Here is a 115,343-nt window from a genome sequence, read left to right as displayed (position 1 = left end):
GGCATTACAAGTGATTATGAAAGAACACCCACTCCCTGTAATTATGCTATCAAGTACAACAAAAGAAGGAACCGAAAACACGCTTTTAGCTATGGATTACGGTGCCGTTGATTTTGTAGCGAAACCTTCTGGGACTATTTCACTGGACCTTCATAAAGTGAGAGATGAATTAGTTAGCAAAGTAACTTCCGCAGCCGGTGCGAAGGTTCAGGTATTAAGAAAGCCTGCGCCAGCAATTAAACAAGTACATCCACAAAAACGAACAACACAAGAACAGCTTGAACAACCAACAGCTCAACATCGATCAGTGACAAACTCTGTGTCATCTAGGCGTAAAGTGGTGTTAATCGGAGCATCAACCGGTGGACCTCGAGCATTGCAAGAAGTGATCCGTACGCTGCCAAAAACGATGGCTGCCCCAGTAGTGATCGTTCAACATATGCCAGCAGGTTTTACAAAATCACTTGCTAATCGACTTAATCGTCTTTCTGCAGTAACAGTAAAAGAAGCAGAACATGGAGACGCCTTACAAAACGGCAACGTTTACCTGGCACCTGGTGGATTTCACCTGACATTGACTCAACGAGAATCAACCATTTTTATCGAATTAAATGAAAATCCACCAAGAAATGGGCACCGTCCATCGGTGGATACGATGCTAGAATCTGTCACATCGATCGATTCGGTAGAGAAAATTGTTGTCATATTGACCGGAATGGGCGCGGATGGGTCTAAAGGTCTGGTACAATTAAGTTGTAAAGACCCAGTAATCACAATTGCCGAATCACAAGATACTTGTATTGTGAATGGCATGCCAAAAGCAGCAGTTGCAACAGGACTCGTTCAAGAAATTTTACCATTATCTATGATCTCTACAACCATAATGAAATATCTGCCTTAAGAAGGGTGATGCGGGATGGAAATGAATCAGTATTTAGAGGTATTTATTGAAGAAAGCAAGGATCATTTACAAAATTGTAATGCTCAATTGTTGGAGCTTGAGAATAATCCTCAAGATTTAAAAATCGTCAATGAGATCTTCCGTTCGGCTCATACCTTGAAGGGAATGTCAGCAACAATGGGTTATGAAGATCTTGCAAGCCTAACACACAACATGGAAAACGTGTTAGATGCGATTCGTAACGAAAAGCTAGCTGTTACAACGACGATTATGGATGTTGTATTTTCAGCGGTCGATGACTTAGAAGAAATGATCACTTCAATTGCTGGAGGTGGTGACGGTAAAAGAGATGTTTCGAACGTAGTGAAACAACTTGAACTGATTGAAAAAGGTGAACAACCAGTGGTAATAGACAAGCCGATCACTAGTGATCAATCATCTGTAATTCACTATGATGAGTTTGAGCGTACCATCTTACTTCAATCACTCGAACAGGAATACCTAGCATACGAATTATCTGTAAAGATTCGTGAGGGGTGCTTATTAAAAGCTGCACGTGTCTATATGGTGTTTGATTTGCTAGAAAAAATGGGTGAAGTGATAAAATCAACTCCACCCTCTGATCATCTCGAGGAAGAAAATTTTGATCAAGAGTTTTGTGTGACGCTCGTATCAAAAGAGTCAGCTGATCTCATAGAAAAAGCCGTTCTTACAGTATCAGAAATCGAGCAGGCTACTGTTCATACTATGACGATTGAATCCATTCAAAAGGGTCATATGGAAGTAGCAGCTACTTCACAAACGATTCATGAAAAGCCTACTGTTGATGAAGTCAAAAAAATGTCGGATGATAAGCAGAAGCCAGAAGAGCAATCCAAAGGTGCCATTATCAATAAGACAATTCGTGTGAATATTGATCGGCTTGATGTACTCATGAACTTATTTGAAGAACTCGTCATCGACCGAGGGCGATTAGAACAAATTTCGAAAGAATTAAATCATGGTGAATTGAATGAAACTGTTGAACGTATGAGTCGCATTTCAGGTGATCTACAATCAATTATTCTAAACATGCGCATGGTACCTGTTGAAACTGTTTTTAATCGCTTCCCTCGGATGGTTCGCCAACTTACGAGAGATTTAAATAAAAAAATTGCGCTCAATATCATCGGACAGGATACGGAACTTGATCGTACAGTCATTGATGAAATTGGTGATCCACTCGTTCACCTTTTGCGGAATGCAATGGACCATGGTGTAGAAACGCCAGAAGTGCGTGTGGCAAATGGGAAACCCGAAGAAGGTACGATCGTATTACGTGCCTACCATAGCGGTAACTATGTCTTTATAGAAATTGAAGATGACGGTGCAGGTATAAGTAAAGACCGTGTGCTACAAAAAGCTTTATCTAAAGGTATCGTCACAGATGAATTAATAAGAACAATGACGGATCAGCAAATTTTCGAACTAATCATGGCTTCTGGATTTTCAACTGCAGAGACGGTCTCAGATATTTCAGGCCGTGGTGTAGGCTTGGATGTAGTAAAGACCACCATTGAATCATTAGGTGGGTCAATTACGATCAACTCTACTGAGGGAAAGGGCTCTATTTTTTCGGTGCAGTTGCCACTGACGCTATCAATTATTTCAGTGATGCTCGTTGAAATGGAAAAAGAAAAATATGCAATTCCATTATCATCCATTATCGAAACAGCAGTCGTTAAAAATGAAGAGATTTTACATGCACACGATCAGCGTGTCATCGATTTTAGAGGTAAAGTAGTTCCCCTTGTATTTTTAAAAGAGGTATTTGACGTACTAACAGAGGATCATCTTGATGAAATACACTCGATTATAATCGTTCGTAAAGGTGATAAAATGGCAGGGCTTGTCGTTGACTCATTTATTGGTCAGCAAGAAGTCGTGTTAAAATCTCTTGGCAATTATATGGGGGATGTATTTGCGATTTCAGGTGCGACAATTCTTGGAGATGGTCAGGTTGCACTTATTGTAGATTGTAATTCTCTTATTCAATAAACGATCAATCTTTTTTCAGAAGGGAGTGTACCGGTTTTGACAGTTGAAGCAGTAGGAAGTGAAACAAAAGTTATTATTTTTCGATTAGTAAACAAAGAATACGCAGTTCCGGTTCAACACGTACAATCGATTGAAAAAGTTATGCCTGTTACACGCGTTCCTCGTGTTGCCTCTCACATAAAGGGAGTTGTGAATCTACGTGGAGTTGTAACGCCAATCGTTGACCTTCGCACACGTTTTTCTCTTGAAGAAGGTAAATACGATGAAGATACACGCATTATAATCGTGACTTATGAGAATAAAGAGGTTGGCTTGATCGTGGATTCGGCGAATGATGTGCTTGACCTACCTGAAGGATCCATTGGACCTCAACCGAATGTTGTAGGGAGCGTTGAAGCAGATTTTATTAGTGGGGTGGCAAAATTGGATAGAAGACTTCTAATTTTACTTCATTTAAATAAAGTGCTGGAGAATGTGTAATGAGCTTTGATCAGGAGATTACACTCTATCATCTTGATGTGTTAAAGGAAGTCGGTAATATTGGAGCAGGTCATGCAGCCACGGCCTTGTCGACACTATTGGGTAAAACGATTGATATGAAAGTACCACTTGTAAAAATCGTATCATTTGATGACATGATGGAGATGGCAGGTGGTTCTGAAAATATAGTCGTCAGTATATTTTTACGTATTGAAGGGGAAATATCCGGCAGTATGTTCTTTATTTTGCCATTGCCCCAGGCTGAATCATTTATTCGTACAATGACACAGGATGAGAGTTTTTCTTTTGATACCCCTCCTTATTCGGAGATTGGACTTTCAGCAATGCAAGAAATGGGAAATATTTTATCGGGCACTTATTTATCTTCCTTGTCTGATTTTACACAATTAAATTTGTACCCAACCGTGCCGGCGCTTTCTGTAGATATGGTTGGTGCCATTATTAGCTATGGATTGGTTGAGCTTTCTCAGGTCAGTGATCAGGCAATTGTGATTGATACAGCCCTATTTGGTGAAGGACATGAAGGTGAAGGAGTTACCGGGCAGTTCTTTTTGCTTCCCGATCCAGATTCGTTTCATGTGCTGTTTAAGTCCTTAGGAGTCGAGTGAACATGGGAGAAATTAAGCAACAGGTAATTAAAGTAGGAATTGCTGATCTCAAGGTGGTCAATGCTCCGGATACGATTCGTACTGCGGGACTTGGATCATGTGTTGGTTTAGTGTTATATGATCAAGTATCGAAACGAGCGGGCCTTCTACATATTATGTTACCGAATTCAATCCTTTCCCGATCCGATACCGTAAATGTAGCGAAATTTGCCGATACTGGAGTTAAAGCCCTAATTGAGCAAATGGGTGTATCGACCACACGTTTAAAAGCAAAAATGGCTGGCGGTGCTCAAATGTTCCAGTTTTCATCTCAAAAAGATATGATGCGTATTGGTCCTAGAAATGTAGGGGCGATTAAAGATCAGCTTAAACTGCACCGAATTCCTTTACTCGGGGAAGATGTAGGTGGAAATAGCGGGCGAACGATTGAATTTGATACCGCTACAAGCCTTCTTCACATTCGAACAGTAAATGCAGGCGAAACTATATTATGACTAATGAATATAAACCGTTTTGTAAGGAGGAGTTCCATGAGCCATTCAACTGTGACTCTCGAAAAACACTATTGGAAGTTATGGGCTACCTCTAGAGATCCTCATGCTGGAGATATGCTTGTACAGCGATATATGCCCCTCGTGCAATACCACATGCAACGAATTAGTGTAGGATTGCCTAAAAGTGTGTCAAGAGATGACATAAAAAGTCTAGGCTTGATGGGGTTGTTTGACGCTTTGCGAAAATTTGAACCAGATCGTGATTTGAAATTTGATACATATGCTTCTTTCCGTATCCGAGGTGCAATTATTGATGGTTTGCGAAAGGAAGATTGGCTACCACGATCTACAAGAGAAAAATCTAAAAAAGTTGAAGCAAAGATTGAAGAATTGGAACAAAAAAACCTTAGACACGTACAGCCAGAAGAAATTGCAGTAGCCCTAGGGATGGATATTGGAGAAGTGTATCAAATTACGCAAGAGCATTTACTGGCAAATGTGCTATCAATGGATGACCAATCATCTGACCAAGATGACCATGAAACGACTCGCTTTGTACTAAAAGACAACAAAACAATTTTGCCAGAAAAACATTTAGTGAAAAATGAACTGATCGATGATTTATCAGATGTAATTAGTGAGTTAAATAAAAAAGAGCAGCTTGTTTTAAGTTTGTTTTATAGTGAAGAGCTTACTTTAACCGAGATCGGTGAAGTGTTAAGTCTATCCACATCGAGAATTTCACAAATTCATTCTAAATGTTTGTTTAAGCTACGAAAATTACTTGTTTCAGAGTACAATCAGTCTTAATTCTCAGATCGAGAGGAGCGAATCTTATGAGTTTGAAGTTGGTTGAATTACAAGTGGCTCTACCAAGAACATTCGATGCTGGAAAGGTCGCCGATCAACAACAACAGCAAAGTGTCTTAACCCAAAGTCAATTAGCAGCGCTTGCTGAAAAAGAGTTAGTGAAAAAAAGAGCCTCTGTAAATGAGTTCGATGAAAGTGAGAAAACAAAACTTGGAGAACATTCGGCAGATGATGAGGGAGAGAGCTCCTCAGATCCTCCTAAATCGCAAATCACTCAATCTTCTCCACATCCATTTAAAGGGCATAGAGTTGATGTTACAGGATGAAAAGGAGAGCCTATGATCCATTTCTTACTCATATTATCCATTTTATTTAACTTTGTTGCATTTTTATCTATATATTTATTGTTTTTGCGACAAAATCGATTAATTCATAAAGAAGAGAAACAGCAGAAAGATTTGATTGAATTCGAAGAAACATTTACAAGTTACTTGCTTGAAATGAAAGAAGATAACGCTGTTTTTCTACAGCAATTTGAACAACTTCAAAATGAGCAACTACAAACGAAGCCAAAAGAGCGCGTCATTTCCGATGATAAGATAAATGGAAACAAAGAAATCCCGTCATCGATTATGAGAGCTTCAAGGTCGCTTGCAGCTAATCGCTATCATACTCCACAAATTCCAAAACGATCAAAGGAAACAGGAGTCTTACAAGGTATTAAGGAAGAAACAATTGAAGAAAAGGTTACAAGGCTTTGTCGAGAAGGAATGTCAATAGCTGATATTGCAAAGTCCTTGGGAAAGGGACAAACAGAAATAGAACTTATGTTAAAGTTTCACAAGAAGGAAGAATAATTTCTCTTGATGACACTAACTCAATATGCTATATTAGTTAACGGTGTTAATACACACGCTTCGTGATTTAGCGAATGGTGCTGTCGATAATCGATAGTTTTCGTACTAAAGAGGATTGAAGCGGAGGAAAACAAACCAAGGAGGAAACAACACTATGTCAGTAATTTCAATGAAACAATTGCTTGAAGCAGGTGTTCACTTCGGTCACCAGACTCGTCGTTGGAACCCAAAAATGAAGAAATACATTTTCACAGAGCGTAACGGAATCTACATCATTGACCTTCAAAAAACGGTTAAAAAAGTAGAAGAAGCTTACAAATTCGTTAAGGAAGTATCTGCTAACGGCGGAACTGTTCTTTTCGTAGGAACAAAAAAACAAGCACAGGAGTCTGTTCGTGATGAAGCAGGCCGCGCTGGTATGCACTACATCAACCAACGTTGGTTAGGTGGAACACTTACAAACTTCGGTACGATCCAACTTCGTATTAACCGTCTTAAGAAAATCGAAAAGATGGAAGAGGATGGAACGTTTGAAGTTCTTCCTAAAAAAGAAGTAGTACAACTTAAAAAAGAATATGATCGTCTAGTTAAGTTCCTAGGTGGAATCAGAGACATGCAAAAGCTTCCTGATGCATTGTTCATCATTGATCCTCGTAAAGAACGTATCGCAGTTGCAGAAGCACGTAAACTGAACATTCCAATCGTTGGAATTGTTGATACAAACTGTGATCCAGACGAAATCGATTATGTAATCCCAGCTAATGACGACGCAATCCGCGCTGTTAAGCTTCTAACTTCTAAAATGGCTGATGCGATTCTTGAATCAAAACAAGTTGAAGAAGAGGAAGAAGCAGTAGCTGCAGAGTAATGCATAAATGAAAAGGTGATAAGCGGATCTTCCCTTATCACCTTTTTTAAAGGGAATTATTTAATTTTAACTCACTTTAAGGAGGAAAAACCCACATGACAATTACAGCTAAAATGGTAAAAGAACTTCGTGAAAAAACAGGCGCAGGTATGATGGATTGTAAAAAAGCACTTCAAGAAACTAATGGAGATATGGACAAAGCAGTTGATTTCTTGCGTGAAAAAGGAATTGCGAAAGCAGCGAAAAAAGCTGACCGTATCGCTGCTGAAGGTTCTACATTCATCATGAGTGAAGGGAATACAGCGGTTATTCTTGAAGTAAACGCTGAAACAGATTTTGTTGCTAAAAACGAAGGATTCCAAGTACTTGTTAAAGAACTAGCATCCCATTTGTTAACGAACAAACCAGAAACACTTGAAGTAGCTCTTGAACAGAAAATGGACAATGGTGCTACAGTAAATGAACATATTACGACTGCGATGGGTAAAATTGGTGAAAAGCTAACACTTCGTCGTTTTGCTATTCACACAAAGGCTGACAATGCTGTATTTGGCGAATACCTACACATGGGTGGACGCATAGGCGTACTTGCAGTTGTTGAAGGTACAACCGATGCAGAAGATGCGAAAGGTGTTGCAATGCATGCCGCTGCATTAAATCCTAAATACATCTCACGTGACCAAGTTTCTAAAGAAGAAGCTGACAAAGAGCGTGAACTTCTTACAAAGCAAGCTCTTGAAGAAGGCAAACCTGAAAATATCGTTGCAAAAATGGTTGAAGGCCGCCTAAGCAAATACTTTGAAGAAATTTGTATTCTTGATCAGCCTTTTGTTAAAAATCCTGATCAAAAAGTCCGCCAGTTCCTTGAAACGAAAAACGCTACGCTGACAGACTTTGTTCGTTATGAAGTTGGAGAAGGTATCGAAAAACGTCAAGACAACTTTGCTGATGAAGTAATGAGCCAAATAAAAAAATAATAACAAGAAGCACCATTCATGGTGTTTTATGAATGGGGGACACTTTGTGTTCCCTCTTTTTGAAAAAAACGAACCATGCGGGAGGATTCTATGAGTAAAGCTAGATACAATCGAGTGGTATTAAAATTAAGTGGTGAAGCATTAGCTGGTGATGCTGGCTTTGGTATCCATCCACCAATTATTAAATCGGTAGCAGAGCAAGTTAAGGAGCTAGCAGATCTTGGTGTGGAAGTGGCCGTTGTAGTAGGCGGTGGTAACATATGGAGAGGGAAAATAGGCAGTGAGATGGGCATGGATCGTGCTTCTGCTGATTACATGGGAATGCTCGCGACTGTCATGAACTCATTAGCATTGCAAGATAGCTTAGAAAATGTAGGCATTCAAACACGTGTTCAGTCCTCTATTGAAATGCGTCAAGTAGCAGAACCGTATATTCGTAGAAAAGCCATTCGACATCTTGAAAAGAAACGCGTTGTTATTTTTGCAGCAGGTACAGGTAATCCGTATTTTTCAACGGATACAACTGCAGCATTGAGAGCAGCTGAAATTGAAGCAGAAGTTATTTTAATGGCAAAAAATAATGTAGATGGTGTTTACTCAGCGGATCCAAAGGTAGATGCATCAGCGGTGAAATACGATCAACTTTCATTCTTAGATGTCTTAAAAGATGGATTAGCTGTAATGGATTCAACAGCATCTTCTTTATGTATGGACAACGACATTCCACTTATCGTATTTTCTATTATGGAGAACGGTAATATTAAACGCGCTGCATTGGGAGAACCAATCGGTACAATTGTAAGGGGGAAAGACTAATGGCAAAACAAACTATTGCTCAAACAAAAGATAAGATGGAAAAAGCAGTTTCAGCGTATTCTCGTGAGCTATCATCCATTCGTGCTGGTCGCGCAAGTTCATCACTACTTGATAAAATCAACGTTGACTACTATGGTGCACCAACGCCTGTAAATCAACTTGCATCGATCACAGTTCCTGAAGCAAGACTTTTACAAATCACTCCTTATGACAAAACGTCACTAGGTGAAATTGAAAAAGCGATTCAAAAATCAGATCTTGGACTTAACCCTTCCAATGATGGATCATTGATTCGTATCATGATTCCAGCTCTAACAGAAGAGCGCCGTAAAGACTTAGCTAAACAAGTGAAAAGAGAAGCGGAAGACGCAAAAGTTGCGATCCGTAATGTTCGTCGTGATGCGAATGACGAACTTAAAAAGCTTGAAAAAGGTGGAGATATAACTGAAGATGATCTCCGTGGCTACAACGATGACGTACAAAAAATGACAGACGAGCACATCGTGAAAATCGATGAGCTTGCTAAAGGTAAAGAAAGAGAGATTATGGAAGTATAGAAGGAATATAGAAGCGGCTCGTTCAGCCGCTGAAGCTAGACACAAACGAAATGCAAAAGCGACTCTCAGCCCTGACAAGCATAAGACGCTTTCCTGAGGTCGAACTATACACCACCACGGAAGTGGCTTATGACTTGAGGGGCTTGTCGCGGAAGCTAGACACTAACTTTATAACTCTAGTGACAGCCCTCTACCAAGTAGGGGGTTTTCTGTATTTGTTAGGGCGTTGTGTAAAAATATCCATACAAATAATCATCTTTTTTCTTTAAGTAAGACTTACTTATGAAAATTTGGTATGATAGGGTAAGCATGAATTCATGTAATTACTGGGTGGAGGATGTAGTATGCTCGAAAAAATGAAATTATGGAAGTCCATGAAAGAGCCGGACACCCTTGATGATCGTATCTTAGAATGTATGAAATATAAAATCCCTAACCATGTTGCCATTATAATGGATGGTAATGGTCGGTGGGCTAGTAAACGCGCAATGCCTAGAATAGCCGGGCACCATGAAGGAATGAAAACCGTTCGTCCAACAACAAGACTTGCGAATCGTTTAGGGGTAAAAGTGTTAACACTTTATGCTTTTTCAACTGAAAATTGGATCAGACCAAAATTTGAAGTTGATTATTTAATGAAATTACCTGGAGAATTTTTAGACTCTTTTTTACCTGAATTAATAGAAGAAAATGTTCAAGTACAGATGATGGGAGATCCTTCACAAATCCCTTCGCATACCCTACGAGCGATTGAAAAAGCGATGAAAGAAACAGAAGATAATGATGGGTTAATTTTAAATTTCGCATTAAATTACGGAAGTCGCTCGGAGATACTATCTGCTGTGAAATCACTTGCCTTGGATGTGAAAAATGGTGTATTATCAGCTGATGATATTGACGAGACTATTTTTTCGTCTAATATGATGTCAGGTCACTTAAATGATCCAGATCTATTAATTCGTACAAGTGGAGAGATAAGGTTAAGCAATTTCATGCTTTGGCAACTAGCTTATGCTGAGTTTTGGTTTACAGATGTATTGTGGCCAGACTTTAGTGAACAACATTTTGTCGAAGCCATTGAAGACTATCAAAAGCGTTCCAGAAGATTTGGTGGAATACAAAGCGAGGAATCATAGATGAAGCAAAGATTGATCACAGGTATTATTGCAGCAGCACTTTTTCTTCCGGTCGTATGGATCGGAGGAATTCTCTTTATTTTTAGTACATATGTGATAGCCACAATAGCTCTTTATGAAGTGCTAAAGATGCGTTCAGTTAAAGTGCTATCTTTTCCAGGAGCAATTTCGATACTGACACTATGGATCTTTTTGCTACCAGATGAATATTATAAAATTTTAAATCAGCTTGATTATTCAAAAATTGAAACTGCACTGTTGTCAGTTCTTTTATTACTCGTTTATACAGTAACGAAGAAAAATCGCTTCACGTTTGATGACGCAGCATTTGCAGTGTTTGCCATGCTTTACGTAGGTATCGGTTTTTACTATTTTATCGAAACGAGGGATGCTGATATACTTTGGATCGCATATGCTCTTTTGATTATTTGGACAACAGATTCTGGTGCGTACTTTATTGGGAAAGCAATTGGGCGAAAAAAATTATGGCCAGATATTAGTCCAAATAAGACGGTTGAAGGATTCATTGGAGGAATTTGCTCCGCTCTTGTAGTCGTTGCGATATTTGTCTATTTTGTACCGCTTGAAACAAATTTGTGGTATTTGCTTTTTGCTACAGTCGTTTTATCAGCGTTTGGTCAAATTGGAGACTTGGTTGAATCTGCACTGAAAAGACATTATAAAGTGAAGGATTCAGGAACTATTTTACCGGGGCACGGGGGGCTGTTGGATCGTTTTGATAGTTTGTTGTTCGTCCTTCCGCTTATGCATATACTCCAATTAATCTAGTCGGGAGGTCTTTTGTTGAAGAAAATCAGTTTAATGGGAGCTTCAGGTTCCATCGGTATGCAAACAATGGATGTAATAAGGGAACACCGTGAACGCTTCCAATTGGTCGCGTTATCGGTTGGGGCAAACCTCGATGTAGCTAGGAAAGCTATAGCGGAGTTTCATCCTAGTATCGTATCTGTTCAGTTAAAAGAAGATGCCGATAAGCTTTCGTCTGAGATCGTAGGGAAAACAAAAATCGTTTATGGGATGGAAGGTCTGACGAAAGTTGCTATTTATGATGATGCGGAAATCGTTGTTAATGCAGTGCTTGGAAGTGTCGGGTTAGAACCAACGATGAAAGCGATTGAAGCTAAAAAAAATATTGCCATAGCAAACAAAGAAACACTCGTAACAGCTGGTCACTTAGTGATGGCTGCTGCAAAAAAGCATGGTGTGACGATGCTGCCAGTTGATAGTGAGCATTCCGCTATTTTTCAAGCACTACAAGGGGAGCAAGAAAAAAATATTGAACGCCTTGTCGTGACGGCTTCGGGTGGAAGTTTTCGTGATCAGACACGTGCACAATTACAAAATGTCACAGTTGAAGAAGCGCTAAATCACCCTAATTGGTCAATGGGGGCTAAAATAACGATTGATTCTGCTAGTATGATGAATAAAGGATTAGAAGTAATAGAAGCGCACTGGCTATTTGATTTATCGTATGATAAAATCGATGTCCTTTTACATCGTGAAAGCATCATTCATTCCATGGTTGAATTCCATGATAGCTCTGTGATGGCACAGCTTGGCACACCGGATATGCGTGTACCGATCCAATATGCTTTGACCTATCCAGATCGATTGCCACGTAAAGAAGCAGCGCGATTAAGATTAGAAGATATCGGTAAGCTTCATTTTGAAATGATGGACCTGGACCGCTTCCGTTGCCTAGCATTTGCATATGACGCAGGGCGTACAGGTGGAACGATGCCCACTGTGTTAAATGCAGCAAATGAAGCGGCTGTTGATTTATTTTTGAAAGGGACGATCGGTTTCTTAGAAATTGAAGATGTCATTGAGCGTGCAATGAATGAACATGAAAAATTAGACGATCCTGATTTGGAAACGATTCTTGCTGTCGATCAAGAGACACGAATGAGAATTTTTTCACGCTAATTTGTACCCTGCTTTTTTTAGAACGTGCTACAATAAATGAAGGATCGTAGAGTATAGGCGTATATAAATAATGAAAAGGTGGTTGCGACAATGGATACAGTCATCGCATTTATCGTCATTTTCGGTGCACTTGTTTTTTTCCATGAACTTGGTCATTTTATCTTTGCTAAACGTGCAGGGATTTTATGTCGTGAGTTTGCCATTGGAATGGGGCCAAAAATTCTGGCGTTTAAACGTAATGAGACTCAATATACAATTCGTTTGCTTCCAATCGGAGGATATGTTCGCATGGCTGGGGAAGACCCCGAGATGGTTGAACTAAAGCCTGGCTTTCGTGTAGGTCTTTTATTTAACGAAGATCAAACGATTCAAAAGATGGTCGTAAATAATAAAGACCGCTATCCAGATCTTCGAATTGTAGAGGTGGCTGAAGCGGATATTGAAAGAGAATTGTTTATAAAAGGATATGAAGAAGGCGAAGAAGAGCTTAAGACATATAAGATCGCAAAAGATGCCGTTTTCGTTGAAGATGGTGTGGAATCTCAAATTGCACCATGGGACAGACAATTTAATTCAAAAAAGCTAAGTCAACGTGCACTAGCAATTGTCGCAGGACCGATGATGAACTTCGTCTTAGCCTTTGTCATTTTTGCCTTGCTCGGTATGTTACAAGGTCTCTCATTGGATGAGCCTGAACTCGGTCAGTTGCTAGATGATGGTGCTGCAATGGAAGCAGGCTTAAGAGAAGGAGATCGAATTCAAGAAATTGACGGACAAACAATCGGGAAGTGGACAGACGCAACAACAATTATTCAACAACACCCGAATGAAGAAATTCAGATGACGATTGAACGTAACGGAGAGATTATGACGATTGCTGTTACGCCTCGATTACAAGAGGAAGAAGAAGGTATAAATAGAGGTGTGATTGGCGTATATGCTCCAGTTGAAAAACTGTCGCCACTTAAAGCAATTTCTTACGGAGCGGAACAAACATATTTGTGGATTAAAACCATTTTGGAACTTCTCGGACAACTTGTTACAGGTCAGTTCACTATTGATGCATTAGCTGGCCCAGTAGGCATTTATAAAACGACTGAGGTTGTAGCAGAGTCAGGAATTTATTATTTAATGCGTTGGGGTGCGCTTTTAAGCATTAACCTAGGAATTATGAATTTGCTTCCACTCCCAGCTCTAGATGGTGGCAGACTGTTATTCTTTGGTGTTGAAGCGTTACGCGGCAAACCATTAGATCGTCAGAAAGAAGGGATGGTCCACTTTGTTGGGTTCGCCTTGTTGATGTTGTTAATGATCGTAGTTACATGGAATGATATTCAACGATTTTTTTTACAGTAGATAATTGAAGTAGGGGTGCAAACAATGAAACAAAGTCAAACACTTATTCCGACATTGCGAGAAGTTCCTGCAGATGCCGAAGTGAAAAGTCATCAACTGCTTTTACGAGCAGGATTTATACGTCAAAATGCGAGCGGAATGTACTCATTTCTACCTTTAGGGAAAAAAATATTACAGAACATAGAATCCGTGGTTCGTGAAGAAATGGATGCTGCAGGTGCTGTTGAAATGTTAATGCCTGCACTTCAATCAGCTGAACTTTGGGAAGAATCAGGTCGTTGGGGGACGTACGGACCGGAACTAATGCGCATGAAGGATCGTCACAATCGTGAGTTTGCGCTCGGTGCAACACACGAGGAAATGGTTACAAGCCTCATTCGCGATGAGATAAAATCATACAAGCGTTTACCGCTGACGGTTTATCAAATTCAATCGAAATTTAGAGATGAAAAACGCCCACGCTTTGGTTTGTTGCGTGGACGTGAATTTTTGATGAAGGATGCATACTCTTTCCACAGTAATCAAGAAAGCTTGGATGCAATGTATGATCGACTATTCCAAGCGTACATTACCATTTTTAGACGGTGTGGCTTGAATTTTAGAGCTGTGCTTGCAGATTCAGGTGCAATGGGTGGAAAAGACAATCATGAGTTTATGGTTTTATCTGAGATTGGTGAAGATACGATCGCATACTCTGATTCATCCAATTATGCAGCCAATCTTGAAATGGCTGCAGTGGTAACAACCTATGATCAAAAAGAGCATAGTGGTCAGGAACTCACGCGTGTTGAGACGCCACATCAAAAAATAGATGTGAATCCTGAAGAAACACTGAAATCTATGTTATTTATGGCTGATGAACAACCTGTGTTAGTGCTTGTACGTGGAGATCATGAAGTGAATGATGTGAAAGTTAAGAATGCAGTGAGTGCACAAATCGCTGAACTTGCAACAGCAGAAGAAACGTCTAAGTGGCTGAATGTACAAGCAGACTCAATTGGACCGGTGAAGGTGTCGGATGAAGTGCGAGTTATTGCTGACCATGCTGTAAAAGCGATGGGGGACATCGTCTGTGGTGCAAATGAAGAAGGTGTACATTGGACAAATGCAAAATTAGATCGTGATTTCTCCGTCATGCAATTTGAGGACCTTCGTTTTATTCAAGAAGGAGATCTTTCTCCAGATGGTAAGGGTACGATTCTATTTGCTAAAGGAATTGAAGTTGGTCATGTTTTCAAACTTGGTACGCGTTATAGTGAAGCAATGAATTCGACTTTCCTTGATGAAAATGGACGTGCACAACCAATGATCATGGGAAGCTATGGTATTGGTGTATCGCGTACACTTGCAGCTATCGCAGAACAATATAACGATGACAATGGACTCGTGTGGCCAGTAAACCTTGCACCATATGACCTTCACGTTATTGCTGTTAATATGAAAGACGAAACGCAGTCACAAATAGCAGGAGAATTGTACAAACTGTTAACTGATTACCGTTACCAAATTTTGTTTGACGATCGCATGGAGCGTGCAGGTGTAAAATTTGCAGACTCCGACTTGATCGGTTTACCTGTTCGTATAACAGTAGGTAAAAAAGCGTCTGAAGGAATTGTAGAAGTGAAGATTCGTAAAACAGGCGAAACACATGATGTTCAAAAAGAGGAATTGACAGATAAATTACAGGATGTTTTCCGACAGCTGTCGAACGTATAAGTAAATAAGTTGACGTAGAGGCTGGCGCTAGGTTGTGCCGGCCTCTATTGTTGAGAAAGGAGGAAAACGTGACCCAGTCAACCGAACTATCAAAAAAAGAAAAGTTCCGCTTATTATTACAACAGCTTGAATTAACTGGCGACGTCTATGCGCGTTATTTTGAAGAGGCAGAAATTGATTGTTTGGTTGTTCATAAATCGACAAAATCATGGCATTTTCATTTTTTATTTAAAGAAGTCGTACCACACCAGGTGATGAAGGAATTTACAACCCGACTTTCTCAAGTGTTCAAGCATATAGCGACTGTGGATTATTCAGTTCAAACTATTTCCGGCGATTTCTCTGAGGGTCATGTGATGGATTATTGGCCATCGTGTTTAGAGGAGCTTCAAGGAATTGCTCCACCGCTATTGTCACTCCTAACAAAACAAAAACCGGTAGTAAATGGAAATCGCCTTGTTGTTCAGGTATCAAATGAAACAGAAGGCTTGCAAATTAAAAATAAATATGCAGAAACATTATGTCTCGCATTTACCAAATATGGCTTTCCTACTCTAACACTCCAAACGGAAGTTAGTGAGAATCAATCAACCGAGGAATACGATGCGTTTGTTGAGTCCAAGAAAAAGGAAGAAGAGGAATGGGCAAAGCAAGCGTTAGTGGATAAACAAAAAATGGAGGATGCCAAAGCGCAAGGTGAATCCCCAAGCGGACCCGTTTCCATTGGTTATTCAATCAAACCAGATGAGCCAGTTGAAATTCGTACAATTCATGATGAAGAGCGCAAAATTGCAATTCAAGGGTTAATCTTCGATGCAGAAGTAAGAGAACTAAGAAGTGGTCGTTCATTACTAACATTCAAGGTAACGGATTATACGGATTCGATTTTAGTTAAGATGTTCTCACGTGATAAAGAGGACGCAGCGATTATGAATAATGTAAAAAAAGGAATGTGGGTTCGAGCAAAAGGGTCCATTCAAAACGATACGTTTGTTCGAGACCTTGTCATGATTGCTCAAGACGTCATGGAAATCCAACCGACTTTGCGCCAGGATACGGCACAAGAGGGACAAAAGAGGGTTGAGCTCCACCTACATACGCCGATGAGCCAAATGGATGCAGTGTCATCTGTTTCTACTCTCGTTTCTCAAGCGAAAAAATGGGGGCATCAAGCGGTAGCAATCACAGATCATGCTGTCGCCCAATCATTCCCAGAAGCATATGCAGCTGGACAAAAAAACGGGATCAAAATTCTGTATGGGGTTGAAGCAAATCTGGTTGATGATGGTGTACCGATTGCCTACAACGATGCTGACCGTTCACTGGAAGAAGCAAATTATATCGTCTTTGACGTTGAAACGACAGGTCTGTCAGCTGTTTACGATAAAATCATCGAGCTTGCAGCAGTGAAAATTCATGGTGGCGAAGTCATAGATAAATTTGAGCGTTTTGCTAATCCACATCACCCATTGTCTGCAACAACGATTAATTTAACAGGGATTACAGATGACATGGTGCGTAATGCACCCGAAATTGAAGATGTATTAAAGGATTTTCATGAGTGGGCAAAAAATGATGTTTTAGTGGCCCACAATGCTTCATTTGATATGGGATTTTTAAACGTTGGATACAAAAGAATTGGGCTTGGAAAAGCAACGAATCCTGTAATTGACACACTCGAGTTTGCTCGTTTTTTACATCCTGAGATGAAAAATCACCGACTTAATACACTTGCAAAAAAATTCGAAGTTGAACTAACCCAGCATCACAGAGCAATCTATGATGCGGAGGCAACTGGATATATTTTAGTGAAAATGTTAAAAAAAGCACAGGAACGAGAGATTTATAATCATAATCAACTAAATGATTACATGGGTGTAGGAGAAGCATTTAAGCGGGCAAGACCGAACCATGTAACGTTGCTTGCGACAACACAGGCTGGATTAAAGAACTTGTTTAAGCTCGTGTCGATCTCTCATTTAGAATATTTTTTCCGTGTTCCTAGAATTCCAAGATCGCTCCTTCAAAAATACCGAGATGGCATTTTGATTGGATCGGGTTGTGACAAAGGGGAAGTATTCGAGGGTATGATGCAAAAATCGTCTGAGGAAGTAGAAGAAATTGCATCTTTCTATGATTATATTGAGCTTCATCCGAAAGCTGCCTATCAGCATTTAATCGAACTGGAACTTGTTCGAGACGAGAATAACCTTGAAGAAATCATGAAAAAAATTGTTGATTTAGCTGACAAACTTGACTTACCTGCTGTCGCAACGGGGAATGTTCATTACTTAGACGAAAATGATAAGCTGTACCGCAAAATCTTAATTTCATCTCAAGGTGGAGCGAACCCGCTGAATCGTCATGAACTACCTGATGTGCACTTTAGAACGACGAATGAAATGTTACATGAATTTGCCTTTTTAGGCGCAGACAAAGCACAAGAACTAGTTGTGACGAATTCCAACGCAATTGCTGATCGGATAGAAGACTTGAAGCCGATCAAAGATGATTTGTACACACCGAAAATTGAAGGTGCTGATGAAGAAATGCGTGACATGAGTTACACGATGGCACGTAGCATTTACGGGGAGGAGCTTCCTGAGATTGTTGAAGCACGTCTTGAAAAAGAGCTGAAAAGTATTATCGGGCATGGTTTTGCCGTTATTTACTTGATATCGCATAAGCTCGTGAAAAAATCATTAGACGATGGTTATCTTGTTGGTTCGCGTGGATCGGTTGGGTCTTCATTTGTTGCAACGATGACTGAGATCACTGAAGTAAATCCATTACCGCCTCATTATGTTTGTCCAGTATGTAAAAAATCGGAGTTTTTTGATGATGGATCAGTTGGTTCAGGGTTTGATTTAAAAGATAAAAATTGCCCGGACTGCGATATTCCTTACACAAAAGACGGGCAAGATATCCCATTTGAGACGTTCCTTGGTTTTAAAGGAGATAAAGTACCAGATATCGATTTGAATTTTAGTGGGGAGTATCAACCGGTTGCTCATAATTACACAAAAGTTCTTTTTGGAGAAGAAAATGTGTTTCGAGCAGGAACGATTGGCACAGTTGCCGATAAAACGGCCTTTGGCTACGTAAAAGGATATGCAGGAGATAGGGATTTACATTATCGTGGAGCTGAAGTGGAGCGACTTGCTCAAGGTTGTACTGGGGTAAAAAGAACAACGGGTCAGCACCCAGGCGGAATAATCGTCGTACCAGATTACATGGATATTTATGATTTCTCACCAATCCAATTTCCAGCAAATGATAAAGAATCTGAATGGAAAACAACACATTTTGATTTTCACTCGATTCACGATAATTTATTGAAGCTTGATATTCTCGGACACGATGATCCAACAGTGATACGTATGCTTCAAGATCTATCGGGAATTGATCCAAAAACCATTCCTACGGATGATCCAGAAGTGATGAAGATTTTTAGTGGGACTGAATCACTCGGCGTCACACAAGATCAGATTATGTGTAAAACGGGTACCCTTGGGATTCCGGAGTTTGGAACAAGGTTTGTTCGTCAAATGCTTGAAGATACAAAGCCGACAACTTTTTCTGAACTTGTTCAGATTTCAGGTCTGTCTCACGGGACGGACGTATGGCTTGGAAATGCGCAAGAGCTGATTCATAACGGTATTTGTGAGCTATCTGATGTGATCGGTTGTCGTGATGACATCATGGTATATTTGATTTATCAAGGACTTGAGCCTTCACTGGCGTTTAAGATTATGGAGTTTGTCCGAAAAGGAAAGGGTTTAACTCCAGAATGGGAAGAAGACATGAAAAACAATGATGTGCCTGATTGGTACATCGATTCATGTAAAAAAATCAAGTATATGTTCCCGAAAGCTCACGCTGCAGCTTATGTGTTGATGGCCGTCCGGATTGCGTATTTTAAAGTTCATCATCCGAAGCTTTATTACGCCGCTTATTTTACCGTTCGTGCAGAGGATTTTGATTTACAAGCAATGGCAGCTGGATCGCAAACGATAAAATCAAAAATCGAAGAGATCAATGCAAAAGGACTTGATGCTGCTCCAAAAGAAAAGAGTTTATTGACTGTGCTTGAGCTTTGTCTCGAAATGTGTGAACGAGGTTTTTCATTCAAGCAAGTGGATTTGTATAAATCTGATGCGCGAAACTTTATTATTGAAGGTGACTCTTTAATTCCGCCGTTCAATGCAATCCCTGGATTAGGTACAAATGCTGCGCTTAATATCGTTGGTTCAAGAGAAAATGGTGAATTCCTGTCGAAGGAAGACTTGCAGAAGCGAGGCAAGGTGTCAAAAACCATTATTGAGTATCTTGATTCGCAAGGATGCCTTGACGGAATGCCGGATCAGAACCAATTGTCACTGTTCTGATCCATTTGCATCAGTGAGTAATATATGGTATTATAGTGTTGGAAATACTATTGATAGCTCTGACGTTGAAAGAGTGGGTGCCGCCCGCTCTTTTGTGTTGTTTCAGACATTTTTCAAAGAATAATGGAGGAAACGGATGAGTAAAATTAATGAACTCGTAGAATCGTTAACAACACCTATTTTAGATGATATGAACCTTGAGCTTGTTGAAGTTGAATTCGTTAAAGAAGGTTCCAGCTGGTTTTTAAGAGTCTTTATTGACAAAGAATCAGGCGTGGATATTGAAGAGTGTGGACTAGTCAGCGAGCGACTTAGTGAAAAGCTTGATGAGCTTGATCCGATTCAGCAAAACTACTTTCTTGAAGTATCTTCACCAGGGGCTGAACGTCCATTAAAGAAGGAAAAGGACTTTCATAAAGCGATCGGTAAGCTAGTGTATGTAAAAACATACGAACCAATCGATGGTCTAAAAGAAATGGAAGGCGTACTTACGTCTTACGATGGCGAAACGCTAGTCCTCGCCATGAAGATTAAAACTAGAAAGAAAAACGTAACAATCCCAAAAGAGAAAGTGGCAAAAGCTCGACTTGCTGTTTCTTTTTCGTAAGAGAGTCAGACAAAGAGTGGATTGACTTTGGGGTTTGAAAGGGGATGACAAGGCTAATGAGTACAGAATTATTAGATGCTCTAGTATTTTTAGAGAAAGAGAAGGGCATTGATCGCGCTGTATTGATCGATGCCATTGAAGCAGCTCTAGTGTCTGCTTACAAGCGCAATTTTAATCAAGCGCAAAACGTTCGTGTGGATCTCAATTTGGACAATGGTTCCATGAGGGTATTTGCTAGAAAAGAAGTCGTGGATGAGGTATTTGATTCTCGACTTGAAATTTCCCTCGAGGATGCACATGAAATCGACCCTGCGTTTGAAATTGGGGACATTGTTGAGCTTGAGGTAACCCCACGTAACTTTGGAAGAATTGCTGCACAAACAGCAAAACAGGTTGTAACACAACGCGTGCGTGAAGCAGAGCGTGGGATCATTTACACAGAATTCGTTGATCGTGAAGACGACATCATGACAGGAATTGTTCAGCGTCAGGACCATCGCTTTATCTATGTCGCTTTAGGGAAAATTGAAGCATTGCTTCCACTCAATGAACAAATGCCAAATGAGTCGTACAAGCCTCATGACCGCATTAAAGTGTATATCACGAAAGTTGAGCGTACAACAAAAGGGCCTCAAATATTTGTGTCCCGCACACATCCAGGTCTTTTAAAGCGTTTATTCGAAATTGAAGTACCTGAGATCTTTGATGGAACAGTTGAAATAAAATCTGTTTCACGTGAAGCTGGGGATCGTTCGAAAATCTCTGTTCACTCGGATAATGATGAAGTAGATGCAGTTGGCGCGTGTGTCGGTTCAAAAGGTGCACGTGTTCAAGCGATCGTAAACGAGCTAAAGGGCGAAAAAATTGACATCGTGGAATGGTCTGAAAATCCGACCGTCTTTGTCGCTAACGCACTTAGTCCATCCAAGGTTGTTGATGTCCAAGTGAATGAAGAGGACAAAGCAACTACGGTTGTCGTTCCTGACTATCAGCTATCGTTGGCTATTGGTAAGCGAGGCCAAAACGCTCGTTTAGCAGCAAAGCTTACAGGATGGAAAATTGACATTAAAAGTGAAACAGATGCGCGTGAGTCAGGTATTTATCCTCGTGATGATCAACCTTTATTCACAGACGAAGAAATGGATCATTCCTTTAGCTATTCTGATGATGATAACATCGAATAAAGGGAGCGAACGTTCATGACTGGAAAAAGAAAAGCACCCTTACGAAAATGTATTGCGACGAATGAAATGAAAGAAAAAAAAGAGATGGTACGCGTTGTTCGCACAAAAGAAGGCGAAGTTTCCATTGATGTAACGGGTAAGAAATCAGGTCGTGGTGCCTATTTGTCAAAAAATAAGGACGCGATTTTAAAAGCACGCAAGAAAAATATTTTAGCAGGCCACCTACAAGCGAAAGTAGACGATGAAATTTACGACGAATTGCTTGCGCTGGTGGAAGCGAGCCAACCACAATGACACAAGTGAAATGGATGTCGTTACTTGGCCTTGCGACTCGAGCAGGAAAAGTGATTTCAGGAGAAGAATTGGTGGTGAAAGAAGTTCGGGCTAACAATGCAAAGCTCGTATTTCTTACAGACGATGCTTCAGTGAATACAAGCAAAAAAGTCTTGGATAAATGCCACCATTACGGAGTGCCCGTTCGCACGGTGCCGGACCGCTATACACTTGGTCATATGATTGGCAAAGATGCACGTGTCACAGTTGCTGTGATGGATGTAGGATTTGCTAAAAAGATGATCACACTGCTCGATGAATCTAAACGGGGGTGAACGAATGAGTAAATTACGTGTATATGAATACGCAAAAAAACAAAATGTCACCAGTAAAGAAGTGATCGATAAATTAAAAACAATGAATGTTGAAGTGAAAAATCATATGGCAACATTAGAAGGAGAGGCGATCTCAAAATTGGATGCTTCTTATAATAAAGGAAACACACCAGCAGCTAAGCAGAACTCAAAACCTGCTCCTGTAAAACAAGAGAACAAATCAACTAACAACCAACAAGGTCAAGGTGGTCAGCAAGGCAACCGTAGTGCTGGTCCAAAAGGCGGAGGGCAAGCTAACCGCGGAGGACAAGGGAACCGTGGTGGCAACCGTGGACGCAATACAAACCAACGTCCAAATCAGCAAGGTGGAAATCGTGGTGGGAAAAATCGCAACCAAAAATCAAAAACGCCTTACCAACCAATTCCAATGAAGCAAAAAGAGCTTCCAGAAAAAATTACGTTCGTTGAGTCGTTAACGGTTGCTGAACTTGCGAAAAAGCTGCACCGTGAGCCATCTGAGGTTGTGAAAAAGCTCTTTATGCTAGGTGTAATGGCCACAGTTAACCAAGAGCTTGATAAAGATGCAATTGAATTGATTTGTGCAGACTATGGTGTTGAAGTAGAAGAAGAGATTTTAATTGACTCAACCGACCTTGAAACATATTTCGAAGAAGAGCAAGACGCAACAGATTTAACTGAACGTCCATCTGTAGTAACAATCATGGGTCATGTTGACCACGGTAAAACAACACTTCTTGACTCCATTCGTCAAACAAAGGTAACAGAGGGTGAAGCTGGCGGGATTACGCAACATATCGGTGCGTACCAAGTCGCTGTTAATGATAAAAAAATTACATTCCTTGATACACCTGGTCACGCAGCATTTACAACAATGCGTGCACGTGGTGCGAAAGTGACTGATATTACAATTCTTGTTGTAGCTGCGGATGATGGCGTCATGCCACAAACGGTTGAAGCAATTAACCACGCAAAAGCAGCCGAAGTTCCAATTATTATTGCCGTAAACAAAATGGATAAGCCGTCAGCAAATCCAGACCGCGTAATGCAAGAGCTTACTGAACATGGGTTAGTTCCTGAGGCATGGGGTGGAGATACAATTTTTGTTCATGTTTCTGCATTAAATGGTGAGGGAATCGACAACCTATTAGAGATGGTTCTTCTTGTTGGGGAAGTGGAAGAATACAAAGCTAATGCAAAGCGTCGTGCACTAGGTACAGTAATTGAAGCTCAGCTGGATAAAGGCCGCGGTTCTGTTGCAACACTGCTTGTGCAAGATGGTACGCTTCGTGTTGGGGATCCAATCGTTGTTGGTGGTACGTTCGGTCGTGTTCGTGCGATGGTTAATGACTTAGGGCGTCGTGTCAAAGAAGCTGGTCCATCAACACCAGTTGAAATTACTGGCTTAAATGATGTCCCTCAAGCAGGCGATCGGTTCGTTGTATTTGAAGATGAGAAAACAGCTCGTTCAATCGGGGAAACTCGTGCACAACAGGCAATTCAAGCACAGCGTGGGGAAAAAACACGTGTTAGCTTAGACAATCTATTTGAGCAAATGAAACAAGGTGAAATGAAAGATCTTAACGTAATTGTTAAAGGTGATGTTCAAGGTTCTGTGGAAGCAGTTGCCGCATCTCTTCTGAAAATTACTGTTGAAGGTGTAAACATTAAAATCATTCACACAGCTGTTGGTGCAATTACCGAATCTGATATCACACTAGCTGCTGCATCAAATGCAATTGTCATTGGCTTTAACGTTCGCCCAGATACTAACGCAAAACGTGCAGCAGATACAGAACAAGTTGACGTTCGCTTACATCGTATTATTTATAAAGTAATCGAAGAAATTGAATCTGCAATGAAAGGTTTACTTGATCCTGAGTTTGAAGAAAAAGTAATCGGTCAAGCGGAAGTTCGTCAAACATTCAAAGTATCAAAAGTAGGAACGATTGCAGGTAGCTATGTGATTGAAGGTAAAATCACGCGCGATAGCGGCATTCGTTTGCTCCGTGAAGGCGTCGTTGTATTTGAAGGAGAGCTTGATACGCTGAAGCGCTTCAAAGATGATGCGAAAGAAGTAGCAAAAGGGTATGAATGTGGTATTACAGTTAAAAACTACAATGACGTAAAAGAAGGCGATATTTTTGAAGCGTTTATTATGGAAGAGATTAAACGCTAATGATCGCCTATGCGGAATGTGAGTTTCAGCTTTCTCATTCCCACTCGTTGAAAGAAAAGCGGGCCGTATTGCAGCGCGTTCTTTCAAGGGTCAAAAGGCAATACAATGTGTCCATTGCAGAAGTCGATCATCAAGATACATGGCAGCGAACAGCGATCGAACTAGTTGCTGTTGCATCCTCACAACATATAGCAGAGCGAGAATTACATCGTGCGCTTAAGTTAATGGGTTCATTTCCAGAGTGGGAACAGTTAAACGTCACAATCGACTTTTTGTAAAATGGGTGCGGATCATGTAAAGAGGTGAAGTCAATATGTCAGTTCGCTCAAATCGTGTCGGGGAACAAATGAAAAAAGAACTCGGCGATATCATCGGACGGAAAATAAAAGATCCACGTATCGGTTTTGTAACGGTTACAGATGTGGAAGTAACAGGTGACCTTCAACAAGCAACGGTATACATTACTGTTCTTGGAGACAAAGAGCAGCGTGAAAATACGCTTCGTGGTCTTGCAAAAGCGAAAGGCTTTATCCGTACTGAAATCGGACAACGTATTCGCCTGCGTAAAACACCTGAGCTTATATTTGAATTTGATCAGTCAATCGATACAGGGAATCGCATTGAAACATTAATACGTGACCTGAAAGAGCGAGAGTAATAATAGATGGGCAGCAGGCTATCCAGGTATTCCTGGTATATGAGCAGTTAATTTTGCTTATTGGTCTGCTGTCTTTTTTTGTAAAAGGAAGGAGTTGTTTAAACGATGGATGGAATTTTACCCTTATGGAAAGAACCTGGCATGACGTCTCATGACTGTGTATTTAAAGTGAGAAAAATTCTCCGCATGAAAAAGGTTGGACATACCGGTACACTAGATCCAGATGTTGATGGTGTGTTACCGATTTGCTTGGGGCGTGCAACAAAAATCGCGGAATATATAACTGATGCTGGGAAATCGTATCGTGCTGAAGTGACGATCGGTTTTTCAACGACGACTGAGGATGCAAGTGGAGATATTGTTGAACAAAAATCTGTTAGAAGAAAGTGGACAGCAATCCAACTTGAATCCATTTTAGATTCGTTTATTGGATCTATTGAGCAAACTCCTCCAATGTACTCTGCCGTTAAAGTAAATGGCAAGCGACTATATGAATATGCAAGGCAAGGAATCCATGTTGAACGACCAACTAGAATGATAACGATTCATCACATAAAACTAGATGAGGGCTCTATTGTTACAAACAGTGATGTTTTGAAATTTTCAATCGATGTGGCGTGTGGCAAAGGGACATACATTCGTACCCTTGCAGTCATGATAGGAGAAGCAATGGGTTACCCTGCACATATGTCAAAGCTAACTCGTACGGAATCAGCCTCAATGACAAAAAAAGATTGCTTAACCTTAACCGAGCTAGCTGAGCTTGCAGAAAATTCTAATGCCGTTTTAAGCCCATTGATACCCCTTGAAAGAGGGATTTCTCAATTGAAGAAACTACGTATAAGTGGTACAGTAGCAATGAAAGTTATGAATGGCGCCGTGTTGCCTATCCCTAGTGACTGGCCTGCAATCTCGGATGAGCCAGTGGCTCTTTATGAAGAAGAACGAGCGCTTGCTATTTATCACGTACATCCAACCAAAGAAGGTCTGATCAAACCAGTAAAAGTTCTTTGGATTGAGTGAGAAAGGAATCTTCGATGCAGGTAATTACATTACATCATCCACATACATATCAAGAGGAAGATTTCCCGAAATTATCTATTGCGCTCGGTTTTTTTGATGGCGTACATTTAGGGCATCAACGCGTGATACAGACTGCGATTGATTATGCTCAAACCCACGAGCTTAAGAGCGCTGTGATGACATTTAACCCTCATCCATCTGTTGTACTTAGTTCAAAAAAAAAGGAAATCGATTACTTAACCTCACTTGAGCGTAAACTTGATTTATTTGAAAAGTTAGGTCTTGATTATGTATTTGTTGTACGGTTTACATCTAGTTTTGCAAGTCTTGAACCACAGCAATTTGTGGATAACTATTTATTACCTCTACATGTCGCTCATGTTACAGCTGGATTTGATTATTCATATGGCAAATTAGGACGAGGTACCATGGAAACGTTGCCTTTCCATTCACGACAACGTTTTACGCATACCATCGTCAACAAGCTTGAAGATGATAAAGAAAAAATTAGCTCTACACGCATTCGTCAAACGTTAAAAGAAGGTAAAGTAGATGAGGCAAGGGGGCTACTTGGCTATTCTTATCAGCTTGAGGGAACTGTTGTTCATGGAGATAAAAGAGGGCGCAAAATCGGTTTTCCAACGGCAAATGTTCAATGTGTTCAAGATGGATTGATCCCAGCTACTGGTGTTTATGCTGTTCGACTAAATGTCATTGGTAATTGGTATGATGGCGTCTGTAACATTGGATTTAAACCGACATTTACATCACCAGACGTTAAAAAGCTTACGGTCGAAGTTCATTTATTTGATTTTGATCATAGTATCTATGGTGAACAAGTAGTGATAGAATGGCACAAACGAATCAGAAGCGAACAGCGATTTAACGGTATTGACGAACTTGTCGCACAAATAGACAAAGATAAAATGATTGCACTCGACTATTTTGATCGATAATAGCGTACAGTTGCAGGAAATGTTACACTATGGTATGCTAAATAAGCATGAACATGAACCGTTGCTTGGCAATTCGAATACTCCAACGATTGCTCGGTAATTGGCGAATAAAAACTATTTTACAGGAGGTTTTACAAATGGCTATTACTCAAGAACGCAAGAACGAACTAATTCAAGAATACCGTACACACGAAGGGGACACTGGTTCTGCTGATGTACAAATTGCTATCCTTACTGAAGAGATCAACAACCTAAACGAACACCTACGCACTCACAAGAAAGATCACCACTCACGTCGTGGACTTCTTAAAATGGTAGGTCGTCGTCGTAACTTGTTGACTTATTTACGTACTAATGAGGTTGCTCGTTACCGTGAACTAATCAACAAACTTGGCTTGCGCCGTTAATAATGACTGTCGAAAAGCGGGACTTGTCCCGCTTTTTTATTAGCAAAAAAATGCTGCGAGTTGGGTTTGACATCCCTTTTGTGCGGCAAGCAGCCTGTATTTTTGTATACATTACATAGTTGTTAAGCACACTACGTGCATTAGTATAAAAAGAGTTTGAGTAGGAACGAATGCTCAGGTATCTTCAATGTGAAAAGAAGAAAGGGGTTTTATTATGGATCAAGAAAAACAGATATTCTCCATGGATTGGGCTGGCCATACATTAACGGTAGAAGTTGGTCAATTAGCTAAACAAGCAAGTGGAGCTGCACTTATTCGCTATGGCGATACAGTTGTCTTAAGCACAGCAGTAGGATCAAAAGAACCAAAACCGCTTGATTTCTTTCCTTTAACGGTAAATTACGAAGAGCGCATGTACTCAGTGGGGAAAATCCCTGGAGGGTTTATTAAGCGTGAAGGTCGTCCAAGTGAACGTGCTGTTTTAACAAGCCGTCTAATTGACCGTCCTATCCGTCCTCTTTTCCCAGATGGCTTCCGTAATGATGTTCAAATCATGAGCATGGTCATGAGTGTAGAACAAAACTGTTCATCTGAAATGGCTGCAATGTTGGGCTCTTCTCTTGCTTTATCTGTATCAGATATTCCATTCGGTGGTCCGATTGCAGGTGTAATGGTAGGTCTTGTTGATGATAAATTTATTATTAACCCTACGATTGAACAACAAAACAACAGTCAAATGGAGCTAATCGTAGCTGGGACAAAAGACGGAATCAACATGGTAGAAGCGGGTGCTTTTGAAGTGCCGGAAGAAACGATGTTAGAAGCGATTATGTTTGGTCATGAAGAAATTAAACGATTGATCCAGTTCCAAGAAGAAATTGTGGCTGCAACCGGTAAAGAAAAGCGAGATATTAAGTTAAGTGAACTAGATAAAGATGTTGCATCTCGAGTGTCTGATCTTTCAGGAGATAAGCTAAATTCAGCTGTTCAAACACAAGAAAAGCATGCGCGTGAAGAAGCGATTTCTACTGTGAAACAAGATGTGTTAGCTGTTTATGAAGAAGAAGCGGATGACGCAACGATCAAAGAAGTTAAAAAAGCGCTTGATAAAATGGTGAAAGAAGAAGTTCGCCGTCAAATTACGCAAGATAAAATTCGCCCGGATGGACGTAAGCCAGATGAAATCCGTCCATTATCTTCTGAAGTAGGAATGTTACCAAGAACGCACGGATCTGGTTTATTTACACGTGGACAAACTCAAGCCTTAAGTATTGCAACGCTTGGTGCTCTTGGTGACGTGCAAATTATTGATGGACTTGGTGTGGAAGAATCAAAGCGATTCATGCACCACTACAACTTTCCATTGTTTAGTGTTGGAGAAACCGGCCCAATTCGTGGACCAGGTCGCCGTGAGATTGGTCATGGTGCGCTAGGTGAACGGGCACTTGAAAAAGTATTACCTGATGAACAAGACTTCCCGTATACGATCCGCCTTGTATCTGAAGTGCTAGAATCAAATGGTTCTACCTCTCAAGCAAGTATTTGTGCGAGTACACTTGCGATGATGGATGCGGGCGTTCCATTGAAAGCGCCAGTTGCTGGTATTGCGATGGGTCTTGTTAAATCGGGTGAAGATTACACAATTTTAACTGACATTCAAGGAATGGAAGATCACCTTGGAGACATGGACTTTAAAGTTGCGGGTACGGCTAAAGGAGTAACTGCTCTTCAAATGGATATTAAAATCGATGGCTTAACGCACAAGATTTTAGAAGAAGCACTTCTCCAAGCAAAAGCGGGAAGACTGCATATTTTAGAATCGATGATTGCCACAATCAAAGAGCCTCGTACGGAGCTTTCTGATTATGCACCGAAGATCATCCAACTGAAAATCAATCCAGATAAAATTCGTGACGTTATTGGACCAAGCGGTAAGCATATTAACAAAATCATTGAAGAAACAGGTGTTAAAATTGACATCGAGCAAGACGGTACAGTATTCATTGCTTCAACTGATTCTAAAATGAATGCAAAAGCAAAAGAAATTATTGAAAGCATGGTGCGTGAAGCCGTTGTTGGACAAGTTTATCTTGGAAAAGTAAAACGCATTGAAAAATTCGGCGCGTTTGTTGAAATTTTCAGCGGAAAAGATGGTCTTGTACACATTTCTGAGCTTCAAGAAGAGCGCACAAACAAGGTTGAAGATATCCTGAAACTTGGCGATGAAATTGAAGTGAAAGTGACTGAAATTGATAACCAAGGCCGTGTGAACCTATCACGTAAAGCGGTTATTCGTGAAAAACGTGAAAAAGAAGAACAATCTAAGTAAGTAATAGAAAACCGACTAAAAAAATTCTTTAGTCGGTATTTTTTGTGGTATTAAAACGGTTGATATTCAGACAGTGATAGTATGAAATAAACCAAAATACATGAAATATATGGACAAAAGTAGTAAAATGAAAGGTAGTTTGTTGTTGTAGGGGGATTAGTATACCTACGCTTAATTTTTAAGGAGATGTTTTAATGATTAATCGTCATACTTGCCAAAATGGATTACGTATTGTGTTAGAACCAATTCCTACTGTTCGTTCTGTCGCGATTGGAGTTTGGATTGGAGCAGGTTCTCGTTATGAGAAAAAAGAGAACAATGGGATTTCGCATTTCTTAGAACATATGCTTTTTAAAGGAACAAAAGATAGATCAGCACGTGAGATCGCGGAAGCATTTGATAGCATAGGCGGCCAAGTAAATGCTTTTACATCAAAAGAATACACGTGTTACTACGCAAAAGTTATGGATAACCACGCCTTACATGCATTAAATGTACTAGGAGACATGTTTTTTAACTCAACATTTGACCCAACAGAACTTGAAAAAGAAAAGAATGTTGTGTTAGAAGAAATTAAAATGTACGAGGATACGCCAGATGACATCGTTCACGATCTTTTAGGTGAAGCTGTGTATGGCTCCCATGCATTAGGTTATCCGATTATTGGAACAGAAGAAACCATTCGTTCATTTGACCAAGATGCGTTAAAAAACTATGTGTACGAGATGTATTCGCCAGATCAAATTGTTGTATCGATAGCGGGAAATGTGGATGAGTCGTTTATCAAAGAAGTGGAAGCGCTTTTCGGAAGCTATACCAGCAGCGAAGCGAAAGAGTATTCTATTGAACCACCTATGTTCCACAATCGTCAGAAGATGAAGAAAAAAGAAACAGAACAGGCTCATCTATGTATCGGCTTTGATGGTTTACCTATCGGTCATGAAGATAGTTATAGCTTAATTGTCATGAACAATGTCCTTGGTGGGAGTATGTCATCAAGGTTATTCCAAGAAGTGCGTGAAGAACGAGGACTTGCGTATTCAGTATTCTCGTATCATTCTGCGCATCGTGATAGCGGAATGTTGACTGTATACGCGGGAACGGGTGCGGAACAACTAGATTCTTTATATGAAACAATTCAAGCGACCCTTTCTACATTTAAACAAGAGGGGATGTCTACTAAAGAATTACTTTTTGCTAAAGAGCAGCTCAAAGGAAACTTAATGCTCGGCTTAGAAAGTACCAATGCACGCATGAGCCGCAACGGGAAAAATGAACTCATGCTAAAGAGCCATCGTACAATGGATGAAGTGATTGATCGAATTGACTCAGTTACCCAAAAATCGGTTAAAGCCGTAGCGGAACGAGTGTTAACGGATGATTTCGCTGTATCACTTATTTCCCCGAATGAAATGAAGCCTAAATCATTTGCATAACTGCTTATGAAGTATCCAGAAAAGCCTTAAGCCCGCACTCATTATGCGGGCTTTTTTTCATATAATGAACAAAGGAGAGTGAAGTGAAATGAAACTAAGTGAATTGAGTGGAAAAGAAATTATTCACATTCAGCGTGCGGAAAGAATGGGAGTTTTAGGGGAGACGGATGTTGAGTTTAATCCTGAAACAGGAGCAGTTGAAGCGGTTCTTGTGCCTCTTGGTCGATGGCCATCATTTCAAAAAAATCAAAAAGAACTTGCGATTCCATGGCGGTCAATTCGTACGATTGGTGACGAAATGATTTTAATTGATCAGGACGATGACCAACCGTCGTCACAGAAGGAGCCGATCCTACATACAATAGGACAGAACGAAGACCAGTGAAATGAGTGAGCTTAGATGAGAGAAACGTCAAGCTTAAATGGCTACGACATAGCCATTGTTGGAGGAGATGCAAGGCAGAAAGAAATCGCTCATCACTGCCAGCTGTGTGGAGCGAATGTTTATTTAGTTGGCTTTGATCAGTTAGCAATGACAGAGCCAGGGTTTACGAAACTAGACTGTGATGAAGTACCGTATGAAGAGCTGGATGCCATTGTTTTCCCCGTAAGTGGAGTAGGGGAAGAAGGTGCTGTCCGCTCTTCGTTTTCAAGTAAATCTGTGACGCTCAATCGAGATCGTTTGATCGAGCTTCCTGAATCATGTTTGTTATTTTCAGGTATTAAAACAACTTGGCTGGAAAGTTTGCAGAGAAAAGTTATTTATTTATTGGATAAAGATGAGATTGCGATTCAGAATTCAATCCCGACAGCTGAAGGTGTGCTATGGCTACTTTTGCAACATACCGATCATACAATTCATGGAGCTACTATGCTTGTCACAGGTTTTGGTCGGGTGGGAATGACGGTTGCACGAACCTTAAAAGCACTTGGAGCGAATGTTATTTGTGGAACGGCAAGCAGTAGTGAAAAGGCACGCATAGTAGAGATGGGTATGAAACCACTTGATTTGCGAAATCTGGGTGATCGTCTTCCTCATTGTGATGCGTGGATTAACACGATTCCCTCAGAGAAAGTTTTCCCACAGGACGTCATAAACAGCATGTCGCGCAACTGTTTAATAATTGAACTGGCTTCTGGACCAAAAGCGATTGATCAACAAAAGGCGGATTTACTTGGTTTCCGCTATATCGACGCACCAAGCTTACCAGGATTAATTGCACCAAAAACAGCAGGTCTAATTTTAGCATCTAGTATTATAAAGCGCATGAACGACCGCGAAAAAAACGGACATCAGGAGGACGATCATGACCTTTAAAGGAAAACGCATAGGTTTTGGCTTAACTGGATCACACTGTACGTATCATGAAGTTTTTCCCGAAATTGAAAAGCTTGTGGAGCTTGGAGCAGATGTTCAACCTGTTGTAAGCTTCACAATGCAACAAACGAACACGCGATTTGGCGAGGGTGAAGAATGGATTCAGCGAATTGAAGAGGTCACAAAAAATAAAAGTATCCGAACAATCGTGGATGCGGAGCCACTTGGACCGAAAATTCCGCTTGACTGTATGGTCATCGCTCCTTTAACAGGAAATTCATTAAGTAAACTTGCTAATGCGCTAACCGATTCGCCTGTTTTGATGGCAGCAAAAGCGACGCTACGAAATAGCAAACCCGTTGTCATCGCTATTTCAACGAACGATGGTCTTGGATTAAACGGAGTAAATGTGATGTGTCTTATGGCCACTAAAAACATTTACTTTGTACCATATGGCCAGGACGACCCGATCTATAAACCAAACTCGCTTGTCGCACATATGGAGCATATACCTGAAACGATTCTAGCTGCATTGCAAGGTCGACAGGTTCAACCAGTGTTAAAAGAAAAAATACAAAGTAAAAGAGATTGAGATATCAAGAAGAAAGATGATACAATGTGACGTATAAAAAAACACACACTAGTGCTTTATCTGTGTAATACGTCAATGGATAGAAGCGGGAAGGGGACTTATCTTGAAAAAGTATCATGTAGCAATTGTAGGAGCAACTGGAGCAGTCGGCACACAAATGTTGTCGATTTTGGAGCAACGTCAATTTCCTATTGAAAAACTAACGCTCTTATCCTCTGCACGTTCAGCAGGACAATCACTTCGCTATAACGGTCAATCGGTGACGATTCAAGAAGCGACACCAGATAAATTTAAAGGGGTAGATATTGCCTTATTCTCAGCAGGGGGAAGTGTATCGAAAGAATTGGCGCCTGCTGCTGTAGAGCATGGAGCTATCGTGATTGATAATACAAGTGCGTTTCGTATGGATCCAAATGTCCCTCTTGTCGTACCTGAAGTAAATGAGCTAGATCTTCAAGACCACAAAGGCATTATCGCCAATCCAAACTGTTCGACGATCCAAATGGTGGTTGCGCTTGAACCGATTCGTCAAGCAATGGGACTGAAGAAAGTGGTTGTCTCGACTTACCAAGCTGTTTCTGGAGCGGGAGTTCATGCAATTGATGAAATGAAAAATCAATCACAATCAATCTTAAATGGTGAAAAACCTGAAGCGAAAATTCTTCCAGTAAAGGGTGCAGATCATCATTTTCCAATCGCATTCAACGTTGTTCCTCAAATCGATGTATTTGATTCAAACGGATATACGTTTGAAGAAATGAAAATGATCAATGAAACAAAGAAAATCATGCATATGCCTTCTTTGAAAGTGTCGGCAACATGTGTGCGCTTACCAGTGGAAACGGGACATTCAGAGTCTGTTTATATTGAAGTGGATGAAGAAGGAAAGAACGTGGCTGATATGCACCAGCTATTAGAATCAGCTTCAGGTGTTGTTTTACAAGATTCTCCTCATGAGCAAATTTACCCAATGCCAAGTACGTCAGCTGGTGAGCTAGAAGTTTTTGTTGGTCGTGTACGCCAAGATTTAGATGAGCCAAATGGGTTTCATTTATGGATCGTATCAGATAATTTATTAAAAGGTGCTGCATGGAATTCTGTACAAATTGCAGAAAGTTTACTTAAGCTGAAACTCGTCTAGTCTTCTCACTCTGAATGAAAGAGAGGAGTGCTGTAATGAGCATCGTTGTTCAAAAGTTTGGTGGAAGCTCTCTTACAACGAATGATTTAAGACAGAAAGCAGTGACACGGGTAAAAGATGCAGTCAATGATGGTCGTAAATCAATTGTCGTTGTGTCAGCGCAAGGGCGTTTTGGCGACCCTTATGCGACGGATACACTGCTTTCATTGATTGATCCAAATCAACAAATGCTTATTTCAGATGAGCAACAATCGTTATTGCTGTCTTGTGGTGAAGTTATTTCAGCTGTTGTGTTTTCGCACGAGTTAGCTAGTCAAGGGGTTCCATGCCAAGTGATGACAGCACGCGAAGCGCAAATTTTAACGGATGATGAATTTCGTCAAGCATCAATTAAAAAGGTGAGTGCACAGCCAATTATAGACGCGTTTAAAGAAGTTGATGTTGTCGTAGTTACAGGCTTTCAGGGGATAAGGCAAGATGGTAAATTAACTACGCTTGGTCGTGGTGGAAGTGACACCACGGCATCTGCTTTAGCTTGTGGCGTTGGAGCAGACTCTATTTACATTTATACGGATGTAGATGGGGTCATGAGTGGTGATCCTACCGTAGTGGATGCTCCAACTACCCTCCATTCTATTTCCTACGATGAAGCGTGCCATATAGCATACCAAGGAGCAAAAGTCATTCATCCAAATGCAGTTGAATGGGCAAAACGCTATCGCATTCCACTGTGGATTGGGCCGTTAGCTGGAAACATTGGGACGTGGGTTGGACAACAGAAAGAATATAATGCTAAACGTGCAATTCAATCGATTTCTGCAATTAAGGACCTTGCTCAAGTTCGCGTATCAGCTCATGATTACGATCGTATTTTTCAAATTGTAGCTGAGCAAGGAATCAGTATTGATCTTATTTCCATCCATCCTAATGAAGTGAGGTTCACGATTGAAGGTTATGCCGTAAAATTCGTGAAATCAATTTTAGAGAAAAAAGGTTTTAAGCCGGAAATCATTGACCATGTTGCAAAAATTGCATTGATCGGAGAAGGGATGAAAGGAAAGCCTGGAATTACTTCGACAATTGTGACAACGTTAACTCGCCATAATATTCAGATTTTACAAACGGCAGATAGCCATATGACGTTTTGGGTCCTTGTGGATGAACAACATGCAGATGCAGCACAAAAACGCTTACATGAACAATTTATTTTGACACCATCATTAACTTTGAGCAAACAGGAGTGAACAACATGGATTTTGGACTTGTTTCAACCGCGATGGTTACCCCATTTACAGACCAAGGGACGATCGATTTTGAGTTAACAACAAATTTAGTGAATTATCTTTTAGAAAATGGCACAGACTCTCTTGTCGTTGGAGGTACAACTGGTGAGTCACCAACCCTTTCAATCGATGAGAAAACTGCGCTATTCAAGCACGTGGTGGACGTGGTAAATGGCCGTGTTCCTGTGATAGCAGGAACAGGTAGCAACAATACACAAGGCTCGATTGACTTGTCACAAAAAGCAGCAACAGCAGGTGTAGATGCGTTAATGCTCGTTGCGCCTTACTATAACAAACCAAATCAAGAAGGCTTGTATCAGCATTTTGCAGCGATTGCAAAGGCTGTCGACTTGCCGATAATGATCTACAACATTCCTGGGCGATCAGCAGTTAATATTATGCCAGCAACAATCAAACGTTTGGCACAAATCGATAATATCGTTGCAGTTAAAGAAGCAAGTGGTAATTTGGATCAAATGACAGATATTTTATCGAATACTGGTGACGATTTCCTCGTTTATAGTGGTGATGACGGGCTGACTTTGCCGTTACTTGCTATTGGTGGTCATGGTATAGTTTCTGTAACTTCTCACATTGCAGGAAACGAGATGCAACAGATGATCGCTGCATTTAAAGAAGGTCGTTTTAAAGAAGCAGCATTATTGCATCAGCAGCTATTACCTTTAACAAGAGCTCTTTTTGCTCAGCCAAACCCAGCACCAGTAAAGGTTGCGTTGGCTGATAAAGGCGTTTCATGTGGCGGATTACGATTACCACTCGTGCCTTTACTTAAAGAAGAAATAACCTCTCTCCGCAAGATTGTAGAACGATTTAATCAACAAGTAAACCATTAAAGATATACGAAATCATCTAAGCTGTGCCTAGCTTGGATGATTTTCATTTGTACATACAAAAGTGAAAGAGGCTCGCAAAGCCTAGGAAAGCAAGTCAATTTGTATGGCTGTGTTTTATTAACGTGTACAGTTTGACTGCGATCAAGTATAATGAACACAACTGTTGAAAGAATGGGTAATAAGATTTATAGGAGGAAACGGGATTGGCTAAAGTAATAAATGAAAAAATAAAAATCATCCCACTCGGTGGAGTAGGCGAAATTGGTAAAAATATGTACGTCATTGAAGTAGACGAAGATTTATTTGTGATTGATTCTGGATTGATGTTTCCAGAAGAAGAAATGTACGGAATCGATATCGTCATTCCTGACTTCAACTATCTTGAAACGAATAATGACCGAGTGAAAGCGATCTTTTTAACACATGGGCATGACGATGCGATCGGCTCACTTCCATATTTGCTTGAAAAAGTGAAAGCGCCTGTGTATGGCTCTAAGCTGACGATTGCTTTAGCAAAAGCTGGATTGAAGGAATATGGCTTTAAAGAACGAGTTAAGTTCTTTGTTGTACACGAAAAAAGTAACATGAAGTTTGATACCGTGAACGTAACGTTTTTTGCAACAACGCATAGCATACCAGATTCACTTGGTATCGCTATTCATACATCTGAAGGTGCAATCGTACATACAGGTGAGTTTAAATTTGATCAATCTGCTAAAGGTGCCTACGCTTCTAATATCGGTAAAATGGCCAAGCTAGGTGAAAAAGGTGTATTTGCTTTGCTTTCAGATAGTACAGAAGCAGAACGTCCTGGTCATGCAACTTCTGAGTCAGTTGTCTGTAACCATGTAGCTTCAAGCTTTAATAAAGCAAAGGGACGTATCATTGTTACATGCTATGCGTCAAACTTGATTCGTATTCAGCAAGTATTTGACGTTGCTAGTAAAACAGGACGTAAAGTTGCAGTGATTGGTGAAGCAGTTGAAAAAGTCGTTAACGTGGCATCTCGATTAGAGTATCTGACATATGACGAAGAAACACGCATTGAACTTGCTGACATTGATCAATACCAAGATGATGAAATCGTTATTATCTTATCCGGAACACACGATGAGCCGTTTAAAGTAATGGAAAACATGGCGAATCAAACGCATGAAGCAATCAACATCCAAGAAGGCGACACGGTTTTAATTACATTCACTCCTTCACCAGGAATGGAAGTTTATTTGTATCGCTCGATAAATGAATTATCACGAGCGGGTGCAAACGTACTAACAGCAAGAAAAAATGTTCATGTTTCAGGGCACGGTAGCCAAGAAGATTTGAAAATGATGATTAACTTAATGAAACCAAAGTACTTTATCCCCATTCAAGGAGAGTATCGTCATTTAATAACCCATGCGCGTATTGCGGAAGAGACAAGCGTCCCTCGTTCAAATATTTTCATTGCGGATAAGGGAGACATTGTTGAATATCAAGGCGGAAAAATGAAAATGAGCGGTCGTGTTCAAACGGGCAATGTACTGATTGATGGAAAAGGTGTTGGCGATGTTGGAAATATCGTCCTTCGTGACCGTCGATTACTATCTCAAGACGGCGTATTGCTTGTTGTTGTCACGTTGAACCGAAGAACAAAATCGATCGCAGCAGGTCCAGAAGTGATTTCTCGTGGTTTTGTTTATGTGCGTGAATCAGAAAAACTAATGGAAGAATCTACAACACTTGTACGCAACATTGTTGAGAAGAATGTGGAAAACCGCACGTTTGACTGGTCAAGCATCAAACAAGAAATTCGTGATTCATTGAATCATCTTCTGTACACAAAAACAAAAAGAAGACCAATGATTTTGCCGATTATAATGGAAGTCTAAAACGAAGGTAAAAGAGGCCGTATAAGGTGACAAGACACGGCGAGCTCTGCCCTGACGCTATGGCAGTGATTGACTTGTGATCTCGAGCGGCTAGCATCTCGAAGCAGGATGCAATGATAAGTTATGTGAAAAAAGGAAAAGCAGGCAGCCTCGTTGTCTGCTTTCTTTTTTCAATTTCGTTAATGGAGTAGGTGATCTTGTGGCAAAAAAATCAAAATCGTCCGCTAAACAAAAGAGGACCCCAGCAAAAAAAAGGAGTTCAAAGAAGAAAACAGCCCCACTTACATATGAATTACTTGGAATCGGTCTCATTGCGCTTGCGCTTATTGCCCTTTTTCAACTTGGACCAGTCGGTAGAGGTTTAATGAATGTTGCAACATACATCTTCGGCAATTTTAAATTACTGTTGCCGATTACTGTCATCGTGATATCTTTTTATCTTGTGATCTATCGTGCCATTCCTAATTTCAAACACAGGATTGCTGTCGGACTTTACTTTGTGATGAGCAGTGTCTTTCTTTTTTCCCATGTTCTGCTGTTTGATCAACTTTTAGATACAGCAAGTTTGCAATCATCTAGTGCATTTCGTCAAACGCATGAAGAGTTGATGAAAAGTGGTACAACGAATGTGGGAGCAGGGATGACAGGTGCGCTTCTTTATGCTACTTTTTACTTTTTATTTGCTTCAACAGGAGCAAAGATTGCCAGTATTACCATTTTCATTGCTGGGATTATCATGATGTCTGGAAGATCGCTTGGTTCGGTTGTGCGATCTGCTCTATCAACAATCGTACAGTGGGTAAGAGATTCGTGGGTATCACTTATGGAAGAAAGACGTGAGAAGGCTGAACAAAAGAAAGAGAAGAAAAAAGCTGATCAAATTGCAAGACGTTCAGGGAAGGCAGTAAAAGTTGAACAAAAGAATGACAACGGAGATTTGGACGATGAAGTCATTTATCCACGTGAGGAAGATTCTTTCGAGCCACTAATTTCAAGTTTTGCTGAGAAAGTGACGATCCCGCCTCAAATACCAAATTCTACTGAGGAGAAAAAAACAACACCCACTGAAGAAAAGGTAGAAGTTGAGGAAATTGTTGATTCAACAATTGGAGTTGCAGTAGTGGAAAACAAAGATTACAAGCTTCCTACGATCGATCTATTGTCGATGCCTCCTCATGCTGATCAAAGTAATGAATATAAAGCTATTCAGCGTAATGCTTCTAAGCTTGAAAAAACATTTCAAAGTTTTGGTGTACGTGCAAAAGTGACGCAGGTGCATTTAGGTCCTGCTGTTACAAAGTATGAAGTTCACCCTGATGTTGGTGTGAAAGTAAGTAAAATAGTTAGTCTAAATGATGACCTTGCGCTTGCGTTAGCTGCAAAAGATATTCGAATTGAGGCGCCGATTCCAGGAAAGTCAGCTATCGGCATCGAAGTACCAAACTCAGAAGTAGCAATGGTTTCTTTACGTGAGGTACTCGAGGCACAAGGGAAGGAACGTGATTCATCTAAACTGTTGATTGGACTTGGCCGAGATATTACCGGAGAAGCACTTGTTGCAGAGTTAAATAAGATGCCTCACCTACTCGTTGCTGGCGCGACAGGAAGCGGGAAAAGTGTTTGTATCAACGGGATTATTATTTCAATTTTAATGCGAACAAAACCACATGAAGTGAAGCTAATGATGATTGATCCAAAAATGGTTGAGCTCAATGTGTATAATGGTGTGCCTCATTTATTGGCGCCCGTTGTAACAGATCCAAAAAAAGCTTCACAAGCGCTTAAAAAAGTGGTGAGTGAAATGGAACGTCGTTATGACCTTTTTTCACATTCGGGAACGAGAAATATTGAAGGCTACAATGAACACATTCGACGTCATAATGATAAAAATGCAGAAAAGCAGCCACAATTACCTTACATTGTTGTGATCGTAGACGAGTTAGCCGATCTAATGATGGTTGCGTCCAATGAAGTAGAAGATGCTATTACAAGACTTGCTCAAATGGCACGTGCGGCGGGGATTCATTTAATCATTGCAACACAAAGACCTTCTGTAGATGTGATTACGGGCGTCATTAAGGCGAATATCCCTTCTCGAATTGCGTTTGCAGTATCATCACAAATTGATTCTCGTACCATTTTAGATTCGGGTGGAGCAGAAAAGTTGTTAGGAAGAGGCGACATGCTCTTTATGCCGATCGGTGCGAATAAACCCGTACGTGTCCAAGGTGCGTTTTTAAGTGATCAAGAAGTAGAAGACGTCGTTAATTTTGTCATTGAGCAGCAAAAAGCACAATATCAAGAGGAAATGATTCCAGACGATATTCCAGAAGCATCAATGGAACAAGTAGATGATGAGTTGTACGATGAAGCTGTCGCACTCATCGTCGATATGCAAACGGCATCGGTTTCAATGTTACAGCGTAGGTTCCGAGTAGGCTACACACGAGCAGCGCGACTCATAGATGCAATGGAGCAGCGTGGTGTTGTTGGTCCATATGAAGGAAGTAAGCCTAGAACCGTGCTTGTGTCAAAACAAGCCGAAGACCTGAATCAATAATTAATAAAAAGAACAGCAGAGACCAGTCCCTTGCTGTTCTTTTTTCTTTACTCCACACAAATAGTCCCCCAATCCAATAAGTACTTTCCTAAAATTACACTTACCAACAAATGAGTTATACTATTGATATCGCTTTCATTATTTTAGTGATCAAGAGAAAAAATAGAATAAGTTATATTATTTTACAAATATACCATTAAAAGATATTATATTTAGTAAATATTGTTATTTTTGTTATACTTTCAACATCATTGCACCGAATTATAAAAATATTTTGATTAAAATCTATGAATCTATTCCTTTTCATTTTATAAAGTGTTATAGTATTTTCGATTAGTAGGGATGATATACATCAGATGTCTGATGTCTCAAAAAAATTGGTGGTGGTTCCGGTCATGACAATCAAAACAGATAATAGACACCTTTATCTCCAAGTGATTGATCGTCTTAAAAAAGACATCGATAGGGGTATCTATAAAGAAAAAGAACGTCTCCCTTCTGAATTTGATCTTTCTCGTAAGCTTGGTATAAGCCGTGCAACATTGCGAGAAGCACTTAGAATACTAGAAGAAGAGAATCGGATCGTTCGACGCCATGGAGTGGGTACGTTTGTCTGTGCAAAGCCGCTTTTCACATCTGGAATTGAGCAATTATACAGTGTGACAGATATGATTAAGCAAGCTGGCATGGAACCAGGTACAGTTTTATTAAGCTCAACCAGTCAAGGCCCTACAGATGAAGATCTGACCCGTTTTGATTGTACACCAGAAGACGAATTAACTGTCATCGAGCGTGTTAGAACAGCGGGTGGAGATCCAGTCGTGTATTGCGTAGACAAAATGCCAGCCTCGTTGTTGCCGACATCCTTTACCCATCAAGATGGGTCTATGTTCTCGTTTTTGAAAGAGAACGGGCGATTTTTAATCTCACATGCTGTAACACACATTGAGCCTGTTGGTTACCACGAAAAGGTGTCTCCTATATTAGGTTGTGAGCCAGAAACAGCACTTCTTGTCCTTAAGCAGCTTCATTTTGATGAAGAGGATCAGCCGATTTTGTACTCTGTGAATTATTTCAGGGCAGACAGCTTCAGTTTTCATGTCGTTCGCAAGCGTGTTTAATTCGTAATACCATTCCTACTAATACACGAAAATTATTTAGGAGGTAACTGAAAATGAAAAAACGTAAATTTGGTTTAGCACTATCAATGTTTTTAGCTGCAGGAACCATTCTTGGAGCATGTGGTACTGATGATGCGGATAAAGACGGTGGAGGAGACGATGCTTCTACTGGAGAAACGAGTGACTTCTCAGTTTCAATGGTAACAGATACTGGGGGCGTGGATGACAAATCATTCAACCAATCTGCATGGGAAGGTCTTGAGGCTTTGGGAGCTGATTATGACCTTGAAAAAGGTGTTGGCGGATACGACTATTTCCAATCAAACAACGAGGCTGACTATGTAACAAACCTTAAGACGGCAGCACGAAACAATTTCGACCTTGTTTTCGGAATTGGATACTTACTTGAAGAACCAATCAAGCAAGTTGCTGAACAAGAAGAAGATACAATGTTTGCGCTTGTTGACGCAGTTGCAGAACTTGATAATATCGCTTCCATCACATTCACAGATCACGAAGGTTCTTTCCTTGTAGGTGTTGCAGCAGGATTGCAAACGAAAACAAATAAAATTGGCTTTATAGGTGGTACTGATTCAGATTTAATTAACAAATTCGCAGCAGGCTTTAAAGCGGGTGTAGAAGCGGTTAATCCAGATGCTGAAATAGACATTAACCTTACTGGAGGTTTTAGTGACGCTGCACGTGGACAACAACTGGCAGCATCTATGTACGGTGGCGGAGCTGACATAATTTATCACGCAGCAGGTGAAACAGGTACTGGTGTATTCACTGAAGCTAAAAATCTTAAGCAACAAGAACCAGAACGTGAAATCTTCGTTATCGGAGTGGACCGTGACCAAGAAGAAGAGGGTGCACTTACAGTTGAGGGTGAAGATTACAACGTAACACTTACTTCAATGGTTAAACGCGTTGACGTTGCTGTACAAGATATTTCGAAACGTGCAATGGAAGGCGACTTCCCAGGTGGAGAAGTAATTGAGTACGGAATCGAAGAAGAAGGAATTTTAGTCGCTGAAACGAATCTTTCTCAAGAAATTCTTGATGAAGTAGAAAGCTACAAACAACAAATTGTTGATGGTGAAATTGACGTTCCATTAACAATGGAATAATACAAAAGCAAATGGGAATGGATGGCCGGTATCTTCCGGCCTGATGTTCTCTCTATTTCATTCTTAAAAAATGAAGAACGAAAAGCGGTTGTACTAGATGACATCTATTTTTATTTTATGTGAAGGCACTATGTGAATTTCAAAAAATGCTAACTGAAAAAGGGAAGCATACTTCTCGTTTTCATTTAGCATTTTTGATCAAATAAGTGAATGGTACTAATAAAAGAAGTCGGACATCAATCCACTGACTTCTTAATCATAGAAGGAGTGATACCGGATGGATTATGTTATCGAGATGCTGAACATCCGCAAAGAATTCCCTGGCATTGTAGCGAATGACAATATTACGCTACAACTTAAAAAGGGGGAAATTCATGCGCTGTTAGGAGAAAACGGCGCTGGTAAATCAACATTGATGAATGTCTTATTCGGTCTTTATCAGCCAGAACAAGGTGAAATTAAAGTGAAAGGTAAGAAGGTACATATCACCAACCCGAATGTGGCTAATGAACTTGGCATAGGGATGGTTCACCAACATTTCATGTTAGTTGAATCCTTTACTATAACTGAAAATATTGTCCTCGGTATTGAACCAAAAAAAGGACTTACGATTGATATGAAAAAAGCAGAAAAGGAAGTTCAAGCAATTTCTGATCGTTATGGATTACGTGTAGATGCTACCGCTAAAATTTCAGACATTTCAGTCGGTATGCAGCAACGAGTTGAGATTCTGAAAACACTGTACCGCGGAGCAGAAATGTTAATCTTTGACGAGCCAACAGCTGTATTAACACCTCAAGAAATAAATGAACTGACACAAATTTTCCGAACGCTTATTAAAGAAGGGAAATCGATCATTTTAATTACACACAAGCTAAAAGAAATAATAGAAGTATGTGATCGAGTGACAGTTATCCGTAAAGGTGTTGGAATTGATACAGTTGACGTTGAAGGTACAACACCTAACGAACTTGCTAGTTTAATGGTTGGTCGTGAAGTTCTTTTTAACACAAAAAAAACACCAGCACAACCGAAAGAAACAGTTCTAGACATCGCTAAATTGAATGTCAAAGATTCTCGTGGTGTGATGTCAGTAAAAGATCTGGACCTAACAGTACGTGCTGGAGAAATCGTTGGAATTGCTGGGGTAGATGGCAATGGACAATCTGAATTGATCGAAGCGATTACAGGCCTTAAAAAGTCAAGTTCAGGTTCAATCAAATTGAACGGCAAGGAACTCTCATCTTTAAAACCAAGAAAAATCACTGAATCTGGAGTAGGACATATTCCTCAAGATCGTCATAAACACGGCCTCGTGCTTGATTTTTCAATTGGGGACAACATGCTCCTCCAAACATACTATCAATCTCCTTATTCGAAGCGAAGTATGCTAAACAATCGAGAGATCAATAAGCAAGCGAAAAAACTAATTGCTGAATTTGATGTGAGAACACCTTCAGAATGGACGGAAGCACGGGCACTTTCGGGCGGTAACCAGCAAAAGGCAATTATAGGTCGGGAAGTTGACCGGAACCCAGACGTGTTGATTGCTGCACAACCAACACGCGGACTTGATGTGGGAGCTATTGAGTTTATCCATCAACGTTTAATTGACCAACGTGATAAAGGAAAAGCGGTACTCCTATTATCATTTGAATTGGATGAAATTATAAATGTTAGTGATCGCATCGCGGTTATTTATGAAGGAAGCATCGTAGCGATCGTGGATCCGAAAGAAACGACTGAGCAAGAGTTAGGTCTTCTTATGGCAGGATCGAAGAGAAAGGAAGCAGGTGAAGATACGCATGTCTAATCGTGTACTAACGATTCTAATTCCAATTATATCTGTCCTTTTAGGTCTAATTGTTGGTGCAATTGTCATGAGCGTCTCTGGCTTTAACCCAATTGAAGGTTATGGCGCACTCATTAAAGGTGCAGTGGGTGATAGCTTTTATCTAGGTGAGACGATAAGACAAATTACACCCTACATTTTTGCAGGACTTGCCGTTGCATTTGCTTTTCGTACAGGACTTTTTAATATTGGGGTTGAAGGTCAATTACTCGTTGGGTGGACTGCATCTGTGTGGGTGGGGTTAGCGTTTGATCTACCAAAAATTATTCACTTACCAATGGCGGTTTTAGCTGGTGCGCTAGCAGGAGCACTTTGGGCGTTTATTCCAGGTATATTAAAAGCCCGATTACGTGTTCACGAAGTAATTGTAACCATTATGATGAACTACATCGCTTTACATTTCGTTAATTACTTAATTCGATATGTTATTTCAGATGAACAAAATACAACGGAAAGAGTTCCAGAGTCTGCATCTTTAAAGTCTCCCTTATTAGAAACGTTAACAGATTATTCAACGCTGCATTATGGAATCTTTTTAGCACTCGCAGGAGCGATCGTTTTTTGGGTGATTTTAGAAAAAACAACAAGTGGTTTTGAATTACGTTCTGTCGGCTTGAATCAACATGCTTCGGAATATGCAGGTATGAACGTGAATCGTAACATTGTTCTTTCAATGGTCATTTCCGGTGCATTTGCAGGACTAGCTGGTGCGATGGAAGGACTTGGAACATTCGGCTATGGATTTATTCATGATTCGTTTTCCGGGGTTGGTTTTGACGGAATCGCGGTTGCCCTTCTTGGTGGAAATATAGCTATTGGAGTTGTGTTAGCTGCTGCACTATTCGGTATTTTAAAGCAAGGTGCATTGATTATGCCTTTAGAATCTGGTGTACCAACTGAATTAGTTGAAATCGTTATTGCGATTATTATATTCTTTGTGGCTTCAAGTTATATTATTGCGTACTTGTTAAGACGTTTCAAAAAGGGGGCGAATTAAATGGATATCGTGTCGGCATTCGAAATTTTGGTTAAATCCATGCTCTTCGCATCAGCCCCACTTATCTTAACTGCTCTTGGTGGCGTGTTCTCTGAACGTTCAGGTGTTGTAAATATTGGTCTTGAAGGCTTAATGGTTATTGGTGCTTTTGCTGCAGTCGTGTTTAACCTAACATTTGCCTCAACATTTGGAGCTGCAACTCCTTGGGTAGCTCTACTAGCGGCAATGGGAATTGGTGGATTGTTTTCCTTGATACACGCAGTTGCATCGATTACATTCCGCGCTAATCAGGTTGTTAGTGGTGTCGCAATCAACTTCTTAGCAGTTGGACTTGGTGTATTTTTAGTCAAAGCTTGGTATGGTGCTGGCCAAACGGCGAAAATTCCTGTACCGATGTATTATACCCAAATTCCTATTTTATCGGATATTCCGGTTATCGGGCCGATGTTCTTTAATAACTATTTAACATCGTACCTCGCGATTATTGTTGCGATTATTGCCTGGTTTGTACTGTTTAAAACACCTTTTGGGTTACGACTACGATCAGTTGGCGAGCACCCGCTTGCAGCTGATACGATGGGGATTAACGTGTTTAAAATGCGTTACATTGCGGTGTTTATTTCCGGAGTTCTTGGGGGACTCGGTGGTGGTGTTTATGCACAAACTATTTCACAAGATTTTAGTGGAGGTACAATCACTGGACAAGGATTTATCGCATTGGCTGCGGTGATCTTCGGCAAATGGCATCCACTAGGTGCGATGGGTGCTGCATTATTCTTTGGTTTAGCACAAAGTTTAGCAATTATAGGGGGAAGTTTCCCATTACTTTCTGACGTGCCGAACTGGGCTCTACTGTCAGCACCATATATCCTAACGATTCTTGCACTTGCAGGATTTATCGGACGAGCTGATGCGCCTAAAGCAATTGGCACGCCATATATAAAAGGTAAACGATAGTAAACGATCGACAAAAAAGCTGGCTAATGTTAGCCGGCTTTTTGTATATCTAAACTTGAGATTACAAGTACATAGAATGTATAGTGAACACATGGAATATAAATACTATGATGAGGTGGCGGTGAGTTCAGCTGCCAGAAGGAGCGAAGCGATGACGATTGAACCGAAAACGGTGAAACATCAAGGATTATCGATCCATACCATTCAAACAAAACAATTTAAAACGAATCTGATGGTTATTAAATTTCGAGCACCTTTACGAAAAGAAGACGTAACAGCAAGAGCTCTGTTACCGTATGTTCTTCAAAGTGGAACACAAAAATGGCCCACAACTGCAACATTTCGCACTCATCTTGATGATCTATATGGGATGAATGCAAGTGTAGATGTGAGTAAAAAAGGTGAATCACACATTTTGAGTTTTTCAGTGGATGTGGCAAATGAGCGTTATTTACAAGACAACACACCATTGACAAAAGAAGCGGTTGATGTGCTAGCGGAGATGTTATTTAACCCGCTTTTAGAAGGCGAAGGCTTTTCATCAAAAATTGTAGAACAAGAAAAACGCTCCTTAAAACAACGATTAGAAACAGCGCGCGATGATAAAATGCGCTATGCTTCACAACGTTTAATTGAAGAAATGTGTGAAGGTGAGCCATTCGCGCTTTATCCAAACGGCGAGATTGATGAAGTTGATTCGATTACACCGAAGCAATTATATGAAGTGTACAAACGCATGATGGCTGAAGATACAATTGATCTTTATATCGTCGGAGACATAGAAGAGAGCAATGTTGTGAAAGAATGCGAAATCAAACTATCATTTAGTGTTCGCGAACCTCTCCCAAGAGAAAAAGCAACGTATACTCAAAAGGAAGAACCAAAGAAAATTGTAGAAAAGCAATCAGTAAAACAAGGAAAGCTTAATATAGGTTATCGAACAGGTACTGTATATGGAGATGACGACTACATCCCACTTGTAATGATGAACGGCATTTTAGGTGGATTTCCTCACTCGAAACTATTTATTAATGTTCGCGAAAAAGAGAGCTTAGCGTATTATGCAGCGAGTCGAATTGAAAGCCATAAGGGCTTGATTCTAATCATGTCAGGTGTGGATCCTGGTAAAATAGATCGCGCACAGACGATTATTCAAGAACAGCTTACTGCGGTTCAACAAGGAGACATTTCTGACAAAGAAGTTTCTCAAACACGTGCGGTGATGAAAAATCAAATGCTTGAAACACTAGATGCGGCTAGAGGGATCGTGGAAGTTCTGTACCAAGGTGTAGTAGCAGGTACAAACTTGACGATTGATGAATGGTTTTCCAAAATTGATGAGACAACCAAGAAATCAATTGTGGATGTAGCACAAAAAGTTCAACTTGATACGACTTATGTGTTAACTGGGAAGGAGGAAGCCTAAGATGGAGAAAAAGAGATTTGATCAATTAAATGAAGAACTTTATTTTGAGAAAATGGATAATGGGCTTCTTGTTTATATTCTTCCAAAAACAGATTTTAGCAAAACATACGCAACGTTCACAACCAAATATGGTTCGATTGACGATCAATTTATTCCGTTTGGTGAAAAGGACTTTGTAAAAGTTCCAGACGGTATTGCTCACTTTTTAGAACATAAAATGTTTGAAAAAGAAGATGGAGATGTTTTTCAGCGCTTTAGTGAATACGGAGCTTCAGCAAATGCTTTTACATCTTTTACACGAACAGCATACTTATTTTCAAGTACATCACATGTAAAAGAAAACTTAACAACGCTGATTGATTTTGTTCAAGCGCCCTATTTTACAAAAGAAACGGTTGAAAAAGAAAAAGGGATTATTGGTCAAGAAATTACGATGTACGATGACAACGCGGATTGGCGTTTGTACTTTGGAACGATCCAAAATATGTACCACAATCATCCTGTTAAAGTGGACATTGCTGGCACAATAGAATCAATTACTGACATTACAAAAGATCACCTTTACCAGTGTTACAACACCTTTTATCACCCATCAAATATGTTGTTATTTGTAGTTGGTTCAGTGGATCCTGAAGAGATTATGAAGCAAGTGAGAGAAGATCAACAAGGAAAGAACTACGAAGCTCAAGCGCCAATTGAGCGGAAGTTTGAAGAGGAACCATCGCATGTGAAAAGAGAACATCACGAACTTAAGATGGATGTCCAAGTGCCCAAGTGTATGGTGGGATTAAAAGCAACAAATGTAGAGTTAACTGGTTTGGACTTGCTTCGTAGAGAGCTGGCAGTAAATACAGCACTTGATGTGTTGTTTGGTCGTACATCACCTCACTATACTCGTCTATATGATGAAGGATTAATTGACGATAGCTTTTCATTCGATTTTTCTCAAGAAAAAGGATACGGTTTTGCGCTTATTGGTGGAAACACAAGAGAACCAAAAAAATTAGCCAATACAATTCAAACCATATTGAGGGAAGAAGGAAACGCTTCATCCATTACAAATGAACAACTTGACTCTGTGAAAAAGAAAAATATTGGTGCTTTTTTACGTTCCTTAAATTCACCTGAATACATTGCTAATCAGTTTACGCGATATGCTTTTAACGAGATGGATTTATTTAACGCAGTTCCAACGCTTGAAACATTAACGATTGAAGACATTTCATCAGCTTTAGCTGATTTAGCACAACAAGATCATATGACTAGCTTCTTTATTTTGCCAAAGGATGAAGAGGCGATTGAGTAAAACCGTTCTTGTGCTTGGTGCAAGCGGGGGTATTGGTCGGGCTATTGTCAGAAAACTTGTTCGTGATGGATGGATTGTATACGCACATTTTCATCAAAATGAGCAGGCGATTTTGACGCTTATAAAAGAACTCGGGAAGCAAGAGGACATTTTCCCTATACAGGCTGATTTAACCACAAAGGAAAGTGTCGATCATCTCATCTCAGTAGTTGGAGCAGTGGACTCGATTATTCACGCAGGTGGCATGGCGTTTGAAGGATTACTAGAGGAGACGTCAGATGATGTAATGGAAAAGCTATGGAATGCTCATTTGTTCCAGCCGGCCCGTTTGATTCGCGCTCTCTTGCCGGATATGCGTCGAAGAGAAAAAAGTTCTATCGTGTTTCTTTCATCTATATGGGGTGAAACGGGTGCCTCGAATGAAGTAATGTACTCAGCTGTAAAGGGAGCGCAAATAGCATTTGTTAAAGCGCTTGGTAAGGAGCTTGCACCCTCTCGTATTCGAGTGAATGCAGTTGCCCCAGGAGCGGTTGATACATCGATGCTTGCCCGTTTTGATGATGTTGACCGTCAATGGATTGAAAATGACATCCCGTATGGTCGGATGGCAAACCCATCTGAAGTGGCAGGAGCCGTTGTGTATCTAGTGAGTGATGACGCCAGTTACGTCACGTCCCACGTGCTGTCAGTGAACGGTGGCTGGTACGCATAACTTACATGTCTGTTCTTGAAAACTGGTAGCATTGGAAATCGTTGATTGTGCGTGACAAAAAAAGGAGGGTCTAACCTCCTTTTTTTTGTTTGTTCTTGGGTTTCCCTTTTCTATTGTAGTAAAATGATTTATTATTAACGTTAGTAGATAAAAAAGAACGAGATTGTTTTTTATGGAAGGAGATGAACAAATGCATAGAATCGAGTGGTATTTGGAGTATGAAATTCAAAAAAACAGACCCGGATTGCTCGGGGACATCTCCTCTTTGCTAGGAATGCTTGAAATTAACATTGCCACAATTAACGGTGTGGATGAAGGTAGACGTGGTATGCTCCTTCTAGCACGTAACGATGAACAAATATCCAGACTTGAATCAATTATTAGCACGATGGACACGATACAGATGACAAAACTACGTCAACCAAAGCTACGTGACCGTCTAGCAGTTCGGCATGGACGCTATATTCAGCGGGATGCTGATGATAAAAAAACGTTTCGCTTTATTCGTGATGAGTTAGGGTTATTAGTTGATTTTATGGCTGAATTATATAAACAAGAAGGACACAAGTTAATTGGGATTAGGGGGATGCCACGAGTTGGGAAAACCGAGTCGATCGTTGCTGCGAGTGTCTGCGCAAATAAAAAGTGGCTATTCGTATCATCAACTTTATTAAAACAAACGATTCGGAATCAGCTAATTCAAGCTGAATACAATGAAAACAATTTGTATATTCTTGACGGGGTTGTCTCAACAAGAAGAGCAAGCGAAAAGCATTGGCAGCTTGTCCGTGAGATTATGCGTATGCCTGCTGTTAAAGTGATTGAACATCCAGATATTTTTGTGGAGAACTCGGAATATTCAATAGATGATTTTGATTACATTATTGAACTAAGACACAATCCAGATGAAGAAATTACATACGAAATGGCTCCCAAAAATAATATGTTTAATGGCTCGGAATTTAGTGGTTTTGATTTTTAATTATTGGTAGGTGAAAAAAGTTGACAGAACTAGGAAATCAATTAAAAGAAGCCCGTGAAGCAAAGGGCTATTCATTAGAAGATGTTCAAGCATTAACAAAAATACAAAAAAGATATTTACAAGGCATTGAAGAAGGAAACTACACAATGATGCCAGGTTCCTTTTATGTGCGAGCATTTATTAAGCAATACGCGGAAGCTGTTGACTTAAACCCAGAGGAATTGTTTGAAACGCACGCAGCGGATATTCCGTCAAATTATGAGGAACAAATTCCTTCGCATGTAACCCGCAAAAATACAAAAAAAAGCGGAACAGGTTCATCGAAAGTTTTCAATTTGCTGCCAACCATTATTGCAGTTGTGTTTGTTATAGGACTTCTTTTTTTAGCGTGGTCATGGGCTCAGGGCTCGTTTTCAGAAAATAATGATGATACTGAGCCGGTAGTTGGAGATAGAAGTGGTTCGGTTGGTCTTGATCAATCTGAAGTCAGTGACGTTGATAGTGAAGAAGACTCAGATTTAGACGCATCTTCAGATTCAGACTCAGATTCAGACGCATCTTCAGATTCAGACTCAGACTCAGATTCAGATTCAGACTCAGAAGATGCGTTAAATATAGTAAATGCTGAGGTTGATGGCAATACAACTACGTATGAAATCTCAAATGCTGATTCAATTGAAGTGAGTATTACTTCAGACAATACGTGGGTAGGTATTACAAATCAGGCTGATGAATATTTACATGACGAAACTATATCTGGCGGTAATATGGAATTTGACGCTAGTGATCTAGAATGGTTCCGTGTACGTATTGGTAGTACTGTTGGAACAGTAGTGAAGATTAATGGAGAAGAAGTTGAATTTGGCAGTTCATTGAATACTCAAAATATGGATTTTGAAGTGAAATAACACCTGCGAATAGATTATTCGCTCTAGCTAAACGAAGATCAATAGTCATCTTGCGAGATGACTATTTTTTTGCAAGCGACTGGATACAAGGAGGAAAAAACAAACGTGAATATACCGAATAAAATCACCATTTCAAGAATTTTCTTGATTCCACTTTTTATGATTTTCATGCTCGTTGATTTCGGTTGGGGTTCTCTTCAAATCCTCGGCACACATATCCCTGTAAATCATTTTGTAGGAGCACTCATCTTCATTTTTGCCGCATCAACTGACTGGGTTGATGGGTATTACGCTCGTAAATTTAATATGGTCACGAATTTAGGAAAGTTTTTAGACCCACTGGCAGATAAGCTTCTTGTTTCTGCCGCGCTCGTCATTTTAGTAGAGCTTCAGATTGCACCTTCTTGGCTCGTGATTATTATTATTAGTCGTGAATTTGCAATTACTGGATTACGTCTTGTTTTAGCAGGAAGCGGGGAAGTTCACGCTGCTGCTATGCTTGGGAAAATAAAAATGTGGATGCAAATCATTGCGATATCAGCTCTTCTTTTACACAATATTGGATTTGAAATGATCAATGTGCCGTTTGATATGATTGCACTTTATGTTGCTACTTTTTTTACTGTGTGGTCTGGATGGGATTACTTTGTGAAAAACTGGGGTGCATTCCGTCATTCAAAATAAGGGGGGTGTTCTTTTATGAATGCTGAAATTATTGCTGTTGGTTCTGAACTCTTACTGGGTCAAATTGCTAACACAAATGCGCAATTTTTATCTCAGCAGCTTGCTGAGATGGGGACGGATGTATATCGTCATCGCGTCGTAGGTGACAACGCTTCGCGACTTTTAGATGAAATAAAAGAAGCTGAAACACGTGCAGACCTTGTGATTTTAACAGGTGGATTAGGCCCGACAAAAGATGATCTAACAAAAGAAACGATCGCACAGCATCTTCAGCTAGAATTAGTGTCACATGGACCATCCCTTCAGGCAATCGAACAATTCTTTGTTAGTGCAAATCGTGTGATGACTGAGAATAATCGAAAACAAGCACTTGTTTTGAATGGCAGTGATGTATTTATCAACCATCACGGCATGGCACCTGGAATGCTTGTCACACATAACCAAACGGTGTTTGTGTTGTTGCCGGGACCTCCACGTGAAATGAAGCCGATGTTCCAAAACGATGTCGTGCCAAAGCTGTTAACAATATTTGGGGGCGGTAAGCCTGTTCGATCTCGTGTGTTGCGTTTTTTTGGCATTGGAGAAGCAGAGCTTGAGTCACGTATTGAAGAACTGATTGACGCGCAACATAACCCTACAATCGCTCCTTTGGCTTCAGATGGTGAAGTTATGTTGCGTCTTTCCGCAAAACACGAAAATAAAAAGGAAGCCATTTCAATGCTTGATCACACCGAACAGCTTATTAACGACGTTGTTGGTGAGTATGTGTATGGGAAAAATGATGAAACATTGCTTCTCAAAGCAGTTTCACTTTTAAAAGAACAACAAAAGACGATTGCGGTTGCGGAAAGCTTGACTGCAGGTTTATTCGCTTCTCAAATCGCTTCTGTCCCTGGTGCTGGTTCTACTTTACTCGGTGGCGTTGTGTGTTATACGAATAAAGTAAAACATCATCTTGTGGGTGTCCCACAAGACATCTTAGATACCCATGGTGCGGTAAGTGAAGCCTGTGCGATTGAGCTTGCTTCACGTATTCGAACGCGCCTTAAATCTGATATTGGCATTAGCTTTACAGGTGTCGCAGGACCAGAGCCGCTTGAGGGACAGCCACCTGGTACGGTTTGGATTGGCCTTTCTTTTAGCGATCGAGAGCCATTTGCTATTTCGCTTAAACTGACAGGAGAACGCAATTACAATCGTATTCGTACAGTTAAGCACGGATTTTTTCAGCTTATTCGATTATTAGAAAAAGAAACATCCTCTTCTTAAATGTGAAGAGGATGTTTCTTTTTAAAAAAGGTTCTGTTAAATAGCACTGTTTATATTTGAATAAAACGAACAGTTGTTCTATAATAAGGTAAAAGGACGAGAGTGAGTGGTATCGGGCGTTGAAGGAAATTATTTAAGAAATTGAAAAACTAAAGATGGGTAGACTTGCACTCACTTCCATTCGAATAATGTTGTTCGCTTTGGTAAGTATTCAGTCAAAGTTGGAATGAAAACAATAGAGCGTCACAAGGGGGTACATATGAATTGTAAAAGCGCATTACACCAAATTGAAGTAGCCGTAAAAACAGTTATTGAAATGATTGGCAAAATGAAGGAAGAAGATTTTAAAAAAACACCTACATCTAATAAACATTCTATCGGAGAGTTGTTAGAACATATTGCAGTGATTTGCGAAGCTGATTGGCGTATTTCAAAAGAAGCAACCCAAGAAGAAATGGAAGACTTTTATTCTGGAGTATCTTATAAAACCTTAGATTCGATAAAAGATGGTTTGCTTGTCAATTTTGAAGCACTTAAAAATAATTATATGAATTTATCTGAAGAAGAACTTCTTACAGAAACTAGTTCACATTGGGGTTTGACATACACAAGATATGAATGGTTGTTAGAAATCTTAGCACACGTTTATCATCACAGGGGACAATTACACGCTATGCTTGTTCACTGTGATGGAAAAGACCCTAAAATTTTAATGTTTGAATAAAAAAACGAGAAAAAGGACTTCCAACTGGGGTTCTTTGATTTTAAACGATTATCAACATTATTGTTTAACAGAGCCTAAAAAAATAAATAAAGTGAAAAGAACAAAATCGGTTCTGAAATCGAATTGAAAACCGAATGACTTCTTTAGAGAAAAGGTGAAAATGACTCTATTTTTGATCGGTAAAAAAACCGAATAAATGTTCGCTTTTTGCTTGTTAAATGATTTAAAAAAGAGTATAGTATAGTTAGGTTATGAGATACCTCTCAGATAAAGATTGGTACCTTAGATAAAAGGAGGAATTTTTGTGAGTGAACGTCAAGCAGCCCTCGATATGGCGCTAAAACAGATTGAAAAGCAATTTGGTAAAGGGTCTATTATGAAGTTGGGGGAAAAGACTGATAGAAATATTTCAACTGTATCCAGTGGATCTATCGCATTGGATGCAGCGCTTGGAATAGGCGGATATCCACGCGGTCGTGTGCTTGAAATATATGGACCAGAAAGTTCGGGTAAAACAACTGTCTCGCTTCACGCCATTGCAGAAGTTCAAGCAAATGGCGGTCAAGCAGCGTTTATCGATGCGGAGCACGCGCTCGATCCTGTGTACGCTAGCAAACTAGGAGTTAATATCGATGAGTTACTACTATCCCAACCAGATACAGGGGAGCAAGCACTTGAAATTGCTGAAGCGCTTGTTCGAAGCGGTGCAGTTGAAATTATTGTTGTCGATTCTGTTGCAGCGCTAGTTCCAAAAGCAGAAATTGAAGGAGAAATGGGAGATACTCACGTTGGTCTACAAGCTCGATTAATGTCTCAAGCACTTCGAAAACTATCAGGTGCGATTAGTAAATCGAACACCATCGCGATTTTCATCAACCAGATTCGTGAAAAAGTAGGTGTCATGTTCGGGAGCCCTGAAACGACACCAGGTGGACGTGCATTAAAGTTCTATTCGTCGATCCGTCTAGATGTGAGACGTGCAGAAACATTGAAGCAAGGAAATGAAATGGTCGGAAATAAAACGCGTATTAAAATCGTCAAAAATAAAGTTGCTCCACCTTTTCGTATTGCCGAAGTCGACATTATGTACGGAGAAGGCATTTCAAGAGAAGGAGAAATTATCGACTTAGGTGCTGATGTGGACATTATTCAAAAAAGTGGATCTTGGTATTCTTATAATGGCGACCGATTAGGACAAGGTCGTGAAAACTCGAAGCAATTTTTAAAAGAAAACCCTGAAACTCGTCAAGAAATCATGATGAAAATTCGTGAGTACCACGGTATGGACATTGATCATGATGCTCCAGAAGACGGTGCAGAATTAAAATTAAATGATCAGTAAAAATCTATTTTTATCACTATTAAATTGATAGAAAAAGCAAAGAGTCTAATTCCTCTTTGCTTTTTTGTATAAATCCAGTAAAATAAAGGTTGCTTCGAATATTCTGTAATACCCTTGACAAGAAAAATTCACAGACTTAAAATTAAAATTGTATATTTTACAATTTTATTCGTTTGACTAGTTAAATTGCCTGGCCTTGTATAGTACTTTTTTATACTAGCCGACAAAAGGCAGGATCTGAAACATTTGAATAGCAAGGGGAGGTGAATACGATGGGACTATTTGATATCATCTCCATTTTGCTTGGCATTATCGTCGGTGTGTTTGTTGGTTATTTGATTCATAAATTCATGATGGATGCGAAAATCGGTGGCGCGAAAGGCTCTGTAGAACAAATCATTACAAATGGTAAACGTGAGGCAGAAGCACTTAAGAAAGAAGCGCTACTAGAAGCTAAAGATGAGAATCATAAGCTTCGTTCAGAGATTGAAGCGGAAATTCGTGAGCGAAGAAACGAATTACAAAAGCAAGAAAATCGTTTAATGCAGCGAGAAGAAAACTTCGATCGCAAAGATGATTCGATGGAGAAACGCGAATCATTGCTTGAGCGCAAGGATCATTCCTTGCATGAACGACAACAACATATTGAAATGATGGAAAGCAAAGTGGACGAGATGGTTCGACAGCAAGACCTTGAACTTGAACGTATTTCCAGCTTGACCCGTGAAGAAGCGAAGAGCATTATCCTTGATCAGGTGGAAAAAGAACTTGCTCAAGATATAGCGATCATGGTGAAGGAACAGGAAAATCGTGCAAAAGAAGAATCCGAGAAGAAAGCACGTGAAGTACTTTCGCTTGCGATTCAACGATGTGCGGCTGATCACGTAGCGGAGACAACTGTTTCTGTCGTGAATTTGCCGAATGATGAGATGAAAGGTCGTATCATTGGTCGTGAAGGGCGTAACATCCGTACACTTGAAACGTTAACAGGAATTGATCTTATCATTGATGATACGCCAGAAGCTGTCATTCTTTCTGGATTCGATCCGATTCGACGTGAAACAGCACGTATCGCGCTTGAAAAACTCGTACAGGATGGTCGTATTCATCCGGCACGAATCGAGGAAATGGTGGACAAGGCACGACGAGAAGTGGATGAATATATCCGCGAAATCGGTGAACAAACTACGTTTGATGTGGGTGCTCACGGCTTGCATCCAGATTTAATCAAAATCTTGGGTCGACTTCGTTACCGTACAAGCTATGGTCAAAATGTTCTGAAGCACTCAACGGAAGTTGCGTATCTTTCAGGACTACTTGCAGCAGAGCTTGGCGAAGATGAAACACTCGCAAGACGTGCAGGATTGCTTCATGATATCGGAAAAGCGATTGACCATGAAGTAGAAGGTAGCCACGTTGAAATCGGCGTAGAGCTAGCGACTAAGTATAAAGAACACCCTGTTGTGATCAACAGTATTGCTTCTCACCACGGTGACCATGAAGCAACGTCCATTATTGCTGTGCTTGTTGCTGCTGCAGATGCATTATCTGCTGCACGCCCGGGTGCACGTAGTGAGACACTCGAAAATTATATTCGCCGTCTTGAGCGTTTAGAAGAAATTTCAGAATCATATGATGGCGTTGAAAAATCCTTTGCGATTCAAGCAGGACGTGAAATTCGAATTATGGTTCAACCAGAGCAAATCGATGACATGACAGCTCATCGACTAGCACGCGACATTCGTAAGCGTATCGAGGGAGAACTCGATTACCCGGGACACATTAAAGTTACCGTCATTCGCGAAACGAGAGCAGTTGAATACGCAAAATAATAGAAAGGCAATGTGGCAACATTCACATTGCCTTTCTCTTTTTGTATAGATGATATGGTAAACTGAAATATACTATGTAAGAGAAAGGAACTTTTATGAAACTTTTATTTATTGGCGATGTGGTCGGCTCAATGGGTCGAGAAATGGTCGAAGAATATGTGCCGCAGTTAAAAGAAAAATATCAACCTGACGTGACGATTATCAACGGAGAAAATGCTGCATCTGGACGGGGAATAACAGAAAAAATTTATCGTCAACTTGAAGCGGCAGGTGCAAATGTAATTACGATGGGAAATCATACGTGGGATAACCGTGAAATTTTTCAATTTATTGATCAAAAAACAAATATCGTGCGCCCTGCTAATTACCCTAAAGGAGCACCAGGCAAAGGTATTCAGATGATTCAAGCTGGGAGTGCGGAAATTGCAGTGATCAATGCGCTTGGGCGTACCTTTATGAATCCAGTAGATGATCCGTTTCCGGTTGTAAAAAAACTTGTGGATGAAGCAAAACGCCATACACCGTTTATTTTTGTTGATTTTCATGCAGAAGCTACAAGCGAAAAACAAGCAATGGGATGGTTTTTAGACGGTAAAGTATCAGCTGTTGTGGGTACTCATACACATGTTCAAACAGCGGACAATCGAATTTTACCCGATGGGACCGCGTATTTATCAGATGTTGGGATGACAGGTCCATATGATGCCGTTTTAGGAATGGAACGTGACGCTGTATTAAAACGTTTCGTGACAAGCTTACCTGTCCGTTTTGAAGTACCAAAATCAGGACGTGCGATTCTTAGTGGGTGCTTTATTGAACTTGATCGAAAAACGGGTAAAGCCACTCACATTGAACGCATTTTGATTAACGAAGATCGTCCGTTCGTGTCACAATAACAAAAAGTCCCCTCAAAAAGCATAGGAAGTCACTTCCACGAATATAGTGAATGGAAATCATCACATCCATGGTGTGGTAGTTGACGTTAATGAGGAGGTACATGATGGTGGACGTCCTGAAGGTATCATCACGATCAAATCCCAATTCAGTCGCCGGGGCATTAGCCGGTGTGTTACGTGAACAAGGGATGGTAGAAGTACAAGCGATTGGAGCTGGCGCACTAAATCAGGCAGTAAAAGCGGTTGCTATTGCCAGAGGGTTTGTTGCCCCCGGGGGCGTGGATTTAATTTGTATTCCTGCATTCACTGACATTAAAATTGATGGAGAAGATCGAACCGCCATGAAGCTCATAGTTGAACCGAGGTAGAACGCAGCAGTAAAAGGCAGGAGATGTGCGCACTCGTAGGTGCCTTGCACATTTGCTGCCTTCTTTTTATGGGGGAAAGAATGAGATCATTGTCCCTGAATAGATGTGTCTATTATCTTTATCAGGAAAAACCCAGCACATCAATATGAAAAAAGTCAATTTAACGACAAACAAGGCGTGCCTATTGTATAAGAAGTATCGACCCTTTATACTATAAGGGCGTGTGATTTTGAACTACATTCAAAACATATTTAGAAGAGATCTATGTAGTCATTGTATACAGAAACCGTATTTGGTTTGATTGATAGAAAGGGGATTTTTAGATGAATGAAGAGCAGCGTCTAGCGGGACAAGCCGCGTCAAAGACACCTGCCACAGGAGAGACGGTTAAAGACTATAGCCGATACTTCGAAACAGTCTATAGCCCACCTTCTTTAAAAGATGCGAAAAAACGTGGCAAAGAAGAAGTGAGCTATCATAAAGATTTTACGATCGATCCGGCATTTGAAGGCATGGGTAAAGGACGTAAATTCTACATCCGTACGTACGGTTGTCAAATGAATGAGCATGATACAGAAGTAATGGCAGGGATTTTCCTACAACTTGGCTATGAGCTAACAGATTCAACCGCAGATGCTGATGTGATTTTGCTTAACACATGTGCGATTCGTGAAAACGCAGAAAATAAAGTTTTTGGTGAGATTGGCCACTTGAAGCCACTAAAATTAGAACGTCCAGACTTGTTGATTGGCGTTTGTGGCTGTATGTCACAAGAAGAATCTGTTGTAAATAAGATTTTAAAAACCCATCAGCACATTGACATGATTTTTGGTACACATAACATCCACCGTTTGCCAAACATTTTAAACGAAGCGTACATGAGCAAAGAAATGGTCGTTGAAGTTTGGTCTAAAGAAGGCGACGTTATTGAAAATCTCCCAAAGGTACGTAAAGGTGCTATTAAAGGCTGGGTTAATATTATGTACGGGTGCGATAAGTTTTGTACCTACTGTATTGTTCCATACACGCGAGGCAAAGAGCGTAGTCGTCGTCCAGAAGATATTATTCAAGAAGTTCGTCATCTTGCGTCTCAAGGCTATCAGGAGATCACCCTGCTTGGTCAAAACGTAAACGCTTATGGAAAAGATTTTGATGACATGACATACGGTTTAGGTCAGTTGATGGACGAGCTACGTAAGATCGACATTCCGCGTATACGATTCACAACAAGCCACCCCCGCGATTTCGACGATTACTTAATCGAAGTACTGGCAAAAGGTGGAAATCTGGTTGAACACATTCATTTACCCGTTCAGCATGGCTCATCTAAAGTGTTAAAGATGATGGCTCGTAAATATACTCGAGAGCATTTTATCAATCTGGTTGGTAAAATTCGTGCAGCGATTCCAAATGCTGTTCTGACAACAGATATTATCGTTGGCTTCCCGAATGAGACAGAAGAACAGTTTGAAGAAACATTGAGCTTATACAAAGAAGTTGGTTTTGAGACGGCATTTACGTACATTTACTCTCCACGTGAGGGCACACCAGCCGCTAAAATGGAAGACAATGTACCAATGGAAGTTAAAAAAGAACGACTACAACGCTTAAACACACTTGTTAACGACCTGTCTAACGCTGCATTGAAAAAGCTAGAAGGCTCAGTCGTTGAAGTGCTTGTTGAAGGCGAAAGTCGAAAAAATCCTAATGTACTGTCAGGCTACACACGCACAAGTAAACTTGTAAATTTTGTTGCTCCAAAAAATGTAGTAGGAAAATTAGTTCGAGTAAAAATAACGGATGCCAAAACATGGAGCTTAAATGGTGAAATGATTGATGTTGTGCAACCGGTCGAGGTGAATGCGTAATGGAACAACGTTATACAAAAAAAGAAATTATTGCAAAAGCAAAAGATTTAGCGACAATGATTACAGAAACAGAAGAAGTTGATTTCTTTAAACGTGCTGAAGCACAAATTCAAGAAAATCAAAAAATCCGTGAGAAAATGGCAAGTCTAAGAAGCTTGCAAAAACAAGCAGTCAATTTTCAACACTATGGCAAGCATGAAGCGTTGAAAATGATTGAAGCAAAAATTGAAAAAGTGGAAGCTGAAATTAATGATATTCCAATTGTTCAAGAATTTAAGCAATCACAGGTTGAAGTAAACGAACTTCTTCAAATGGTGGCAAACACCGTATCAAACGCTGTAACGGATGAAATTATCCGTCAAACAGGCGGCGATATTTTAAAAGGTGAAACAGGTGCACAAGTCCGAAAAGGTGGAAGTCGTAGCTGTTCATAATATTAATCCTCTTTCTCCAGTTGGAGAGAGGGGATTTTTTAAAAAAATGGAGGACAATTCAGTTGATAGAAGATCCCTTAAGGGTAAAGAGGTAGAATTTTGTTCATCGACCGACAAAACGACAGAATCAGTATTTAAATAAAAAAATCAGAAAAATGACAACTTTTATATTATAATAAATATGGAATATGCATTAGGCGTTTTTAATCTAAGTAGAATAAGAGCGCAGCAATTACATCGAATGAGAGGTGACTGTAATAAGAAGAACAGAACATTCAACAAGAGAGACAAATGAGGGAACACATTCGAATAAACTGGGGGAATATAAATGCTAACCTATGCTAATCCAAATACTGAAGATTCCATTGTACACTTTAAAGAAAAATATGATAACTACATAGGTGGGGAATGGGTTGCTCCATCAAATGGAGAATATTTCGAAAACCTTTCACCTATTAATGGTAAGGAATTGTGCCAAGTCGCAAGATCAACAGAAGAAGATATTGAACTTGCTCTTGACGCTGCCCATAAAGCCAAAGATTCTTGGGGGAAAACATCAGTCACAGAACGATCGATTATTTTAAATAAGATTGCAGATCGCATGGAAGAGAACCTTGAAATGCTTGCTGTGGCAGAAACATGGGACAACGGGAAAGCGATCCGTGAAACATTAAATGCTGATATTCCTTTAGCAATTGACCACTTTCGTTATTTTGCAGGAGTGATTCGCGCTCAAGAAGGAACACTTGGAGAAATTGATAATGACACGGTAGCGTATCACTTCCATGAACCACTTGGTGTAGTCGGACAAATTATTCCTTGGAATTTTCCAATTTTAATGGCTGTTTGGAAACTTGCACCTGCACTGGCAGCAGGAAACTGTGTGGTGTTAAAGCCAGCTGAACAAACGCCTGCATCAGTCTTGTTCTTGACCGAGTTGATTGACGACTTATTGCCTCCTGGTGTACTAAATATTGTAAACGGTTTCGGTCTTGAAGCTGGTAAACCACTTGCATCAAGTGATCGCATCGCTAAAATCGCGTTTACAGGTGAAACCACTACCGGACGTATGATCATGCAATACGCTTCTCAAAACTTGATTCCAGTCACACTAGAGCTTGGTGGTAAATCACCAAATATCTTCTTTAAAGATATCATGGACGAAGATGATGACTTTGTGGATAAAGCGGTGGAAGGTCTAGTCATGTTCGCGTTAAATCAAGGAGAAGTATGTACATGTCCATCTCGAGCACTCGTACATGAAGATATTTTTGATCAGTTTATGGAACGAGTCGTTGAACGCGTAAAAGCGATCAACACAGGCAATCCACTTGATCCTAATACGATGATGGGTGCACAAGCATCGGCAGAACAAATGGAAAAAATCCAAGCCTACTTGCAAATTGGTAAAGATGAAGGTGCTGAAGTACTTGTCGGTGGAGAAATCAATAAACAAGATGGCGAAAATGCGGATGGCTATTACATCCAACCAACTATTTTTAAAGGTCATAACAAAATGAGAATCTTCCAAGAAGAAATCTTTGGTCCAGTTCTTTCTGTGACTACATTTAAAACGGATGAGGAAGCACTTGAAATTGCGAACGATACGCTTTACGGGCTAGGGGCAGGCGTTTGGACGCGTAATGTCAACACAGCGTATCGCTTCGGGCGAGGTATACAAGCGGGTCGTGTATGGACGAACTGTTACCATCAGTATCCTGCACACGCTGCGTTTGGTGGATACAAAATGTCAGGAATCGGTAGAGAAAATCACAAAATGATGCTTGAGCATTACCAACAAACAAAGAACATGCTTGTTAGTTATAGTCCGAAAAAATTAGGATTCTTTTAAGATCTATCAAAGGACTGGTGGAATAAATAGTGGAGCGTGATGGCAGCTCTTCAATGTGTGATCAAAGTATAAGATCTTATTGGCGATTCAGAATTGGAACATACCGAATCGCGTGTGTTTCCTACAGAACAAAGAAGTGACGATAGACTAACATTTTATAAAATAAAAGATGAGGACTGTACATTCCTTCTTACTGCACTGAACTTTTCAACTGGGGCCACTCCGAATATGAGGTGGTTGTTGGGTTTGCTTTTGCTGTGAGCAAAGGAGAAGACTATAGCAATAAACATGATTTATCTCTTGAATGTACAGTTCTCTAATATTTGAGGCAACAGAAGCAGTTCGATTACTTTATAATGACTGATGTTCATATTGATGAAGAATCATATCCATATAATGATCATGCGATTAAAACTTGAAGAAACACATTTCATTTTATTGAAATGTGTTTTTTTATTTTTTTTTCTTCTTACCACAACAACCACATCCCCCTTTTTTACTATTCTTTCGTTTTGGTGATGAATTAGCAACAGTAGAACTAGCATTTTTGGTGGATGTTTTTTTTCGATTTGTAGGACGCCTCATCAATGCTCACACCTCCTTGAAGTGAATAATTCATTATACTCATTTCGTTTGCTTATGATCGGGCGGTTTCATGTACATTCATTGCTCATAAACCGACACTGGATTATTCAATAGCTGTTGTTCGTCCATTCTTTCCTTTTCCTGCGTGGATCATATATCACTACAATGCGTATCTAATGGTGATGACGATTAAGCAGCAAGCATAAAGATTAAGAAAGAAACTTCTCCTCTCTTTCTGCTTTTTAAAGGAGTGATAACGGAGTGGACAAGTAAAATTCAGGAATGTACGTAGAACCAAGTTCGAGTCAATCTTCTCAATGATACAAATGATAAGTTCACCTACTTAAATTGGGCTTATCACTTTTCCTTGTTTAGCACATATAGACAGGTAAAACGTTTAGTTAGCGTCATGAGAAAATAAAAAACGGGAGGTAGATCGTATCATGCACGATAGAAGAGAGTTCACAAAAGATCCTATTCAACTGCAGCAAAAAGTGATTCATTTAAACTCAGAATTAATAAAATACAAGGCTAAAGTCAAGCAGTATCAGGAAAATTACCACTACTCCATGATTGATAGCTTACAAAATAAAAATAATGAATTATCGAAAGAGTTCGAGGAGGTATCTAAACGCTTCACGCAAACGAATGAACTGCTAAATAAGCGATCTCGTGACACAAAAAAACAAGTACAATTCCTCAAGGAGCAACTAGAAGAACTTAAAGAAGAAACATCTACGTATCAAAAAGAAAAAGAAGATCTTGTAAGTGAACAAACTAGCTATATAGCGAGGTTGGATGTTCAGAAAAATGAAATACGTGTACTGATGAATCGATTGAATCAGAAGCAACAAGAATGCGAGTCACAGCAAGCTGCCTATGATATGTTGGCAAAAGAATCAAACGAATATAAAAACGATATGGAACGAGTAGAAGTGGAATTAAAACATCAAATTGACTTTTCTGAAAAAGAAAAAGAGATCTTACAAGAGAAGCTTGAGACCACTATCCAGACATCCCATACGGAACAAGAGAATCAAAGAAGAAACCAAAAAGCGTTGCACGGACAAATAAATGAGTTAAAGTCAAACTTAGCACTTGCAGAAGAACAACAGAACATGAGTGAAGAAAAAAATAAACGTATACAAGCAGAGAATGAAAATTTGTTAAAAGAAAGAAGTACGTACCAAAAAGAAAAAGTGGATCTTGCTAATAAACAAACTAGCTATATAGAGAGGTTAGATGTTCAGAAAAGAGAAATACGAGTACTGATGAATCGCTTGAATCATAAGCAACAAGAATGCGAGTCACAGCAAGCTGCCTATGATATGTTGGAAAAGGAAACAAATGAACATAAAAATGATATGGAACGAGTACAAGTGGAATTAAAACGTCAAATTGCTTTTTCTGAAAAAGAAAAAGAGGTACTACAAAAGAAGCTTAAGTCCACTATTCAGACCTCTCATACGGAACAAGAGGGTCAGAGAAGAAATCAAAAAGTGTTGCAGGAACAAATAGATGAGTTAAAGTCAAGTTTAGCAATTGCAGAAGAACAACGAAGATTAAGTGAGGAAAAAAATAAACGTATACAAGTGGAGAATGAAACATTTTTACAAAAACTAGATGAATTAACAGAGAAAAATGATGTTCATCTAGAAAAAGAAAGGGGTCTCGAGCTTCAGCCTGATTCGCAAGAACCTTTAATCAAAATGGAAGAGGATGTTCAAAACGGTAATCATCTAGATTCTTTTGAACACCTAGAGCAACAGATGAAAGAATTGCTCACAGAATCTTTTACATGCGAAAAGCATCGGACACTTACACCGATCCAAAAAGTAGAAAAAAACATTAACGGGTGAAATGAATAAGGTGGAAGAGAGCATTTAGAACGAAAATCCAAGAAGAGGAAAATCTTCATTAATGGAACGTCAATACCCCCCCTCGAGAAATCGAGGTTCTTTTAATTACCAACAGTTAATGTAAAAAAGGAAATTGCATCATTTGTAAAACAACAAGTGCTGTATTCTCTTTATGTCTAGCAGATGCGTCCAAACAAATTAGAAAAATTCAAGTATAAGTTTCTCTAATGTGTTATTCGAATCCCCGAATTCATATTGAATTCTTCTTTAGTAGGATTCTTTTTTAGCAAGCAAACATGCTAAGTATGTCTTCTTGCGTGCGTTCAATGTGGAGTCGTTTTTTCAGTATCTGATATCTTGATTTATTTCCTTTTTATCATTCCTCATAAAATCAAACTCAATTGTTTTCATATCAATGCTTTTTTCCAATGCTCGTTGTCTAATATCTGAATACCTTCTGCGGTCTCGTTCACGCTCTACAACGTAGGTTTTAGATGGTACGATTGGCTACCACGTTGGAATCACACACAGAACAAACCAACACTGATTGAAAAATAGCATCATGGTTAGTACGTCGTTTTTTCGTTTTTGATGCATCAAATCAACATCTTCATTTACGACAGCAAGTTAATATCTCGTCTCTTCCTTTTTAAAATTTGCTAAATATGTGAATAATATGTTCAACATCTGTATTGGGTAGGAGAGAGTGATAAACATCTAGTTTCGGTGTTGATATCATCCCATGCGCTGAACAAGCAGTTAGGAACGGAATCTAAGGGAACAAAAAGCAAGAAGAATCTAACGAGAAAAACGGAGAGCTGACGCTAAAGCCAAGGTTCGGAGGATCTCTTTTTTTCTAAACGAGAAACAGATTATCAAACACGAGGGGGATTAGAGGGATTAAATCACTCCTTCTTACTGAAGAACATGGATCGCATGAACTAGCTTTTGAATGAGCGCTAGCGATCAAAAAAGGTGATCCGAATTGGATTGGCTACAGCAAGTTCAATAATGAACGCCACAAAACCTAGGAGGAAAATCAATGACTATTCTTTATAACGCCGTGAAGAGAGTACATGAGTCAATGGCAAAAAGATTTGTTCAAGATCTATTGGCATCTGGTATTACAGAAAATAATAAAGGCAAGTCGATCCACGATATGGACTATTACGAGTTACGTCGTTTGATAGACATTACTGTATTAATTAAGGAGTGATCCTTATGTGGCGCTATGTAGCTGAACATTGATAACAATGAGAGTGATTCACTCACTGTTATCACAATATGTAAAGAGGGGATGAACAAAGAAATGATTTCAAGATGGATCGTTAAAAGAAATGATAGATGGGAGGTGAAGGAGTGAAGGATAAAAAGAAGTATAGCGTTTTAGACATATCATGCGACATTTAGTTAGAGAGCAATAACAAAAGCATCTTAATTTATAGATGCTTAAATAATGAATTTTCCGTCATAATGCCGGGTATTATAGCAATGATGGTCCAGGGACTGGAAAGTGAAGATTTAATTACCTCTTTCTTTCTCGAGTAAAACGATGATTCTATCTAATTTATGTTTTAATTCTTCAATGTTTTTAGCGTGGTTATTTCTTTTAGCATGTGAATTAACTAATAGTCTTCGTATAAATAGGACGAATGATATTACTCCTATCGTGATCAGTGCAACAGCGATAAGAAAAAATATAAAAATAAACATGTTATCCATAACCATCCTCCAAAAAATTTTGGTTAATTATATCATATAAACTTCGACTTAATCTGCTTAAAGTGTTTATGGAGTTACTCTCCGAAACTATGCAGAAGCATAAAGTTGGTCACAGATGGTTCGTAACGAAACAGATAGAGAATTTAGAGAAACGTAGATTGGAACTGATGCATGAGGGATTAAGCAAGATGAAAGTGGTATTTGTAAAAGGGAAGGAAATAAAAAAATTCGTCCCAATGTCTTACTTTATCTCGGTGTAGAGTACCCTATATATAGACACTTCTGACTATAAATCAGACTTGCTTCTACAATCACATGACGTTGCTTGAAAAAAGCGAAAGAAGAGGTGAAAGAGTGGAAGAAGTAAAAATAAAAAACTAAGGCAGGCAATTAGCCTGCTTTTTGATTTGCGCTCGTAGCAAGTTTATCAAGGCTTTTGACTCTCGATTAAAGGAGGTGGTGGAGCAGGAACAGGAGCTTTTGAAGGGCTTTGCCATTTAGATGTTGAGGATAAGCTAAAACCTAAAAACAACGGTCAAGAGTGGGATGTGAAGAATGTTGAAAGATTCTCGTAAAAGTGTTTCAGGCACAATTCCACAAAAAGTGATCAATAAAGTTAGAAATGAAATCCGTTTAACTGCTCAAACAGTGAGACGGATTTTTTCTGCAACAAAAAGCAATAGGTAACCTATATTTACTGACATTACGAGGAGGACATTAACATGGAAAAAGAACAATACTTAGTACTACGTAACGAAATGATGAAAACAGCTGAAAAACTAATTGCTGAATCGAACTTTGAAGATTCAGATACAAAAATGCAGGAGATCAAAGATCTTTACGCAAAATGGGAGTCTACTAAATTAGCAAACGCTAACTTAAAAGCATTGAAAGACAACGATGAAGTAAACGCGAAAGATGGTTATGTTCAAGACCGTTTGGACTATGCAAGTGAAAAGAGTGATTACCCTATTAACGTTAAAGATTACGGGGCGGTAGGAGATGGTGTGACGGACGACACGGAAGCCATCCAAAGCGCGTTGGATCACATCCAATCTAACAGTGGAGGTACTTTATTTTTCCCTGATGGAGTCTATAAAGTTCACAACACACTTGAAGTATTCCAAGGCACTAAAATTCTCTTATCCCATAAGGCTGTGATCGAAAGAGGTTCCGCTTTTAGTCCTATGTTCTTAAATGGTAGACGAGACGATCAATATACTTTGTACAACGGTCAAGGGAATATCTTGATTGAAGGTGGAACGATTGACGGAGGGGGAAATATAAACTCGAGAGCTTCAGAGATTATGTTTGCTCATGCTCGTAACATTACAATAAAAGAGGTCAATTTTATCAACAATTACGACTCACATTCGATTGAGATCAATTCAATCTATGGTGCAAAGATCGTCAACTGTACCTTTAGTCAATATTCTGGAGAGAGACTTACAGAAGCGATTCAAATTGACTTGATGATTAGTTCAGACGCTTTCCCTCATATGGGTATTTACGATAATACACCTTGTCAAGATGTACTCGTTCAAGGTTGTTCTTTTTTAAGTACTTCACGTGGAGTTGGTACCCATTCAGCAGTAACGGGGTTTCCAGCAACCAATATAAGAATCATTGGGAATCACTTTGAAAACTTGGAAGCTCAAGCAGTTAGGGGATTTGACTGGAATGACGTTGTTGTTTCAGGAAATACGATGATTAATTGTGGTGAAGGAGTAGAAATTCGATCGACTCAACAGGACTCTTGCGGTTGGACGGTTGCTAACAATGTCATTAACGGGTCTCACAGGCTGGGTCATGCCATCTCTGTTACTGAGGATAATGGGTACTCAGCTCACAACGTTACGATTGTTGGTAACTCTTGTGATGGTAACAATGGTAATACATTCTACTTTAGGAACGCGACAAGAATGAATATCACAGGGAACACACTGTCAAATGGTAATGCCTCTTCGATGTGGTTTACTGGAAATATTAACAGAATAACTATAAATGGAAATACGATTGACAACACTAAATCAGCGAGAGGAATTAGCTTTGAGGGAGGCGCGATGTCTAGAGTATCAATTATTAATAACACGGTTGATACAACAGCCTCATTTGGAATTGCTCTCTATAAGGTTAATCATGGAATCATAGCCAATAACTATGTCAGGAATACTGGAAACTTTGGTATTTATTTAACTGATAATACAGATTATGTGAATGTGACTGGTAACAAGGTCTTTGGTTCTTCAGGGATCCACATTCGCTTATCCGCCGGAGCCAACAACAATCTTGTAAAAGGTAACCATATACACGGTGATCATAATGAAGCAGTTGGGATCACGAGTACATGTAATAATAATGCAGTAATTGGCAATATGGCGAGAGGTCGTACTATTTCTGGTGGTACGAACACATATTTTGCTGAAAATGTAAATTAAGACGGTTCGGCTAGTAAAGACCGTTGCCAATTTCATACAGCATTAAAAGAGGAATGGATGAGCAAGTTGCTAGACTTCATAAAACTAGCGGGAAACATGAGTGGTTTTAGGCACAATTCCACAAGAAGTGATCAATAATGTCAGAAATGAAATCCGTTTAACTGTTCAAATGAACAGTTAAACGGATTTTTTGCTGCAACAAAAAGAAAAAGAGAACCTACATTTATTGACATGATGAGGAGGATATTTACATGACAAAAGAACAATATTTAACATTACGTAACGAAATGATGGAAGTGGCTGAAAAGCTAATTGCTGAATCAAAATTGGGGGATTCAGATGAAAAAATGCAGGAGATCAAGGATCTTGACGAAAAATGGGAGTCTGCTAAATTAGCAAATGGTTATACTCAAGATTGTGAGAACTATTCAAGCCAAAAGGATGATTACGCTATCAACGTTAAAGATTACGGGGCGGTAGGAGATGGTGTGACGGACGACACGGAAGCCATCCAAAGCGCGTTGGATCACATCCAATCTAACAGTGGAGGTACTTTATTTTTCCCTGATGGAGTCTATAAAGTTCACAACACACTTGAAGTATTCCAAGGCACTAAAATTCTCTTATCCCATAAGGCTGTGATCGAAAGAGGTTCCGCTTTTAGTCCTATGTTCTTAAATGGTAGACGAGACGATCAATATACTTTGTACAACGGTCAAGGGAATATCTTGATTGAAGGTGGAACGATTGACGGAGGGGGAAATATAAACTCGAGAGCTTCAGAGATTATGTTTGCTCATGCTCGTAACATTACAATAAAAGAGGTCAATTTTATCAACAATTACGACTCACATTCGATTGAGATCAATTCAATCTATGGTGCAAAGATCGTCAACTGTACCTTTAGTCAATATTCTGGAGAGAGACTTACAGAAGCGATTCAAATTGACTTGATGATTAGTTCAGACGCTTTCCCTCATATGGGTATTTACGATAATACACCTTGTCAAGATGTACTCGTTCAAGGTTGTTCTTTTTTAAGTACTTCACGTGGAGTTGGTACCCATTCAGCAGTAACGGGGTTTCCAGCAACCAATATAAGAATCATTGGGAATCACTTTGAAAACTTGGAAGCTCAAGCAGTTAGGGGATTTGACTGGAATGACGTTGTTGTTTCAGGAAATACGATGATTAATTGTGGTGAAGGAGTAGAAATTCGATCGACTCAACAGGACTCTTGCGGTTGGACGGTTGCTAACAATGTCATTAACGGGTCTCACAGGCTGGGTCATGCCATCTCTGTTACTGAGGATAATGGGTACTCAGCTCACAACGTTACGATTGTTGGTAACTCTTGTGATGGTAACAATGGTAATACATTCTACTTTAGGAACGCGACAAGAATGAATATCACAGGGAACACACTGTCAAATGGTAATGCCTCTTCGATGTGGTTTACTGGAAATATTAACAGAATAACTATAAATGGAAATACGATTGACAACACTAAATCAGCGAGAGGAATTAGCTTTGAGGGAGGCGCGATGTCTAGAGTATCAATTATTAATAACACGGTTGATACAACAGCCTCATTTGGAATTGCTCTCTATAAGGTTAATCATGGAATCATAGCCAATAACTATGTCAGGAATACTGGAAACTTTGGTATTTATTTAACTGATAATACAGATTATGTGAATGTGACTGGTAACAAGGTCTTTGGTTCTTCAGGGATCCACATTCGCTTATCCGCCGGAGCCAACAACAATCTTGTAAGTGGTAACCATATACACGGTGAACATATTGAAGCAGTGGGCCTTACGAGTACATGTAATAATAATGCAGTAATTGGAAATATGGCGAGAGGTCGTACTATTTCTGGTGGTACGAACACATATTTTGCTATAAATCTAAGTGAAAATGACAATGAGCAAGAATTCCAACTTCCACTTGTTGACACCTATACAATATTTGATAGGTACGGTCCAAGACCGCCTCTTGATTTCCATCATGGAATTGACTTAGCTAGAAACGGTGATGGAATAAAGGTTTTATCGGCTGCATCGGGTACAGTAAGCCAATCATATAATTCTAGTTCATATGGTCAAGTAGTAATGATTCAGCATGAAATTGATGGTCAAGTATGGGAAACCGTATATGCTCATATGAGAGATGGTTCAAGAACCGTAAATGCTGGTGATAAAGTGTCCCAGGGTCAATTATTAGGAAACATGGGGAACACTGGTTATTCTTTCGGACAGCACTTACACTTTGAGCTACACAAAGGGACTTGGAATGGTAATAAATCAAACTCTGTAAATCCAGAGCACTATATCGACTTTTAATTAGTTTATTGAATCACTTGTGTAGTATCGCAAATTGTATCTTAGAAAGATTTTACGAGAAACTTCTTTTAAAAATAAACTAGCTCCTTTACTGAACAGTAGAGGGGCTATTTATATTTCCTCTAAAAAGGAGGTTGTCATTTACTACGTGATGAAGATGACTCTAAAACGTCGAAGATGCTTCCAGAACACGTGATGGTGATTAAAGAACAAGCGGATGATTATTTATTAAATCGATAGGCCAATTGTAGACGAACAGGTGATTTAACAAATCGAAATTAGGATAAGAGAAGCGATAGAGAGGGGTATATTAGTGGGAAACGAAATTATAAATCCATTGGATTTCGGAGCTTTTGGAGATGGACAAACAGATGACACAAAGGCATTTGAAGAGATTGAAAATAAAGTGCAAAGTACAATAGTTAACTTACTAGGTAAAGAGTTTGTAGTAACAAAGGAGTTCTCTAGGAACCTTTATTTTAATGGGATTTTTAAAATAAATGGGAAAGTTAAAGATGCTACTCATGCTCTAATTCTCTCTGGGAACACGAATGTATTTGGAGGTAAAGAAGCGGGTCTTGCGAATGAATTTTATCCAGATGATGGTGCTCGATCTGGTGGGTATAGAAATGTTGGAATTGGTGAATCAGCTTTAGAAAAAAATACTAGAGGCTGGCGTAATGTAGCTACAGGTCATGCAGCACTTAAAAATAACGAAGAAGGCTATAATAATGTTGCCCTTGGAGATGCAGCCTTAGAATTTAATGTAGGGGAAGTAGAGGCGAATCCGACTGCTTCAGACGCAGGGAGTAGAAACACAGCAGTTGGGGCGTATTCATTAAGATACAATAAAAAAGGGACTGGGAATACGGCAGTAGGAAGAAATTCTGCTCATGCCAATGAATCGGGAAATTATAATACAGCAGTAGGTACAAATGCTTACTCTGGTTCTGTTCAACAAGGCGGACAACAAGATAGGAAACAAGCGAGCCATAATACCGCAATAGGATACAATGCCGCATTTAATACAAATGCAGATAGTAATACAGCTATGGGTTCTGCAGCGCTATATAATAACGTCGACGGTGTGTTTAATGTAGCCTTAGGCCCCAACGCTAGTTATACTTCGAAGGTAAATAACCGTATTGTTTCAGTGGGATCATCTACATTAAGAGCGCTAACAGGTGAAGGGAATCATGACAATGTTGCAGTTGGAACGGAAGCTTTATGTTTTCTAGAAAACGGACATTCTAATACAGCCTTAGGAGATAAAGCGCTGGCCTTCAACGTTTCTGGTAATGAGCTCATGTCTGTATCACACTCAATTGGTATTGGTAAGCAATCTAGAGCTTCTGGGAATAATCAATTGCAATTAGGAACTAGTGGAATTACTACGTATGCTTATGGTTCCGTACAAAATCGCTCCGATGAACGAGATAAGGATGAGATTAGAGATACACAACTGGGGTTAGAATTTATTAATCAATTAAGACCGCGTGATTTTAAATGGAATTATCGTGAGAATTACACAGGAGAATCTGAGGATAAGGTAGAATTAGGTGCTAAAAAAGGAAAGAGGTTTCATCACGGTCTTATTGCCCAAGAGGTTAAAGAAGTTATGGAAAATATCGGAGTAGATTTTGGAGGGTATCAAGATCATAAGATAAACGGGGGAGACGATGTATTATCATTAGGATATACTGAGTTGATTGCGCCGTTAATAAAAGCCGTACAAGAATTGAGTGAAGAGGTAGAAAGCCTTAAGAAAGATAAAAAAGCACTAGAGAAAGGAATGAATTAAAAGAGTAATGAGGACCGATCTAGCTAGATCGCTCTCTTTTGTATAATTTGAGTTTAATAGAAGGAGGATTAGTATTTTAGGCTTGACGCTTTAATTATCATAGTGAGGCTCTCATTTCATTTATACCTTGAACATATAAAAGAGGGTCCTCTTTTTAATAAAGTCTTAAATGTTTTGAATAGAGAGAATGGGCATGTTCTAAGGGGGGAAGTGGGATGACAACGAGGGTGATCAATTGGACATGTGGAAAGATGTAGTAAACAAAAGTCTTGATGGCCACGATATTGAAAGCCTAAAAGAGGACATCAAAGAAATTAAAGATGACACCAAATGGACGCGAGCGCAATTACTACCTCCTTTATCGTTGTTCTAATTGGTGGAGCAATGGCGATTTTTTATTCAGCATTACAATTAAGTTAAAGTAGATTTTACATTGAATTAATTGGAAAGTACGTCTACATAGCTACCCATTCTGGATGGCTCTTTTTACGTTGATCGGATTTTTGATGGGGCAGTTTGGACTGTGAAGCGCAGGCGATTATGAGTCGCTTGTTGATTTATTTTTGACACTTTTAATAAGCGTTGGTATTATCGCTGATCCAACAACAGCAAGGGTCAATGACTCGAAATAAGCGCTTGAATATAACAAGCCAAGAAAGGACGTTGAATGAGCTCTATCATTGATCTTCTGTATATGGAACCTGATTTATTTACAGCCCCGAAAAAAACACCCCTATATGGTCACTGAAAAGAAATCCGCTTCTAAATGTTCTCCAGTACTTTAGTGATGGTAGCTTGATCAGTAATTTCTATAGAGGAAGTTTTATAATGTATTTGATTTTACGTCATAATTAGGCATGTTTTAATGAATGCTGGAAACAAATCTAAACGTCTTTGATCAGCGAAATAGTCGGTGATCGAATTAAAGAGCTCGTAAATTTCATCAATCAGTTAATTTGTAGGTTGGGGAACAAGTGTCTGTGTCAACTGAACTAGTACGAGTGTATACAAGTTTTTTTCACAGTCCCAGCTTCTTTGTTCATGCTATCCCGTATATTTCTAAATCACGTTTCAATTGTAATGAAAAAAGTGATGTGATTGAATTCATTAACAATTTTATAGGTTTTCGCACATCTTTTGGACATCCTGCATAGGATAAAAGGAAAATGAAAGGAGGCCGCATGAATGTCGGAGTACAGAGAAATTATTACTAAGTCCGTCGTGGCCAAGGGCCGAAAATTTACACAATCAAATCATAGTATTCTCCCGCCGCATCGACCAACGAGTATTTTAGGGTGTTGGATCATCAACCATAAATATGATGCGAAAAAATCAGGAAAAAAGGTAGAGGTTGATGGTTCGTTTGATGTCAATGTTTGGTATTCTCATCATGATAATTCAAAAACATCTGTCGTCATTGAAAATATCACGTACAAAGATATCATTAAGCTAAAATATCGCGATGCAGATTATTATGATGACAATGAAATTATCGCGCGTGTCTTGCAACAACCGAACTGTCTTGAAGCCTCCATCTCAGAGAACGGAAATAAAGTCGTTGCTCAAGTTGAGCGGGAAATGTTGGTAGAGTGTATAGGCGAAACAAAAATGGTTGTCATTTACCATCGTGATGAGTCCGAAGAAGACTGGGATGATGGAATTGATGACGATGAAATTGATGACATCAATACCGACTTCTTAGATTTAAAAGATGAGTCCGAAAAAGACTAAACTGGGCAGAACGTTGCCTAGTTTTTTTTTGTTAAAATTGAAAAAAGTTTAGACTCTACTTTTGTGTTTTGTGCACTAAGCAAAGTGGAAGGGGAGGTGGTTTGTTTTACGTTAGATTAAACTGAATGTTTTTTATAACGAGCATGATCTTCATTTTTGTATTTTTCTTTCCAAAAGTGTTTTGTTTTTGCGTCCATATGTGACGAAGGTCCTGGGCATTCTCAGGATTTTTTATCATTTGATGTTTGAGTTTTCGGCATCCGAACGGTTTTTTTGTTTCTTATAATTGGAATTACCTTGTCATTCATCTCATCTTGTTTTTGCTGATAAAATCTTCGCTTTTCTAGTTTTAGGATGGTTGACTTGCATGAGAATATAGTGCATTTTATGCTATACTAGGAACATGAATGATGGTTATAGATCGGAGAGGTTTCTAGTTTATGAAGACATACACACCCATGATACAGCAATATTTAAAAGTCAAGGCGGAGGTTCCAGATGCCTTTTTATTTTTTCGTTTAGGCGATTTTTATGAAATGTTTTTTGATGATGCGCTTAATGCCTCGCGTGAACTTGAAATCACTCTTACCGCTCGTGACGGTGGAGTAGAAGAAAAAATTCCAATGTGTGGAGTGCCTCATCATGCAGCAGCTGGTTATATTGAGCAACTCATTGATAAAGGTTTCAAGGTAGCGATTTGTGAACAAACTGAAGATCCAAAGCAGGCAAAAGGTGTTGTTAAACGTGAAATTGTTCAAATGATCACACCTGGAACGGTGATGGATTCGAGAAGTTTAGAAGAAAAAGAGAATCATTACTTGGCATCTGTCACGGGATTTGATGATGATACTTATTGCGTTGCACATCTGGACTTATCCACTGGAGAGTCAAAGGTTGCCATGATCGCAACACGTGAAGAAGCGATTCATGAAGTGGTGATGCTTCAAGCACGTGAAGTCGTACTGGCGAGTGATGTAGCCCCTGCTGTTGAAAAAATGCTTCGTGAGCGAGGAATTCACTCCATTTCAATGATGGATGACTGTCATGTGATTGATTCATTTGCTCATTTAGTGATGGAGTTAAAGCAGACGAAACTACAAACAACGATGGCACGATTACTTCATTATGCTCATAAGACACAAAAAAGGTCATTAGATCATTTGCAAAAAACAACGTCTTATCATGTGGACTCGTTTTTACGCATGGATCCAAACTCAAAACGCAATCTTGAATTGACTGAGACCATACGCGGCAATGGCAAAAAAGGGTCACTCGTCTGGTTGCTTGATGAAACGATGACGGCGATGGGAGCACGGTTGATGCGTCGTTGGATTGATCGCCCCCTTATTGATCGTGAGCAAATCGAAGGAAGGCTGACACTTGTAGAGGTGTTCATGGATCGTTATTTTGAACGTCAAACCTTACGCGAAGGCCTTAAAGGCGTTTATGATTTAGAACGTTTAGCTGGTCGGGTGGCATTTGGAAACGTGAATGCAAGAGATCTTGTTCAATTGAAAAAATCATTGCAGCAAATTCCGCTGATTCAACAAACCTTGAGCGAAATGGAAGCGTCTGAGATGGTCACTGAGGCATCTAAACTAGATCCTTGTGAAGATATTGCAGATTTACTGGAAGCAGCGATTATCGAGCAACCGCCACTTGCGATTAAAGAAGGCAATTTTATAAAAGATCGTTTCAATGAAGAGTTGGACCAATACCGAGATGCTAGTAGGAACGGGAAATCGTGGATCGCTGAACTCGAGCAAAAAGAACGAGAAAAAACAGGAATTCGCTCGCTGAAAATCGGATACAATCGTGTGTTTGGGTATTATATTGAAGTGACAAAAGCTAATTTGCATGTTCTTGCTGAAGGGACATATGAGCGAAGACAGACTCTCACGAATGCAGAACGCTTTATTACACCCGAATTAAAAGAAAAAGAGACGCTTATTTTACAAGCAGATGAAAGGTCAACGGAGCTTGAATATGAGTTGTTTCAAATATTAAGAGAAACAGTTAAAAAAGAAATTCCGCGACTACAAAAGCTCGCTCATGAAATAAGCAAACTAGACGTGTTGCAATGCTTTGCGACAGTGAGCGAAAACCGCCACTATGTGAAGCCTACATTTAATGAAGAGCGCTTTGTTAATATTAAAGATGGGCGTCACCCAGTCGTTGAAAAAGTGATGGATGCGCAAGAATATGTTCCTAATGATTGTCATATGGACAACGATTGTGAAATGCTGTTAATCACTGGACCAAACATGTCAGGTAAAAGTACTTACATGCGTCAAGTCGCTTTGACTTCAGTCTTAGCGCAAATCGGATGTTTTGTCCCCGCAGCAAAAGCAAGTTTGCCAATTTTTGATCGTATTTTTACCCGAATTGGAGCTGCAGATGATCTTGTATCAGGACAAAGTACGTTCATGGTGGAGATGCTAGAGGCACAACATGCTTTAGCCCATGCTACACAAAACAGCTTAGTGTTATTTGATGAAATTGGCCGAGGAACATCAACATACGATGGCATGGCACTCGCACAAGCAATTATTGAACATGTGCATGATCGAATTGGAGCGAAGACACTTTTTTCAACGCACTATCATGAGCTCGTTGGGTTGTCAGATGAACTAGCAAAACTTGTGAATGTACATGTTTCTGCCGTTGAACAAAATGGACACGTCGTCTTTTTGCATAAAATTAAAGAAGGTCCAGCAGATAAAAGCTACGGAATCCATGTGGCCAAGCTTGCTGATTTACCTACAAGCTTGATCGATCGTGCAAACGAGCTGTTGATTGGATTTGAATCAGGGAACAAGAAGGTTGAATCAGAAGTAAAAGAACCAGTAGATACACTTGGTCAACTTTCACTATTTGGAGAGTCGACTCCTAAAAAATCAAAGAAACCAGATCGCATGAAACGTGAGATGGTGGCATTAAACGTTTTAGAATTAACACCGTTGGAAGCGATGAACGAACTTTATCGTCTTCAAAAATTAGCACAAACTTTAACAGAATCGAAATAAATTCTGTGAGCGAGGTGAAATATCATGGGGAAGATTCGTCAGCTAGGTGCATCTTTAGCAAATAAAATTGCAGCGGGTGAAGTAGTCGAAAGACCAGCATCGGTTGTAAAAGAGCTTGTTGAAAACGCAGTAGATGCCGCAGCGACAGTCATTGAAATCGAACTTGAAGAAGCGGGTCTAACAAGCATTCGTATTCGTGATAACGGCAATGGGATTGAAGAAGAAGATGTCATGCTCGCCTTTTCACGTCATGCAACGAGTAAGATTGAAAATGAACATGATCTTTTTCGAATACGTACACTTGGCTTTCGTGGGGAAGCACTACCAAGTATAGCGTCTGTATCAAAAGTGGAGTTAACAACTAGTACTGGTGATGCCGGTACATATTTATATCTGAATGGTGGGGACGTAGTCAAGCAAGAACCAGCTGCTGCACGAAAAGGCACAGATATAAAAATTTCTGATCTTTTCTTTAATACGCCGGCTCGCTTAAAATATATGAAAACAATCAATACTGAGCTTGGAAATGTAACGGACATTGTCAATCGTCTCGCACTATCTCATCCAGAAATTTCGTTTCGTTTAAAGCATAACGGAAAAATGTTGTTACAGACAAACGGCAAAGGTGACGCGCGACAAGTGCTTGCATCCATTTATGGTATGTCGATTACGAAAAAAATGTTGCCATTTAAGAAAAGTTCACTTGATTTTGAAGTAGAAGGCTATGCGGCGCTACCAGAAGTGACACGAGCATCACGAAACTATGTGTCAATTTTAATGAACGGACGGTTCATACGTAATTATGCAATTACACGTGCCATTCAAGCTGGTTATCACACCTTGTTGCCAATTGGTCGTTATCCAATCATCCTTGTTTCGATAACAATGGATCCGATATTAGTGGATGTGAATGTTCACCCGTCTAAGCAAGAGGTCCGTTTTAGTAAAGAACAAGAATTAACGAGTCTTATTACAGAAGCGTTAAAAGAACTTTTTAAACAACAAGTCTTGATTCCTAGTGGTGAAGTAGCAAAGGCAAAGTCGAAAACGATTGTCACGCCTTCTGAACAAACGGAGCTGTCGTTTGATGATAACTCGTATAGTGAGAGAAATCGCTTTGTTCAGAAACCACAGTTGTCTGATGAACAAATGAGATCACTATATGATCCGCCGAGCGAGGCGCGTGAACCTCTTCCTGAATGGAAGCAAACGGTGAAAAACGATGATGTGCTTTCGATTGAAACGGAACAATCAAGAGACAAACTAGTTAACCATAATAATATTATGAATGATGAAGTTGTGAAGGGTGACTTAACTGAAAGCGTTGGATCGAATGAATCCTCACGAGTCCCGATGATGTATGCAATCGGGCAAATGCACGGCACCTATATTATCGCTCAAAATGAAAAAGGCATGTTTATTATTGATCAACATGCTGCACAGGAACGAATTAAGTATGAATTTTTCCGTGACAAAGTTGGGCAAGTGGAGTCCGAGCTACAAGAGTTGCTTGTCCCGTTAACGTTGAATTTTTCTACAGACGAGTTTATTAGAATTCAAGAACATCAAGATGCGTTAGAAGAGGTTGGAGTGTTTTTAGAAGAATTTGGTCCAGGTGGTTTTATTGTTCGTGCCCATCCGACCTGGTTTCCAAAAGGGGAAGAACAAGGCGTCATTGAAGAGATGATTAAACAGGTTGTGCAAATGAAAAAAGTAAATGTGGCTAAATTACGTGAAGAAGCGGCCATTTTAATGAGCTGTAAAAGGTCAATCAAAGCAAATCATTACCTGCGACAACAAGATATGCAACAACTGTTAGACGAACTTCGAACGACAGATGATCCGTTTACATGTCCACACGGTAGACCAATTATTGTACATTATTCGACGTATGAAATGGAGAAGATGTTTAAGCGAGTAATGTAGAGGGGTTTGGGTGGTTGTATTGTTGATTTGCCCCACTTTTTAATTGCTCAAATACGACTCTAATTTCTAAACTCCTTCTTCCTCGTGCTTTTGTGTGATATGTAGATACACATTGGCCGTCATGTCGATGGTCGTATGCCTATTTACTGACTTGATATCCACACCACTTTCTAGCAGCATCAGCGTGGGTATGACGAAGCCCATGAGGAGGGGGGCGTAACTAAACGTCAGCTCCCCTGTCAAGTAAACAGTAATTTTTAAAAAAAGTAAGTAGCCTGAGTTCTAGATTCATAGGGACTCAGGTTATTTTTGTCGTGTTTTTTATGTTGGGATTGGACTATAAAACGCTTTGTTGTTGAATTTAATATACTTTGAATAACAGACGAGTATATACACTGTGCAAATGGCTTTTTGTACGATAAGAGTGAATACTTTTTTATAAATTTCATATGATGGTAGTAGTTATCAATAGAATCTAACCTAATCTATATAAGGGTGTTATCAATTATTTATTAAGTATTATTTACTCTTGTGTAAAGGAATGATTTGTGTTGATTGAAAAAAATAGAATCCTAAATGAGATTCAACAACGAGTGAATAATATAAAAAAAAAACAATTTGTTAATGGTGCCTGGTATTTATGCTGTGACCCTGGAGTATTGGTTGATTCATTTTCAATAATGACGCTAAGGGCAGTAGAACATTACGATGAGAAATTTATACATGATATAGCGGAATATATATATACTCAACAAGATGATAATGGTGCTTGGAAGCTTTATGAGGATGAGTATCCAGGAAATTTAACCACGACAGCCTCCGCATACAATGCACTACTTCTTTCAGGGTATTTCAAAAAAACTGACTCAAATATGAAAAAAGCCGAAAAACAAATCATATCAATGGGCGGCCTAAATAATGTCCATTTTTTAGCAAAAGCTATGTTTTCGGCAAATGGTCAGTATCGGTGGTCATTACCGGTACCTATATATACTATTTTACTTCCACACCAGTTCCCTTTAAATTTTTTTGATTTAAGTTGTTACGCTAGAGTTCACTTTGCACCAATGATGATTATCGGGAATTTGAAATACCATAAAAAAATAGAATCTAAACCAGATTTATCTCACCTAATAATTAATAATAAAAGAAAAGTTCCTCTATTTAAACATTTACCGACTTACCTCCATCCTATAAGGAAGAGAGCCTTAAAAAAATTAGAAGAATTTATACTCGATAGACTAGAACCAGATGGTACTCTTTATAATTATTCCTCTGCAACTTTCTTTATGATTTATAGTTTATTAGCACGTGGTTATGATAAGTCTGATTCTATCATTTGTGATGCGATCTCGTCATTAAAAGCCACCTCCTGTCATTTAAATGGCCTTAATCATATACAAAATGCACCATCAACAATTTGGGATACGGCTTTACTTAGTTATAGTTTACAAGAAGCAGGTGTATCAAGTAGTGATCCTGTGATAAATAAATCAGTGAACTACTTGATTAACCATCAACAAACTCAAAAAAGTGACTGGGCTATTCATAATCCAAATATAACTCCTGGAGGATGGGGGTTCTCAGAAGATAACACAAAAAATCCAGATATTGATGATACTACCGCAACACTGAGAGCAATATATCTAAAGTCAAAACTAAACTCAAAAATATATAATAGTTGGGAAAAAGGGTTAAATTGGGTATTGTCTATGCAAAATGACGATGGTGGCTGGCCTGCATTCGAGAAGAATGTTGATAACACTTTGATTGGCATGCTCCCAATACAGAATGTAAAAGAAGGTGCTTTGGATGCATCCACTGCTGATTTAACAGGAAGAACGCTAGAATTTTTAGGAAATTATGCAGGTTATACAAAAGGTGATCTGACTATTCAAAAAGCTATTCGGTGGTTAAAAAAACGGCAAGAAAAAGATGGCTCATGGTATGGGAGATGGGGAGTTTGTTACCTTTATGGGACATGGGCTGCAATTACAGGATTATGTGCAGTCGGTATTTCAATAGACGATTCGACTATTCAAAAGGCAAATAAGTGGTTGCTTACAATTCAAAAAAAAGATGGTGGATGGGGGGAGTCTTGTTCTTCTGATATTATTCGAAAATATGTTAGTCTCCCTTACAGTACTCCCACTCAGACCGCATGGGCTTTAGATAGTTTAATCGCCATTCACGATTCTCCAACAGATGAAATTAACAAAGGAATACAATTTTTAATGAACAACACAAAAAATATAAACTATCCAACAGGTGCCGGATTTCCAGACCTAACCTATTTTCATTACCATAGCTATAATGATATTTTCCCATTATTAACTTTAAGTCATTATTATAATAAATATGGTTCTGGTGCAAGAATCATTCTGCCAGAGACGATCCGCTCAGCCCGACCCTCAGTAATATCACCCTGAACAAACGGGACAAGGAACAAAAAAAATGAAATCGATTTTAAACAGGCTCAAACCTTAATCGATTTAAAAAAGATGATCGAAGATTATGTAAACAAATACAACAATCATCGTTACCAATGGACATTAAATAAGATGACTCCGGTACAGTACCGAATTCATCTCTTGAGTGCATAACGTAACGTGGTCTTTTTTAAACTGTCTTTTTTATAGGTTATAGTTCAACCAGGTGGCAGAGGGGTGGTTTTAAAATTAATTACAGATTTACATTTCCTTTTTTATCGGTGTGGTAGGTTGAACCGATAGAAAGGTTTTCCCTCCAATTGGAATCATCTATGTGATAGGTGCTTGATGGTTCCGTTTACATGCACACACGGTAGGCCCATTATCGTGTATTATACGACGTATGAATTGGAAAGGATGTTTAAGCGAGTAATGTAGAGGGGGTGGGTGGGTAAGAACGATTCTTGCCCACAATTTATTTAATTTCTCAAATACGAACAAAATTTGTAGGACACTTGATTTAGTAAGTGATTTGACTCCGTGAGAGCTTCTTGATCTGCTGATCGTTATTGTCTTTTCTCCCATGTTGATATCGCCCCAAGTCAACGCCAAGATTTCGCCTTTACGCATTCCAGTTCTAAGTAGTAGAGAGGCGATCAGTAGGAAGTGATCTACCTCCCTCAGCTTTTTGATTGTTAGTGTATTTTGGTATTTGTCTAAAAGAGAGGGGAATAGTGAAATAGTATAAATAATGTGATGATTTTTTCCAATCAGTTATGAATGAAGGCTTCACACCGCAGTCGTTCGCTGTTCATCAAACAACGGGAAAGAGATAAGAAAGAAAATGGCGGTGTAATACGTGAGCCGCTAAAGGAAGAATTGGATGAAGTAGCGTAATGAAACATCAGCTATCCTGCCTTTCGTGTAGTCCCCCTATCAAGTAGGCAGGAATTAAAAAGAAAAGTAAGTCGCCTGAGTTCTCTATTCATAAGAACTCAGGTTATTTTTGTCGCATTTTTCATGTTGGGTTGGAAACCGTGATTTTGACAAAGATAACTAAATCGTTAATGAAACTAGCTACTTTTTCATTCTGATGGCATAAGATAAGTGAAATAAAAAAGAAAAAATGAGGTGTTATGGTTGACAGTTTTTACAGTAAATCCTGGCGCGTCTATCCAAGACGCCATTAATGGTGCAGAAGCTTGTGACACGATTAGAATTGAAGCAGGAACGTTTGCAGGGTTTGTGGTGGCTAACACGGTGCAGGAGCCTGAACCTATTCCGCGTTTAAGAATTATAGGTGCTGGAATAGGAAAGACGATTATTGATGGGAAGGTAACACCTGTTACTACTAATGGAATTCTTATTCCTTCGGGGGCTGATCAAACGACCATTGAATGCCTCACGATACAGAATTTTAGTGATGGAGATGGCTTATTTATTAACTCTAATGCCAACATCATTCATCAAGTGGAGTCGAAAGATAATGGGGCTAATATAACAACCGGGGATGGTTTTGAAATTGATGGCGACCGCAATTTAGTGTTGAAGTGTGTCGGGAGTGACAATGAAGACGAGGGTTTTGAAATTAATGGTAACAACAACTATATCATCGCATGTAAGGCATTTGGAAACGACAACGAGGGTTTCGAAAGTGATGATGGAACCCATACGTTATATTTTAAATGCTTGGCAGAGGGTAATGGTAGCGAGGGGTTTGACATCGGAGGATTTGATTTACTTCTGTGTAATAAAGCAGTCGACAATGAAGAGGATGGTATTGGTCTTGACGGAGAAGGAGTACTCGTATTTGAAAATACCGTTTGTAAAAACGGGGGGATTGGTATCGAAGCAATTGCCGATAGCGTAATCTATGGAAATGGCATTTTTGGAAATAGTGATGCAGGGGTTGAATTAGATCCTGATGATAATGGAACCAATGTCGTCAATAACCATGTTATAAGAAATAAAACAGACGGGATTCGGTTAGAGTCAGATCCACCTACGAGGAGTTTATTCCCAAGGTTACGCAATAAGTTAAACCTTATCAATCGGGGAACTGGAGCTTCCAATAACCTTATCGACAACAACATCGTTAAAGAAAACGAGAGTGACGGCATCTTATTACAAGCCGACACAACTGGCAACTGCGTTCGCTCTAACTGTGCGTTTAATAATATTGGAAATGATATCCAAGCGAATGCGCCTGCTGATATGACCAATACCTTCGATGAAAATAAATGTGAGAACAGTGATCCAGATAATCTGTGCGAGGACTGTTACGAAGTTATGACAGTTATTACAGTGAAGGACGGCGAATCGATCCAAGAAGCCATAAACGGCGCTGAAGCTTGTGACACAATTAGGGTGGAAGCAGGGACGTTTGGGGGGGTTGTTGTGGCTGACCTGACGGATCCAATGAATCCTATAGCCATCCCTCGTTTAAGGATCATTGGTGCCGGGATAGGAAAGACGGTTATTGATGGGACGGTAACACCTTTTACTATTGATGGGATTTCTATTCCTTCGGAGTCTGATCAAACGACGATTGAATGCCTGACGGTACAGAATTTTAGTGAAGGGGATGGCTTATTGATTGAATCTAAAGCCAACATCATTCGTCACGTGGAATCTAAAGTTAATGGGGATGATGGTTTTGACATTAATGGCGAGCGCAATTTAGTGATTAAGTGTGTTGCGAGTGGTAATCAGGACCATGGGGTGGATGCTGATGGTGGCAATAACAACTATATCATCGCATGTCAGGCGATTGACAACGTAAACAATGGTTTTGAAAGTGACGGGGGAACCCATACGTTATATTTTAACTGCCTGGCTAAAGGCAATGAAGGCGAGGGCTTTGATACTGGAGACTTTGATGTACTTCTGTGTAATCAAGCCATTGAGAATGGGGCTGATGGTATGGATCTTGATGATGGAGATGGAGTATTCGTCTTTGATAACGTCTGTTGTGAAAATGGGGCAGAGGGCATCGATGTAAGGAGCGACGATATTGTTGTCTATGGGAATCACGTTTGCGGGAATGGTGGTGCAGGGATTGAAATAGACAGTAATGATAATAGGAATAACGTTGTCAGAAACTTTGTAAAGGGGAACAAAGAAGATGGGATTCAGTTAGAGTCAGATCCAGAAATTGAAATTGGTTCATCAAACAATCTTATCGACAACAATACCGTTAAAGAAAATGGTGAAGAAAACGATGGCACGGGTATCTTACTAACCAATTTTACACAAGGCAACTGCGTTCGCTCTAACTGTGCGTTTGATAACGTGGGCAATGATATCCAAGCGGATGGAGATGCTGCTGATAACAATACCTTCGATGAAAACAAATGTGGAAATAGTGATCCGGATGGTCTATGTGAGGATTGTTAAGAAAAATAAACGGTTTTTTAGATGAACGTGCGGAGTTTTTTCGAAAAATAAATAACGACGATTACAATACGAAAGTGTGCGGTATTACTATTGGCGGCGTGTTCGAGCGATGTTAAACTACTAAGATGAAAGATCGCGAAGCATTGTATGCGGTTTTTTGGATATGGCTCCGGAAGAAAGTCATCGACTCGAGCTCATTAAAGAAGTCCATAAACTGCGATTAAAAGACATCAATCTGCTAGATCTACTTATTAATAAAACGGTTATTTGTATGAAAAATGATTATATCAATGCAATGTGTGTCTCGGAAGGTTATATATTACCAAAAACTTATAAGTGAAAGGTATAGTTCGAATCACCTACCAATTATCCGTCCCCATGGTTTTATTGATTCAGAGTACTCATGCTGCAAGACACAAAAAAGTCCCTCAGCCACCTGGTGGAGAGCGTTCATCTTTGACGTTTTTTATTTCATTAGTCCGAGGAGATGACTTCACTGACGCACTACCCCTGTGCTCCTTTAGCATTGTGGGCAAGACGCTTACGGTGGTGTGAGAGGATGGGAGTTAATCACTCCTTCTTACTCCATTCTCAATCGGTGCATTGTAAGTTCAGAAATGTACATTTAATCTCTTACCAATAATATCTTTGGAAGAATAATTTCTTTATAAATTCATATAATGGCTTAGTTAACACCGGCAAGGCTACCAACAATAAACGTTCTTCTTAAAATTCGCGTGGGGGGATAATCATGTCAAACCAGGTTAAAAAAATAAATCTAGTGATCGGCTTATTTTTATTTATCGGTTCTCTTTCCATGAGCCTTTACTATATGAATTCTTTCAAAGTAAACTTTTTATCCTTCTTAATGCTTATAACCTCTATTATCTCTTTCTTGATGTTAATCGTTTTAGGTAGCGTGAAATTGTACCTTTTTAATTCACAACCAAACAAGGAACGTATATAAAAATCCAATGAATAAGTGTATAATTCTCTCAACAGATAAATGTTTTGTTTAACAGGAGGTGGTCACGCAGTGCCATTTGATGGACAGCAAATTTTACCTGCTATTCGATCCATGAAAGACTTTGATAAAATGCTAAACTATTCGTTCCGTTATGGCGTATTTCTTGATTTACATGTTGGAATGCTAAAAAGTGTTTTTGATTACGCCAGGTCTGAAGAAAAGGAAATGTTTATTCACATGGATTTAATACAGGGATTATCAAATGATGAACATGCGACTGAATATGTTTGCCAGTGGGTTAAACCATATGGAATCATTTCAACTAGAAGTAACGTAATAAAAAAAGCACGACAACTTAATGTACGAGCGATCCAGCGAACCTTTGTCATCGACTCGAACGCGTTAAAGCGGAGCGTCCAATTGATTCACAAAACAGATCCAGACTACATAGAGCTTTTACCAGGTGTTGTGCCAAAAGTGATTGAACGCATCCGTTTAGAAACTGGTAAGCCTATTATTGCGGGTGGGTTAATTGAAACACCACAAGAAGTAGTAGCTGCAATTGAAGCAGGTGCAAGTGCGATCACGACGTCTTCACTCTCACTATGGAACTATTTTTCTGCAAAAAAAGGAACATAGAATGATTGACAGCGTTTTCAAACTCTGATAAACTATCAATAAGTTAATATTCCGTGCAGAGAAAAAGAGACTCGCATATACTTTTACACCTGAATAAGGGTAAAGTCTGTGGGTCTCTTTTATTGTGTTGTATTGGAATATCAAACTGAATGGTACAAGGAGGTAACGTGGTTATGAGTAGTTTTTTAGCAGAAATTATCGGAACAGCTATTTTGATTATATTCGGAGCAGGTGTTTGCGCGAATGTGAACTTGAAAAAATCTTTTGCACTAAATGGTGGCTGGATTGTTATTTGTCTTGGTTGGGGTCTCGGTGTAGCGATGGCTGTATACGCGGTCGGTCAGTTTAGCGGAGCTCATTTAAATCCGGCAGTAACGTTTGGCTTAGCTTTTAATGGAGATTTTGCTTGGTCAGAAGTGCCGCTATATGTAACGGCTCAAATGATCGGCGCTATCATAGGTGCAATTATTATTTGGGTTCATTTTCTACCGCACTGGAAGGCAACAGAAGATCCAGCGACCAAACTAGGGGTGTTTTCTACTGGACCAGCAATCCCTCATTATTTCTCAAATGTATTAAGTGAAATGATCGGGACTTTCATTTTGGTCCTTGGGCTTTTATCGATTGGAGCTAATGAGTTCGCAGAAGGATTAAATCCATTTATCGTTGGGATGCTTATTGTTGCTATCGGACTTTCTTTAGGTGGAACGACAGGTTATGCAATTAACCCTGCTCGTGACCTTGGGCCAAGAATTGCCCATTTTCTATTACCGATCGCAGGAAAAGGAGACTCGAATTGGAGTTACGCTTGGGTTCCTGTGCTAGGTCCAATCCTAGGTGGTTCATTAGCAGGTGTATTTTATAAAGCTGTTTTCACCAATGATTACACGCCTTGGTTATGGATTGTTATAGGTGCTACGATCCTAAGTTTACTAGTTGTAAGGGGAATCGATAAAAGAGAATCACAAGCTCAAAAAAATGAGCAATTATCAGCTTGAGGGGGAATAAAACATGGAAACGTATATTTTATCATTGGATCAAGGAACAACGAGTTCAAGAGCGATCTTGTTCAACAAAAAAGGTGAAATCGTAAACGTTGCCCAAAAAGAATTCCAACAATTTTTTCCGAATCCAGGTTGGGTTGAGCATAATGCAAATGAGATTTGGGGGTCGATTTTAGCGGTTATTGCTTCTGTTTTATCTGAATCAGGAGTGAAACCAGACCAGATCGAAGGCATTGGTATCACAAATCAACGTGAGACTGCTGTTGTATGGGACAAAGAAACAGGTGTTCCGGTATACAATGCGATCGTGTGGCAATCTCGCCAAACTGCTGGCATTTGTGAAGAGTTAAAAGAACAAGGTCATAACGGTACATTTCGTGATAAAACGGGTCTCCTAATTGACGCATATTTCTCCGGTACTAAAGTGAAATGGATTCTCGATAACGTTGAGGGTGCAAGAGAAAAAGCAGACGAAGGAAAATTGCTTTTCGGAACCATTGATTCTTGGCTGATTTGGAAGCTTTCAGGAGGAGTGGCGCACGTCACAGATTACTCTAACGCGTCGCGAACACTCATGTATAACATATATGATTTAAAATGGGATGAGGAGCTTCTTGATATTTTAGGTGTACCAAAATCAATGTTGCCAGAAGTGAAACCATCATCAGAAGTATATGCGAAAACAGTAGCTTACCATTTCTTTGGACAGGAAATTCCAATCGCTGGTGCAGCGGGTGATCAGCAAGCAGCCTTATTTGGACAAGCATGTTATAAGCAGGGGATGGCAAAAAATACATACGGCACAGGATGCTTTATGTTGATGAATACGGGTGAAAAAGCAGTTACTTCAGATCATGGCTTGCTGACAACTCTTGCTTGGGGAATAGATGGCAAAGTGGAATATGCACTAGAGGGCAGTATCTTTGTTGCAGGAAGTGCGATTCAATGGTTGCGTGATGGACTGAGAATGCTTAAAGATGCAGCAGCAAGTGAAGACTATGCGAAGCGGGTTGACTCAACGGATGGGGTGTACGTTGTTCCAGCTTTTGTCGGTTTGGGTACACCATACTGGGATAGTGAAGTTCGAGGTTCAATTTTTGGATTAACAAGAGGAACGTCAAAAGAACATTTCATTCGTGCAACGCTTGAATCACTAGCATATCAAACAAAAGATGTTCTAGATGCAATGGAAAAAGATTCAGGCATAAAACTTAGCAAGCTCCGTGTAGATGGCGGTGCAGTGAAAAATGATTTTCTTATGCAGTTCCAAAGTGACCTGTTAGATGTGCCAGTAGAACGACCAGTCATCAATGAAACAACGGCTCTTGGTGCTGCTTATTTAGCCGGGCTGGCCGTAGGTTACTGGAAGAGTAAGGATGAGATCACTGACATGTGGGACGTGGAGAAAGACTTCGATCCTACAATGTCAGAAGAAAATCGTTCAGACCTCTATTCAGGCTGGCAAAAAGCCGTAACAGCAACTATGGCTTTTAAATAAATGACTCATATGTTATAATGTACCTAAGTTAATAAACGGGTAGAGACGAAGAGAGACTTGAATTCATTATGAAGCAAAAAATCATAATGTAATTCAGTCTCTCTTTTTTTACCTGTAAAAATATTCCATTTGGAAGATCTATAAGCATAACCAATATGCTAATTACGAGGGGGAACAGATAGATGAAAACACTTGCCAGTACGAATCGAGAAATTCAATTGAAGAGCATGAGCCAAAAAGAATATGACATTGTTGTCATTGGTGGAGGAATTACAGGAGCAGGAATTGCCCTTGATGCTGTTACAAGAGGGATGAAAGTTGCTGTTGTTGAAATGCAAGATTTTGCAGGTGGTACATCGAGCCGATCAACCAAACTTGTTCACGGTGGTCTGCGCTATTTAAAACAATTTGAAGTAAAAATGGTTGCCGAAGTTGGGAAAGAGCGTGAAATCGTATATGAAAATGGCCCTCATGTCACAACCCCAGAATGGATGCTGTTACCGATCCATAAAGGCGGAACGTTTGGTAAGTTTAGTACATCTGTTGGTTTACGCGTTTATGATTATTTAGCAGGTGTGAAAAGAAAAGAGCGACGCAAAATGCTTACTGTAGATGAAACGGTAGGTCGTGAGCCGTTAGTTAAAAAAGATGGACTACGTGGAGCGGGATACTATGTTGAATATCGTACAGATGATGCGCGTTTAACACTTGAAGTAATAAAAAAAGCGGTGGAACACGGTGCTGATGTCATCAATTATGTGAAAGCAGAACGCTTTACATATAATCAAAAAAAGATTTCTGGTATTGAAGTGGTTGACCAGATATCGGGTAAGCAGTTGACCATTTTAGGTAGAAAAGTTGTCAATGCAGCAGGTCCCTGGGTTGATGACGTACGAAATAAGGATTACACCAAAAATACAAAGCAATTGCGCTTAACAAAAGGGGTTCATTTAGTAGTAGACCAATCTGTTTTTCCGTTAAAGCAAGCCCTTTATTTTGATACACAGGATGGAAGAATGATGTTTGCAATCCCGCGTAATGGCAAAGCGTATGTGGGTACGACTGATACATTCTTTGATAAAAAACAAGATCTAGCGAACCCTAAGATGACGGTTGAAGATCGTGATTATATTTTAGAAGCGATTCATTATATGTTTCCAGATGTTCGCGTTTCTGTTGATGATGTTGAATCAAGTTGGGCTGGTGTTCGTCCTCTTATTTTTGAAGAAGGAAAAGACCCATCTGAGATATCTCGTAAAGATGAGATATGGGAACATGATAGTGGATTGATCACGATCGCTGGCGGTAAACTAACAGGCTACAGAAAAATGTCAGAGCATGTTGTTGATCTTGTGTCTAAGCGATTAAAGTCAGAAACTAAGCAGTCCTTTGGAAAGTGCATGACGATTGATCTGCCTATTTCAGGTGCTGATTTCGGTGGCTCACACCAGTTTGACGCTTTCGTTGAAAAAAAAGCTCTGGAGGCTACTCCATTCGGATTAACAGTCGAAGAAGGGCGTCACTTTGCTTCTTTTTATGGAACGAATGTAGATCACCTTTATAAATTTGCGCATGCTGCATTAGGAATGGATCTTGAAGGTTCCATGACACCGGCTGTTTATGCAGAAGTTGTGTATTCTGTACAAGATGAAATGGCGGTTAAACCAGTTGATTTCTTTATTCGACGTACGGGCAGTTTGCTTTTTGATATGAATTGGGTGCAACTTCACAAAGATTCGATTATGCGACTAATGAAAAATTTGTTAAAATGGGATGAAGAAACGTATCGAGCATATCAAGTGGAACTAGAACAAGAAATTCATGATGCAGCCATTCCATTTGATTGAACCGTATAATCTTAATTTTAGGAGGAATCTCTTATGGATCAATCGTTTTTCTGCGCATCGGATGGCATGGAGATTTATGTGCGAAAATGGTTTGCTAAGGATGGAAAAGCAAAGGGTGTTGTGCAGTTAAGTCATGGAATGGTTGAGCATATTGAACGCTATGAAGAATTTGCACAATTTTTAACTACAAAAGGCTTTCTCGTAGTTGGGCACGACCAAAGAGGTCATGGTCAGACGGCTTTGCGTAACGGGACACGAGGTTATTTGGGTGATGGGGATGGATTTCAGCGACTTGTTGATGATGTGAAAGAGATTAATGATTCGATCCATCGTGATTATTCCTTGCCCGTTTTTTTACTTGGTCACAGTATGGGGTCTTTTGTTGCTAGGCGATTTATTCAATTACATGACAACCAAATTGATGGTGTTATGTTATCTGGGACTGGGGGACCAAAAGGACTTTTAGGTGAAGTAGGAAAAATTGTTGCCAAAGGTGTTTCCATGTGGAACTCTCCTTTGGCACCCGGTTATTTATTAAGTAAATTGACGTTTGGTCCATTTAATAAGGGGTTTGCTCCGAGTAAGACTGATTTTGATTGGTTATGTAGAGATGAAAATGAAGTTGATTGCTATCTGCATGATCCTATGTGTGGATTTGCGTGTACAAATAAATTTTATGTAGATCTTTTCAATGGCATCTCCATTATACATAAAAAAAATGAGATAAAAAAAATGGATCCAACGTTACCGATTATGTTGTTGAGTGGTTCCGCGGACCCTGTTGGCACGGAAGGAAACGGTGTTTTTGCTGTTGCAAAGTTATATAAAAAAGCTGGAATGAAGGATGTCGAGGTTCACTTGTACGAAGATTGTCGTCATGAAATTTTGAAAGAAACGAATCGACAGGTTGTATTTAATGATATTTTAAGTAAGTTGAATGAATGGACTGAAGTGGGCGCAAAACGAGTTGGCACATAGTGCAGCTTTTCGAACCAGTTCATTCGTGTTATGCTCATACACATCCAAAATTGAAAGTTGTGAACGTAGATGCAAAAAAAACGAGTAATTGCGATCGTTGGCCCTACTGCTGTTGGGAAAACGGCGTTAAGTATAGCTGTAGCAAAAAGGCTGGGTGGAGAAATCATCAATGGTGATTCTATGCAAGTATACAGAAAGCTTAATATAGGCACGGCGAAAATCTCAAATAATGAAATGGATGGAGTGCCCCACCATTTGTTTGATATGAAAGATCCAGATGAATCTTTTTCAGTAGCAGAATTTCAGCAATTAGTTCGAGAGAAAATAGAAGAAATCACCCTACGTGGCCATTTGCCGATCCTTGTTGGCGGAACAGGGCTGTATGTTCAATCAGTCCTGTTTGATTATCAATTTTCAAGTGAAGGAAAAGATGAAAAAGTCCGAAAAGAACTCGAAGAAACAGCCGCATCTGGTGGAATAATGCCACTTTACGAAAGGCTCATGCGAATCGATGGAAAAGCAGCAAAGGCCATTCATCCGAATAATGAGCGAAGAGTGATTCGTGCACTTGAGGTGTATATCACAACAGGTAAAACATTGACTGAGTGGCAACAGGCACAGATAAGAGAGCCTTTGTTTAATCATCAAATCATTGGATTAACAATGGAACGCGATCTGCTTTATGAACGAATCAACTTACGAGTAGACTTAATGATGGAGCAAGGTTTACTTGATGAAGTTCGCGGTTTACATTCTTCTGGTTTACGAGATGTACAATCGATTCAAGCGATTGGATACAAAGAGCTTTATGATTATCTAGACGGTTTGGTCACGTTGGAACAAGCGGTTGAACAAATTAAACAAAACTCAAGAAGATATGCTAAACGTCAGATCACGTGGTTTCGAAATAAGATGGATATGAAATGGTTTGATTTATCTCATGACCGAATTGAAGTAAATGAGAAGATTTTGACTTTTTTAGCAGGAAATTAGCTTTAAGTGGAGAATACTAGCTACTAGAGACCGATTAAGGAGGCGTATAGATGAAACAAGCCATCAATATTCAGGATCAGATTTTGAATCAACTGCGTAAAGACGGTGTATTTGTAACGGTGTTTCTTTTAAATGGATTTCAAATCCGAGGCCAAGTAAAGGCATTTGATAACTTTACTGTATTGCTAGAATCAGAGGGGAAGCAGCAGTTAGTATATAAGCATGCGATCTCAACGTTTGTTCCTGCCAAAACAGTCAAGATCCAAACAGCTGACAGTGAGAAGTAACTATATAAAAAGTGTTCCCTCGGGAGCACTTTTTTCTTTGCTCTTTTTTGCGCATTCTTTACATATAGTGTAGGAGAGTGCGGCTAAACGAGTGGGGTGAATAGAATGACCCGCCAGATCAGTAGTGCGAAAAAGAATCAAATAAAACTTGTGATTCAGCCAGAAGCGGAGCGCATGACTGAGCGTGTGATTGAACCACCACTTCATCCAACATGGAGTAATATTGAGAGAGAATTTTCGCTGCTTGTTGGTTTAGAAGACGTAAAAGAAATGATTAAGCATATTGTTGCTTGGAGCATTATTAACCAAAAGCGGAGTGATATCGGATTGTCTGCAGATCATCATGCACTTCATATGCTTTTTCGCGGCAACCCAGGTACAGGAAAAACGACAGTTGCTCGTATCATGGCGAAGCAGCTTTGTGAATTGAATATTTTATCAAAAGGCCATTTAATTGAAGTAGAGCGAGCTGATTTAGTGGGAGAGTATATTGGTCATACGGCAAACAAAACGAGGGAGCTCATAAAAAAATCAATGGGAGGAATTTTATTTATTGATGAGGCCTATTCGCTTGCACGTGGTGGAGAAAAGGACTTCGGGCGTGAAGCAATCGATACATTGGTTAAGCACATGGAAGATAAAAAGGATGATTTTATTCTAATATTAGCTGGTTATGGGAATGAAATGGATGCGTTTATGCGATTAAATCCAGGTCTTCGTGGTAGGTTTCCGCATGTAGTTACATTTCCAGATTACTCCGTTGAAGAATTAATGGAGATTACAAAGAAATTTTGTCGAGAAAAAGAATTTACGCTTACATCCGCTGCAACTGATCGTATTACTGTTTATTTGCGAAAAGCGATTCATAATAAACATTCCTCTGCAAAAGATAATGGTCGTTTCGTCAGAAATACGATCGAAGCGATTATCCGCGCGCAAGCTGTCAGGCTGCTGAAACACGGGTTGTTTACAAGGCAGGACTTAATGATGTTGACGGAAAAAGATGTGATGGAAGGGTTAAAAGAGAAGGATTGATGACCTGCACATACCTTGTGTGGGTTTTTGTGTTTTCGTGATAATGGTTTATCAGGCCATAGATAATCGGTCAGATTCAACGAGATGTCTTTTTATTGGATTTGGACAGTGCCACCTACCCCATCCAGTATAAAGGATTTTTTTATGACGAGAATGTGATTCTTGAAGATTTCCAGAACGATTTAAAGGTTTATTTTTCCTGCAACAATCGTGTATAATGTTATTAAATTTTATTGAAAGCGAGTGATTTATTATGACAGTCAGTTCTTTCTATTTATCAATTAAATTCGAGGTACGGAAGGATTAATAGTAGAGATTTCTTTTATTAAAAATCTTCCGTACACAAAAACGGAGGAAAAATATATGTTTAGTTATTACAGTACACTTTGTACCGAACTCTATGATTTTACAAAACCTGTGGGGTATTCTTTAAGCGGTGATATTGAATATTACCAAGGACGGTTAAAAACTTGCCAAGGACGTATTCTTGAAGCTGCGGTTGGCTCAGGGCGTTTTTTAATTCCATTTCTTGAGGCTGGATATACAATGGATGGAATTGATTATTCTCCTGAAATGTTGGATTCTTGTCGTAAACGTTGTGAAGAACGAGGATTAAAGCCTAATTTATATGAGTGTAAATTACAGGAATTTTCATTGCCATCTAATTATGAAGCGATTATTATTCCTACTGGTTCCTTTTGTTTGATCGAAAATCGAGAAGACTCTCTAGACGCATTGAAATGTTTTTATAAACATCTTGTTCCAGAAGGGCGTTTGATGGTTGATCTTTTATTACCTCATGATTGGAAAACAGGAGAGATTTCTACTTCAACTTTTTCTCTACCTAACGGGGATGGGATTACGTTGGAAAACAAATCTATTGAAATTGATTGGCTCAATCAATTTACTGTTTCCTATTTAAAATATGAGAAATGGCGCCAAGGAAAGTTGATTCAAACCGAGTTGCAACGATTTGCATTGCGTTGGTATGGAATCGAGGAATTTAAACTTATTTTAGAAAGTATTGGTTTCTCTCATATTACTTGCTCTGCTGATTATGTTTACGAGAAGCAACCATCGGATGCGGGTCAAATTATTACTTTTGAAGCCATACGAAAGCGATAATGTAAGAAAAAAGCTGTTGTCACTATATGACAACAGCTTTCTTTGGATACAGGATTAGAGAGACAATTTACTTTGCGGTAGCCCAACTTATCTCTATACTAAATAATAGATTAAAAACGATTATGAATAGTAGAAAATGAACAAAAAACTGACGTGATAACGATTTGCGTCAGTCTAGTTCCCTATTATTATTATTATTATTCTGCGAGTGGTTGAAGTTTTTTAAACGGAAGCTTCCATTTATATACATACGAACAAACTCTAAGTCCTGTTGTGAGGACGAACAATGTGTAAAGTTGCCATGGTTCTGACGCTATACCAAATCCAACGGCAAAGCCTGCGATAATGGCCCATACAGCATAAATCTCAGATGGTAGTAAGATAAGTGGTTTACGCCCAGCCAGTAAATCTCTGACTATCCCTCCGCCACTTCCAGTTAAGACTGCAGCTACAATGACTGCACTCATAGGGTGGCTCATGTCAACTGCATAGAGAGCTCCTTGTATGGCAAATGCAGATAGCCCCATTGCATCAAAAAAATTGCCCCATCTTCGCCAGTGCTTTAATAAATTATTTGGAAATAGAAAAACAGCTGTAATGGATAACAGAGCGATTTGAAAAAACAACTCTTGTTCCCACAAAGCAGAAATAGGTACACCAATCAATAAATTACGAATGGCGCCTCCACCAAATGCTGTAACAACTCCTAATATGTAAACACCTAATATATCATATTCTTCTTCCATTGCGATGATGGCCCCTGAAACGGCAAACGCAACAGTACCAATAATGCTCAGTACTTCCCAAGTCATACGACTTCACCTGGCCTTCCTATTGTGAATGAAAACCATAAATGATTGTAACATGTTTTAAACTTAAATCAATGGTTTTGGGTTGGAATTGATCCGGTTATTTCTAGATCGCTATATTTTGAAAGATCAAACATCAAAACCTTTTATATAATGGCTTTACGACAGCTTCATTTTGGGTAATCTATGGTAAGATGAGAAAAGATAGCACTATATAGAAAGAAGGGGTGCAGTTGCCACAACTAGACACTATGAGAGAGCGGGTCATTCTTGTCGGCGTTCAACTGAATCAAGATGATGCTCACTTTGATCAATCAATGGAGGAGCTAAAAGCACTTACCGAAACAGCGAGTGGTGAGGTCGTTTCAGTCCTAACACAAAATCGAGACCGCATTCATGGGGGTACGTTTATTGGTAAAGGGAAACTTGAAGAACTTCGTCTGTTAGAGGAAGAGCTAGAACCAGACGTCATCATATTTAACCGTGAGCTCTCACCAAGTCAAAACCGAAATTTATCAAAGGTTCTATCAGCGAGAGTCATTGACCGTACTCAACTGATTTTAGATATATTTGCAGGGCGAGCTCGGTCGCGCGAAGGGAAGATGCAAGTGCAATTAGCTCAACTTGAATATATGTTACCGAGACTTGGTGGACAAGGAATTGAGCTATCAAGATTAGGCGGCGGGATTGGAACACGTGGACCAGGTGAAACAAAACTTGAAACTGATCGTAGACATATTCGAAATGAGATCGCTGAGGTGAAGCGACAACTCAAACAAGTGGTCAAGCATCGAGCGCAGTACCGAGAGAGGCGCCGCAAAAATCGCGTGTTTCAAATTGCACTTGTTGGCTATACGAATGCTGGAAAATCTACTCTATTTAACCGGTTATCGTCCGCTGATTCCTTTGAAGAAGATCAATTGTTTGCGACACTAGATCCAATGACAAGAAAGCTGACCTTGCCGAGTCTACACTCCATCTTAATGACAGACACAGTTGGATTTATTCAAGATTTGCCTACGGCCCTGATCGCTTCCTTTCGCTCAACGTTAGAAGAAGTAAATGAAGCCGATTTGTTACTCCATATAGTTGATTCTTCTCATCCAAACTATGTGCAGCATGAAAAAACGGTTCAACGCTTATTTAGTGAGTTAAAAATGGACCAAATCCCGCAACTAACGGTTTATAATAAGAAAGATTTGGTCACAGAAGATTTTGTTCCATCCCCAAATCAAGAGTCTATTCTACTTTCAGCATTAAATGAAGAAGATCTGTTTTCGTTACGCAAAAAAATCGAACAACACATGATCGAGCAAATGGTACCTTATGGTGTTGTTGTATCATCCTTGGAGGGAGATTTGATTGCAAAACTTAAACGAGATACGATTGTTACTGCGTTGGAATTTGATGCGAATAAAGACGTTTATCAAATTGAAGGACATGTAATTGATAAGCACCCTATTTTAGGTCAAATAAAGCTAGTTAGACAGTAAAGGAGTATTTATGCATACATATTTAAAAAATGGAGCAGCGCTCACACCAATAATTGAGCGTGTTGAAAAAAAGATCTCAGCCAGACATCGTGAAATTGAAGCGCAATCAGAATCAAATCAATTTCGTGTTCTAAAAGCCTTTCGTGATCATAAAGTAAGTGATAGTCATTTTATACCGTCAACGGGCTATGGCTATGACGATCAAGGAAGAGATACGTTAGAGGCGATTTATGCGGATGTATTTGGAGCGGAAGCAGGACTCGTTCGTCCCCAAATCATCTCAGGAACGCATGCGATCTCGATTGCGTTGTTCGGTTTGCTCAGACCAGGAGATGAACTCCTTTATATTACCGGCCGACCATATGACACTTTAGAAGAAATCGTAGGAATCCGTGGAAACGGGCACGGTTCGCTGAAGGATTTTAACATTGGGTATGATCATGTTGAGTTGGACGATAATGGGTATGTGGATACTGATGAAGTGCTTCAAAGAATCAAACCTAATACAAAGGTGATTGGAATTCAGCGCTCTAAAGGGTACGCAATGAGACCATCCTATCGAATTGATGAAATTAAAGGATTGATTCGAACGATTAAGCTTCATTACCCTAATATCATTGTTTTTGTAGATAATTGCTACGGTGAGTTTGTTGAAGAATTAGAACCATGCCATGTTGGTGCTGATTTAATGGCGGGATCCCTCATTAAAAATCCTGGCGGAGGGTTGGCTAAAACTGGGGGCTATATTGTTGGGACAAAAGCGCTTGTTGAGCTTTGTTCGTATCGAATGACCTCCCCTGGAATCGGTGCTGAAGCAGGAGCAAGTCTTTATGCGTTGCAAGAAATGTATCAAGGATTTTTCCTTGCTCCACATGTGGTGTCGCAATCTTTGAAAGGTGCAGTGTTTACAGCGGGTATGTTTGAAGAACTAGGGATGAAGACGATTCCATCATGGTCAGAAACGAGAACCGATTTAATTCAAGCGGTTGAATTTGGGGATCGTGATCGTATGGTAGCGTTTTGTCAGGCGATTCAATATACTTCACCGATCAATGCGCATTTTACACCGTATCCAGATTATATGCCAGGCTATGAGGATGATGTAATAATGGCTGCTGGAACGTTCGTACAAGGTGCAAGTATTGAACTATCTGCGGATGGACCTTTGCGCTCGCCCTATGCAGTATATATTCAAGGCGGATTAACATATGAGCATGTGAAAATTGCCATCTGTTCCGCACTTGATGAACTAATCGAGAAAAACCACTTTTCAATAAAGGAAATACAAGCGAAATAATGAAGGGGATTTTCGTTTTTTTGTGATTAAAGATGAATAAAGAATGCAAAGTGAGGATGTAACAAGTGTGCCATACGAATAATGTAAGAAAATCTAACATCATATTGACACCTTTTCTGACATTCGATACAATAAGAATGTCGATAGGGAAAAGAAAGGAGATTTTTTATGGGAGGTAGTGAGATTCGGCGAACAATGCCATTGTTCCCAATTGGTATTGTGATGCAACTAGCAGACTTAACTGCTCGCCAAATACGTTATTACGAAGAACACGAACTCATTTTACCTACCAGAACAGAGGGAAATCGCCGACTATTTTCGCTAAACGACATTGATCGATTGTTGGAAATAAAAGATCTATTGGAACAAGGGATCAACATAGCAGGGATTAAAAAAATCTTTGCTGTAAGCCATAAGGAAAATGACGAGGTTGAACCTGTTGCTAAAAAGGATGAACTTTCTGACGAGGAACTTAGAACCCTTTTAAAAAAGGAAATGATGAGCCCTGGTAATCGGAATCGCTCAAGCCTACGTGCAGGAGATCTATCGCGTTTTTTCCAATAAAATACTTACATAAAACAGGAGGAATTAACTAATGAGCAAATTTTCACGTGAAGACATCTTTCGTTTAGCGGAGGAACAAAACGTAAATTTTATCCGCCTGCAATTTACTGATATTTTAGGAACGATTAAAAATGTAGAAATTCCTGTTAGTCAACTTGAAAAAGCATTAGACAATAAAATGATGTTTGATGGATCTTCCATTGAAGGATTTGTACGAATTGAAGAATCAGACATGTACCTTTTTCCAGACCTTGATACATGGGTTGTATTCCCTTGGACCGCTGGTGACGGAAAAGTCGCACGATTGATTTGTGATATTTATAATCCAGATGGAACGCCATTCGATGGGGATCCACGAAATAATTTAAGACGTGTGTTAAGTGAAATGAAAGAGCTAGGATTCACAGATTTCAACCTTGGACCAGAACCAGAGTTTTTCCTTTTTAAGCTCGATGAAAATGGTGCGCCAACACTTGAATTAAACGATAAAGGTGGTTACTTTGACCTTGCACCAACTGACCTAGGTGAGAACTGTCGCCGTGATATCGTTATTGAACTTGAAGCGATGGGTTATGAGATTGAAGCCTCTCACCATGAGGTTGCTCCTGGTCAACATGAAATTGACTTCAAATATGCAGATGCGATTTCAGCTTGTGATGACATCCAAACTTTTAAACTAGTTGTTAAAACGATCGCAAGAAAACACGGTTTGCATGCAACATTTATGCCAAAACCACTGTTTGGAGTAAATGGTTCAGGAATGCACTGTAATATGTCCCTATTCAAAAATGGTGAAAACGCATTTTTTGATGAAAATGGCGAACTTCAACTGAGTGAGACTGCACGTCAATTTATGGCTGGTACGCTAAAACATGCACCTGGGTTTACAGCTGTTACAAACCCAACAATTAACTCATACAAACGACTTGTGCCTGGATATGAAGCACCTTGTTACATTGCATGGTCTGCTCGTAACCGTAGCCCACTCGTTCGTATTCCAGCATCACGTGGTTTAAGCACTCGTGTTGAAGTACGTTCGGTCGACCCAGCGGCAAACCCTTATCTGGCGATGGCTGTCCTACTTCGTTCAGGCCTTGACGGAATTAAAAATAAGCTTACTCCGCCTAAAGCGGTCAATAGAAATATCTACGTAATGGATAAACACGAGCGTGAAGAAGCTGGAATCAAAGATCTTCCTAGCACACTATTCTCTGCTCTTGATGAACTGAAAAAAGACGAGGTTATCATTGGCGCACTAGGCCAACACATTTTTGAACACTTCGTTGAAGCAAAAGAAATTGAATGGGACATGTTCCGTACGCAAGTGCACCCATGGGAGCGCGAGCAGTATTTGGAAATGTACTAGAGTCATAACCCTTAGAGCCTAAAGGCTTTGAGGGTTTTTTTATTTTGTTAAGGTGGTAGAATTTTGTTTGCCCACCAACCTAGCCCACCGAAATACTCAAAAAAATTAATCTAGTATTCCTCTTGTGTAATTTTCGAACGCATCCATTGTGTCACACCTCAGAAGTGATTTGCATACTACCATGACCTAGTCGTTCTTGAATGTATTTCATGTCCGCCCCTGCTTCCATCTGAAGAACGGCGTGTGTGTGGCATAACGAGTGAATAGGGTGATAGATTCGCATGTTTTAATATGCGGGAAAATGAATTGAATAGACTGCTTTTAGGCATATAGTTACCGTTATCTCTGCATAGCACTAAATTTAACTCATGGTGATAAAGATCTTTTAACGTGAGCTTGTGCTGATTTTGATGCTTGAGATGGTGATGAAGAGCCTGGATTAAACCCTTACTGATTGATATTGTTCGAGACGATTTCAAGGTCTTAGGGTCACCAAACAGATCCTCCTGTTCTTTAGCCTGAAAATCTAAGGTCTTATTAATCTTGATCGTGCCCTCTTTTAAATTGATATCTGTCCATTGCAAAGCAGCTGCTTCTCCTTTTCTCATACCCGTTTCAATCAGCACTTTATAAAAGAGCCAATAGATGTATCCGTATTGGTGGGCGGCTTGCATAAAAGAGGGGATGTCAGCGGAGGGGTTGTTTTTTGCATCAAGAACATATAAAGAGATCCTAATCATAAGTATAAGTGAACTAAAAATAAAAACACGAGGTGAAAAACAAGGACCCTTCAAAAAGAAAAAGTCTGTTGTGAATGTAAAGGAGTGGGTACAGCGCTTTGTTGTTTAGCACTATCGAACGCCATTATTATCACTATATCATTGCTCGTGCTAGGTTTCGGAGAAATATGGGATGCCGTGGTTGTGATCCCTGCGATTATCGTCCTTATTATCGGAATCATTTTTCAGATAATTACTCTCTTTCTTATTACGAAGTTTGTACGCAAGTGTTTGAAAGATAAACATTGTCACTGAACACACGGTTCTTTCTTTCTAGGGAGGTGAAGGATTGAAAACGTCCAAAGGTAAATTTTCAATAACGGCTCTACTTCTCACATTTTTTGGAGTACTCTTCATCGGTATCGCCATCGTGGCAGGAGGCCTTTTCTTTAACGCAAAGACACTCATGGTGCCGACGGTTGAGTTTCCTGAGATTCAAGATGCAGTTGATGCAGCGGTAAAAGGAGATATCATATTAGTAAAAGCAAAAGAAGATGGTACTCCTTATTTGGAAAACGTCAAGATTATGACGGATAATATCAAGCTGATTGGGATAGGGAAAGAGAAACCTGTTCTGGATGGAGACTTTGTGGTGAATACTGGTTTGGGTATAGATCTTACTGACAGGTCTGGCGTGTTGGTGAAGCATTTTATTGTTCGGAATTTTGAAGGGGGTATTTTCTTAGATGGTTTAGGTAGCAATATGATTAAAGGGAATAATGTTAATGAGAATAGCGGTGGTATTGTCTTACGCGATTCAGCTAGCAACATGATTAAAGGGAATACCGTTAAGGATAATGAGGTTGCTGGTATTGACTTATCCGAATCAAATAGCAACATGATTAAAGGGAATACCGTTAAGGATAATGGGGAGGATGGTTTTGGGAGTGGCATAGAATTAGACGCTTCAAATAACAACACGATTAAAAGAAATAACGTTATTGGGAATGAGGAGGATGGTATTTTCTTTTCCAATTCAGCTAGCAACATGATTAAAGGGAATACCGTTAAGGATAATGGGGAGGATGGTATTGATATAGAAGACTCAAGCAGGAACGTAATTAAAAGTAATACCATTATTGGAAATGTCTTTGATGGGATTGAGATAGAGAATTCAAACAGGAGCATAATTAAAAACAATAGCGTTAATGAGAATGGGACTGATGCCGGCGGCTCCGGTATTGCATTAACCGCGTCAACTAACAACATGATTAAAGGGAATACCGCTAATGATAATGCTAATGATGGCATTTTATTAGATGTTAATTCTAAATTCAATGATGTGTTCTTTAATCGTGCGTTCGGGAATGGTGACGGGATGGCGACTTTCGATATCGAAGGTCTCGGTACTGACAACAATTTCAAAGGGAATAAATGTGGCATGAGTAGTCCACCTGAAATTTGTAATTGATCATTCTTCGTATCCTTCGGGGTACTTTTTTTATGGAAGCGAATTTGATTGCTTTGATCTTATGAACAAGTATTAATAAGAATTACATATACTATATTGAGCATCACCACTAAGCCACTCTTACTTCAATTGGTAGGAGGGCTGTTTTTTGTTTATCCATACTTTATTTCCACACAAAAACCCCTCTACAATTCAGTTGGCGGAGGTTTTTTGGTCAAGAACATATAACGAGATCTTCATCATAAAGTATAAGTGGAATAAAAATAAAACACTGAGGTGAAAACAATGACTTTTCAAGAAGAAAAAGATTGTTGTGCATGTAAAGGCGTTGGCAAGGCCCTTTGTTGGTTGACACTATCGAACGCCATTCTTATCGCTATATCATTGCTTGTACTAGGTTTCGGAGAAATATGGGATCTCGTGGTGGTTATTCCTGCGATTATCGTCCTTATTATCGGAATCATTTTTTCCGTCATTACACTCGTTTTGATTGCGAAGTTTGTACATGAGTGTTTGAGAGATAAAAAACATTCCTGCTGAAGACGCCGTTTGGAAAGCAGTGTGGAGGTGAAAAATGAAAACGTCAAAAAATAAATTCCCAGTAACGGCTCTCATTCTCACGTTTGTTGGAGTACTCTTCATCGGTATCGTCATCGTGGCAGGGGTCCTTTTCTTTAACGCAAAGACACTCATGGTCCCGTCGGTTGAATTTCCTGAGATTCAAGATGCAGTTGATGCGGCAGTAGAAGGAGATATCATATTAGTAAAAGCAAAAGAAAATGGGGATCCTTATATGGAAAACGTTGATATTAATACGGATAATATCAAACTGATTGGGGTTGGGAAAGAGAAACCCGTTCTAGATGGAATAGGTTTGTCAGGTACTGGGATAACGATTGGCAGCACTTCTGGCGTGTTGGTGAAGAATTTTATTGTTCAGAACTTTGATGTTGGTATTTTCTTAGACGATTCAACTAGCAACATGATTAAAGGGAATAACGTTAATAAGAATGTGTTTCTGGGTATTTCCTTAAAGGATTCAGATGGCAACATGATTAAAGGGAATAACCTTAATAAGAATAATCAGCTTCAGGCTATTCTCTTAGACGATTCAGATGGCAACATGATTAAAGGGAATATCGTTAATGAGAATTTTGGTGATGGTATTTTTTTAAACAATTCAAGTAGCAACATGATTAAAAGGAATAACGTTATTGGGAATGGGTTGGATGGTATTTCCTTAGAAACTTCAGATAACAACATGTTGAAAGGGAATAAGGTTATTGGAAATGAGGAGAGGGGGATTTTCTTATTTGACGATTCAAATAAAAACATGATTAAAGGGAATATCGCTACTTGGAATGTAGCGGAAGGCATTCATTTAAGAGACGGTTCAGCTAACAACACGATTAAAGGGAATAAGGCTAATGATAATGGGGAAGTTGGTATTGCATTAGTCAATTTAGATAGCAACCTAATTAAAGGGAATACCGCTAATAATAATGGGAATGTTGGTATTGGATTAAATTCAACTTCTACCGGCAATGATGTGTTCTTTAACCGTGCGTTCTTGAATGATAATTTAGATATTGTAGATGAGGATGCCAACAATTTCAAAGGAAATAAATGTGGCACATCGTTAGGAGCTAATGTGGACTGTGGGAATTAAGAGCCACATTTGGCTCTTTTTCTGTGGACTTTGCATAATTAAATTGTGTTCCGTACGCAAGTGTACCCATGGGAGCGCGAGCAGTATTTGGAAATGTACTAAAAAAATAGAACCCTTGAAGCCACTAGGCTTTGAGGGTTTTTCTTAGTTTGCGAGAATAGTAGTATTTTGTTTTTAGACCTAAAGAATAATTGTCTTTTTCGATCTTTTTACTAATGTGGGCATACACTTCAGAAGTAATTTGCATGCTTCCGTGGCCTAGTCTTTCTTGGATCTATTTCATATCAGCACCAGCTTCCACTTCTTTTGAATTTATTGAAGGAATTTTCTGTTTTTTGTAGAAAGTATATAAAAGGAGAGTTTTAGTATAGAAGGGGGCCATGGACAATGAAATTTATACGATGGTTTGATTGTAGGTTTAGAAAGAAACACATATATAACCTTTATACCGCTCAATGCATCGCATGTGGTGTACGGGCAAAACAATTGTAGTTTAAACTTACGTAAAGAGGCACTCACATTGTGGGTGTCTTTTCAATTTATTTGAAGGAATCTTTCTTTTTGTCGAATTTGTTTAAGAAGCGACTCTAATTTAGTGAAGAAGCAAGGGATAACGGGCAGGAAAGTGATTGGTTATGGCTAGTAGAACCCTTAGAGCCACTGGACTTTTTGGGTTTTTCTCGTTTGGGCAAACAGGGTATAAATCGGTTTCCTATTTCTTTTACTCACCAAAGTGAAGGAAAATTATAATCAATTATTTCCTTCGTGTAATTATAATTCATAGATTGTTCAATGTTTCACAATCTGTTGTTCTGAATAACTGCTATGATGAAATCATAAAGAAACAAACCAACAAGGAGTGATTGGACATGGTTTTTGAACGAAAGACCTTTGATTTGAAAACCGCATACACTGGATGCTTTTTAAAAGGTTGTTGCCGATGAATTTGAACGAATTTTGAGCAATCACTCAAACGAAATGACAGCTTTTAATAGTCAAGCTTAAATAGAAAAGGAGAGAGTAAGCATGGCAAGAGTATTAGAAGGAACACAACCAACGATTGAAAACCCGAATTGGAACGGGTTTGAAAAAGGCACTTGGTCGAAAGAAGTAAATGTCCGCGATTTTATTTTGAACAACTACACTCCTTATGATGGAGATGACTCTTTTTTAGAAAGCGCAACAGAAGATACAGATAAATTATGGGCCCAGGTAATGGACTTGACTACAAAGGAACGTGAACAAGGTGGAATGTATGACATGGACACTGCAACGGTGTCTACGATCATTTCCCACGGTCCTGGCTATCTTGACGAAGAACTTGAAAAAGTAGTCGGTGTTCAAACTGATAAACCATTTAAGCGCTCATTGCAACCTTTCGGAGGAGTCCGGATGGCAAAAGCAGCATGTGAATCTTACGGGTATACATTAAGTTCCGAAGTGGAGAAAATTTTTACTGATTTCCGTAAAACTCATAATGGTGGAGTTTTTGATGTTTATACAGACGAAATGAAGCTTGCACGTAAAGCAGCAATCATTACCGGCCTTCCCGACGCGTATGGCCGCGGACGCATCATTGGCGACTATCGCCGTGTGGCCCTGTACGGCGTTGATTTCCTTATTAAGGAAAAACAAAAAGACTTGAAAAACACGAGCATGGTTATGACAGAAGATAATATACGTCAGCGTGAAGAAATTTCGGAGCAAGTACGGGCGTTAAATGAACTTAAGGAATTGGCGAAAAGTTATGGTTTTGATATATCAGAACCTGCTAAAAATGCGGCTGAAGCTTTTCAATGGGTATATTTTGGTTATTTAGCCGCCATTAAAGAACAAAATGGAGCTGCCATGAGCTTGGGACGCGTTTCTACTTTCCTTGATATTTACATCGAGCGCGACCTGCAGGATGGAACAATGACTGAGGTAGAAGCACAAGAGCTTGTCGATCATTTCGTTATGAAACTGCGCCTTGTGAAATTTGCTCGTACCCCAGAGTACAATGAACTATTTAGCGGTGACCCTACATGGGTAACGGAATCGATTGGTGGAATGGAAATGGATGGAAGATCACTCGTATCGAAGAGCTCTTTCCGCTTCCTCCATACGCTTTATAATCTTGGAACGTCTCCGGAACCAAACTTAACGGTTTTATGGTCTAATAAGCTTCCTGAAAACTTTAAGAAATTCTGTGCAAAAGTGTCCATTCAAACAAGCTCGATCCAATACGAAAATGATGATATTATGCGCCCTGAATACGGTGATGATTATGGCATTGCCTGCTGTGTTTCTGCTATGGAGATTGGAAAACAAATGCAATTTTTCGGTGCTCGTGCTAATTTGGCAAAAGGTTTATTGTATGCAATTAACGGAGGAATGGATGAAAAACTAAAAATCCAAGTCGGTCCTCAACTTCAGCCAATTAAAACAGACGTTTTAGAGTATGAAGAAGTGATGCAGAAATTTGATCAAACGATGGAATGGTTGGCAGGTCTTTATATCAATACATTGAATGTCATCCATTACATGCATGATAAATACAGCTATGAACGCATTGAAATGGCCTTGCACGACACGAAAGTCCTTCGCACAATGGCGACTGGAATAGCTGGATTAAGCGTTGTCGCTGATTCCTTAAGTGCCATTAAATATGGGGAAGTTAAAGTAATCCGTGATGCAAATGGCATTGCCGTTGATTTTGAAACAAACGCTGATTACCCTAAATACGGAAACAATGATGACCGTGTTGACAGTATTGCCGTAGAAATTATGCAACGTTTTATGAAAAAGTTGCGCAAGCATCAAACGTATCGTGATTCCGTTCATACTATGTCCGTTTTAACGATTACTTCAAATGTCGTTTATGGTAAAAAAACAGGAAATACACCGGATGGCCGACGTGCTGGCGAACCTTTTGCTCCTGGTGCCAATCCAATACATGGACGTGATACGAAAGGAGCACTTGCTTCCCTTTCATCTGTAGCTAAGCTTCCTTACAGCTATGCGATGGACGGCATTTCAAATACGTTCTCGATCGTGCCGAAAGCCCTCGGGAAAGAAGAAGAAACCCAAGCTGAAAATCTTGTGTCCATACTTGATGGATATGCGACCAAAACAGGCCACCATCTGAACGTCAATGTATTTAATCGGGACACACTTTTGGATGCTATGGAACATCCGGAGCTATATCCGCAATTAACGATTCGGGTATCCGGTTATGCAGTTAACTTCATTAAATTAACAAAAGAACAGCAGTTGGATGTCATTAACCGTACCTTCCATGAATCGATGTAACGAACAGACACCCTAGTAATGTTGTTGGGAGGATCTCCTTTTTAAGGGAGCTCCTCTCTTAAAATGAAAGGAGAATGTCATCATGAACGGAAATATTCACTCGATCGAAACATTGGGAACAGTAGACGGACCAGGTGTTCGGTATGTGATTTTTACCCAGGGGTGCTTGCTGCGCTGCCAGTTTTGCCATAATGCCGATACCTGGGAAATCGGAACAGGCAAACAGATGTCGGTTTCCGAAATCATGGATGATCTTATTAGTTATCTCCCTTTCTTTCAATCTTCAGGTGGCGGCATCACCGTCAGCGGCGGAGAGCCACTGTTGCAAATCCCTTTTCTTTTAGAGTTATTTAAGGAATGTAAAAAGAAAGGGATTCATACGACAATCGACTCCTCTGGTGGATGTTTTTCGAGTTCGAAGCATTTCCTCGATCAGTTCAGAGAGTTACTTCAATATACAGATCTTGTTTTACTTGATTTAAAGCATATTGATCGAAAAAAACACATCGATCTGACAGGAATGTCCAATGTTCATATCCTCGAATTTGCGAGATATTTATCTGATGAAAAAATCCCTGTTTGGGTTCGCCACGTATTGGTACCAACTGTTACGGACGATGTTGAAAACTTGAAAAAGCTCGGCGAATTTATAGGTACACTTCAGAATGTACAAAAAATCGAAATCCTGCCCTATCATAAACTAGGGACTTACAAATGGGAGGCGCTTGGTTATGAATATCCTTTAGCGGATATTGAACCGCCAAGTGAGGAAAAAGTTGATCTTGCCTATCAATTACTCACAAAACATTGGGGGGCGCCCATACTTTAGTCCTCTCCCTTTTGCACCACCGCTGCATTCAAAAAGCCGATTCGATGTAGAATCGGCTTTTTGAATGCAGGCGAGCTAGAGTATCTGTAACTTTGAACACGCGCAAACACGGATAAAGAGATCATCGTCTATTTTTCCACCCTTGCACCTCTTATGTGGGCGGGATAACGGGGGAGATGTCTTACTAGTTTCACTAGGTGTGCAATGATTATTGAAATTTACGAATGAAAGATAAATAAATACTCACAAGCATGTGGCTGGAATCATTTTTTATATGGTTTTTGAAAGGACAGAATAACATGGCATACTTAAAACCCGAGAAAATCATGGAAATAACCATTGGGAATGGTGTGAAAAAAACAAAGTATCCTTTATGGGAAACCCTTATCCTAGGATTTCAGGCAGGTGCCTTTATTGCATTGGGCTATTTGTTGTTCATTCGGGTGACTGCACCCTTGACTGCACCTTTAGATGGATTAAGCAATTTGATAGGAGCATCCGTATTTCCAATTGGACTGATTCTTACTTTGCTTGCAGGCGGGGAACTTTTGACGGGGAACATGATGGCCGTTCCTTTGGCCAGGCTTGCTAGAAGAATCAACACAATTCAGGTGTTGAAAAACTGGAGCCTGATTACGGTGAGTAACTTTGTTGGAGCTATGTTTATTGCTTACGTATTCGGTCACCTTGTTGGACTAACGGAAAATGGGCCTTTTTTGGAGACAACAATTAGCATTGCTGAGCATAAATTGGAGGCTACATTTCTGCAAGCCTTTTTATCAGGGATTGGCTGTAATTGGCTCGTTGCTGCCGCTGTTTGGCTGTCGTATGGGTCAGAAGATATGATGGGTAAAATTTTGGGGATTTGGTTTCCGACGATGACATTTGTAGCGATTGGCTTTCAGCACGTGGTCGCCAACATGTTTGTTATTCCGGCGGCTATTTTTGCTGGACATTTCACCTGGTTAGACTACCTTCATAATTTTGTACCGGTCTTTTTAGGAAATGCGGTTGGGGGCACCGTGTTCATTGCCACGACCTACTGGTATGCCTATAAAAAACATGGAGTAAATGATATGAAAGTACAGCAAGACTCCCCATTTCCCATGAAGAAAACAAGCGGAATGTGAACGCCAACCCCTCACAAAAATCTGGACAATGGATAGATGGACGGTAAAATGAATCGATCACTAAAAAAGATGCTTAACCGCATCTTTTTTGTTTTTCGGAAAATTACAACACTTGATTTTCATGCTACATCTAAAATGATTCTGGTTCTTGGAAGAATGTTCCCGCTCTATGAAAACCTAAGTAGCGAGTAGGTCAAGTTACATGTATAATTAAGATCACGATTTGTAACAATTGAATCAATTTCGTAATGTGAGTTTTAAAAAAATCACAAGAGATACATAGTTTCAAATGGTCATTTTTCAGTGGAGTAAGCAACTTGATTTAATCTATTTAGACGAGGGTGTGTATTTATGAAAAACAGAAAAATTTCTTTAACATTTTTGTTCGTATCATTACTTCTCTTTGGCTGCCAAGAGAAAGAGGAAAGTCCTTATGACGTGCTTGACGATTTTATCGAAACTTGGGGGGGATTTGGATTCGAAGAAATGTATGATACGTATTTAACTTCGTCATCCAAAGAGAACGTTTCGTATGAGGTGTTTTCTGAAAGGTATGAAAAACTGTATGGGGATTTAGAAGTAGAAAATCTGGCCATTGATATTTTAGATCGTGAACAAACATGGGAAGAAGAGACGTCCGTTACCATTCCAGGAAGCATCTCTTTTGATACGTTCGCAGGAGAAGTAGATTATACTATTGATTTTGTCTTAAGTAAGGAAGAGCGTGAAGATGAAACTAATTGGTATGTAGATTGGAATCCAGGACTTATTCTTCCAGGCTTGGAGTTAACAGACAAAGTTAGAATTGATCCCCCCACACCAGCTGAACGAGGAGAAATCGTCGATAACGAAGGGAATAAGCTAGCAGAAAATGGCGAAGTATTTGAAATTGGTGTTATTCCCGGTAAATTTAACGAGGATGACTTAGCAGACCTTTCTAAAATTATTGGCGTGGGTGAGGAATACATCAAGTCGCAATATACATTAAGCTGGGCACAGGATGATTATGTCATGCCCGTGAAAAAATTCTTGCGGGAGGAAGAAGAAACTGTTCGAGCTGCTGAAGAAATAGAGGGTGTCTCCGTAAATAGAGTAAATGAACGAATTTATCCGTATGGGGAAGCTGCTGCTCATCTAATCGGTTATATCGAGGAAGTGTCGGCAGAAGATTTAGAAGAATTGGAAGGATACAGTCCGGGGGATAGAGTTGGAAAAAGAGGACTCGAACAATTATTGGAAAAAAGACTAAAAGCAACTGACGGTCAAAAAATATACTTGGAAAAAGAAGATGGATCCGAACCAGTGGTAGCTGAGACCGAGCCAAGTGATGGGGAGACGATTCAACTTACAATCAATGCAAACACACAGCAAACCCTTTTTGAAACGTTAAGTGAAGATGCGGGAACTGCGACAGTCATTGACCCTACAACTGGAAAAGTACGTAGTCTTGTTAGTGTGCCAACTTTTGATCCGAATGATTATGTATTAGGTATGTCAAACGAGCAAAGGCAAGAGCTTGAAAATGATGAAGCAAAACCGACCATGAGTCGTCTTTCTTACACGTATTCTCCAGGTTCCACAATGAAGCTATTGACAGCCATCATTGGTTTAGATAATGGCACATTAGACCCTGATCATTTTTACGATATTGATGTGAAACAATGGCAAAAAGATGACTCTTGGGGAGACTATGAAGTAACAAGATATTACGAAGAATATGATAAAGTGAACTTAGAGCGTGGATTAACTTACTCCGATAACATTTATTTTGCTAGAGTCGGATTAGACATGGGTGCTTCAAAGTTTGAGGAAGGATTAACGAATCTGGGCATTGGGGAATCCTTGCCGTTTATATATCCTACCGCCGAAACGTCACAAATATCAAATTCAGGGTCTATTGAAAGTGAGATTCTGTTAGCTGATACGGCTTATGGTCAAGGTGAATTTTTATTAAATATGGTCCATCTTGCTAGCATTTATGGCGGGGTCGCTAATGATGGTGTAATGATGCAACCATTATTACTAGAGGAAGAAGAAGAGACGGTTTGGAAGGAATCGATTGTGTCCGAGGAACAAGCAAAAAGCCTTCAAACGATACTTCGAAAAGTTGTATCAGAGGGTAGTTCTACAAGGGCCAACGTTTCCGGAAGAGAAATGGCAGGAAAAACAGGTACCGTTGAAATGAAGCAAGAACAAGGTACAACAGGAACGGAAAATGGTCTATTTGTTGCTATGGATCAAAAGGACCCTACTTTGTTAACTGTTATGTTGATTGAAGGGGTCGAGAAAACGGAACCGCGCGGAAGCGTCTATACAGTTGATTTGACGAAACAATTTTACGAATCACTTAACAACTGAAGTCAGTCATTAAGGTAGTAGAAATTCAATTAAACGAAATCCCCAGGGAAGTGATTATCTTCCTGGGGATTTTGTCTTGTTTCGATATTTTAGCTTTTTTCGGAAAGGAGTGATATATTAAAGTAATCTGATGACAGCAACCATTAAGGGGCGGATAGTTCATTTTTGACGTTCTCGGTATGTTCCTTAAACGATGCTAGCATTTGTTCGAGTATATCTTTTATTGCTTCATGATCTTCATCTTCAATAGCAGCTTTTAACTGATTGTACATTTCTTTCTTTTCTTCAATTTTTTCACTATGGTTTTTACGTCCCTCTGTCTTCTTCTGTGCTCTTTCTTCTTCAGAAAGCGATTGATACTCATCTTTTTTCTCTTCACGATTTGCTTGTAGTTGCTCCATTACTTCTTTACGTTCCTCTATAGCGACTTCCCACTCATCTGAAAGCTCTGGTGCAAACTCATTAACTATCTCCATGAGCTTTTCGCCTTTTGTTCCATTTTTATCCTTTTGATGCTTTTGTTTACCTTCTTTGAAGGGTCTGCCAAAGTCTTCTCGATTACTCTTTTTCATTTCTCCATTTTCAACCCGGAAATCTTTTGTAGAAATATTTTGTTTTCCTGGTTCTGCTGCACCAGCACTATTTGGAATAAGTGATGGTAACAATAATACTGCGATCGACAAAAAACTAACAAGTATACCCTTCGATTTTCTCATTTTTTCCTCTCCTTCTACCGTTTTCTTCGCTCTTGTTGAATACCTTTAACGCATCGTTGTCATGCGTTTTCTCAATAGTAATATACCCGTAGGTAGATGAATAATACACTTCTGATATGGATTGAAAGTTTGAACAGAGTACTTATAAAACATACGTATAAATTTATTACTAGATCTAAGGAAACTTACAGATACTTTAAAAATCCTTGTAAATGTAATCAAAACATGATAATGTTTCGTATTGTAAGGTACCTTTCAATAAACAGTACCAAGTAAAGTGATGGTGATGTATTGATGAATGTGCAATTTAAAAAGGGAGTGCTCGAACTATGTGTCCTCTCCTTAAC

Annotated in this window: 92 protein-coding genes and 6 pseudogenes (1 of these 98 running past the window's edge); 91 read left to right on the top strand and 7 right to left on the bottom strand. The window is 39.6% G+C overall.

Annotated elements, in window-relative coordinates; genetic code table 11:
- From AB1471_RS05665 to AB1471_RS05365, 60 genes are all read left to right on the top strand, one after another.
- Positions 1–901 carry the 3' portion of a protein-glutamate methylesterase/protein-glutamine glutaminase gene (locus AB1471_RS05665; RefSeq protein WP_367778767.1) on the top strand. It extends 206 nt beyond the left edge of the window, so only the last 901 of its 1,107 coding nucleotides appear in the window; its start codon lies beyond the left edge, outside the window; it ends in the stop codon at positions 899–901.
- Positions 902–916: 15 nt separating this feature from the next.
- On the top strand, positions 917–2,938 hold the full coding sequence (locus AB1471_RS05660; RefSeq protein ID WP_367778766.1) for a chemotaxis protein CheW: 2,022 nt from the start codon (positions 917–919) through the stop codon (positions 2,936–2,938).
- Between the two features lie 36 nt (positions 2,939–2,974).
- Positions 2,975–3,418, top strand: a complete 444-nt coding sequence (locus AB1471_RS05655; protein WP_367778765.1) for a chemotaxis protein CheW — start codon at positions 2,975–2,977, stop codon at positions 3,416–3,418.
- Positions 3,418–4,047, top strand: a complete 630-nt coding sequence (locus tag AB1471_RS05650; RefSeq protein ID WP_367778764.1) for a chemotaxis protein CheC — start codon at positions 3,418–3,420, stop codon at positions 4,045–4,047. Before AB1471_RS05655 ends, AB1471_RS05650 begins: the two co-directional genes overlap by 1 nt.
- 2 nt (positions 4,048–4,049) lie before the next feature.
- Complete coding sequence (locus tag AB1471_RS05645; protein ID WP_367778763.1) at positions 4,050–4,541, top strand: chemotaxis protein CheD; 492 nt, start codon at positions 4,050–4,052, stop codon at positions 4,539–4,541.
- Positions 4,542–4,577: 36 nt separating this feature from the next.
- On the top strand, positions 4,578–5,351 hold the full coding sequence (locus tag AB1471_RS05640) for a FliA/WhiG family RNA polymerase sigma factor (RefSeq protein ID WP_367778762.1): 774 nt from the start codon (positions 4,578–4,580) through the stop codon (positions 5,349–5,351).
- A 26-nt stretch (positions 5,352–5,377) separates the two neighbouring features.
- Positions 5,378–5,677: a hypothetical protein gene (locus AB1471_RS05635; RefSeq protein WP_367778761.1), complete on the top strand. Its 300-nt coding sequence runs from the start codon at positions 5,378–5,380 to the stop codon at positions 5,675–5,677.
- Positions 5,678–5,689: 12 nt separating this feature from the next.
- A complete protein-coding gene (locus AB1471_RS05630; RefSeq protein WP_367778760.1) occupies positions 5,690–6,208 on the top strand; it encodes a hypothetical protein in 519 nt (172 codons plus the stop codon).
- 154 nt (positions 6,209–6,362) lie between these two features.
- Positions 6,363–7,076 carry a 30S ribosomal protein S2 gene (gene rpsB / locus AB1471_RS05625; RefSeq protein ID WP_367778759.1) on the top strand — a complete coding sequence of 238 codons (714 nt, stop codon included), beginning with the start codon at positions 6,363–6,365 and terminating at the stop codon, positions 7,074–7,076.
- Positions 7,077–7,171: 95 nt separating this feature from the next.
- Positions 7,172–8,053 (top strand): translation elongation factor Ts, encoded by an 882-nt coding sequence (tsf, locus tag AB1471_RS05620; protein ID WP_367778758.1) that lies wholly within the window; start codon positions 7,172–7,174, stop codon positions 8,051–8,053.
- Between the two features lie 90 nt (positions 8,054–8,143).
- Complete coding sequence (pyrH, locus tag AB1471_RS05615) at positions 8,144–8,869, top strand: UMP kinase (protein WP_367778757.1); 726 nt, start codon at positions 8,144–8,146, stop codon at positions 8,867–8,869.
- Complete coding sequence (gene frr / locus AB1471_RS05610; RefSeq protein ID WP_367778756.1) at positions 8,869–9,426, top strand: ribosome recycling factor; 558 nt, start codon at positions 8,869–8,871, stop codon at positions 9,424–9,426. Before pyrH ends, frr begins: the two co-directional genes overlap by 1 nt.
- A 344-nt stretch (positions 9,427–9,770) precedes the next feature.
- Positions 9,771–10,562 carry an undecaprenyl pyrophosphate synthase gene (uppS, locus tag AB1471_RS05605; RefSeq protein ID WP_367778755.1) on the top strand — a complete coding sequence of 264 codons (792 nt, stop codon included), beginning with the start codon at positions 9,771–9,773 and terminating at the stop codon, positions 10,560–10,562.
- Complete coding sequence (locus tag AB1471_RS05600) at positions 10,563–11,351, top strand: phosphatidate cytidylyltransferase (RefSeq protein ID WP_367778754.1); 789 nt, start codon at positions 10,563–10,565, stop codon at positions 11,349–11,351.
- A gap of 15 nt (positions 11,352–11,366) precedes the next feature.
- Entirely contained in the window at positions 11,367–12,509 is a 1,143-nt protein-coding gene (locus AB1471_RS05595) for a 1-deoxy-D-xylulose-5-phosphate reductoisomerase (RefSeq protein WP_367778753.1), read from the top strand.
- Between the two features lie 90 nt (positions 12,510–12,599).
- Positions 12,600–13,865: an RIP metalloprotease RseP gene (gene rseP, locus AB1471_RS05590; RefSeq protein WP_367778752.1), complete on the top strand. Its 1,266-nt coding sequence runs from the start codon at positions 12,600–12,602 to the stop codon at positions 13,863–13,865.
- Between the two features lie 24 nt (positions 13,866–13,889).
- A complete protein-coding gene (locus AB1471_RS05585; protein ID WP_367778751.1) occupies positions 13,890–15,581 on the top strand; it encodes a proline--tRNA ligase in 1,692 nt (563 codons plus the stop codon).
- 68 nt (positions 15,582–15,649) lie between these two features.
- On the top strand, positions 15,650–19,969 hold the full coding sequence (locus AB1471_RS05580; RefSeq protein WP_367778750.1) for a PolC-type DNA polymerase III: 4,320 nt from the start codon (positions 15,650–15,652) through the stop codon (positions 19,967–19,969).
- A gap of 136 nt (positions 19,970–20,105) precedes the next feature.
- A complete protein-coding gene (rimP, locus tag AB1471_RS05575) occupies positions 20,106–20,576 on the top strand; it encodes a ribosome maturation factor RimP (protein WP_367778749.1) in 471 nt (156 codons plus the stop codon).
- Between the two features lie 56 nt (positions 20,577–20,632).
- Positions 20,633–21,760, top strand: a complete 1,128-nt coding sequence (gene nusA, locus AB1471_RS05570; protein ID WP_367778748.1) for a transcription termination factor NusA — start codon at positions 20,633–20,635, stop codon at positions 21,758–21,760.
- 15 nt (positions 21,761–21,775) lie between these two features.
- Complete coding sequence (gene rnpM / locus AB1471_RS05565) at positions 21,776–22,054, top strand: RNase P modulator RnpM (protein WP_367778747.1); 279 nt, start codon at positions 21,776–21,778, stop codon at positions 22,052–22,054.
- Complete coding sequence (locus AB1471_RS05560; protein ID WP_367778746.1) at positions 22,051–22,368, top strand: YlxQ family RNA-binding protein; 318 nt, start codon at positions 22,051–22,053, stop codon at positions 22,366–22,368. Before rnpM ends, AB1471_RS05560 begins: the two co-directional genes overlap by 4 nt.
- A gap of 4 nt (positions 22,369–22,372) precedes the next feature.
- Positions 22,373–24,565, top strand: a complete 2,193-nt coding sequence (gene infB, locus AB1471_RS05555) for a translation initiation factor IF-2 (protein WP_367778745.1) — start codon at positions 22,373–22,375, stop codon at positions 24,563–24,565.
- Positions 24,565–24,843, top strand: coding sequence for a DUF503 domain-containing protein (locus tag AB1471_RS05550; RefSeq protein WP_367778744.1), 279 nt, complete (start codon positions 24,565–24,567; stop codon positions 24,841–24,843). The genes infB and AB1471_RS05550 overlap by 1 nt, the downstream gene beginning before the upstream one ends.
- Positions 24,844–24,878: 35 nt before the next feature.
- Entirely contained in the window at positions 24,879–25,223 is a 345-nt protein-coding gene (rbfA, locus tag AB1471_RS05545) for a 30S ribosome-binding factor RbfA (protein ID WP_367778743.1), read from the top strand.
- Positions 25,224–25,328: 105 nt separating this feature from the next.
- Positions 25,329–26,246, top strand: coding sequence for a tRNA pseudouridine(55) synthase TruB (gene truB / locus AB1471_RS05540; RefSeq protein ID WP_367778742.1), 918 nt, complete (start codon positions 25,329–25,331; stop codon positions 26,244–26,246).
- A gap of 14 nt (positions 26,247–26,260) precedes the next feature.
- The gene (gene ribF / locus AB1471_RS05535) at positions 26,261–27,202 is read left to right on the top strand and encodes a bifunctional riboflavin kinase/FAD synthetase (RefSeq protein WP_367778741.1); all 942 of its coding nucleotides are present in this window, start codon (positions 26,261–26,263) and stop codon (positions 27,200–27,202) included.
- Between the two features lie 137 nt (positions 27,203–27,339).
- A complete protein-coding gene (gene rpsO / locus AB1471_RS05530; protein ID WP_367778740.1) occupies positions 27,340–27,609 on the top strand; it encodes a 30S ribosomal protein S15 in 270 nt (89 codons plus the stop codon).
- Positions 27,610–27,823: 214 nt separating this feature from the next.
- Positions 27,824–29,938, top strand: coding sequence for a polyribonucleotide nucleotidyltransferase (gene pnp / locus AB1471_RS05525; RefSeq protein WP_367778739.1), 2,115 nt, complete (start codon positions 27,824–27,826; stop codon positions 29,936–29,938).
- A gap of 194 nt (positions 29,939–30,132) precedes the next feature.
- Positions 30,133–31,374, top strand: coding sequence for a M16 family metallopeptidase (locus AB1471_RS05520; protein ID WP_367778738.1), 1,242 nt, complete (start codon positions 30,133–30,135; stop codon positions 31,372–31,374).
- Between the two features lie 88 nt (positions 31,375–31,462).
- The gene (locus AB1471_RS05515; protein WP_367778737.1) at positions 31,463–31,759 is read left to right on the top strand and encodes a YlmC/YmxH family sporulation protein; all 297 of its coding nucleotides are present in this window, start codon (positions 31,463–31,465) and stop codon (positions 31,757–31,759) included.
- Between the two features lie 15 nt (positions 31,760–31,774).
- Positions 31,775–32,692, top strand: a complete 918-nt coding sequence (gene dpsA, locus AB1471_RS05510) for a dipicolinate synthase subunit DpsA (protein ID WP_367778736.1) — start codon at positions 31,775–31,777, stop codon at positions 32,690–32,692.
- Positions 32,682–33,284: a dipicolinate synthase subunit B gene (locus tag AB1471_RS05505; protein WP_367778735.1), complete on the top strand. Its 603-nt coding sequence runs from the start codon at positions 32,682–32,684 to the stop codon at positions 33,282–33,284. Before dpsA ends, AB1471_RS05505 begins: the two co-directional genes overlap by 11 nt.
- A gap of 100 nt (positions 33,285–33,384) precedes the next feature.
- Positions 33,385–34,425 carry an aspartate-semialdehyde dehydrogenase gene (locus tag AB1471_RS05500; RefSeq protein ID WP_437342338.1) on the top strand — a complete coding sequence of 347 codons (1,041 nt, stop codon included), beginning with the start codon at positions 33,385–33,387 and terminating at the stop codon, positions 34,423–34,425.
- Positions 34,426–34,460: 35 nt separating this feature from the next.
- Positions 34,461–35,669 (top strand): aspartate kinase, encoded by a 1,209-nt coding sequence (locus AB1471_RS05495; protein ID WP_367778733.1) that lies wholly within the window; start codon positions 34,461–34,463, stop codon positions 35,667–35,669.
- Between the two features lie 5 nt (positions 35,670–35,674).
- Positions 35,675–36,562 (top strand): 4-hydroxy-tetrahydrodipicolinate synthase, encoded by an 888-nt coding sequence (gene dapA, locus AB1471_RS05490; protein ID WP_367778732.1) that lies wholly within the window; start codon positions 35,675–35,677, stop codon positions 36,560–36,562.
- A gap of 203 nt (positions 36,563–36,765) precedes the next feature.
- Positions 36,766–38,433: a ribonuclease J gene (locus AB1471_RS05485; protein WP_367778731.1), complete on the top strand. Its 1,668-nt coding sequence runs from the start codon at positions 36,766–36,768 to the stop codon at positions 38,431–38,433.
- Between the two features lie 199 nt (positions 38,434–38,632).
- Positions 38,633–40,993, top strand: a complete 2,361-nt coding sequence (locus AB1471_RS05480; protein ID WP_367778730.1) for a DNA translocase FtsK — start codon at positions 38,633–38,635, stop codon at positions 40,991–40,993.
- A 395-nt stretch (positions 40,994–41,388) separates the two neighbouring features.
- A complete protein-coding gene (locus tag AB1471_RS05475) occupies positions 41,389–42,114 on the top strand; it encodes a GntR family transcriptional regulator (protein ID WP_367778729.1) in 726 nt (241 codons plus the stop codon).
- 53 nt (positions 42,115–42,167) lie between these two features.
- On the top strand, positions 42,168–43,244 hold the full coding sequence (locus AB1471_RS05470; protein WP_367778727.1) for a BMP family lipoprotein: 1,077 nt from the start codon (positions 42,168–42,170) through the stop codon (positions 43,242–43,244).
- A 277-nt stretch (positions 43,245–43,521) separates the two neighbouring features.
- Positions 43,522–45,057 (top strand): ABC transporter ATP-binding protein, encoded by a 1,536-nt coding sequence (locus AB1471_RS05465; protein WP_367778726.1) that lies wholly within the window; start codon positions 43,522–43,524, stop codon positions 45,055–45,057.
- The gene (locus AB1471_RS05460) at positions 45,050–46,093 is read left to right on the top strand and encodes an ABC transporter permease (RefSeq protein ID WP_367778725.1); all 1,044 of its coding nucleotides are present in this window, start codon (positions 45,050–45,052) and stop codon (positions 46,091–46,093) included. The genes AB1471_RS05465 and AB1471_RS05460 overlap by 8 nt, the downstream gene beginning before the upstream one ends.
- Positions 46,094–47,050, top strand: a complete 957-nt coding sequence (locus AB1471_RS05455; protein ID WP_367778724.1) for an ABC transporter permease — start codon at positions 46,094–46,096, stop codon at positions 47,048–47,050. It begins immediately after the preceding gene.
- Positions 47,051–47,201: 151 nt separating this feature from the next.
- The gene (gene yfmF / locus AB1471_RS05450; RefSeq protein WP_367778723.1) at positions 47,202–48,476 is read left to right on the top strand and encodes an EF-P 5-aminopentanol modification-associated protein YfmF; all 1,275 of its coding nucleotides are present in this window, start codon (positions 47,202–47,204) and stop codon (positions 48,474–48,476) included.
- Between the two features lies 1 nt (position 48,477).
- Positions 48,478–49,782: an EF-P 5-aminopentanol modification-associated protein YfmH gene (yfmH, locus tag AB1471_RS05445; RefSeq protein ID WP_367778722.1), complete on the top strand. Its 1,305-nt coding sequence runs from the start codon at positions 48,478–48,480 to the stop codon at positions 49,780–49,782.
- Complete coding sequence (gene ymfI, locus AB1471_RS05440) at positions 49,775–50,494, top strand: elongation factor P 5-aminopentanone reductase (RefSeq protein WP_367778721.1); 720 nt, start codon at positions 49,775–49,777, stop codon at positions 50,492–50,494. Before yfmH ends, ymfI begins: the two co-directional genes overlap by 8 nt.
- Positions 50,495–50,684: 190 nt before the next feature.
- A complete protein-coding gene (locus tag AB1471_RS05435) occupies positions 50,685–51,476 on the top strand; it encodes a YmfK family protein (protein ID WP_367778720.1) in 792 nt (263 codons plus the stop codon).
- A 20-nt stretch (positions 51,477–51,496) separates the two neighbouring features.
- A complete protein-coding gene (locus AB1471_RS05430) occupies positions 51,497–52,384 on the top strand; it encodes a helix-turn-helix domain-containing protein (protein ID WP_367778719.1) in 888 nt (295 codons plus the stop codon).
- A gap of 105 nt (positions 52,385–52,489) precedes the next feature.
- Positions 52,490–53,068: a CDP-diacylglycerol--glycerol-3-phosphate 3-phosphatidyltransferase gene (gene pgsA / locus AB1471_RS05425; protein WP_367778718.1), complete on the top strand. Its 579-nt coding sequence runs from the start codon at positions 52,490–52,492 to the stop codon at positions 53,066–53,068.
- A gap of 15 nt (positions 53,069–53,083) precedes the next feature.
- Positions 53,084–54,337, top strand: a complete 1,254-nt coding sequence (locus AB1471_RS05420; RefSeq protein ID WP_367778717.1) for a competence/damage-inducible protein A — start codon at positions 53,084–53,086, stop codon at positions 54,335–54,337.
- Between the two features lie 259 nt (positions 54,338–54,596).
- The gene (locus AB1471_RS05410) at positions 54,597–55,061 is read left to right on the top strand and encodes a DinB family protein (RefSeq protein WP_367778716.1); all 465 of its coding nucleotides are present in this window, start codon (positions 54,597–54,599) and stop codon (positions 55,059–55,061) included.
- Between the two features lie 304 nt (positions 55,062–55,365).
- Positions 55,366–56,403: a recombinase RecA gene (recA, locus tag AB1471_RS05405; protein WP_367778715.1), complete on the top strand. Its 1,038-nt coding sequence runs from the start codon at positions 55,366–55,368 to the stop codon at positions 56,401–56,403.
- A 272-nt stretch (positions 56,404–56,675) separates the two neighbouring features.
- Complete coding sequence (gene rny / locus AB1471_RS05400) at positions 56,676–58,235, top strand: ribonuclease Y (protein WP_367778714.1); 1,560 nt, start codon at positions 56,676–56,678, stop codon at positions 58,233–58,235.
- Positions 58,236–58,330: 95 nt separating this feature from the next.
- Positions 58,331–59,131: a TIGR00282 family metallophosphoesterase gene (locus tag AB1471_RS05395; RefSeq protein ID WP_367778713.1), complete on the top strand. Its 801-nt coding sequence runs from the start codon at positions 58,331–58,333 to the stop codon at positions 59,129–59,131.
- Positions 59,132–59,238: 107 nt separating this feature from the next.
- Complete coding sequence (locus tag AB1471_RS05390; protein WP_041057602.1) at positions 59,239–59,499, top strand: stage V sporulation protein S; 261 nt, start codon at positions 59,239–59,241, stop codon at positions 59,497–59,499.
- A 323-nt stretch (positions 59,500–59,822) separates the two neighbouring features.
- Positions 59,823–61,367 (top strand): tRNA (N6-isopentenyl adenosine(37)-C2)-methylthiotransferase MiaB, encoded by a 1,545-nt coding sequence (gene miaB, locus AB1471_RS05385; protein ID WP_367778712.1) that lies wholly within the window; start codon positions 59,823–59,825, stop codon positions 61,365–61,367.
- Positions 61,367–61,801: a YlbF/YmcA family competence regulator gene (locus tag AB1471_RS05380; RefSeq protein WP_367778711.1), complete on the top strand. Its 435-nt coding sequence runs from the start codon at positions 61,367–61,369 to the stop codon at positions 61,799–61,801. The genes miaB and AB1471_RS05380 overlap by 1 nt, the downstream gene beginning before the upstream one ends.
- Positions 61,802–62,129: 328 nt before the next feature.
- Entirely contained in the window at positions 62,130–63,653 is a 1,524-nt protein-coding gene (adh, locus tag AB1471_RS05375) for an aldehyde dehydrogenase (protein ID WP_367778710.1), read from the top strand.
- 1,028 nt (positions 63,654–64,681) lie between these two features.
- The gene (locus AB1471_RS05370) at positions 64,682–66,097 is read left to right on the top strand and encodes a coiled-coil domain-containing protein (RefSeq protein ID WP_367778709.1); all 1,416 of its coding nucleotides are present in this window, start codon (positions 64,682–64,684) and stop codon (positions 66,095–66,097) included.
- Between the two features lie 1,042 nt (positions 66,098–67,139).
- Positions 67,140–67,313: a hypothetical protein gene (locus tag AB1471_RS05365; protein ID WP_367778708.1), complete on the top strand. Its 174-nt coding sequence runs from the start codon at positions 67,140–67,142 to the stop codon at positions 67,311–67,313.
- Between the two features lie 305 nt (positions 67,314–67,618).
- Here AB1471_RS05365 and AB1471_RS05360 read toward each other — a convergent pair whose 3' ends face one another.
- The gene (locus tag AB1471_RS05360) at positions 67,619–67,819 is read right to left on the bottom strand and encodes a YqhA family protein (protein WP_367778707.1); all 201 of its coding nucleotides are present in this window, start codon (positions 67,817–67,819) and stop codon (positions 67,619–67,621) included.
- Between the two features lie 722 nt (positions 67,820–68,541).
- On the opposite strand from AB1471_RS05360, the gene AB1471_RS05355 reads away from it, so the two are divergent.
- The 8 genes and pseudogenes from AB1471_RS05355 to mutL all read left to right on the top strand — a co-directional run bounded on the left by AB1471_RS05355 (position 68,542) and on the right by mutL (position 81,086).
- Positions 68,542–70,257 (top strand): right-handed parallel beta-helix repeat-containing protein, encoded by a 1,716-nt coding sequence (locus tag AB1471_RS05355; RefSeq protein WP_367778706.1) that lies wholly within the window; start codon positions 68,542–68,544, stop codon positions 70,255–70,257.
- 251 nt (positions 70,258–70,508) lie between these two features.
- Positions 70,509–72,146, top strand: a pseudogene (locus tag AB1471_RS05350) (right-handed parallel beta-helix repeat-containing protein); the annotation flags it as partial.
- A 78-nt stretch (positions 72,147–72,224) separates the two neighbouring features.
- Positions 72,225–72,593: pseudogene (locus tag AB1471_RS05345) on the top strand (M23 family metallopeptidase); the annotation flags it as partial.
- Positions 72,594–72,915: 322 nt separating this feature from the next.
- Positions 72,916–74,403: a tail fiber domain-containing protein gene (locus AB1471_RS05340; protein WP_367778705.1), complete on the top strand. Its 1,488-nt coding sequence runs from the start codon at positions 72,916–72,918 to the stop codon at positions 74,401–74,403.
- Between the two features lie 241 nt (positions 74,404–74,644).
- Positions 74,645–74,776, top strand: coding sequence for a hypothetical protein (locus AB1471_RS05335; protein WP_367778704.1), 132 nt, complete (start codon positions 74,645–74,647; stop codon positions 74,774–74,776).
- 812 nt (positions 74,777–75,588) lie between these two features.
- Entirely contained in the window at positions 75,589–76,134 is a 546-nt protein-coding gene (cotE, locus tag AB1471_RS05325; protein WP_367778703.1) for an outer spore coat protein CotE, read from the top strand.
- Between the two features lie 440 nt (positions 76,135–76,574).
- Positions 76,575–79,160: a DNA mismatch repair protein MutS gene (gene mutS, locus AB1471_RS05320; RefSeq protein ID WP_367778702.1), complete on the top strand. Its 2,586-nt coding sequence runs from the start codon at positions 76,575–76,577 to the stop codon at positions 79,158–79,160.
- A gap of 24 nt (positions 79,161–79,184) precedes the next feature.
- Positions 79,185–81,086 (top strand): DNA mismatch repair endonuclease MutL, encoded by a 1,902-nt coding sequence (gene mutL / locus AB1471_RS05315; RefSeq protein WP_367778701.1) that lies wholly within the window; start codon positions 79,185–79,187, stop codon positions 81,084–81,086.
- Between the two features lie 66 nt (positions 81,087–81,152).
- Here mutL and AB1471_RS18330 read toward each other — a convergent pair.
- Positions 81,153–81,291: pseudogene (locus AB1471_RS18330) on the bottom strand (site-specific integrase); the annotation flags it as partial.
- A 346-nt stretch (positions 81,292–81,637) separates the two neighbouring features.
- Here AB1471_RS18330 and AB1471_RS05310 point away from each other — a divergent pair.
- Both AB1471_RS05310 and AB1471_RS05305 read left to right on the top strand, forming a co-directional pair.
- Complete coding sequence (locus AB1471_RS05310; RefSeq protein ID WP_367778700.1) at positions 81,638–83,515, top strand: terpene cyclase/mutase family protein; 1,878 nt, start codon at positions 81,638–81,640, stop codon at positions 83,513–83,515.
- Positions 83,516–83,545: 30 nt separating this feature from the next.
- Entirely contained in the window at positions 83,546–83,689 is a 144-nt protein-coding gene (locus AB1471_RS05305; protein ID WP_367778984.1) for an IS3 family transposase, read from the top strand.
- Between the two features lie 369 nt (positions 83,690–84,058).
- On the opposite strand, the pseudogene AB1471_RS18325 reads toward AB1471_RS05305, so the two are convergent.
- Positions 84,059–84,172 (bottom strand): annotated as a pseudogene (locus AB1471_RS18325) (tyrosine-type recombinase/integrase); the annotation flags it as partial.
- Positions 84,173–84,655: 483 nt separating this feature from the next.
- Here AB1471_RS18325 and AB1471_RS05295 point away from each other — a divergent pair.
- The 10 genes from AB1471_RS05295 (at position 84,656) to AB1471_RS05250 (ending at position 97,284) form a co-directional block, all read left to right on the top strand.
- On the top strand, positions 84,656–86,911 hold the full coding sequence (locus tag AB1471_RS05295; protein WP_367778699.1) for a right-handed parallel beta-helix repeat-containing protein: 2,256 nt from the start codon (positions 84,656–84,658) through the stop codon (positions 86,909–86,911).
- Positions 86,912–87,947: 1,036 nt separating this feature from the next.
- On the top strand, positions 87,948–88,517 hold the full coding sequence (locus tag AB1471_RS05290) for a glycerol-3-phosphate responsive antiterminator (protein ID WP_367778698.1): 570 nt from the start codon (positions 87,948–87,950) through the stop codon (positions 88,515–88,517).
- Between the two features lie 173 nt (positions 88,518–88,690).
- Positions 88,691–89,515 (top strand): MIP/aquaporin family protein, encoded by an 825-nt coding sequence (locus AB1471_RS05285; RefSeq protein WP_367778697.1) that lies wholly within the window; start codon positions 88,691–88,693, stop codon positions 89,513–89,515.
- A 13-nt stretch (positions 89,516–89,528) separates the two neighbouring features.
- Complete coding sequence (glpK, locus tag AB1471_RS05280) at positions 89,529–91,019, top strand: glycerol kinase GlpK (protein WP_367778696.1); 1,491 nt, start codon at positions 89,529–89,531, stop codon at positions 91,017–91,019.
- A gap of 182 nt (positions 91,020–91,201) precedes the next feature.
- Entirely contained in the window at positions 91,202–92,866 is a 1,665-nt protein-coding gene (locus tag AB1471_RS05275; protein WP_367778695.1) for a glycerol-3-phosphate dehydrogenase/oxidase, read from the top strand.
- Between the two features lie 33 nt (positions 92,867–92,899).
- A complete protein-coding gene (locus tag AB1471_RS05270) occupies positions 92,900–93,844 on the top strand; it encodes an alpha/beta hydrolase (RefSeq protein ID WP_367778694.1) in 945 nt (314 codons plus the stop codon).
- A 69-nt stretch (positions 93,845–93,913) separates the two neighbouring features.
- Complete coding sequence (miaA, locus tag AB1471_RS05265) at positions 93,914–94,837, top strand: tRNA (adenosine(37)-N6)-dimethylallyltransferase MiaA (protein WP_367778693.1); 924 nt, start codon at positions 93,914–93,916, stop codon at positions 94,835–94,837.
- 50 nt (positions 94,838–94,887) lie between these two features.
- Positions 94,888–95,124 (top strand): RNA chaperone Hfq, encoded by a 237-nt coding sequence (gene hfq / locus AB1471_RS05260; RefSeq protein ID WP_367778692.1) that lies wholly within the window; start codon positions 94,888–94,890, stop codon positions 95,122–95,124.
- Positions 95,125–95,229: 105 nt separating this feature from the next.
- The gene (locus tag AB1471_RS05255) at positions 95,230–96,159 is read left to right on the top strand and encodes an AAA family ATPase (RefSeq protein ID WP_437342334.1); all 930 of its coding nucleotides are present in this window, start codon (positions 95,230–95,232) and stop codon (positions 96,157–96,159) included.
- Positions 96,160–96,522: 363 nt separating this feature from the next.
- Complete coding sequence (locus AB1471_RS05250; RefSeq protein WP_367778691.1) at positions 96,523–97,284, top strand: class I SAM-dependent methyltransferase; 762 nt, start codon at positions 96,523–96,525, stop codon at positions 97,282–97,284.
- A 197-nt stretch (positions 97,285–97,481) separates the two neighbouring features.
- On the opposite strand, the gene AB1471_RS05245 is transcribed toward AB1471_RS05250, so the two are convergent.
- Positions 97,482–98,096: a trimeric intracellular cation channel family protein gene (locus tag AB1471_RS05245; protein ID WP_367778690.1), complete on the bottom strand. Its 615-nt coding sequence runs from the start codon at positions 98,094–98,096 to the stop codon at positions 97,482–97,484.
- A 248-nt stretch (positions 98,097–98,344) separates the two neighbouring features.
- On the opposite strand from AB1471_RS05245, the gene hflX reads away from it, so the two are divergent.
- From hflX to glnA, 4 genes are all read left to right on the top strand, one after another.
- Positions 98,345–99,586 carry a GTPase HflX gene (hflX, locus tag AB1471_RS05240; RefSeq protein ID WP_367778981.1) on the top strand — a complete coding sequence of 414 codons (1,242 nt, stop codon included), beginning with the start codon at positions 98,345–98,347 and terminating at the stop codon, positions 99,584–99,586.
- 10 nt (positions 99,587–99,596) lie between these two features.
- Positions 99,597–100,883, top strand: coding sequence for a methionine gamma-lyase family protein (locus tag AB1471_RS05235; RefSeq protein WP_367778689.1), 1,287 nt, complete (start codon positions 99,597–99,599; stop codon positions 100,881–100,883).
- Positions 100,884–101,051: 168 nt separating this feature from the next.
- Positions 101,052–101,447 (top strand): MerR family transcriptional regulator, encoded by a 396-nt coding sequence (locus AB1471_RS05230; protein ID WP_367778688.1) that lies wholly within the window; start codon positions 101,052–101,054, stop codon positions 101,445–101,447.
- A gap of 31 nt (positions 101,448–101,478) precedes the next feature.
- Complete coding sequence (glnA, locus tag AB1471_RS05225; RefSeq protein WP_367778687.1) at positions 101,479–102,813, top strand: type I glutamate--ammonia ligase; 1,335 nt, start codon at positions 101,479–101,481, stop codon at positions 102,811–102,813.
- Positions 102,814–102,967: 154 nt separating this feature from the next.
- Here glnA and AB1471_RS05220 read toward each other — a convergent pair.
- Positions 102,968–103,508 (bottom strand): annotated as a pseudogene (locus AB1471_RS05220) (site-specific integrase); the annotation flags it as partial.
- A gap of 373 nt (positions 103,509–103,881) precedes the next feature.
- On the opposite strand from AB1471_RS05220, the gene AB1471_RS05215 reads away from it, so the two are divergent.
- The 3 genes from AB1471_RS05215 to AB1471_RS05205 all read left to right on the top strand — a co-directional run bounded on the left by AB1471_RS05215 (position 103,882) and on the right by AB1471_RS05205 (position 106,672).
- Positions 103,882–105,003 carry a right-handed parallel beta-helix repeat-containing protein gene (locus AB1471_RS05215; protein ID WP_367778686.1) on the top strand — a complete coding sequence of 374 codons (1,122 nt, stop codon included), beginning with the start codon at positions 103,882–103,884 and terminating at the stop codon, positions 105,001–105,003.
- A gap of 285 nt (positions 105,004–105,288) precedes the next feature.
- A complete protein-coding gene (locus AB1471_RS05210) occupies positions 105,289–105,543 on the top strand; it encodes a hypothetical protein (protein ID WP_367778685.1) in 255 nt (84 codons plus the stop codon).
- Positions 105,544–105,577: 34 nt separating this feature from the next.
- Positions 105,578–106,672, top strand: a complete 1,095-nt coding sequence (locus tag AB1471_RS05205) for a right-handed parallel beta-helix repeat-containing protein (RefSeq protein WP_367778684.1) — start codon at positions 105,578–105,580, stop codon at positions 106,670–106,672.
- Positions 106,673–106,796: 124 nt separating this feature from the next.
- Here the strand turns inward: AB1471_RS05205 and AB1471_RS18535 are convergent.
- Positions 106,797–106,976 (bottom strand): annotated as a pseudogene (locus tag AB1471_RS18535) (hypothetical protein); the annotation flags it as partial.
- A 722-nt stretch (positions 106,977–107,698) separates the two neighbouring features.
- Between AB1471_RS18535 and pflB the strand changes: the two are divergent.
- From pflB to AB1471_RS05185, 4 genes are all read left to right on the top strand, one after another.
- On the top strand, positions 107,699–109,963 hold the full coding sequence (pflB, locus tag AB1471_RS05200) for a formate C-acetyltransferase (protein WP_367778683.1): 2,265 nt from the start codon (positions 107,699–107,701) through the stop codon (positions 109,961–109,963).
- A gap of 82 nt (positions 109,964–110,045) precedes the next feature.
- Complete coding sequence (gene pflA, locus AB1471_RS05195; RefSeq protein WP_367778682.1) at positions 110,046–110,792, top strand: pyruvate formate-lyase-activating protein; 747 nt, start codon at positions 110,046–110,048, stop codon at positions 110,790–110,792.
- Positions 110,793–111,091: 299 nt separating this feature from the next.
- The gene (locus AB1471_RS05190; RefSeq protein WP_367778681.1) at positions 111,092–111,922 is read left to right on the top strand and encodes a formate/nitrite transporter family protein; all 831 of its coding nucleotides are present in this window, start codon (positions 111,092–111,094) and stop codon (positions 111,920–111,922) included.
- 351 nt (positions 111,923–112,273) lie between these two features.
- Positions 112,274–114,280: a penicillin-binding transpeptidase domain-containing protein gene (locus AB1471_RS05185; RefSeq protein ID WP_367778680.1), complete on the top strand. Its 2,007-nt coding sequence runs from the start codon at positions 112,274–112,276 to the stop codon at positions 114,278–114,280.
- A 143-nt stretch (positions 114,281–114,423) separates the two neighbouring features.
- Here AB1471_RS05185 and AB1471_RS05180 read toward each other — a convergent pair whose 3' ends face one another.
- A complete protein-coding gene (locus AB1471_RS05180; protein WP_367778679.1) occupies positions 114,424–114,996 on the bottom strand; it encodes a hypothetical protein in 573 nt (190 codons plus the stop codon).
- Between the last annotated feature and the right edge of the window lie 347 nt (positions 114,997–115,343).

This window comes from Jeotgalibacillus marinus (genome assembly GCF_040801915.1).
In the GTDB taxonomy this organism is placed as follows: Bacteria; Bacillota; Bacilli; order Bacillales; family Jeotgalibacillaceae; genus Jeotgalibacillus; species Jeotgalibacillus marinus.
This window is presented reverse-complemented; position numbering and strand designations above follow the sequence as displayed.

What these genes read in the sequence shown, in the direction of transcription:
- AB1471_RS05660 (WP_367778766.1), top strand. Translation starts at nt 917, where the DNA reads ATGGAAATGAATCAGTATTTAGAGGTATTTATTGAAGAAAGCAAGGAT.
- AB1471_RS05650 (WP_367778764.1), top strand. Translation starts at nt 3,418, where the DNA reads ATGAGCTTTGATCAGGAGATTACACTCTATCATCTTGATGTGTTAAAG.
- AB1471_RS05645 (WP_367778763.1), top strand. Translation starts at nt 4,050, where the DNA reads ATGGGAGAAATTAAGCAACAGGTAATTAAAGTAGGAATTGCTGATCTC.
- AB1471_RS05640 (WP_367778762.1), top strand. Translation starts at nt 4,578, where the DNA reads ATGAGCCATTCAACTGTGACTCTCGAAAAACACTATTGGAAGTTATGG.
- AB1471_RS05635 (WP_367778761.1), top strand. Translation starts at nt 5,378, where the DNA reads ATGAGTTTGAAGTTGGTTGAATTACAAGTGGCTCTACCAAGAACATTC.
- AB1471_RS05630 (WP_367778760.1), top strand. Translation starts at nt 5,690, where the DNA reads ATGATCCATTTCTTACTCATATTATCCATTTTATTTAACTTTGTTGCA.
- rpsB (WP_367778759.1), top strand. Translation starts at nt 6,363, where the DNA reads ATGTCAGTAATTTCAATGAAACAATTGCTTGAAGCAGGTGTTCACTTC.
- tsf (WP_367778758.1), top strand. Translation starts at nt 7,172, where the DNA reads ATGACAATTACAGCTAAAATGGTAAAAGAACTTCGTGAAAAAACAGGC.
- pyrH (WP_367778757.1), top strand. Translation starts at nt 8,144, where the DNA reads ATGAGTAAAGCTAGATACAATCGAGTGGTATTAAAATTAAGTGGTGAA.
- frr (WP_367778756.1), top strand. Translation starts at nt 8,869, where the DNA reads ATGGCAAAACAAACTATTGCTCAAACAAAAGATAAGATGGAAAAAGCA.
- uppS (WP_367778755.1), top strand. Translation starts at nt 9,771, where the DNA reads ATGCTCGAAAAAATGAAATTATGGAAGTCCATGAAAGAGCCGGACACC.
- AB1471_RS05600 (WP_367778754.1), top strand. Translation starts at nt 10,563, where the DNA reads ATGAAGCAAAGATTGATCACAGGTATTATTGCAGCAGCACTTTTTCTT.
- rseP (WP_367778752.1), top strand. Translation starts at nt 12,600, where the DNA reads ATGGATACAGTCATCGCATTTATCGTCATTTTCGGTGCACTTGTTTTT.
- AB1471_RS05585 (WP_367778751.1), top strand. Translation starts at nt 13,890, where the DNA reads ATGAAACAAAGTCAAACACTTATTCCGACATTGCGAGAAGTTCCTGCA.
- rimP (WP_367778749.1), top strand. Translation starts at nt 20,106, where the DNA reads ATGAGTAAAATTAATGAACTCGTAGAATCGTTAACAACACCTATTTTA.
- nusA (WP_367778748.1), top strand. Translation starts at nt 20,633, where the DNA reads ATGAGTACAGAATTATTAGATGCTCTAGTATTTTTAGAGAAAGAGAAG.
- rnpM (WP_367778747.1), top strand. Translation starts at nt 21,776, where the DNA reads ATGACTGGAAAAAGAAAAGCACCCTTACGAAAATGTATTGCGACGAAT.
- AB1471_RS05560 (WP_367778746.1), top strand. Translation starts at nt 22,051, where the DNA reads ATGACACAAGTGAAATGGATGTCGTTACTTGGCCTTGCGACTCGAGCA.
- infB (WP_367778745.1), top strand. Translation starts at nt 22,373, where the DNA reads ATGAGTAAATTACGTGTATATGAATACGCAAAAAAACAAAATGTCACC.
- AB1471_RS05550 (WP_367778744.1), top strand. Translation starts at nt 24,565, where the DNA reads ATGATCGCCTATGCGGAATGTGAGTTTCAGCTTTCTCATTCCCACTCG.
- rbfA (WP_367778743.1), top strand. Translation starts at nt 24,879, where the DNA reads ATGTCAGTTCGCTCAAATCGTGTCGGGGAACAAATGAAAAAAGAACTC.
- truB (WP_367778742.1), top strand. Translation starts at nt 25,329, where the DNA reads ATGGATGGAATTTTACCCTTATGGAAAGAACCTGGCATGACGTCTCAT.
- ribF (WP_367778741.1), top strand. Translation starts at nt 26,261, where the DNA reads ATGCAGGTAATTACATTACATCATCCACATACATATCAAGAGGAAGAT.
- rpsO (WP_367778740.1), top strand. Translation starts at nt 27,340, where the DNA reads ATGGCTATTACTCAAGAACGCAAGAACGAACTAATTCAAGAATACCGT.
- pnp (WP_367778739.1), top strand. Translation starts at nt 27,824, where the DNA reads ATGGATCAAGAAAAACAGATATTCTCCATGGATTGGGCTGGCCATACA.
- AB1471_RS05520 (WP_367778738.1), top strand. Translation starts at nt 30,133, where the DNA reads ATGATTAATCGTCATACTTGCCAAAATGGATTACGTATTGTGTTAGAA.
- AB1471_RS05515 (WP_367778737.1), top strand. Translation starts at nt 31,463, where the DNA reads ATGAAACTAAGTGAATTGAGTGGAAAAGAAATTATTCACATTCAGCGT.
- dpsA (WP_367778736.1), top strand. Translation starts at nt 31,775, where the DNA reads ATGAGAGAAACGTCAAGCTTAAATGGCTACGACATAGCCATTGTTGGA.
- AB1471_RS05505 (WP_367778735.1), top strand. Translation starts at nt 32,682, where the DNA reads ATGACCTTTAAAGGAAAACGCATAGGTTTTGGCTTAACTGGATCACAC.
- AB1471_RS05495 (WP_367778733.1), top strand. Translation starts at nt 34,461, where the DNA reads ATGAGCATCGTTGTTCAAAAGTTTGGTGGAAGCTCTCTTACAACGAAT.
- dapA (WP_367778732.1), top strand. Translation starts at nt 35,675, where the DNA reads ATGGATTTTGGACTTGTTTCAACCGCGATGGTTACCCCATTTACAGAC.
- AB1471_RS05475 (WP_367778729.1), top strand. Translation starts at nt 41,389, where the DNA reads ATGACAATCAAAACAGATAATAGACACCTTTATCTCCAAGTGATTGAT.
- AB1471_RS05470 (WP_367778727.1), top strand. Translation starts at nt 42,168, where the DNA reads ATGAAAAAACGTAAATTTGGTTTAGCACTATCAATGTTTTTAGCTGCA.
- AB1471_RS05465 (WP_367778726.1), top strand. Translation starts at nt 43,522, where the DNA reads ATGGATTATGTTATCGAGATGCTGAACATCCGCAAAGAATTCCCTGGC.
- AB1471_RS05460 (WP_367778725.1), top strand. Translation starts at nt 45,050, where the DNA reads ATGTCTAATCGTGTACTAACGATTCTAATTCCAATTATATCTGTCCTT.
- AB1471_RS05455 (WP_367778724.1), top strand. Translation starts at nt 46,094, where the DNA reads ATGGATATCGTGTCGGCATTCGAAATTTTGGTTAAATCCATGCTCTTC.
- yfmF (WP_367778723.1), top strand. Translation starts at nt 47,202, where the DNA reads ATGACGATTGAACCGAAAACGGTGAAACATCAAGGATTATCGATCCAT.
- yfmH (WP_367778722.1), top strand. Translation starts at nt 48,478, where the DNA reads ATGGAGAAAAAGAGATTTGATCAATTAAATGAAGAACTTTATTTTGAG.
- AB1471_RS05435 (WP_367778720.1), top strand. Translation starts at nt 50,685, where the DNA reads ATGCATAGAATCGAGTGGTATTTGGAGTATGAAATTCAAAAAAACAGA.
- AB1471_RS05420 (WP_367778717.1), top strand. Translation starts at nt 53,084, where the DNA reads ATGAATGCTGAAATTATTGCTGTTGGTTCTGAACTCTTACTGGGTCAA.
- AB1471_RS05410 (WP_367778716.1), top strand. Translation starts at nt 54,597, where the DNA reads ATGAATTGTAAAAGCGCATTACACCAAATTGAAGTAGCCGTAAAAACA.
- rny (WP_367778714.1), top strand. Translation starts at nt 56,676, where the DNA reads ATGGGACTATTTGATATCATCTCCATTTTGCTTGGCATTATCGTCGGT.
- AB1471_RS05395 (WP_367778713.1), top strand. Translation starts at nt 58,331, where the DNA reads ATGAAACTTTTATTTATTGGCGATGTGGTCGGCTCAATGGGTCGAGAA.
- miaB (WP_367778712.1), top strand. Translation starts at nt 59,823, where the DNA reads ATGAATGAAGAGCAGCGTCTAGCGGGACAAGCCGCGTCAAAGACACCT.
- AB1471_RS05380 (WP_367778711.1), top strand. Translation starts at nt 61,367, where the DNA reads ATGGAACAACGTTATACAAAAAAAGAAATTATTGCAAAAGCAAAAGAT.
- adh (WP_367778710.1), top strand. Translation starts at nt 62,130, where the DNA reads ATGCTAACCTATGCTAATCCAAATACTGAAGATTCCATTGTACACTTT.
- AB1471_RS05370 (WP_367778709.1), top strand. Translation starts at nt 64,682, where the DNA reads ATGCACGATAGAAGAGAGTTCACAAAAGATCCTATTCAACTGCAGCAA.
- AB1471_RS05365 (WP_367778708.1), top strand. Translation starts at nt 67,140, where the DNA reads ATGACTATTCTTTATAACGCCGTGAAGAGAGTACATGAGTCAATGGCA.
- AB1471_RS05360 (WP_367778707.1), bottom strand. Translation starts at nt 67,819, where the DNA reads ATGGATAACATGTTTATTTTTATATTTTTTCTTATCGCTGTTGCACTG.
- AB1471_RS05355 (WP_367778706.1), top strand. Translation starts at nt 68,542, where the DNA reads ATGGAAAAAGAACAATACTTAGTACTACGTAACGAAATGATGAAAACA.
- AB1471_RS05335 (WP_367778704.1), top strand. Translation starts at nt 74,645, where the DNA reads ATGTGGAAAGATGTAGTAAACAAAAGTCTTGATGGCCACGATATTGAA.
- cotE (WP_367778703.1), top strand. Translation starts at nt 75,589, where the DNA reads ATGTCGGAGTACAGAGAAATTATTACTAAGTCCGTCGTGGCCAAGGGC.
- mutS (WP_367778702.1), top strand. Translation starts at nt 76,575, where the DNA reads ATGAAGACATACACACCCATGATACAGCAATATTTAAAAGTCAAGGCG.
- mutL (WP_367778701.1), top strand. Translation starts at nt 79,185, where the DNA reads ATGGGGAAGATTCGTCAGCTAGGTGCATCTTTAGCAAATAAAATTGCA.
- AB1471_RS05285 (WP_367778697.1), top strand. Translation starts at nt 88,691, where the DNA reads ATGAGTAGTTTTTTAGCAGAAATTATCGGAACAGCTATTTTGATTATA.
- glpK (WP_367778696.1), top strand. Translation starts at nt 89,529, where the DNA reads ATGGAAACGTATATTTTATCATTGGATCAAGGAACAACGAGTTCAAGA.
- AB1471_RS05275 (WP_367778695.1), top strand. Translation starts at nt 91,202, where the DNA reads ATGAAAACACTTGCCAGTACGAATCGAGAAATTCAATTGAAGAGCATG.
- AB1471_RS05270 (WP_367778694.1), top strand. Translation starts at nt 92,900, where the DNA reads ATGGATCAATCGTTTTTCTGCGCATCGGATGGCATGGAGATTTATGTG.
- miaA (WP_367778693.1), top strand. Translation starts at nt 93,914, where the DNA reads ATGCAAAAAAAACGAGTAATTGCGATCGTTGGCCCTACTGCTGTTGGG.
- hfq (WP_367778692.1), top strand. Translation starts at nt 94,888, where the DNA reads ATGAAACAAGCCATCAATATTCAGGATCAGATTTTGAATCAACTGCGT.
- AB1471_RS05255 (WP_437342334.1), top strand. Translation starts at nt 95,230, where the DNA reads ATGACCCGCCAGATCAGTAGTGCGAAAAAGAATCAAATAAAACTTGTG.
- AB1471_RS05250 (WP_367778691.1), top strand. Translation starts at nt 96,523, where the DNA reads ATGTTTAGTTATTACAGTACACTTTGTACCGAACTCTATGATTTTACA.
- AB1471_RS05245 (WP_367778690.1), bottom strand. Translation starts at nt 98,096, where the DNA reads ATGACTTGGGAAGTACTGAGCATTATTGGTACTGTTGCGTTTGCCGTT.
- hflX (WP_367778981.1), top strand. Translation starts at nt 98,345, where the DNA reads ATGAGAGAGCGGGTCATTCTTGTCGGCGTTCAACTGAATCAAGATGAT.
- AB1471_RS05235 (WP_367778689.1), top strand. Translation starts at nt 99,597, where the DNA reads ATGCATACATATTTAAAAAATGGAGCAGCGCTCACACCAATAATTGAG.
- AB1471_RS05230 (WP_367778688.1), top strand. Translation starts at nt 101,052, where the DNA reads ATGGGAGGTAGTGAGATTCGGCGAACAATGCCATTGTTCCCAATTGGT.
- glnA (WP_367778687.1), top strand. Translation starts at nt 101,479, where the DNA reads ATGAGCAAATTTTCACGTGAAGACATCTTTCGTTTAGCGGAGGAACAA.
- AB1471_RS05210 (WP_367778685.1), top strand. Translation starts at nt 105,289, where the DNA reads ATGACTTTTCAAGAAGAAAAAGATTGTTGTGCATGTAAAGGCGTTGGC.
- AB1471_RS05205 (WP_367778684.1), top strand. Translation starts at nt 105,578, where the DNA reads ATGAAAACGTCAAAAAATAAATTCCCAGTAACGGCTCTCATTCTCACG.
- pflB (WP_367778683.1), top strand. Translation starts at nt 107,699, where the DNA reads ATGGCAAGAGTATTAGAAGGAACACAACCAACGATTGAAAACCCGAAT.
- pflA (WP_367778682.1), top strand. Translation starts at nt 110,046, where the DNA reads ATGAACGGAAATATTCACTCGATCGAAACATTGGGAACAGTAGACGGA.
- AB1471_RS05190 (WP_367778681.1), top strand. Translation starts at nt 111,092, where the DNA reads ATGGCATACTTAAAACCCGAGAAAATCATGGAAATAACCATTGGGAAT.
- AB1471_RS05185 (WP_367778680.1), top strand. Translation starts at nt 112,274, where the DNA reads ATGAAAAACAGAAAAATTTCTTTAACATTTTTGTTCGTATCATTACTT.
- AB1471_RS05180 (WP_367778679.1), bottom strand. Translation starts at nt 114,996, where the DNA reads ATGAGAAAATCGAAGGGTATACTTGTTAGTTTTTTGTCGATCGCAGTA.